This window comes from Vibrio sp. McD22-P3 (genome assembly GCF_021568915.1).
Classification (GTDB): Bacteria; Pseudomonadota; Gammaproteobacteria; order Enterobacterales; family Vibrionaceae; genus Vibrio; species Vibrio mediterranei.
This window is the reverse complement of the sequence record NZ_JAKGTN010000004.1, coordinates 173,014-288,356: the sequence shown is the minus strand read 5'-3', so window position 1 is coordinate 288,356 and position 115,343 is coordinate 173,014. Positions and strand designations below refer to the sequence as shown.

The 115,343-nt window shown below is 42.7% G+C and carries 102 protein-coding genes and 1 pseudogene (2 of these 103 only partly in view); 52 read left to right on the top strand and 51 right to left on the bottom strand.

Annotation, left to right across the window (positions count from 1 at the left end; genetic code table 11):
- A protein-coding gene (locus tag L2W36_RS06940; protein ID WP_236109653.1) for a chemotaxis protein crosses the window boundary here: on the bottom strand, positions 1-605 show its 5' portion. The gene continues 301 nt to the left of window position 1, outside the view; the window shows 605 of its 906 coding nt (coding positions 1-605); the start codon lies at positions 603-605; the stop codon falls past the left edge of the window.
- A gap of 178 nt (positions 606-783) precedes the next feature.
- On the opposite strand from L2W36_RS06940, the gene ppiC reads away from it, so the two are divergent.
- The 4 genes from ppiC to L2W36_RS06920 all read left to right on the top strand — a co-directional run bounded on the left by ppiC (position 784) and on the right by L2W36_RS06920 (position 5,272).
- Positions 784-1,062 carry a peptidylprolyl isomerase PpiC gene (ppiC, locus tag L2W36_RS06935; protein ID WP_004737764.1) on the top strand — a complete coding sequence of 93 codons (279 nt, stop codon included), beginning with the start codon at positions 784-786 and terminating at the stop codon, positions 1,060-1,062.
- Between the two features lie 47 nt (positions 1,063-1,109).
- Positions 1,110-1,466 (top strand): YibL family ribosome-associated protein, encoded by a 357-nt coding sequence (locus L2W36_RS06930; protein WP_006069097.1) that lies wholly within the window; start codon positions 1,110-1,112, stop codon positions 1,464-1,466.
- Positions 1,467-1,642: 176 nt separating this feature from the next.
- On the top strand, positions 1,643-3,574 hold the full coding sequence (locus tag L2W36_RS06925; protein ID WP_236109652.1) for an alpha-amylase family protein: 1,932 nt from the start codon (positions 1,643-1,645) through the stop codon (positions 3,572-3,574).
- 339 nt (positions 3,575-3,913) lie between these two features.
- On the top strand, positions 3,914-5,272 hold the full coding sequence (locus tag L2W36_RS06920) for an alpha-amylase family protein (protein ID WP_236109651.1): 1,359 nt from the start codon (positions 3,914-3,916) through the stop codon (positions 5,270-5,272).
- A 30-nt stretch (positions 5,273-5,302) separates the two neighbouring features.
- Here L2W36_RS06920 and L2W36_RS06915 read toward each other — a convergent pair whose 3' ends face one another.
- The 4 genes from L2W36_RS06915 to L2W36_RS06900 form a co-directional block, all read right to left on the bottom strand.
- Positions 5,303-7,144, bottom strand: coding sequence for a DUF3413 domain-containing protein (locus tag L2W36_RS06915; protein WP_236109650.1), 1,842 nt, complete (start codon positions 7,142-7,144; stop codon positions 5,303-5,305).
- 179 nt (positions 7,145-7,323) lie between these two features.
- On the bottom strand, positions 7,324-7,974 hold the full coding sequence (gene elbB, locus L2W36_RS06910) for an isoprenoid biosynthesis glyoxalase ElbB (RefSeq protein ID WP_236109649.1): 651 nt from the start codon (positions 7,972-7,974) through the stop codon (positions 7,324-7,326).
- Positions 7,975-8,144: 170 nt separating this feature from the next.
- The gene (locus L2W36_RS06905; RefSeq protein ID WP_006069092.1) at positions 8,145-9,368 is read right to left on the bottom strand and encodes an HlyD family secretion protein; all 1,224 of its coding nucleotides are present in this window, start codon (positions 9,366-9,368) and stop codon (positions 8,145-8,147) included.
- The gene (locus L2W36_RS06900) at positions 9,362-9,682 is read right to left on the bottom strand and encodes a hypothetical protein (RefSeq protein WP_031493189.1); all 321 of its coding nucleotides are present in this window, start codon (positions 9,680-9,682) and stop codon (positions 9,362-9,364) included. Before L2W36_RS06900 ends, L2W36_RS06905 begins: the two co-directional genes overlap by 7 nt.
- A gap of 125 nt (positions 9,683-9,807) precedes the next feature.
- Between L2W36_RS06900 and L2W36_RS06895 the strand changes: the two genes are divergently transcribed.
- A complete protein-coding gene (locus L2W36_RS06895; protein WP_038221595.1) occupies positions 9,808-10,818 on the top strand; it encodes an AraC family transcriptional regulator in 1,011 nt (336 codons plus the stop codon).
- Between the two features lie 31 nt (positions 10,819-10,849).
- Here L2W36_RS06895 and L2W36_RS27420 read toward each other — a convergent pair whose 3' ends face one another.
- From L2W36_RS27420 to L2W36_RS06870, 5 genes are all read right to left on the bottom strand, one after another.
- Positions 10,850-12,775, bottom strand: a complete 1,926-nt coding sequence (locus L2W36_RS27420) for a GGDEF domain-containing protein (protein ID WP_236109648.1) — start codon at positions 12,773-12,775, stop codon at positions 10,850-10,852.
- A gap of 144 nt (positions 12,776-12,919) precedes the next feature.
- The gene (locus L2W36_RS06885; protein WP_236109647.1) at positions 12,920-14,143 is read right to left on the bottom strand and encodes an alpha/beta hydrolase; all 1,224 of its coding nucleotides are present in this window, start codon (positions 14,141-14,143) and stop codon (positions 12,920-12,922) included.
- Complete coding sequence (locus tag L2W36_RS06880) at positions 14,121-14,330, bottom strand: hypothetical protein (protein ID WP_006069087.1); 210 nt, start codon at positions 14,328-14,330, stop codon at positions 14,121-14,123. Before L2W36_RS06880 ends, L2W36_RS06885 begins: the two co-directional genes overlap by 23 nt.
- 138 nt (positions 14,331-14,468) lie before the next feature.
- Positions 14,469-15,332, bottom strand: a complete 864-nt coding sequence (locus L2W36_RS06875) for a MurR/RpiR family transcriptional regulator (protein WP_038226420.1) — start codon at positions 15,330-15,332, stop codon at positions 14,469-14,471.
- 10 nt (positions 15,333-15,342) lie between these two features.
- Positions 15,343-16,611 (bottom strand): amino acid deaminase, encoded by a 1,269-nt coding sequence (locus tag L2W36_RS06870; protein WP_443088380.1) that lies wholly within the window; start codon positions 16,609-16,611, stop codon positions 15,343-15,345.
- 149 nt (positions 16,612-16,760) lie between these two features.
- Between L2W36_RS06870 and L2W36_RS06865 the strand changes: the two genes are divergently transcribed.
- The 8 genes and pseudogenes from L2W36_RS06865 to L2W36_RS06830 all read left to right on the top strand — a co-directional run bounded on the left by L2W36_RS06865 (position 16,761) and on the right by L2W36_RS06830 (position 26,741).
- The gene (locus L2W36_RS06865; RefSeq protein WP_268980658.1) at positions 16,761-18,233 is read left to right on the top strand and encodes an N-acyl-D-amino-acid deacylase family protein; all 1,473 of its coding nucleotides are present in this window, start codon (positions 16,761-16,763) and stop codon (positions 18,231-18,233) included.
- Between the two features lie 70 nt (positions 18,234-18,303).
- Entirely contained in the window at positions 18,304-18,696 is a 393-nt protein-coding gene (locus L2W36_RS06860) for a RidA family protein (protein ID WP_006069083.1), read from the top strand.
- A gap of 184 nt (positions 18,697-18,880) precedes the next feature.
- Positions 18,881-20,326: pseudogene (locus L2W36_RS06855) on the top strand (sodium:solute symporter family protein); the annotation flags it as partial.
- Positions 20,327-20,443: 117 nt separating this feature from the next.
- The gene (locus L2W36_RS06850; protein WP_198558732.1) at positions 20,444-21,364 is read left to right on the top strand and encodes a sugar kinase; all 921 of its coding nucleotides are present in this window, start codon (positions 20,444-20,446) and stop codon (positions 21,362-21,364) included.
- A 10-nt stretch (positions 21,365-21,374) separates the two neighbouring features.
- Positions 21,375-21,998 carry a bifunctional 4-hydroxy-2-oxoglutarate aldolase/2-dehydro-3-deoxy-phosphogluconate aldolase gene (locus L2W36_RS06845; protein WP_268980652.1) on the top strand — a complete coding sequence of 208 codons (624 nt, stop codon included), beginning with the start codon at positions 21,375-21,377 and terminating at the stop codon, positions 21,996-21,998.
- A gap of 340 nt (positions 21,999-22,338) precedes the next feature.
- Positions 22,339-24,789 carry a family 20 glycosylhydrolase gene (locus L2W36_RS06840; RefSeq protein WP_236109644.1) on the top strand — a complete coding sequence of 817 codons (2,451 nt, stop codon included), beginning with the start codon at positions 22,339-22,341 and terminating at the stop codon, positions 24,787-24,789.
- Positions 24,790-24,966: 177 nt separating this feature from the next.
- Complete coding sequence (locus tag L2W36_RS06835; RefSeq protein WP_006069078.1) at positions 24,967-25,389, top strand: glycine zipper domain-containing protein; 423 nt, start codon at positions 24,967-24,969, stop codon at positions 25,387-25,389.
- A gap of 398 nt (positions 25,390-25,787) precedes the next feature.
- Positions 25,788-26,741: a sensor domain-containing diguanylate cyclase gene (locus tag L2W36_RS06830; protein WP_124941861.1), complete on the top strand. Its 954-nt coding sequence runs from the start codon at positions 25,788-25,790 to the stop codon at positions 26,739-26,741.
- Positions 26,742-26,753: 12 nt separating this feature from the next.
- Here L2W36_RS06830 and L2W36_RS06825 read toward each other — a convergent pair whose 3' ends face one another.
- The 3 genes from L2W36_RS06825 to L2W36_RS06815 all read right to left on the bottom strand — a co-directional run bounded on the left by L2W36_RS06825 (position 26,754) and on the right by L2W36_RS06815 (position 31,246).
- Positions 26,754-27,338: an HAD family hydrolase gene (locus tag L2W36_RS06825; protein WP_198558733.1), complete on the bottom strand. Its 585-nt coding sequence runs from the start codon at positions 27,336-27,338 to the stop codon at positions 26,754-26,756.
- Positions 27,339-27,407: 69 nt separating this feature from the next.
- On the bottom strand, positions 27,408-30,212 hold the full coding sequence (locus L2W36_RS06820) for an ATP-binding protein (RefSeq protein ID WP_236109643.1): 2,805 nt from the start codon (positions 30,210-30,212) through the stop codon (positions 27,408-27,410).
- Entirely contained in the window at positions 30,209-31,246 is a 1,038-nt protein-coding gene (locus tag L2W36_RS06815) for a cytochrome-c peroxidase (RefSeq protein ID WP_236109642.1), read from the bottom strand. The genes L2W36_RS06820 and L2W36_RS06815 overlap by 4 nt, the downstream gene beginning before the upstream one ends.
- A gap of 297 nt (positions 31,247-31,543) precedes the next feature.
- On the opposite strand from L2W36_RS06815, the gene L2W36_RS06810 reads away from it, so the two are divergent.
- Together L2W36_RS06810 and L2W36_RS06805 are read left to right on the top strand one after the other, a co-directional pair.
- A complete protein-coding gene (locus L2W36_RS06810; protein ID WP_006069073.1) occupies positions 31,544-32,635 on the top strand; it encodes an efflux RND transporter periplasmic adaptor subunit in 1,092 nt (363 codons plus the stop codon).
- Between the two features lie 27 nt (positions 32,636-32,662).
- The gene (locus L2W36_RS06805; protein ID WP_236109641.1) at positions 32,663-35,707 is read left to right on the top strand and encodes an efflux RND transporter permease subunit; all 3,045 of its coding nucleotides are present in this window, start codon (positions 32,663-32,665) and stop codon (positions 35,705-35,707) included.
- A gap of 85 nt (positions 35,708-35,792) precedes the next feature.
- Here the strand turns inward: L2W36_RS06805 and L2W36_RS06800 are convergent, their stop codons facing one another.
- Both L2W36_RS06800 and dcuC read right to left on the bottom strand, forming a co-directional pair.
- A complete protein-coding gene (locus tag L2W36_RS06800) occupies positions 35,793-36,536 on the bottom strand; it encodes a dienelactone hydrolase family protein (RefSeq protein WP_051867940.1) in 744 nt (247 codons plus the stop codon).
- A gap of 167 nt (positions 36,537-36,703) precedes the next feature.
- Positions 36,704-38,071 carry an anaerobic C4-dicarboxylate transporter DcuC gene (gene dcuC, locus L2W36_RS06795; RefSeq protein ID WP_006069070.1) on the bottom strand — a complete coding sequence of 456 codons (1,368 nt, stop codon included), beginning with the start codon at positions 38,069-38,071 and terminating at the stop codon, positions 36,704-36,706.
- A gap of 443 nt (positions 38,072-38,514) precedes the next feature.
- Here dcuC and L2W36_RS06790 point away from each other — a divergent pair, with 443 nt between their 5' ends.
- Together L2W36_RS06790 and L2W36_RS06785 are read left to right on the top strand one after the other, a co-directional pair.
- The gene (locus tag L2W36_RS06790; protein WP_236109640.1) at positions 38,515-39,408 is read left to right on the top strand and encodes a LysR family transcriptional regulator; all 894 of its coding nucleotides are present in this window, start codon (positions 38,515-38,517) and stop codon (positions 39,406-39,408) included.
- A gap of 135 nt (positions 39,409-39,543) precedes the next feature.
- Positions 39,544-40,350, top strand: coding sequence for a LuxR family transcriptional regulator (locus tag L2W36_RS06785; protein WP_236109639.1), 807 nt, complete (start codon positions 39,544-39,546; stop codon positions 40,348-40,350).
- On the opposite strand, the gene L2W36_RS06780 is transcribed toward L2W36_RS06785, so the two are convergent.
- A complete protein-coding gene (locus tag L2W36_RS06780; RefSeq protein ID WP_236109638.1) occupies positions 40,267-40,875 on the bottom strand; it encodes an acyl-homoserine-lactone synthase in 609 nt (202 codons plus the stop codon). The two genes, L2W36_RS06785 and L2W36_RS06780, sit on opposite strands and share 84 nt — an antisense overlap.
- Before the next feature lie 397 nt (positions 40,876-41,272).
- Between L2W36_RS06780 and L2W36_RS06775 the strand changes: the two genes are divergently transcribed.
- Entirely contained in the window at positions 41,273-42,643 is a 1,371-nt protein-coding gene (locus L2W36_RS06775; RefSeq protein ID WP_198558738.1) for a sensor domain-containing diguanylate cyclase, read from the top strand.
- Between the two features lie 30 nt (positions 42,644-42,673).
- Entirely contained in the window at positions 42,674-43,570 is an 897-nt protein-coding gene (locus L2W36_RS06770) for a LysR family transcriptional regulator (RefSeq protein ID WP_006069065.1), read from the top strand.
- A gap of 21 nt (positions 43,571-43,591) precedes the next feature.
- Here L2W36_RS06770 and L2W36_RS06765 read toward each other — a convergent pair whose 3' ends face one another.
- A complete protein-coding gene (locus L2W36_RS06765) occupies positions 43,592-44,221 on the bottom strand; it encodes a response regulator transcription factor (protein WP_006069064.1) in 630 nt (209 codons plus the stop codon).
- 495 nt (positions 44,222-44,716) lie between these two features.
- On the opposite strand from L2W36_RS06765, the gene L2W36_RS27295 reads away from it, so the two are divergent.
- Positions 44,717-44,851, top strand: coding sequence for a hypothetical protein (locus L2W36_RS27295; protein WP_006069063.1), 135 nt, complete (start codon positions 44,717-44,719; stop codon positions 44,849-44,851).
- 68 nt (positions 44,852-44,919) lie between these two features.
- Here L2W36_RS27295 and L2W36_RS06760 read toward each other — a convergent pair whose 3' ends face one another.
- Positions 44,920-45,537, bottom strand: a complete 618-nt coding sequence (locus L2W36_RS06760) for a glutaredoxin domain-containing protein (RefSeq protein WP_236109637.1) — start codon at positions 45,535-45,537, stop codon at positions 44,920-44,922.
- Between the two features lie 54 nt (positions 45,538-45,591).
- Positions 45,592-46,488, bottom strand: a complete 897-nt coding sequence (locus L2W36_RS06755) for a DMT family transporter (protein WP_006069061.1) — start codon at positions 46,486-46,488, stop codon at positions 45,592-45,594.
- 248 nt (positions 46,489-46,736) lie between these two features.
- On the opposite strand from L2W36_RS06755, the gene yfcC reads away from it, so the two are divergent.
- Together yfcC and L2W36_RS06745 are read left to right on the top strand one after the other, a co-directional pair.
- Positions 46,737-48,212 carry a putative basic amino acid antiporter YfcC gene (gene yfcC, locus L2W36_RS06750; RefSeq protein ID WP_207105483.1) on the top strand — a complete coding sequence of 492 codons (1,476 nt, stop codon included), beginning with the start codon at positions 46,737-46,739 and terminating at the stop codon, positions 48,210-48,212.
- A 76-nt stretch (positions 48,213-48,288) separates the two neighbouring features.
- Positions 48,289-49,269 (top strand): succinylglutamate desuccinylase/aspartoacylase family protein, encoded by a 981-nt coding sequence (locus L2W36_RS06745; RefSeq protein ID WP_096443883.1) that lies wholly within the window; start codon positions 48,289-48,291, stop codon positions 49,267-49,269.
- 344 nt (positions 49,270-49,613) lie between these two features.
- On the opposite strand, the gene L2W36_RS06740 is transcribed toward L2W36_RS06745, so the two are convergent.
- Positions 49,614-50,666, bottom strand: coding sequence for a porin (locus tag L2W36_RS06740; RefSeq protein WP_236109636.1), 1,053 nt, complete (start codon positions 50,664-50,666; stop codon positions 49,614-49,616).
- Between the two features lie 218 nt (positions 50,667-50,884).
- Positions 50,885-51,925, bottom strand: a complete 1,041-nt coding sequence (locus L2W36_RS06735; RefSeq protein WP_236109635.1) for a porin — start codon at positions 51,923-51,925, stop codon at positions 50,885-50,887.
- A gap of 691 nt (positions 51,926-52,616) precedes the next feature.
- On the opposite strand from L2W36_RS06735, the gene L2W36_RS06730 reads away from it, so the two are divergent.
- Entirely contained in the window at positions 52,617-53,699 is a 1,083-nt protein-coding gene (locus tag L2W36_RS06730; protein WP_236109634.1) for a porin, read from the top strand.
- A 412-nt stretch (positions 53,700-54,111) separates the two neighbouring features.
- Positions 54,112-55,218 carry a porin gene (locus tag L2W36_RS06725; RefSeq protein WP_063603293.1) on the top strand — a complete coding sequence of 369 codons (1,107 nt, stop codon included), beginning with the start codon at positions 54,112-54,114 and terminating at the stop codon, positions 55,216-55,218.
- 74 nt (positions 55,219-55,292) lie between these two features.
- Here the strand turns inward: L2W36_RS06725 and L2W36_RS06720 are convergent, their stop codons facing one another.
- The 7 genes from L2W36_RS06720 to L2W36_RS06695 form a co-directional block, all read right to left on the bottom strand.
- Positions 55,293-56,930: a BatD family protein gene (locus L2W36_RS06720; protein ID WP_236109633.1), complete on the bottom strand. Its 1,638-nt coding sequence runs from the start codon at positions 56,928-56,930 to the stop codon at positions 55,293-55,295.
- 5 nt (positions 56,931-56,935) lie between these two features.
- Positions 56,936-58,489, bottom strand: coding sequence for a vWA domain-containing protein (locus L2W36_RS06715; RefSeq protein WP_329605664.1), 1,554 nt, complete (start codon positions 58,487-58,489; stop codon positions 56,936-56,938).
- Between the two features lie 129 nt (positions 58,490-58,618).
- A complete protein-coding gene (locus L2W36_RS27290) occupies positions 58,619-58,753 on the bottom strand; it encodes a hypothetical protein (RefSeq protein ID WP_268980651.1) in 135 nt (44 codons plus the stop codon).
- Positions 58,743-59,717, bottom strand: coding sequence for a vWA domain-containing protein (locus L2W36_RS06710; RefSeq protein WP_063603296.1), 975 nt, complete (start codon positions 59,715-59,717; stop codon positions 58,743-58,745). The genes L2W36_RS27290 and L2W36_RS06710 overlap by 11 nt, the downstream gene beginning before the upstream one ends.
- Positions 59,714-60,211, bottom strand: a complete 498-nt coding sequence (locus tag L2W36_RS06705; RefSeq protein WP_236109631.1) for a DUF4381 domain-containing protein — start codon at positions 60,209-60,211, stop codon at positions 59,714-59,716. The genes L2W36_RS06710 and L2W36_RS06705 overlap by 4 nt, the downstream gene beginning before the upstream one ends.
- A gap of 6 nt (positions 60,212-60,217) precedes the next feature.
- The gene (locus L2W36_RS06700; protein ID WP_236109630.1) at positions 60,218-61,246 is read right to left on the bottom strand and encodes a DUF58 domain-containing protein; all 1,029 of its coding nucleotides are present in this window, start codon (positions 61,244-61,246) and stop codon (positions 60,218-60,220) included.
- 12 nt (positions 61,247-61,258) lie between these two features.
- Entirely contained in the window at positions 61,259-62,215 is a 957-nt protein-coding gene (locus L2W36_RS06695; protein WP_236109629.1) for an AAA family ATPase, read from the bottom strand.
- Positions 62,216-62,475: 260 nt separating this feature from the next.
- Between L2W36_RS06695 and L2W36_RS06690 the strand changes: the two genes are divergently transcribed.
- The 7 genes from L2W36_RS06690 to L2W36_RS06660 all read left to right on the top strand — a co-directional run bounded on the left by L2W36_RS06690 (position 62,476) and on the right by L2W36_RS06660 (position 68,067).
- Complete coding sequence (locus tag L2W36_RS06690; protein WP_006069048.1) at positions 62,476-62,676, top strand: hypothetical protein; 201 nt, start codon at positions 62,476-62,478, stop codon at positions 62,674-62,676.
- A 337-nt stretch (positions 62,677-63,013) separates the two neighbouring features.
- A complete protein-coding gene (locus L2W36_RS06685) occupies positions 63,014-63,691 on the top strand; it encodes a LuxR C-terminal-related transcriptional regulator (RefSeq protein WP_006069047.1) in 678 nt (225 codons plus the stop codon).
- Positions 63,692-64,109: 418 nt separating this feature from the next.
- Positions 64,110-64,829, top strand: a complete 720-nt coding sequence (locus L2W36_RS06680) for a curlin subunit CsgB (protein WP_198558747.1) — start codon at positions 64,110-64,112, stop codon at positions 64,827-64,829.
- Between the two features lie 89 nt (positions 64,830-64,918).
- Positions 64,919-65,893 carry a hypothetical protein gene (locus L2W36_RS06675; RefSeq protein ID WP_236109628.1) on the top strand — a complete coding sequence of 325 codons (975 nt, stop codon included), beginning with the start codon at positions 64,919-64,921 and terminating at the stop codon, positions 65,891-65,893.
- Positions 65,894-66,430: 537 nt separating this feature from the next.
- On the top strand, positions 66,431-67,114 hold the full coding sequence (locus L2W36_RS06670) for a LuxR C-terminal-related transcriptional regulator (protein ID WP_063603302.1): 684 nt from the start codon (positions 66,431-66,433) through the stop codon (positions 67,112-67,114).
- Between the two features lie 135 nt (positions 67,115-67,249).
- Positions 67,250-67,831 carry a DsbA family protein gene (locus tag L2W36_RS06665; RefSeq protein ID WP_236109627.1) on the top strand — a complete coding sequence of 194 codons (582 nt, stop codon included), beginning with the start codon at positions 67,250-67,252 and terminating at the stop codon, positions 67,829-67,831.
- A gap of 56 nt (positions 67,832-67,887) precedes the next feature.
- A complete protein-coding gene (locus L2W36_RS06660) occupies positions 67,888-68,067 on the top strand; it encodes a hypothetical protein (RefSeq protein WP_143081563.1) in 180 nt (59 codons plus the stop codon).
- A 63-nt stretch (positions 68,068-68,130) separates the two neighbouring features.
- Here L2W36_RS06660 and L2W36_RS06655 read toward each other — a convergent pair whose 3' ends face one another.
- Genes L2W36_RS06655 through L2W36_RS06645 form a run of 3 tightly spaced genes read right to left on the bottom strand, consistent with a single transcriptional unit; the run spans position 68,131 to position 69,888 of the window.
- Positions 68,131-68,967, bottom strand: coding sequence for a CsgG/HfaB family protein (locus tag L2W36_RS06655; protein WP_006069040.1), 837 nt, complete (start codon positions 68,965-68,967; stop codon positions 68,131-68,133).
- Positions 68,968-68,984: 17 nt separating this feature from the next.
- The gene (locus tag L2W36_RS06650; RefSeq protein WP_031494927.1) at positions 68,985-69,395 is read right to left on the bottom strand and encodes a curli assembly protein CsgF; all 411 of its coding nucleotides are present in this window, start codon (positions 69,393-69,395) and stop codon (positions 68,985-68,987) included.
- Between the two features lie 10 nt (positions 69,396-69,405).
- Positions 69,406-69,888, bottom strand: coding sequence for a curli production assembly/transport protein CsgE (locus L2W36_RS06645; RefSeq protein WP_110165257.1), 483 nt, complete (start codon positions 69,886-69,888; stop codon positions 69,406-69,408).
- 420 nt (positions 69,889-70,308) lie between these two features.
- On the opposite strand from L2W36_RS06645, the gene L2W36_RS06640 reads away from it, so the two are divergent.
- From L2W36_RS06640 to L2W36_RS06630, 3 genes are all read left to right on the top strand, one after another.
- Positions 70,309-70,947 (top strand): curlin subunit CsgB, encoded by a 639-nt coding sequence (locus L2W36_RS06640; RefSeq protein WP_236109626.1) that lies wholly within the window; start codon positions 70,309-70,311, stop codon positions 70,945-70,947.
- 95 nt (positions 70,948-71,042) lie between these two features.
- On the top strand, positions 71,043-71,846 hold the full coding sequence (locus tag L2W36_RS06635; protein WP_236109625.1) for a hypothetical protein: 804 nt from the start codon (positions 71,043-71,045) through the stop codon (positions 71,844-71,846).
- Between the two features lie 28 nt (positions 71,847-71,874).
- Entirely contained in the window at positions 71,875-72,210 is a 336-nt protein-coding gene (locus tag L2W36_RS06630) for a hypothetical protein (protein WP_236109624.1), read from the top strand.
- Between the two features lie 33 nt (positions 72,211-72,243).
- Here the strand turns inward: L2W36_RS06630 and malK are convergent, their stop codons facing one another.
- Positions 72,244-73,353 carry a maltose/maltodextrin ABC transporter ATP-binding protein MalK gene (gene malK / locus L2W36_RS06625; protein ID WP_031493156.1) on the bottom strand — a complete coding sequence of 370 codons (1,110 nt, stop codon included), beginning with the start codon at positions 73,351-73,353 and terminating at the stop codon, positions 72,244-72,246.
- A 723-nt stretch (positions 73,354-74,076) separates the two neighbouring features.
- Between malK and malE (L2W36_RS06620) the strand changes: the two genes are divergently transcribed.
- The 4 genes from malE (L2W36_RS06620) to L2W36_RS06605 all read left to right on the top strand — a co-directional run bounded on the left by malE (L2W36_RS06620) (position 74,077) and on the right by L2W36_RS06605 (position 79,135).
- Entirely contained in the window at positions 74,077-75,258 is a 1,182-nt protein-coding gene (malE, locus tag L2W36_RS06620; RefSeq protein ID WP_236109623.1) for a maltose/maltodextrin ABC transporter substrate-binding protein MalE, read from the top strand.
- An 85-nt stretch (positions 75,259-75,343) separates the two neighbouring features.
- Positions 75,344-76,915 (top strand): maltose ABC transporter permease MalF, encoded by a 1,572-nt coding sequence (malF, locus tag L2W36_RS06615; protein ID WP_124941881.1) that lies wholly within the window; start codon positions 75,344-75,346, stop codon positions 76,913-76,915.
- Positions 76,916-76,926: 11 nt separating this feature from the next.
- A complete protein-coding gene (gene malG, locus L2W36_RS06610) occupies positions 76,927-77,817 on the top strand; it encodes a maltose ABC transporter permease MalG (RefSeq protein WP_006069031.1) in 891 nt (296 codons plus the stop codon).
- 394 nt (positions 77,818-78,211) lie between these two features.
- Positions 78,212-79,135, top strand: a complete 924-nt coding sequence (locus L2W36_RS06605) for a cation transporter (protein ID WP_096442783.1) — start codon at positions 78,212-78,214, stop codon at positions 79,133-79,135.
- Here L2W36_RS06605 and L2W36_RS06600 read toward each other — a convergent pair.
- Together L2W36_RS06600 and L2W36_RS06595 are read right to left on the bottom strand one after the other, a co-directional pair.
- Positions 79,116-79,364 carry a hypothetical protein gene (locus L2W36_RS06600; protein ID WP_006069029.1) on the bottom strand — a complete coding sequence of 83 codons (249 nt, stop codon included), beginning with the start codon at positions 79,362-79,364 and terminating at the stop codon, positions 79,116-79,118. The two genes, L2W36_RS06605 and L2W36_RS06600, sit on opposite strands and share 20 nt — an antisense overlap.
- Before the next feature lie 99 nt (positions 79,365-79,463).
- Entirely contained in the window at positions 79,464-80,357 is an 894-nt protein-coding gene (locus L2W36_RS06595; RefSeq protein ID WP_236109661.1) for a LysR family transcriptional regulator, read from the bottom strand.
- Positions 80,358-80,481: 124 nt separating this feature from the next.
- Between L2W36_RS06595 and L2W36_RS06590 the strand changes: the two genes are divergently transcribed.
- The gene (locus L2W36_RS06590; RefSeq protein WP_236109622.1) at positions 80,482-82,110 is read left to right on the top strand and encodes a glycoside hydrolase family 13 protein; all 1,629 of its coding nucleotides are present in this window, start codon (positions 80,482-80,484) and stop codon (positions 82,108-82,110) included.
- 77 nt (positions 82,111-82,187) lie between these two features.
- Here the strand turns inward: L2W36_RS06590 and L2W36_RS06585 are convergent, their stop codons facing one another.
- The 6 genes from L2W36_RS06585 to L2W36_RS06560 all read right to left on the bottom strand — a co-directional run bounded on the left by L2W36_RS06585 (position 82,188) and on the right by L2W36_RS06560 (position 88,172).
- Complete coding sequence (locus L2W36_RS06585; RefSeq protein WP_156020507.1) at positions 82,188-82,346, bottom strand: hypothetical protein; 159 nt, start codon at positions 82,344-82,346, stop codon at positions 82,188-82,190.
- Between the two features lie 335 nt (positions 82,347-82,681).
- Positions 82,682-83,107, bottom strand: a complete 426-nt coding sequence (locus L2W36_RS06580) for a phosphate-starvation-inducible protein PsiE (RefSeq protein ID WP_006069026.1) — start codon at positions 83,105-83,107, stop codon at positions 82,682-82,684.
- A 213-nt stretch (positions 83,108-83,320) separates the two neighbouring features.
- Positions 83,321-84,496, bottom strand: coding sequence for a maltose/maltodextrin ABC transporter substrate-binding protein MalE (gene malE, locus L2W36_RS06575; RefSeq protein ID WP_088878205.1), 1,176 nt, complete (start codon positions 84,494-84,496; stop codon positions 83,321-83,323).
- Between the two features lie 190 nt (positions 84,497-84,686).
- Positions 84,687-86,477 carry an alpha-amylase family protein gene (locus L2W36_RS06570; protein WP_236109621.1) on the bottom strand — a complete coding sequence of 597 codons (1,791 nt, stop codon included), beginning with the start codon at positions 86,475-86,477 and terminating at the stop codon, positions 84,687-84,689.
- Positions 86,478-86,683: 206 nt separating this feature from the next.
- The gene (locus L2W36_RS06565) at positions 86,684-87,169 is read right to left on the bottom strand and encodes an acyl-CoA thioesterase (RefSeq protein WP_006069023.1); all 486 of its coding nucleotides are present in this window, start codon (positions 87,167-87,169) and stop codon (positions 86,684-86,686) included.
- 88 nt (positions 87,170-87,257) lie between these two features.
- Positions 87,258-88,172, bottom strand: a complete 915-nt coding sequence (locus L2W36_RS06560; RefSeq protein ID WP_124941886.1) for a DMT family transporter — start codon at positions 88,170-88,172, stop codon at positions 87,258-87,260.
- 99 nt (positions 88,173-88,271) lie between these two features.
- Between L2W36_RS06560 and L2W36_RS06555 the strand changes: the two genes are divergently transcribed.
- A complete protein-coding gene (locus L2W36_RS06555) occupies positions 88,272-89,066 on the top strand; it encodes an AraC family transcriptional regulator (protein WP_006069021.1) in 795 nt (264 codons plus the stop codon).
- Positions 89,067-89,135: 69 nt separating this feature from the next.
- Here the strand turns inward: L2W36_RS06555 and L2W36_RS06550 are convergent, their stop codons facing one another.
- The 4 genes from L2W36_RS06550 to L2W36_RS06535 all read right to left on the bottom strand — a co-directional run bounded on the left by L2W36_RS06550 (position 89,136) and on the right by L2W36_RS06535 (position 92,532).
- Entirely contained in the window at positions 89,136-90,092 is a 957-nt protein-coding gene (locus L2W36_RS06550; protein WP_006069020.1) for a LacI family DNA-binding transcriptional regulator, read from the bottom strand.
- A 299-nt stretch (positions 90,093-90,391) separates the two neighbouring features.
- A complete protein-coding gene (gene chbA, locus L2W36_RS06545; protein ID WP_006069019.1) occupies positions 90,392-90,709 on the bottom strand; it encodes a PTS N,N'-diacetylchitobiose transporter subunit IIA in 318 nt (105 codons plus the stop codon).
- 106 nt (positions 90,710-90,815) lie between these two features.
- The gene (locus L2W36_RS06540) at positions 90,816-92,144 is read right to left on the bottom strand and encodes a PTS sugar transporter subunit IIC (RefSeq protein ID WP_236109620.1); all 1,329 of its coding nucleotides are present in this window, start codon (positions 92,142-92,144) and stop codon (positions 90,816-90,818) included.
- A gap of 82 nt (positions 92,145-92,226) precedes the next feature.
- Positions 92,227-92,532 (bottom strand): PTS sugar transporter subunit IIB, encoded by a 306-nt coding sequence (locus tag L2W36_RS06535; protein WP_006069017.1) that lies wholly within the window; start codon positions 92,530-92,532, stop codon positions 92,227-92,229.
- A gap of 365 nt (positions 92,533-92,897) precedes the next feature.
- Here L2W36_RS06535 and L2W36_RS06530 point away from each other — a divergent pair, with 365 nt between their 5' ends.
- The 5 genes from L2W36_RS06530 to L2W36_RS06510 all read left to right on the top strand — a co-directional run bounded on the left by L2W36_RS06530 (position 92,898) and on the right by L2W36_RS06510 (position 97,335).
- Positions 92,898-94,220: a PTS sugar transporter subunit IIC gene (locus L2W36_RS06530; RefSeq protein WP_038221529.1), complete on the top strand. Its 1,323-nt coding sequence runs from the start codon at positions 92,898-92,900 to the stop codon at positions 94,218-94,220.
- Positions 94,221-94,309: 89 nt separating this feature from the next.
- On the top strand, positions 94,310-95,185 hold the full coding sequence (locus tag L2W36_RS06525; RefSeq protein WP_236109619.1) for a DMT family transporter: 876 nt from the start codon (positions 94,310-94,312) through the stop codon (positions 95,183-95,185).
- A gap of 2 nt (positions 95,186-95,187) precedes the next feature.
- A complete protein-coding gene (locus L2W36_RS06520; RefSeq protein ID WP_062455508.1) occupies positions 95,188-95,706 on the top strand; it encodes a MerR family transcriptional regulator in 519 nt (172 codons plus the stop codon).
- A 98-nt stretch (positions 95,707-95,804) separates the two neighbouring features.
- Positions 95,805-96,581 carry a CSS-motif domain-containing protein gene (locus tag L2W36_RS06515; RefSeq protein ID WP_088878210.1) on the top strand — a complete coding sequence of 259 codons (777 nt, stop codon included), beginning with the start codon at positions 95,805-95,807 and terminating at the stop codon, positions 96,579-96,581.
- Positions 96,523-97,335, top strand: coding sequence for a CSS-motif domain-containing protein (locus L2W36_RS06510; RefSeq protein WP_236109618.1), 813 nt, complete (start codon positions 96,523-96,525; stop codon positions 97,333-97,335). The genes L2W36_RS06515 and L2W36_RS06510 overlap by 59 nt, the downstream gene beginning before the upstream one ends.
- Positions 97,336-97,337: 2 nt before the next feature.
- Here the strand turns inward: L2W36_RS06510 and L2W36_RS06505 are convergent, their stop codons facing one another.
- The 4 genes from L2W36_RS06505 to L2W36_RS06490 all read right to left on the bottom strand — a co-directional run bounded on the left by L2W36_RS06505 (position 97,338) and on the right by L2W36_RS06490 (position 103,131).
- Positions 97,338-98,240, bottom strand: coding sequence for a DMT family transporter (locus L2W36_RS06505; protein ID WP_171389527.1), 903 nt, complete (start codon positions 98,238-98,240; stop codon positions 97,338-97,340).
- Positions 98,241-98,348: 108 nt separating this feature from the next.
- On the bottom strand, positions 98,349-98,972 hold the full coding sequence (locus tag L2W36_RS06500) for a 3'-5' exonuclease (RefSeq protein WP_236109617.1): 624 nt from the start codon (positions 98,970-98,972) through the stop codon (positions 98,349-98,351).
- Positions 98,973-99,100: 128 nt separating this feature from the next.
- Positions 99,101-100,531 (bottom strand): sodium-dependent transporter, encoded by a 1,431-nt coding sequence (locus L2W36_RS06495; RefSeq protein ID WP_038222077.1) that lies wholly within the window; start codon positions 100,529-100,531, stop codon positions 99,101-99,103.
- 728 nt (positions 100,532-101,259) lie between these two features.
- Positions 101,260-103,131 (bottom strand): methyl-accepting chemotaxis protein, encoded by a 1,872-nt coding sequence (locus L2W36_RS06490; RefSeq protein ID WP_236109616.1) that lies wholly within the window; start codon positions 103,129-103,131, stop codon positions 101,260-101,262.
- 306 nt (positions 103,132-103,437) lie between these two features.
- Between L2W36_RS06490 and L2W36_RS06485 the strand changes: the two genes are divergently transcribed.
- From L2W36_RS06485 to L2W36_RS06455, 7 genes are all read left to right on the top strand, one after another.
- On the top strand, positions 103,438-104,133 hold the full coding sequence (locus L2W36_RS06485; protein WP_198558758.1) for an aspartate/glutamate racemase family protein: 696 nt from the start codon (positions 103,438-103,440) through the stop codon (positions 104,131-104,133).
- A 157-nt stretch (positions 104,134-104,290) separates the two neighbouring features.
- Positions 104,291-105,694, top strand: a complete 1,404-nt coding sequence (locus L2W36_RS06480; protein WP_236109615.1) for a sensor domain-containing diguanylate cyclase — start codon at positions 104,291-104,293, stop codon at positions 105,692-105,694.
- A gap of 33 nt (positions 105,695-105,727) precedes the next feature.
- Positions 105,728-106,642, top strand: coding sequence for a LysR family transcriptional regulator (locus tag L2W36_RS06475; RefSeq protein WP_124941893.1), 915 nt, complete (start codon positions 105,728-105,730; stop codon positions 106,640-106,642).
- A gap of 123 nt (positions 106,643-106,765) precedes the next feature.
- Positions 106,766-107,380 carry a LysE family translocator gene (locus L2W36_RS06470; RefSeq protein ID WP_006070556.1) on the top strand — a complete coding sequence of 205 codons (615 nt, stop codon included), beginning with the start codon at positions 106,766-106,768 and terminating at the stop codon, positions 107,378-107,380.
- A 102-nt stretch (positions 107,381-107,482) separates the two neighbouring features.
- Positions 107,483-108,190: a hypothetical protein gene (locus L2W36_RS06465; protein ID WP_038222075.1), complete on the top strand. Its 708-nt coding sequence runs from the start codon at positions 107,483-107,485 to the stop codon at positions 108,188-108,190.
- 90 nt (positions 108,191-108,280) lie between these two features.
- Positions 108,281-109,348: an ABC transporter substrate-binding protein gene (locus L2W36_RS06460; RefSeq protein ID WP_236109614.1), complete on the top strand. Its 1,068-nt coding sequence runs from the start codon at positions 108,281-108,283 to the stop codon at positions 109,346-109,348.
- 2 nt (positions 109,349-109,350) lie between these two features.
- On the top strand, positions 109,351-111,759 hold the full coding sequence (locus L2W36_RS06455) for a bifunctional diguanylate cyclase/phosphodiesterase (protein ID WP_236109613.1): 2,409 nt from the start codon (positions 109,351-109,353) through the stop codon (positions 111,757-111,759).
- Between the two features lie 3 nt (positions 111,760-111,762).
- Here the strand turns inward: L2W36_RS06455 and L2W36_RS06450 are convergent, their stop codons facing one another.
- From L2W36_RS06450 to tkt, 3 genes are all read right to left on the bottom strand, one after another.
- Entirely contained in the window at positions 111,763-112,818 is a 1,056-nt protein-coding gene (locus L2W36_RS06450) for a GGDEF domain-containing protein (protein ID WP_124941896.1), read from the bottom strand.
- Position 112,819: 1 nt separating this feature from the next.
- Positions 112,820-113,272, bottom strand: a complete 453-nt coding sequence (locus tag L2W36_RS06445; RefSeq protein ID WP_006070551.1) for a hypothetical protein — start codon at positions 113,270-113,272, stop codon at positions 112,820-112,822.
- Positions 113,273-113,497: 225 nt separating this feature from the next.
- A protein-coding gene (gene tkt, locus L2W36_RS06440) for a transketolase (RefSeq protein WP_236109612.1) crosses the window boundary here: on the bottom strand, positions 113,498-115,343 show its 3' portion. It continues 146 nt past the right edge of the window; 1,846 of the gene's 1,992 nt are visible here — the last part of the coding sequence; its start codon lies off the right edge, out of view; its stop codon occupies positions 113,498-113,500.

The window sequence follows — 115,343 nt, the reverse complement described above, 5'->3', positions numbered from 1 at the left end:
ATATCGAAAGGGATATTGATGTTGTTAAGCGCATCACCTAACTGTTTGCGCGCGATGGAAGAGTCGTCAACCAGGAGAATGTTCAGCGACTTGATTCTTTCGCGCTGGACGTCGGTTAACATTGGGATCTTGGTATCGGCGTACTGTGGATAGATTTGGGATAGTAATAGTTCTACGTCTAGTAGCTGAACTATATGATCTTCAAATCGAGTGACCCCAGTAACAAATACATTTCTACCTGCACTATCGGGAGCTGGCTCAATGGACTTCCAGTCGCATTCTATGATTTTATCAATATCTCGAACCATAAACGCTACAACGGTTCTCAGGCAATCGGTAACCACTAAGTAGGTGTTCGCGTATTCCTCTGGTGCGATAGGTCTAAAACCAATTGCAGCTGCCATATCAATAACGGGGACGGTCAGGCCTCGAATGCTGACAGTGCCAACGACATGTTGATGAGAGTAGGGAATTTGCGTAGTGGGTAAGAAAGGAACGATTTCTCGCACTTTTAGCGTGCCAATGGCAAAACGTTGCTTTTGCAAGTTGAGGGTAAACAGTAACATGCCCTGTGATTGGTTCGCTTTACTGATGCTAGTATTCATTTGAGTTCTTACTCTATAAGCCAATAGATTGATTTTATAAACTTTATTATCAAAAGTTAATGCGGCCGGGAAAGAAAAAAGTTTAGCCGCTTGAAAAGTAAACGTGATTTGTATCTCATTTTCTATTACACTCTGCGCATTCCATCATCCCATAGACGCTAAAAAGGGTAGACAACTAATGGCAAGAACTGCGGCAGCACTTCACATTTTAGTGAAACATAAAGAACAAGCTGAAGATATCATCAAACAGCTGAAAAAAGGCGCTAAGTTTCAAACTCTTGCTAAAAAGTACTCCACTTGCCCTTCAGGTAAAAAAGGCGGCGACTTAGGTGAATTTCGTAAGGGACAGATGGTGCCTCAATTTGACAAAGTTTGTTTTAGTGGTGAAACGCTTGTTCCCCATTTAGTGAAGACTAAGTTTGGTTGGCATGTCGTCAAGGTCTTGTACCGCACTTAGTTCGCAACACCGCTATTCGCTAATAATTAACAGGAAACGTTCCGGCCATGAGCATGAAACAAGAACTACAAAAACTGAATAACCGCCTCGATAAATGTAATCATAAATTGGCTGGTGCCAAATCGCGTGGCGACAACGAGCTGATCTCTCGCTTTACCGATGAAATCGACAAACTGACAAAGAAGATTGCTCAGCTTAAGCACAAGCAGAGCTACGATATGAACAAAGAGCGCAAAAGCTTGCTTGATATGCCGTTTTCTCGAGAGATCACCAAAGCAGAACAGGCGGATATGGGTAAACTGAAAAAGTCGGTAAAAGGCTTGGTTGTAGTGCATCCAATGACGAAGATTGGTAAAGAGCTAAAGCTGAAAGTGATGACAGGTTTTGCTCCAAAAAAATTCTAAGTCTCGATCTAAATTAACTAACACTAATGGAAAGCGCATCTTTTGATGCGCTTTTTTTTGGATTCTATTTATTGAACTTAATCGATTAAGAAGTTGGTCACACAAAAACTCGAATATCGAAAATTAACTTATTCTATAATTGGTTAAGTTCAGACTTAATCGATTAAGGTGAGGTAATGCAAGGAATCACGACAAGCCAGAGAGCACTTAAGCAGGTAATGGACTCCATCACCTTACCCAAATTGACTAAAAAAGATGAGAAAGAGCTTTATGGAAGATTAGAGCAGCACTTTCCGGCCTTATTTGAGCACTATTACGCTTTGTATGGCACTCGTTATGATTTTTTCCTTTATCTACAGAAACTGGTAGAAATGCTCTGCGCAGGATTCGCATCGCGTTCTCGTAAGCTAAAAAACAAAGATGCGATTCGACTTAAAACACCTAATTGGTTTCGAGATGAAAACGTCCTAGGCATGGCAGTTTATGTTGATTTGTTTGCGGGTGATTTTAAAAAGCTGAAAGAGAAGATCCCGTATTTTGAGCAACTTGGCATTAATTATGTTCACTTAATGCCTTTGTATTTAGCTCCAGAAGGGAATAGCGACGGTGGTTATGCTGTGTCGGATTACCGTAAAGTGGACCCCAAGCTAGGTACAGAGAAGGATCTGAAGTCCTTAGCCAATGCCTTTAACGAAGCTGGAATTGCCCTGGTTTTAGACTTTGTCTTTAACCACACCTCAGATGAACATGTATGGGCAAAGCGTGCTCGATCTGGTGACGAGCAATATCAAGAGTTTTACTATTTTTTTGACGACAAACGGGACGTTGATGAATACAACGCTACGTGTCGAGAGATATTCCCTTCAGTTAGGCGCGGCAGTTTTACGTGGTTGGAAGACGTAGAAAAATGGGTATGGACGACCTTTAATAGCTTTCAATGGGATTTAAACTACAGTAACCCAGCAGTATTTAACGCAATCACTGATGAAATGCTATTTTTGGCCAACTTAGGTTGTGATGGCTTACGTCTTGATGCATTAGCGTTTATCTGGAAGGAGAAGGGGACTCAATGTGAAAGTTTGCCAAAAGCGCATACTTTGATTCAAGCATTCAACCTCTGCTTACAGATCACAGCTCCATCAGTTTTATTTAAGAGTGAAGCCATCGTTCATCCGGATGAGGTCGCTCAATACATAGATAAAGATGAATGCCAATTATCCTATAACCCATTAATGATGGCTTTGATGTGGGAAAGCTTGGCAACCAGAGAAACCAAGTTACTCACAGCGTCTTTAAAGAAAAGCTTTGCTATCTCGCCGGATTGCAGTTGGGTGAACTATATACGTTGTCATGACGACATTGGCTGGACTTTCGATGATGCTGTAGCAGATCAGCTGGGTATCAAGGGGCATGACCATCGTCAGTTTCTCAATCAGTTCTATACAAGTAAGTTTGAAGGGGCGTTTGCCAATGGTATCCCATTCCAAGAAAATCCAGAGACTGGGGATTGTCGAGTGTGTGGATCTTTAGCATCGCTATGTGGTTTGGAAGCAGCGATGCAATCTGGACATCAGCAAGATATTGAGTTTGCTGTGAAACGAGTCAGATTGCTAAATAGTGTCAATTTGAGCATTGGCGGTGTACCGTTGATTTATCAAGGTGATGAACTCGGGATGTTCAATGACTATCAATACGTTAACGATCCACACAAAGTTGATGATACTCGTTGGGTTAATCGTCCAGCTATTTCGGAAAAAGACATTGCGATTGCTCAAGACCAATGTGATCCGCGAGGTCGCATTCATCAACAGCTAATAGATATGATTCAGCTTCGTCAATCTCTGCCAGTGTTAGGTGTGGCGGAAACGGAAATTCTAGAGACGTATCGGCCTCATCTTTTTGCTTATGTCAGAAAGGCAGCTAATGGTGACCGACTATTGGCTATATGTAACTTCAGTGAACATCGGCAAACCATTCCAACATCCATATGTGATATTTTGGGTTCAAGAGAGGTGCAAGACGTGCTTAACCAAGAGCGAAAGCCCTATCACCAAAACATCATTTTTGATGCGTATGATATTAAGTGGTTGAAAGTAGTAGAAAACTAACTCGTACTATGCTCATTAATCAAAATGACTACAAGCTGTGAGCAAGCTCACAGCTTCATAGGTGGCTTATACACATGCTATCATTTTGTTACAAATACCGACTCTAGCATTCTAATAATGCGGACAAGTGAATCATTACGATTTTATATTATAATTTTCAGTAACTTATGTGTATTCCTTGTCGTATGAGAGTATCGGATTTCCCCAAGATTCCGTTGCCTTTTTTAGCTACGCCCAACCCCTCAACCAACAGAAAGTGGCTAGAGGATGAGTTGCTAACTGGTACGAACCTTATAATTTCGTTCATTAGTAGTGAACCCGGTTAAAGGGGATGGACCAATGTCAAAGACAACGAACAACCAAAGCAATGTGATTTTACATGCGTTTGATTGGCCTTATGCGCTGGTGGCTCAGCGAGCAAAAGAAATAAAGGAGCTTGGGTATCAGACCGTATTAGTTTCACCTCCAATGAAGTCATTTCGCAGTAGTAAAGAAGTGAAGTGGTGGCAACTATATCAACCTCAGGATTATCGAGTTATTGATAACAAGCTAGGAAATACGGAAGACTTCAAAGCAATGATGTTGGCATTGAATGACATGGGCGTATGGGTCTATATCGATGTGGTTTTCAACCATATGGCCAACGAATCGGCGGCTAGACTGGACTTGCAGTATCCAAGCAATAGTGACATGCAAAGTTATACCGAGCATCGTGCCTATTTCGAACAGCAAAAGCTATTTGGCGATTTGGATGAAGCACTGTTTGATGAGCATGATTTTGTTGAGGCGTTTGGGATAGAAAATTGGAAAGACCGTTGGGAAGTGCAAAATGGTCGACTAACAGGTGGCCCGCAAGATCCTGGTTTACCTACTCTGCGAACCAGTACTCATGTTATCAAGCAGCAACAAGCTTATCTCTTAGCGATGAAGAATCTCGGAGTTCGTGGTTTTCGTATAGATGCTGCTAAACACTTGACCATCGAGCATATAAAGCAGGTATTTACTAAGGAGATAACTCAAGACATGCACGTCTTTGGTGAGATAATTACCGATGGCGGAGCGACGGAAGAAGAGTATGAACTTTTCTTGCAACCTTATTTGAAAGAAACTCGCTTAGCAGCTTATGATTTCCCTTTGTTCAAAACGGTGTACGAGGCTCTAGAATCTAAAAGCGGAAGTTTGACGGCATTAATTGACCCATACTGTTTCGGGCAAGCGCTTACTAACGAGCGCTCAATAACCTTTGCTGTGACACACGACATTCCTAACAATGAAGTATTTAGCAACCTTGTAATGAGTGAAACCAACGAATGGCTTGCGACGGTATACATCTTAACTCGTGATGGAGGGGTTCCTCTTATCTATTCTGATCTCGACCCTAGTGGTATCAAAAATACCAACAAGGAGCCGAGATGGGTTGAAGGCTGGAGGGATCAGAAGTTGTCTCATGTGATACGTTTTTGCCACGCAGTTCATGGTGAACCGTTTGAGTTGCTGGAAGCGAATGACGATCTATTAGCGTTTAAGCGCGGTAGAAAGGGGATCGTGCTAATCAACAAATCGACGCGCGCGAAATCAATCAACGTCGACCTTGATGGACAGTATAACTCGATTCTAACTCGACAAGCGGTTGATGGAATAACAGGAAAAATCCACGTAGCGGCTGGATCGGCAGAGTTATTGATATGCGGTGAATAAAACAAAGCCCTCTGTGAAGAGGGCTTTGTTTTATTTGGTGTATCGAGTCAGCAATTCGATGGCGTATTGCATTCTCTCTTGATCAATTTCTTGTTTCGGCAGCAATCTATTTCTGCCATCTTTCACTTCGTAAAGACCATTACCTTTTAGTGAGAAGATCTTATCTTCGGAGACCACGGCATAGTCACCATAGTCTGCGATAATTGTGTATGGTCGATCAACAAACTGACCATAAAGATCTTCGCCCACAGTGTAATCTTCAAGATCATTGGTGACACCTAGGTAGTTCTTCATTAGCGTTGGAACAAGGTCGAAATGCGTAGTCAGTTTGCCCTTTGGCCACTGACTTGCCGCTTTGTCTACTCCGGCACCTAACATGATGAACGGTACTTTAACCTGAGCTTCAGTGAAGTTACCGTTGTGTCCCCAGAAGTTCTGGCCATTGTCGTTTAGCTCTTCACCGTGATCACCTGTAACGATAATTAGTGTGTCGTCATATGTGCCAGTTTGTTTGAGTTTTTCGACCACTTCTTTGATTTTGCTATCTACAAAGTGTGTGCTGGTTCGGTAGCGGTTAAAAATCGGTTCTGGATCAGAGTCGTTACTGCGAACAAACGGATTGTTTGGTCCTGACATTGGCTCAAATTTTGGCTCATAATCGTCAGGGAAAATGAAACCATGCGGCGCATCAAAGAATAGGAATGAGAAAGTTGGCTTGCTGCTGTTAACGTCATACCACTTCATCCAATCGTCGACCAGTTCGATGTCACGATCTGCCGCAGTGCCCTTGCTTTTGCCTCGAATTCTTAAGTTAGGAATATTCGCAAAGATCGTTCTGTTAAACTCCGGAGATTCGATATGCGCGGATGTAAAGACACCAATCTTGTAGTCGAGTTCTTGCATTCGGTCCATCAATACCGTTGAGCGTTGGTTCGCTAGCATGGGATGCCAGTACGGACCGGGTAAACCGTAAAACAGACCAAATGTTCCCATTCTAGTTGCGTTACCAGAAGCGTAGTGTTTGTCGAAAGAAAGCCCTTCTTTTGACATACCAAATACGGTTGGCATGTATTCAGGGGTGACAGTATCTGGACGCCAAGAGTCGATCAAAATCAGCATTATGTTCTTCGGACTCTTCGGCACGTTCCCGACAATTGGTTGCAGTGGGTAATTCAACCCACCTTGCATTTTGGGTGCTTGTGCTTGTTTCTTCGCGAGCTCATCTCTGTTGATGAACCCATGTTTCATCAAAAATGAGTTGGCAATGGTTGGGTAGAATAATGGCAAGTATTGATTCACAAAAGATACGGGTTGGTAAGCTGTGGCTGCCGCCCAAATATGTATGCCATGGCTAGCCAGTGTAGTTGCGATGAAAAGGGGTAGAAATGCCTTACGTAGTTTTTTAGTAATAGTAAATCTACCGACTTCCATCTTACTTAAAGCCCACCACTGGAAGCCAAAAACCACTGCCAATCCAGCTGTAAGCATCGCCCAAGCCGAAGCCGGAAACTCGACAATTTGGCCTGACATAACTAACGAGAGAACCGGGTAATTCAAATGGAACCGATAGAAGCCGAACACCATAGTGTCTATGAATAGAAACGTCAGTGCGATAGTTGCTAACAGTGCCAGTATTATGCGTTTCGCTTTAAAGGGCAGGAAGCATAGAACTAAACCTACTAGCCAAAACACAAGAGCGAGTAGGCTCATGTGACTGAACAAGCTTGTTACAGCAAATGAGAATTGAACCCCATCAAAAGGGACCTCAGGAAAGTACAGGAAGTAGCGAGCGCCTATAAGGGTTGCCAACAGCGCATTAAGAATCCAAAACTCATAGTAAGGACTTAGCTTAGTTTTTAAGTAAGTAAACATGTTCAATAAACCAATATGATAGATGGCATTTAAAATCGTGATAACGCTATATCGTGCGTTGTCAAAGAAGCGCGTATTGTATGCGAGTGAAAACAAATTTGAAATAAAAACGATATAAGGCTTGCACATTGTTACAAAACCCCATGTATTTCGATGAATGGGGCCTTATTTGAGGTCGTTTAAGCGAGAGAAATCAGCTTATTAACCAATTTTCCTATGCCGTTGTTGGCTTCTGAAATGGTTGTTGCCAGCATATAGGCTGGTGTAGACACCACGTTGTGTTGCTCGTCGTAAACAATATCATCCACAGCGCATATAACGTGTTGACCTCCTAACGCCGCAAATCCGGCTGCAGTGTCTGAGTCGTTACCTATTGTTCCTCTGACGTCATTTGGATAAATCAATGGAATGATAGTCGGGGCAATACATAAATAACCTGCAGGTTTCCCAGCTTCAGCAAAGGCACGGCACGCACTCGCTACGTGTGTGTTAATGGAGCATTCTGCACCTTTAATGGCAAAGTCAGTAAGGTTCTTGGCTGCGCCAAATCCACCTGGAAGCAGTAGTGCATCAAAATCATTCACATCCAGCTTTTCGACGTCTTCAATATTCCCTCGCGCAATACGGGCAGATTCAACGAGTACATTACGACTTTCTTCCGTTACTTCCCCTGTTAGATGGTTAATGACGTGCAATTGCTCAACGTTAGGAGCGAAACAGTACCACGTTGCATTAGCTTTCTCTATAGCGTGCAGGGAAAGCACAGACTCATGAATTTCAGCGCCATCGAATACGCCTGACCCACTAAGAATGACGGCTATTTTTTTCATACTGATCATTTCTCCTTGTTATTAGGGCATTAAGACTTTAGGACAAAATAGGGCACTTTGTCTGCTTGCTATGCCACAGAATGCTGGTTGCTTCAAACTACAAAAAAGCCACCCGTTAAGGGTGGCAAAGGGAACCGATAACTAAAATTTGCTATCGTAAGTGGACCTGTTTAAATTGAGTAGAAGAAGTAGAGTTGCGACTTCATTCTCAAGATGATGCCTCGAATGACGTCTAAGAAAGCAAGAAAACCTATCGGTTTTTCTCCACTTACCCATGCTAGTCCAACGGCACCGACCGGGATGTCATAACCTTCAGTCTCTTGTATTTTCAAGCGCACAAAGTGATGCTTGTTATTCAGGTTCTTACCAGTAGTGGTGCGTACTGACTGGTCAATAGCAAGCAATGTGCCTTGCGATTCACCCGTCGCTTCAACAATACCTTCCACTTCTGCGGCAAAAACATGTCCCGGATAAACGGATGTAGAGAATTCAGCGGGTTGCCCAGCTTTAATGTTTCGAATAGCTTGGTGATTAACACGCATCAGTACATACTTTTCGTTGGTGTACATTTGCAATCGTGGTACTCGCGATAACAGTTGCCCTTCACGAAGAATGAAGTTGGTAACAAAGCCATCAGTCGGTGCATAAACTTTGGTGCTGTCGAGGTCCCACTGTGCGCGTTCGACAGATTCCGTAGCGTTTCGCAAATCATTCCTTCTGCTGTCTACAGCAAATTCATATTTACTGATAGAAAGTAGTGCTTTATTTGCATCTACACGGCGTTTATCAAGTTGTGCTTCGGTAGTCTTTACTTTGTGTTTTGCCACTTCAACAATGCTAATTTGCTTATCTATATCACTTTCGGTGATTGTGTTACTAACCACGGCGTTCTGCTCTTGGAAGCGTTTCAGCATTTTTCGTTGTAAGGTGTAATCGACCTGCGCAGAGCGAAGCTGACTTGCCGATGTTTCAACACTCTTTTGTGCAGAAAGATAGCTAGATTTTGATATTTCGACATCTTGGATCGCGCTATCTAACGCTACTTGTGCTGCGTCGTGTTGTATTACCGCTTGATCTAGTGCGATTTGATAAGGTTTTGGGTCAATCTCATAGATGAGTTGACCTTTCTCAATCTGTTGGTTGGGCTTGATGTGCAACTTAACGACTTTCCCCGTTACATTAGAGGAATCTGGACGAAGCTGAATATGCGGAGCCTGAACTAGAGAGCCACCGGAGAGATCCATCGGGGTATAGTTAATCAACCCCACCCAAACGAACATTAGCCAGCCAACGCCACCAATATACGCGAAGCCTTTAGAAAACTTGTTCCATGGCATACCTATTAACCGCAGTAGGTATATAAACAGAGCCCAAACTGCTAAACCCTCTAACATGTTGTGTTCTCCGTATTATCTTCTTTTCCGTGCCAAATATCTCTAAGTCGAACAATCGCTTTTTCCATGTCTACAAATGCAATGATGACGGCCAATACCCAAACCCAATGCCAGATAAAGCCTATCCATGTGAGAGCGGTGATTAGTCCTAGCTGATGGTGATCTTTGCTGTGTGCTTTATTAATAGGAAGCTCGTGAATACGCCAAAACCCATATACCGCGGCAACGACACTTGCGACTAATACGATTCCTGATACGACGTGTAATGCGGTGTCTGCGCTTGTTCCGACAAATGGGACACTCAGTAGGCTCATTGATTTACCTTATAAGATTTAGAAGAAACGAGAGTCTATTCGACATAGAAATAATCATTTACAAAATGATAGATTTCATCAAGAATCAACATGTTTTGAGGCAATTAGTATCATCTGGTGACGATATGTTTGAGAATGTACACTTTGTAAGAGCTATGGGTATTGCGGGGCTGGTCGGAAACCTGCACAAAACCTATGGTGTAAGACCAGAAGAGTTGGGGATCCCAGCTAAAGCCCTCGAGTTTCCAATGACACTGATCCCAGTTTCAGTTCTCAATCAGTTCTACGAGAACATTGAGTTGATAACAGGAGATCAGGATGCCGTACTTAATCTTGTCAGCCAAATGTCGATTGATAGACTAGGTTCTATGAGTCGCTGGTTTTTCTCAGGTCATGATCTTGCCTCGACCATTCGTCGAATTAATTTTGGTATTACTTGTATTCAATCTGGGGCTTTTCTCAGTGGCGAAGTAGTGGGTCCAATTGTTAAGTGGACGTATTACAACAGCTCAATTTCTGCAGCCGCAAAAGCCGATGATGGTGTCAGAGTTGCAAACTTCATGTGTAATGTATTGAAGCGCTATCTGGGGGAAGAGTTTGTTCCTGATCGTGTTTGTATATCAGGTACCAAGTCAAATAGAAGTAAATACGAGGCCTATTTTGGCTGTCCAATTGAATGGGGGCACAATCAAACAGAGGTTTGGTTACCCAACAAGCTGCGATTACAAGGCAACAAGATACCGTCATTAGCCGCAGAAAAGCTTTCTATGAGTTTTGCAGATCTCGATAACTATTTGAACATGCCAGACTCTCAGGATCATATGAAAGTGTTGTATGAAGTGGTGAATTATTCGCGACATTTTGGGATTCCAACATTAGCAAAGGTGTCGGAATTGTTGGGCCTGTCGGAGCAGCAATTACAAAGACGGTTACAAGCGTCTGGGTTAAACTTTACCTCAGTGGTAGGATTCGTTCTATCCGGGGAAGCGGTGAAGCAAATTGTGCTAGGCACACCTATGGAACAAATTGCCGAGAGCCTAGGTTATACCAATATGACCAGCTTTAGCCGTATGTTTAAGAAATACCGAGGTATTACTCCAAAGCAGTACCTAAACAACTACCTTTCCGCTTACTAATCTGAGTTTTTAAGCTACATCTGGTTGATTGTTAGGTGAAAACGACTTTATTACGCCCTTCAGATTTGGCTTGATAAAGGTGCTTATCAGCAATATCGAGCTTGTTACGCCAATGCTTTTGGTAGTTTGCAGGACTTAACAAGGTTGCGCCAATAGATGCAGTCACCGTTAATCGACCTTCGTCAAAATATAGGCTGGTCGTTTCAACGGTGGTTCGAAGCCTAGTCAGACGATCTTGCAATTGAGCAAGCGTGCCTGCACGGACAATGATAAGAAACTCTTCACCACCCCAACGTGCTAGTAGGTCGTCATTTAACAAGACGCTGTTGAGCGTTTGAGCAACTTCTTGTAGGACAATATCCCCAGCCGCGTGACCTAATTTGTCGTTTATATCTTTAAAGTGGTCAATATCAATTAAACCGATAGCAATATGCCCTTTGCCCGGTAGAGCTCTATCACCACTAAGATAATGTTCTGCAAACCGACGATTTGGTATGCGCGTGAGTGAGTCCAGCATGCTCTGCTCACGCAACGAATGATTGGTCGACAACAAGGAAATGTTTTGCTGTTGGAGTGTATTCTTGCTTTTAAACAGCAGCAAAAAGCCAAACATACCTGCCACAAAAATGGCCGCCCACATTTTTTCCTTAGACTCTTGGTAATTGATGCGAGTTTGCTTGAGTTTGTTCTCCGTATGAAGTTGGGTGATTTTATGCTGCTGTTCGGTATCAGCATGTACTTGCTCTAGTTCAAATAGGGCTTTTTGGCGTCTATCGAAAAGTAGGATCTCGTTTTCTTCTTGATAAAGCCGAGCATACCTATATGCAGTATCAAAGTGCTGCTGTCCGGCATAAAAATTAGCAAGGTGGTTGTATGCTTTTGCCGTATTAAGAGGATCTTTTAGAGCAATGAATTGATCTTTGGCACTAATCAATAACGACTCTGCTGTACTGCTGTTACCAAGAAAACTCAGTGCTCGTCCAAGGTGTGTAATGCAATGAGGGACCTGGGTTTTAATCTGATATTTTTCTGCTAAAGATAGGCACTCTTGAGCGAGCCATTCAGCTTGTCGGTAGTGTCCTTTTTCAAGTGAGTTATATGCCTTATTGCTTTTAACATTGGCGATAAGGCTAACATCACCGAGCTGATCTGCCTTTAGTTCTGCTAAGTCAAGATACTCTGACTGTTCACTCAGGCTACCAATATTACCAGCGATGATAGATCGATTGAGGGCGAGTATCGCCTCTTGTTCTAATTGCGGTTGATGACTCTTCTGGAGCCAAAAATAGCCCTCTTGATTGTATTCAAGCGCTTTATCCCATTCTTCTAAGTCGGCATAGATTAAAGAGATGTTGGAAATAACTTTGACCACATACGCGGCGTCACCAATACTACGGAAAATCTCCAATGCTGCGGTATAGCTTTTTTTTGCTTGTAACTGTCTATTTTGACTGGAGTGGATGACAGCGATGAGGTTGTGTGTCCTTGCTTCAAGGTGCAAGTAACGCAGCTTTTTGGCAGCCAGCAGTGCGCGGTTTGCTCGTTGTAAGGCGACATCATAGTGACCATCGGTAATATCAAAGGTCGCTAACCACATATCACTCTCTGCTACTATCCAAGGCACGCTTTTTTGGATGCCGATTTGTTGCATGGCATCTAATGCTTTACGTGCTTCCAAAGGACGTTTGTGTGCTCGATGATGTTTGAATTTTCCAAGATAATAGTAATAGCTTGCAACTGGATCGTGTCCAATCTGCGCACTTCGTTGAAGTTGCGTTAATAACTCGATTCCATGATTAAAACTTGAGTAACGTACTGCATTCAAGGCAAGTACCGTTTCTTTATAGAGTTTGTCTTCTATGAGCGTGAGGGGGGAAAATTGGGCATAAACGGCCCTAGAGCTTAACGCAAACAGAATGATGGTGAACAAGAAACACAGTCGGATAGCTATTAGCACTGATAGGTTAATAAGAAATAATTAGTACGTCGTATTGTAAATGTTTAAATTGTCATCGTCAAATTATCATTTTTGGAACTGATATCAACAAAAATGTCTATTCTAGAGAGTTATATGGTTATAAAAGAGCCAATTGACTTGTCGCTAAGAGTTAGGTTTCATTACTAAATCAATAGATTGCATAAGCTCTTGAAAATACGGGTTGAAGGTTAACCGTGCATGGATTTTGTTTGGTTCTTGATAACCGTAAGCGGCATACCAAACCTGATGGCCCGATTGGCAGTTTGCATAGTCAATGTCACGTTGACCGTTATCACAAATGGTGATCATGCCAGTCTGCCCATAATACGGGTTGTTAGGGCTGAATAGCATACCCATATGAGAGCCGTTGGAAACACGATATTCAGGTAAAACCATCGTCTGACTGATGATTCTCTGACCTTCAGGGGGGTGCTCTCCTTGCCAAATAAGTCTGCTTTCAGCATGGATAAACTGGTTTTGGAACGCTTGAGAGGCTGCGGTGGTATCGACAACGCTATCGGTTTCACTCAACACCATTAATGTTGGTTTGACGAAAAGATGAGTAGCGAGGTTGTCTTGTACGACTTTTGCCGTTTGGTAGTATACGGCTGCACCATTCATAGGCAACGAATTGTAACGTAGTACATTGTTCTCTGGGTCTTGGTCAGCCCAGTCCATGAAGTAACTTGCAAAGCGCGCGTATTTGACTGCTTCCGATTTGGGTTGGAATGCTGGAGAGAAAAGCAACAGCCCAGAAATACGGTCATCATTCAGTGCATAGGCAGTCACAAGATTAGCGCCGGTAGAGTATCCGCCTAGCCAAACATTAGGATAATCTTCAAGCAGTAGCTGAGTATGGTGTGAAACGATATTTTCCCAGTCAGAGTAGCTAGGCAGCAGCAAATCACCGGCCTTACTGCCATGCCCAGGAAGTAAAATTGCTCTAACTAAATAGCCTTGCTCAACCAAATGTTCCGCAATGTCGTGAAACGAGTAGGGTGAGTCACCAAGTCCGTGCACTAACAATATGGCTTGACCATTAGGGGAGTCAGGCACTAGCTCAAAGGGACTATTGAGCGCAATTTCTTGTTGATGATCGTCAGATTTGAATGCACGGTTTTCAGCAAGCCATCGTTGAGTATCTTGGATGTATCGCTCAAATGAAGCTTGCTGATAGGCAGGGAGTGCCTTTGCTTTTTGGTAGGCAGGGTCAGTGTTCTTGGCAGAACAACCAAATATACCTGCAGTGATGAATACAGAAATATAGAAGACGAGCGCGACCAGTTTTCTTTTATGTCGCGAACGTATTTCGCGAATAGCAGACCTACTTGGACGAGACTTCTTCATATTCACCTTCTATTGTATTGCCTTGCATATTTTGGCGCTGTTGAGCTAACTCTTTGTCGAGCTCTTTCTTAATACGATTACCCGTGACATATGCAGCAATGGTAAGTGGAATTGCCATGATTAAACTGAACATCATCGCAACAAAGCCGATAAATACGGCGCTAACGGTTAGGAGTGCTTTTTTCATAATGACCTCTCTTGATAAACAGCGTCGGAAAATGGATGAGTCTTTATGTGCATCGCTCCTTGATGGTTAGATAATAGAGCAATCAATATGAACCAAACATGAACGCTAGTTCACAATTGCGTTCATGTTTGAATACTTTTAATCACCTAAAGGTTGGCGATCGCTGCCTGTGCGGTGAGTATCTAGAGCGAGTTTGAGGCGACGTAAGCGGTCACGAGAGCGACGCTTGTGATTGACGGCAAGCTCCATCGACAATACATCAACCAGAGCTAGCATAGCGTAACGAGACGCCGACGGTTTGTAGATGAAGTCGGTTTCTTTGTGAATAATGGGAAGAACAATATCACTGAGCTTTGCTAAAGGTGAGTCGGCAGGAGTTATGGCTATCACTCTAATCCCGTATTGCTGAGCAATTTCTGCGGTTTCGACGATAACAGGGGTATGTCCCGTCGCGGAAATGACCACCATGACATCGTTGGCGTCTGCAGTAGCAGCGACCATTCTAGTAAGAAGACCATCGTTGTATGAGACCACAGGGTAACCTAGCCTAAACAAACGATGTTGAAGCTCTTGCGAGGTAATAGTTGAACCGCCGCCCACACCCACTGCGATTATTTGTCTAGCAGAGTGAAGCATGGTAACGGCTTGGCTAATATCGGCTTCATTGATAAGGGCACGGTTGATATCCAACGCCTGTTTGATCGATTCGTAAATGCCTTGGTGGCTTGTTTGGTCAGGCGGCTCAATGATGAAGCGCTGCCCAACGGCGAGTGATTGCGCCAGTTTGATCTTAAGATCTCTAACATTAAGACAACCTACAGCCTTAGCAAATCGAGTAATAGTCGCTTCACTAACGCTTGCTTGCTGTGCTAGTTCGGTAATACTCGCATTGGCGGCAGAATGTATATCGTCGGTAATTAAGTCTGCCACTTTCTTTTCAGCATCACGAAGCGCGCTGTAGCGCTCCGTGATCTGAGATATGATGTCTACTTCTACGGTCAAAACTTTCCCTCTAAAAAGCCGTTTCTACCCATTGCTCAACATTATGCTCATTGTCGCTGATCGCGAGAAGACGCCATTTATCAAACGTAAGGCATGGGTGTGACGTTGAGAACGCAATCATATCACCAACCTGAAGTGACGACTCTGGTGGAATGGCCAAAAATGTGTGTTGGTCCATAACATCAGTAGCGATGATCTTGTTTTCTTTGATTTCAGCACCTGCTCGATAGATACGTTCTGGGATCGGTAGTCCCGCATCGAAGGCTACATCCCTCTTACCGAGTCCTACGATCGCTTTGGTCGGCTCTGGTCTAGAAATTACATACGCCCACACTTCGAGCGAAGAGGATAGGTCACCACCCAACTCACACGCATAACCACCATTTTTAACTGCTCTGGCCATGACTTTTTCTTGGGCGTCAAGATAGATCCCTGTGTCATGAATAACATAGCAACCTGGTCGAATAACAGCCTGAAAGTCATTCAAATGAGCAAAAGTTTCTGCCACGACGTCATACCATGCGGATCCAGCTCCGGTGAGAATAGGCTTGTTAGGCACCAACTCCTGACTGATGAGGTCACGTCCAATTTCAATAGTCTCTGTTAAGAAAGCCCTAACGAGAGACTCTTCATCTCCACCATGAATGACTCCCTCGTAGACCTCGATTCCGACCAATGAGACATGAGGCAAAGTACTAATATGTTTAGCAAGTTCGGCTACCTCTTGTTTCGTTCTGCAACCGCAGCGACCTCCAGCAACACCGTATTCAATTAACACTTCAATGTTCGCATCTATACTTGAATAGAATTGTTCCAATTGATCAGCGTTAACGGCTGAGTCTACGCACACGATGACTCTAGCTTGAGTCTCTTTCTTAATACGAGCCACCATTGCCATATTTGCTCTACCAACCAGTTGGTTAGCGATCATGATATTTTTTAACCCAGCGCTAGCCGCTGTTTCTGCTTGTGGTGCCGTAGCTACTGTTATCCCCCATGCACCTTTTTGCTTTTGCATGGCGAAAAAGTCTGGTGTCATGGTGGTTTTTCCATGTGGACAAAGCAAAACGCCATGATAGTTAGCAAAAGCTTGCATCCAGTCCATGTTATTCAGCAATGCTTGTTTGTTAATAACTGCTACGGGTAGGCTAATTTCTTCATTAATCAGGCTGTATTTTGTCTTAAGCTCAGCCGTCACTGGCACTCCTTTCATTCCTCTGCCAAATGGTACCGTTGTATTTTTCTGTTTGTTTCTATCATTTTCTTTTAAATCTATCATTGATAATTCTCTTTCTAACATGATTTAACTTGTTGATATTTAATGTTTGATGGTAACAATGATAATTAATATGTTAGAAACTATCAAACTCAATGGGTTAAATTGTGTAATTAGTCACTGTGTTTGTGTGGGTAACTATCTATGATTGTTTGTGTGAAATGCACGAACTGAGAGAGAAGGTCATGTTGTTCGACATAATTATTAGAAATGCAGAAATCGTCGATGGTACCAATACTCCAGCGTACAAAGCGGATGTAGGGTTAGTAGAAGATCGAATAGTCAAAATTGGTGAATTAACAAACGAGAAAGCGACGTCTGTTATTGATGCTGAAGGTTTGATAGTCAGCCCTGGTTTTATTGATGTACATACTCATGACGACACTAATGTTATTCGCTATCCCGATTGCTTACCAAAAATCAGTCAGGGTGTTACTACGGTGATCGTCGGTAACTGTGGTATCAGTGCATCGCCTGCCGTATTGGAGTGCGCACCGCCGGATCCAATGAACTTGTTAGGCAAACAGGAAGATTTTAAGTATCCGACGTTTGCTCAATATGCCGAGGCGGTGTCTTCAGCAGAACCAGCCGTGAACGTCGCCGCGCTAGTCGGCCACACCACGTTACGTAATAACGTGATGAATGACCTATTCAGAGAAGCCAGCGAGCAAGAGTTAGCTTCGATGAGGACAACGCTTGATTTAGCAATGCAACAAGGAGCACTTGGTTTAAGTTCCGGCTTGGCCTATGCCAGTGCCAAACAGGCGACAGCCAGTGAAGTTATGCGGTTAGCTGAGGTTCTTGCTGAGCATGATGGTATTTATACCACACACATGCGTACTGAGTTTGAAGAAATCTTGCATGCGATGGAAGAGGCTTTTGAGACTGGAAAGCATGCAAAAGTTCCTGTTGTCATCTCACATCTAAAATGTGCAGGTGCTGGTAATTGGGGGCGTACAGTTGAAGTTCTTGATTTGATGGAGAAGACATCAGCTCATCAAGATGTCTCTTGCGACTGCTACCCATATTCTGCTAGCTCGTCAACATTAGATTTAAAACAAGTCACTGAAGATTTTGATATTTTCATTACGTGGTCTGAAACAAAGCCAGAATGCGCAGGACAAATGCTCGCTGACATCGCAAAGCAAATGGAATTGCCTCTTATTGAAGCGGCAAGAGCTTTGCAACCTGCTGGCGCTGTTTATCACTGCATGGATGAAGCAGACGTTGAAAGAGTCTTGAAATACCGTTTGACGATGGTGGGTTCAGATGGTTTACCCAATGATCCTCATCCTCATCCACGTCTATGGGGAACATTCCCCAAAGTGTTGAGCCATTACTGTCAAGGTCGCGAATTATTTCCTTTGGAGGAAGCGGTACACAAGATGACGGGTATGTCTGCGACACGATACAACTTATCGAATCGAGGTGTCATTCGCGAAGGTGCGTTCGCTGATATCGTGATATTCGACAAACAGAAAATAAAAGATACCGCAACATTTGAAAACCCCATTTCAGTCGCTGATGGGATTGAGTGTGTATTGGTTAACGGAAATATTAGTTACTCAAATAAAACCGTTGCTAAAAATAGATTTGGGCGATTTATATATCGTCAAGAGAAGTAATATTTAAATGAGCATTATTTGCTCTTGGAAATATAAATTTAGTTAAAAAATAGATAATTGGAGAATTAAAATGACGATTAAGCGCTATGGTGTAGAAGGTGGTGTAGGTACAGGTGGTCAACATCTACCGTTCGCTCGCGCAACTGAGGCGGGAGGCTTTCTTTACGTTTCAGGTCAAACGCCAATGACTGACGGCGAAGTCGTTGAAGGAGGGATTGTTGATCAATCTCGTCTAGCAATCCAGAACTGCGTAGACATTATGGAAGAAGCAGGTTACGGCCTTGAAGATGTGGTACATGTCAAAGTTGTACTGACGGACTCACGTTACTTCCAATCATTTAATAAAGTGTTTAAAGAGTTTTTTGGCGCAAACCCACCTGCTCGTATCTGCATGGTATGCGATCTTGTTGTCGACGTAAAAGTTGAAGTTGATGTCACGTGTTACCGCGAAGACCGTCGTTAAATAAATACTTGTTATATATTACTTAAATTAATATTAAGGGCATTCTACTGAATGCTCTTCACAAAAATATAAATATTTACAATCTAAATGGACTTAATTCAGAAGTGCCTCTTACTTCTGAGTTTAAAATAACGTAAAACGGTAAGTGGCTTAAATGAGTCACTTATATCTCTGGAGGTGTTCAATGAACAGTACACTATTTTTATCCGGCTTCGGAATATATGTGTGTTTTCTTATTTGGCTAGGATGGTTTGTGTCACGAAACCAAAAGTCTGGTGAAGACTTTTTGTTAGGTGGACGTGGTTTACCTCTGTTTCTTGTGCTAGGTACAACAGTCGCAACCATGGTTGGTACTGGATCAAGTATGGGAGCGGTTGGCTTTGGTTACGCTAATGGTTGGGCTGGAGCGCTTTATGGTATCGGCGGTGCGCTAGGCATCCTACTATTAGCCCTTTGGTTTGCACCAGTTCGAAAGCTTAATTTCATGACGATGAGTGAAGAGCTTGCGTATTACGTCGGTGCCAACCGTGTCGTTAAAAATGTTGTTGGCGTGCTTATCTTTATTGCCTCTATTGGTTGGCTTGGTGCTCATATTCTTGGTGGCGGTATGTATTTGGCGTGGATTGCCGATATTGATCTCAACGTAGCAAAAGTCATCATCGCAGCAGCATTCACAATTTATGTTGTCATTGGCGGATATACAGCGGTTGTTTGGACCGACACTATCCAAGCAATTATCCTATTTGTTGGCTTTATTTTAATGGCGGTTCTATCTGTTCAACACATCGGTGGCATGGACAATCTTTACGAAGCGATGGACCCGGCGGCAACAAGTTTCCTTGCAATTGAAAAGCTTGGACTTATTCCTGCTGTCTCTCTAGCCGTGGTCATTGGTGTTGGTGTGTTAGCAACGCCATCTTTCCGTCAAAGAATATACTCCGGTAAGAATGTTTCAACTATTCGCCGTTCATTTGTATTGTCTGGTGTTTTGTATCTGTTCTTCTCGATTATCCCAGCAATCATCGGTATGGCTGCTCACGCGATTGAACCAGGTCTGGACAATGCCAACTTTGCATTCCCTTATATTGCAGCAACTGTGCTACCGGTAGGGGTTGGTATGATCGTTCTGATTGCGGGTTTGTCGGCAACAATGTCTAGCGCAAGCTCAGATGCTATAGCAGGCGTTTCAATCCTTCTTCGCGATGTATATGTAATGTTCACTGGCCGAGTGCCAAATAAAGAGTCAATGCTGAACTACTCCCGTCTAGCATTGGTTGTTGTTATCGGCTTTGCACTGCTGTTCGCACTCACTTCGAATGACATCATTGGCTATATCACGAAGATGATCTCAACGGTCATGTCAGGCATGTTTGTATGCGGCATGTTGGGTCGTTTTTGGAAACGTTACACTTGGCAGGGAGCGATTGCGACACTTGTTGGTGCATCGGCAGCGTCCTTCGCGGTAATGTTCAGCACAGACCTAACGGCTTTCTGGGGCAATCCAGTTATCCCATCAGTGACGGTAGCAACAATTGCTGGTGTTGTGGTTAGCCTAGTGACGCCTGAAAATAAGGTCTCTCCTGAGCAAGCTCAAGCGATTCTTGATGCTGAACGCACTCAAATGGAGTTGGGTTCAGCTCCTCAAGAAACTTCAGCAAAACCGACACCAGTTACTGAGTAATTTTGGTCTTATCTAGGAGTGCATGCGGCACTCCTTCTTCTAATCCTAATATTTTAAGAGGCTCTGATGAAAGTAGCTTTCTTCGGTGAATGTATGGTGGAACTGAGTGGGGAGCCACTTCGAAGAACATTCGGAGGCGATACTCTTAACACTGCGCTTTATCTAGCAAGGCTTGGACGTAATCGAGGTATTGATGTTTCCTACGCGACGGGGCTGGGTGAAGATAAATTGTCGGTTGAGATGAAACGAGCTTGGAACGATGAATATATCGACACGAGTTTGATTGAAACCGTGTCAGACAAACAGCCTGGTTTGTATTTAGTCGAAACTGATGTAAATGGAGAGCGAACCTTTCTGTACTGGCGTAATGACAGTGCCGCAAAATACTACTTTGACAATGTGGTAAGTAAACTAGAAGTTGCTTTAGCTGCTAACCAACATGATGCGCTTTATCTCAGCGGAATCAGCTTAGCCATATTGAACAATAGTGCTAGGAAACGAATGCTAACTATGGCTAAACACCATCATGAGAGTGGTAAAAAAGTCATATTTGATAATAACTTCCGTCCTCAGCTTTGGAGTAGCTCCGACGCTCGACAGTGGTATGAAAAGCTGTTGCCTTATGTGGATATAGCGTTACTCACAGAAGATGATGATAGAGAAATATGGGGGACTGAAGAGTCTATTGAGTCACGTTGTGAGCGATTTGAAATTGCAGAAGTGGTGATTAAACGCGGTTGTGAACCATGTAAGGTGATAACACGAGAAAACAATCAGATTAATACCCACATTGTCGCAGCATCGAAAGTTGCGAATGTGATTGATACCTGCGCTGCCGGTGACTCTTTTGCTGCGGGATATTTGTCTGCGAGATTGAGTGGTCAGTCATGCGAGTTATCTGCCGAGTTTGCTCATTCTGTTGCTGCTATCGTTATTCAACACCCTGGCGCTATTGTTCCACTCGGTGCTATGGATCATTTACTGTGAAGAGATCAACATGTCGTTAATTAATAAATTAAAACAATTTAAAGTTATTCCTGTTATTCAAATTAATAATGTAGACCATGCGATTCCTTTAGCTAAGGCATTAGTCGAAAACGGTCTTCCAGTCGCTGAAGTCACATTCAGAACAGAGGCGGCAGCTGCTTCTATCAAGGCTATGAGAGATGCCTACCCTGAGTTGTGTATTGGTGCGGGTACAATTTTGAACTCACAACAAGTAGATCTTGCTATTGAAGCAGGGGCTGAGTTTATTGTTGCTCCTGGCCTTAATCCCAACACGGTTAAATACTGTCAAGAAAACAATATAACCATTATCCCTGGAGTGAATAACCCAAGCCAAGTTGAGCAAGCCCTAGAGTTAGGATTGTCTTTCCTTAAGTTTTTTCCTGCAGAAGCATCTGGCGGTGTAAACATGGTTAAGTCGCTATTGGCGCCTTACGGTGATGTTGCATTTATGCCGACGGGAGGCATCAGCAAAGCGAATGTCAATGACTACCTATCTCTCGACAGAGTTCACTGCTGCGGTGGTACTTGGATGGTCGCAACATCGTTGATTGAAAACGAGCAGTGGGACCACATTGGTGAGCTTGTGCGAGCAGCGGTAGCCACGACACGATAACTAGTCTTATGTTGTTATTTGGCCAGTAATTAAGCTGGCCGCTTTTTAGTCCAGTTATTTTGTTTTAATGCCCATTAATTTGGGTAGCCCTTTGACAACCCTAAAATAGATAATTATTAATGAAAAAAATCATATCAATAAGTGTTTTAGCGCTGGTTTAATGCTGAATTTACCGCGCGTGAGCATACCGTTAAATTTCTCGACAAGTACTCAGATTTTATGAGGCCATACGCAGAAATTGTCGATGCGGACAAAAACATTTATATCCCAGGACCAAATAAAGGCGAAACTGAGTGACGCTATCGTATTGGTCTGAACTTTGTATTCTAAGGAAATAATAATGAAAAAGAGTATCTTAACTTTACTGGTAGCCGGTTCACTAACAACAACGGCAGCATGGGCTATGGCACCAAATACTGATTTAAACTTAATGCCTTATCCACAATCGGTGGAATTAGGTCAAGGAAGCGTAACGTTAGACAAAGATTTTAGTATTTATATTAAAGGATTTAATTCTGACCGAGTCGAATATACGGCAAAGCGCTTTGTAGAACGCTTAGAGCGTCAAACAGGTCTACCGACGCTTAACTGGCGAGCTGATTCAGAGGATGAAGCGACGTTTGTTATCGACATTCAATCCCCAGCTAAGAGTGAGGTGCAAGATATTGATGCCGATGAGTCGTACAAGCTAACGAGCAATGATGGCAAAATTGTTTTAGAGTCGAGCCGCCCATATGGCGCTATTCGTGGTATTGAAACCATTCTCCAACTGGTCCAGACCGATGCTAATGGTTATTCTGTTCCGGCAATCAGTATTGTCGATGAGCCGCGTTTTAGATGGCGTGGTGTTTCTTATGATACATCTCGTCACTTCATTGAGATGGAAGTGATTTTGCGTCAACTTGATGCGATGGCATCGGCGAAAATGAACGTGTTCCATTGGCATATTTGGGATGACCAAGGAATCCGAATTCAATTAGATAACTACACTAAACTGTGGGAGAAAACCACGGACGGTAATTACTACACCAAAGACCAAATTCGTTATGTCGTAGAGTATGCACGTAAACTAGGTATTCGTGTGGTTCCTGAAATTTCGTTACCGGGCCATGCGTCAGCCGTTGCTCATGCTTATCCAGAATTGATGTCTGGGTTAGGGGAACAAAGTTATCCGCAGCAGAGAGAGTGGGGGGTATTTGAGCCTCTGATGGACCCGACGAACCCCGAATTGTATGTCATGTTAGAAAGTGTATTCGACGAAGTGGTTGAATTGTTCCCGGATGAATACTTCCATATCGGAGGTGATGAGCCTAACTACAAACAATGGCAAGAAAATCCAGAAATTCAAACTTTTATCAAAGATAAAGAGCTTGATGGTGAACGAGGTCTTCAGTCGTACCTCAACGCGAAAGTGGAAAAAATGCTTGAGGAGCGTGGTAAGAAGATGAGCGGCTGGGACGAAATCTGGCACAAAGATCTTCCTAAATCGATTGTGATTCAGAGCTGGCGAGGCCATGACAGTATTGGCCGTGCGGCACAAGAGGGTTACCAAGGGTTGCTATCAACAGGCTATTACTTAGACCAACCACAGCCTACAAGTTATCACTATAGAAATGATCCGATGCCGAGTGGCATCACCGTTGACGATAAGCTTCACGAAGGGGAGCGCTTTGTTAGCTACCAGTGGGAAAAACCGCGTACTAAAGGTGGCCCACGCAAAGGCTTACTCACTATTATTCAAGCAAAAGACGGTAAAGTTCGTGCATTTACGGATTATAACGGTAAATCTCGAGCTGAAGTTGAGATCTTAGAATATGAACCTGGCAAGATATTCCGCGGCCACTTTGATAACTTCATGTCATACACAGAGTTCAATCTTAAGCTACCGGGAGAGCAGTTTGCCGAAGGGAGCTATCAGCTTATTGGTAATGTTAGGTGGCCAACGACGGGGAAACTGGTTGCTTCTTCAGCACAAGAGGGAGCGTCAATTCCTGAGCCAACTGGTGGCTATCCTGCTGAACTGAACGAACAAGAACAAAAGCTGATATTGGGTGGAGAAATCACCGTTTGGGGTGAAAATATCAATTCGATGACGATGGAAAACAGAATTTGGCCGCGCAGTTATGCGATTGCAGAGCGATTCTGGTCAAGTGAAGAGCTGACTGATGAAGCAAGCATGTATAAGCGTATGCGTGCAGTTGATAATTGGTCTGAAATTTCTTTGGGTATGCGCCACCATGCTGACGCAAGAGTCATGATGCAAAGGTTGGCTAATGGCAGCGATATAACACCTTTATTGGTGTTGGCGAAGTACACTGAACCTGCACAATACTATGCGCGTAACTGGGAAAAATGGATTCAGACAGAGAACCCAGGAGATTTATATAATCAACACGAACGCCTGAATCGTTTTGCTGATGCGCTCCCAGTGGAGAGTTACACTGTGTACGAAATGCGTGATTTGGTGACACAATACGTTAAGGGAGACAAGTCTGCTTTAACGTCGCTTAAAAATCACTACGAGCAATTACTCAATGCTTCTTCTGAGGCAGCTACAGTCTTTGCTAACAACGTAGCGTCAGTAGATACGGTACCGTTAGCTAAGGCATCACAGAAGATAGCTCAGTTAGGTTTGACACTGGTAACAAAAGCCGAAGCTGGCGAGAAAGTGTCTTCAGCCGATGCAAGAGAATATCAGTCTATGATTAATGACTCAGCGAAGATCATTGATGAAAGTATTGTCGCTACAGTGAAGCCGACGGAAATGTTACTTTGGTCACTATCAAAGTAATTCCATCGGCCTACTAGGTGCCGCATTAGAATAAACGCCCCTACTTAACTTGGGGCGTTTTATGTTACATGGGCTGATAACCACTGCTTATCAGCTTGATAACAACAAGTGAATTCAGTAATAGCACTCAAGGCGTTAGTCTAACCATACGCAAACACATAACGTCGAGAGCACCCTATGACATTTTCAAAATCTCAACTTAAATCACTTTTCGCCATTTCTACCCTCGCTCTGCTAGCAGGATGCTCTTCGCCCGCGTTTGATGCAGAAAACGAAAACTCTGCGAGAAACCGCGGAGCTGCTGGAGGTGCGTTGTTAGGCGCTACCATGGGGGTTTTAACCGGTGAGCCTGAACTCGCGGTTAAAGGAGCAGTCGCTGGTGGTGTTGCTGGTGGAGTCGCTGGTTCAATGAAAGATCTTGAGGATTCACGCGAAACCAACCGTACCGAAATTTTAGCTGATGGGATAAAACAAGATAATCGTAGTGAAGCGGAGATGCGTGCTGATGAGCTTGAAGCTCAAATTCGCATTAAAGAGCTAGAGCAGAAATTGGCAGAGATGGAAGCTCAGCAAGACGATCAAGTAATCGATGCGAGCTAGTTAAAAGCCGAGTATTACTCCAGTTTTAAAGCATCAGATAAAGAAAAGGCCGATTGAGAACTCAATCGGCCGAAAACAGTGTGAACAAATCGGTTCACTAACAACGTCAGTTGGCTAGGTGACCTCAAATTTTGAAGTCACTTTCCATAATGCATTTCGCGTGCCAATATTTCTTTTGGTTAATGCTAAGGTTTAAGGCAATATTAATGCATAGTCAATGTCGTTTTTTTCATTATGCAATTGCAATATGCGTTGATTTTGCAATATGCAATTAACTGCTTTGTCACTAATTCCTCTGAGTTCATATCATTTTGTGCTGCTTTAGTTACATAGATATGGCAGAACTCGCGTATTTTGTCTAATTTTATAGCTATCGATTGAGAACGGTTCAGAGACATATGCAACCAGCACCGATACCTATAAATGATGACTACCGACTTAGTGTTCTCCAAACTCTGAGGCTATTGGCCACACCTGAAGAGAGGTTCGATCGAGTGACTCGCCTAGCTAAACGTATGTTTAGCGTGGACATTTCTATTGTAAGCATCGTTGAGCAAGATCGGCAATGGTTCAAATCTTGTGTAGGCCTCGATACTACTGAAACGGCGAGAGATATCTCATTCTGTGGGCATGCCATTCTTGGTGATGAGCCGTTCATTATTTCGGATGCTCTGTCTGACGAACGTTTTAGTGACAACCCACTTGTTGTATCTAAACCCAATATCCGATTTTATGCCGGTGTTCCAATTAAGTTAGCTGACAATGTTAAAGTGGGAACGCTTTGTATCATTGATAGCAAGCCTCGACATTTTAGTGACCAAGAAGTCCAAGATCTTATTGATTTGGCAAAACTCGCAGAAGATGAGTTAATAGCGTGCCTGGACAGTACGATTGATGAATTGACTCAAATTTCAAACCGTCGAGGCTTCAATAAATTGGCTGACAAGGTTATCAATCGATGTCGTTTCGCTATGGAGCCATACACACTGGCATCGTTCGATCTCAATCACTTTAAACTGATCAACGATACTTACGGGCATGGTCAGGGAGATGCAGCGTTAGCGACCTTTGCTCGATTGCTCGTTGAGAACTTTAGAGATTCCGATGTGATAGCGAGAATTGGGGGTGATGAGTTCGTTGTTCTCATGTCTGGAACCACAAGAGTGGATGCTAAATTTCCATTGATGCGTTTCAAAGATCAAATAGCGGTGTTCAACGGTTCGAGTGAATGCGAATTTGAGTTGTCTTACAGCGTCGGCGTGGTTTGCTTCTCACCTTTAGAAGATCTCACACACAATGACTTATTGTCTAAAGCCGATCTAGCGATGTACGCAAGTAAACAGGCTAACTAACGGATATTCTATTTATAAGGTTTCCACTAAATACTGATGTAACTCTCCGAGGGAAGTAAAAGTATACGTCGCTTCAGTCATGTTAGGTGACGTCACGTTACCATTGGAAATAAAGCAGCTTAAGCAGCCTGCATTCTCTCCGGTCTTTATGTCGTATTCGTGGTCACCAACATAAATAACTTGTTCCGATGTTAGTTGCCATTTTTCTATTAAAAAGAGTAATGAAGCAGGGTTGGGTTTGGCAGGAAAATCTTCTCGAGTAATGAGCTCATGAACCTCAATGTTATTGGATTTTAGCTTCGTCTCTGCAGCCTGACGACAATTGCGAGTAATGACGCCTGAATAGAGGTGCTTTTCTTCCATCCACTTTAGCAACTCATGTGCTCCCTTCATAAGCGTACTTGATCGAGCATCTTCGATTTCATGGCGAAGAATAATGTCGTTTAGTGCCCTGCGTTTAGCGTCCTCGCTCGAGCTAGCAACATGTTCTAGCAGATCTTTGTCATCAGGACAGGCTAGTTCTTTACGAAGAAGCTTAAAGTCGAGGTTGCAAGATACCAACGTATTATCCAAATCAAACACTACCGCTTTGAGCATTGAATTTCATCTCTTTTTTCACACATCCGGTAATGATAATGTATCCTGAACTTGTGTTAGTATCGATAGTTAATTTGGTGAAATTGTTGATATTGGCGGCCGCATCCCTTGCTGATGATCAAGTATGCGAATCGCTTCATGGATATTGACTTCGACTAGGTTAACCAGTGATTGCATCGCTTCAATATTCGGGACTGTATCGTTATCTAACTCACTTAGTAACACGTCTATTTTGTTGATAAGTCTATTCAACTCGGACTCTTGTGCTACCTTCCTCAGCGTTATAATGACGTTTTTGAGCCCGATAACGTCTTGTGAAGAATAGACTTTGACGAGAGTATTGAGCGTCTCTTCGCCGATGGATTTAAATTGCTCTATATTGTCTAACCGCACTTGTTTCGATTCGCTAGTTGAATCCAACAGCGTGAGTTCCGCTTCAGTATTGGTGCAGTCGAGTTGCATGATGTCGTGGCGCACTAACTGGATAACATTACTGTTTTCAGGTGGCGTTGGGTTCACCAATAGGTGTTGGTACCTTTGGAGAGCATCGATAAAACTCTCTTTTTGCAGGGGCTTAGTCAGAATATGGTTTGCACCAGCGTCAACAAAATTATCATGAGCTTCTTTAAAAACATCGGCGGTACAGCCAAATATGACGGTTTTTGATCCTAGCTCTTGTCTAATAATACGAGTTGCTTCTATGCCATCCATTACGGGCATATGATTGTCCATAATGATAAGGTCGTACTGTTTTTTACCGACTTTCTCTACCGCTATTTTCCCATTTTCCGCTACTTCTACATTGTGACCTTGTTTCATACAAAATGTCTTTGCGACGAGAGCATTAACTTTGTTATCTTCGACGAGAAGGATAGCAAGAGACTGAGCAATTGCCTGTTCATCGAGTGAGACCTTGTCTTTAAGCTGAATTTCTTTGTTCTCAATTGGTGTTAGGTTGGCGGTGACAGTGAATTTACTTCCTTTGCCTAGTTCGCTGGACACATAAGCGTCACCTCCCATGAGGTTGGACAATTTTTTTACAATTGCCAGTCCAAGCCCAGTTCCCCCAAATTGTCTTGTTGTAGATGCTTCTGCTTGAGTAAAAGGATCGAAGATTGTAGCTAGTCTGTCACTTGGGATGCCAACACCAGTATCAATGACATCAATATTCAATTGCTCTTTACTTTTCGACATTGAACTCTGAGAATTCGAAAAAACTAGCTCAACAGATCCACGCTCTGTAAATTTGACGGCATTTCCGAGCAAATTAAAGATTAATTGTCTGATTCGCGATTTATCTCCTCGGAACGATTTTCCGGATGGTAATTGATTGTTCAGTTTGAACTGAATACCTTTTTCATTGCAAATGGCTGAATACGTACTGATTATTGGAGAACAAAGTTCGTCTATCGCAAAGTCGATATCTTCAAGTTCGAGTTTTCCTTCTTCTATTTTTGATATATCGAGGATGTCGTTTAACAAAGATAACAAGTGGTTTCCAGACTCAAGCAAAACACTGAGTTGCTCTTTATGTTGCGCCTGTGTTACTGAGGACTCGAGAATTTGAGCCATGCCCAAAATGCCATTTAGTGGCGTCCTCAGTTCATGGCTCATGGTAGCAAGAAATGTTGATTTAGCTCGGTTGGAGGCATCTGCTACTTGGACCGCTTGTTGGAGATTCTGCTCCAACTGCTTTCTATCACTGCTGTCTCGTTCTACTGCGATAAACTGTTCGATTTGATTATGAATATTCCTAATCGGTGTAATAACAATGTCGATCCAATATGGGCGTCCATCTTTGTGATAGTTCAAAAGCTCTGATTGAACAGTATGCCCTTGGCTGAGTTCATCTGAAATTCGTTTTATTTCCTCCTTAGAAGTGTCAATTCCTTGTAGAAGATCACCTGGCTTCTTGCCAATGGTCTCTTTGAGTTGGTATCCAGAGAGCTTTTCGAATGCACTGTTAACCCATGTAGTTAGGCCATCTCTATTTGTAATCACAATGGCGTCGCTAGCGTGTTCAACTACCATTGCTAGCTGAGAACGCTCTTTTTCGTTGTCGAGCAACTCCTTGTTCAATTTGGCTTCTACATGTTGCTGTAGCCATTGACGCCAGTATAGATAGGCGCCCAAACACAAGAAAAGCGTTACCGATGACAAAGCGATTTGGAGCTTGGTATCGGAAGAACGTTGCAACCAGAAATCGTTGGTTTGATTTAGTAAACTATGAACTTCACTGTCTATTAGGGCTTTCTTTTCATTACTAATGTCTTGATTTACACGCTTGTTTAGCCGAACGTAGTTGTCTAGGGTGACGACACTAGTATTGTCGCGAAGTGTGTTTGATAAATCGCTTAAGTTGTTTTTAGCGTCAAGATAGCGATAAATGGAAAGCTTGTCAGTTTCATCCAGAGAATAATCACTCCAGAGCTTGTCTTTTAACGCTTGGATAGTTTTATTGGAATACTCCAGAGACACTTTTGCGCTGAGCAGACGTTCTAATCTTTGCGTAAACGACAACATTGCGTCTCGAACGGTTTTTGCGGAGGCTACTGCTGTCTCAGGTACAGGGTTTAAAATTGGAAAGTAGGCATTATGATTTTGTCGAATATTCTCATACAGTTTGTCAGATAACAGTTCTATAGATACCAATTCATTTGAAAACTGGTCATAAGTGCTGTTGTCACTATATTCAAAAACGTAGATCTCTTCGAGATTGTGAGTGACATTCTGAGACAGCGATAGGTACGCTTTCTGATAAGCTTCACTAACATAGCTATTGACGGCGCTTATCACAAGCCAACATGCGGCTACTAGAGTACCAAGCATGTAGAACAACTCTATCCGTGAACGGTTAAACAATCTCTTTTTCATTGCGCTAACTCCGTCAAGAGCGGGGGAGGCGGTGCTGACAGTGCATTAAGAAAGGCGCTAATTTCAAGAGTTGTAGTGGCATCTAACTCCCTTCCTAGCTGTACTTTAGCCATGGTGACAATCGCCTCTTCCAATGTCGCAGCACGACCATCATGAAAATAAGGTGCAGTCTTTGCGACATTTCTTAGGCTAGGGACACGAAACACTCCTTTATCAGAATTAATTCCAGTGACGTTGTAACGACCTAGATCTCTTTCTTGACTAGTCGTAGTACTAACATTGCCAAATTTCTGAAAAAGGTTGCCCCCAATGTTGGTTCCTTGATGACATACTACGCAACCCAAAGATTGAAACTTCTCCCACCCCATTTGTGCAATTGGCTCCATTGCATCGGTTTGCCCTTTAAGAAATAAGTCGAAAGGCGAATCTGGTGTGTTAAGGGCGGTCATAAACATGACTAAGGCATTTTTGACCGTTTCTTCTGTGATGACTCCGCCAAAGTACTCGTTGAATTGCACGCGGTAGTCTTGCACCGATTGCACGTATTCAACAATGTTTCTCCAATTAGTATTCATTTCGAGAGGGTTGTGGACGGGACCGTCCATTTGTTTCTCTAGGCTTGAAGCACGCCCATCCCAGAAGAAACGAGTGTTATAGGCTATGTTGAATACTGTAGGAGAATTCCTAACACCTGATCCATTTACGCCTCTTGAGACACGGACATTTTCCGCACCATTATCGAAAATATGATGGCAAGATTCACAGCTCACTTGCTGATTGGATGACAGCCTAGGGTCAAGAAAAAGTTGTAGTCCTAACTGCGCCTTATTTTTGTCGTTGCCCTCTAGGTTGGTGTGTTCAATTGGAGCAACAAGGTGAACAACACCATATTGCTGCTTGTGGGCGAGGGAGTGGTGCTCTTCGTGCTTAAGTTGCTGGAGTGTCAGGGGCGAGTCAAAATTCAGAAGCAGGTAGGCACCAAGTATCAAAATAGCGAATAGTGAGGATAGCCACCTAATGAGAATTTTGTTCATACAATGTACACATAATATTGATCATATGTATCAGTATGGGATACTTATTTGTCGTTTCAATTAAAGCTAAAAAAACCAAAAAAAGAATGAACTCGTAGTTAATTTAAGGTCTTAGATATTGCTCTGTCTTGGCTGAGCTAGTTTGGTCTACGAATTGGATTATTCAAAGGTTGGGTTTTTGTTTGTGGTTTGTTGCTTTTTGCTACGCTTAATGTAACTTGTACCAATAACGTGTAATTGATTTCTTAGACCTATTATTGTCTTGGTTTTTATAAATTTTTTTGTTGGGTGGTTGTTATGAAAACTCATTTACGTGCGCTAACTTTAGCAACGGTAATCGGTGTTGCTCTATCAGGATGCAGTCCTGAGCCGGAACAAAAGGCAGAAGCGCCAGTTGTTCGTCCTGTTAAAACTATGGTCATTGGTTTAGAAAACCAAAGTATGATTCGTGAATTCCCTGCGCGTGTTCTCGCATCGAATCGTGCTGATATGGCTTTCCGTGTCTCGGGTAAGGTCAACAGCATTCCAGTGAAAGAAGGTGATAATGTTGAGAAAGGCACGGTACTTGCGACATTAGACGACACTAATTTCAAACTTGCTGTGCGTGATACACGTGCGACTTTGCAGCGAACTCAAGCTGACTTCAAACGCGCTCAAGAACTGATTAAAGATAACTTTATCTCCAAAAAAGATTTTGAACAGCTACGTGCTAATTTGACACGTGCAAAAGCAGCATACGATAAAGCAAACACAGAACTTGGCTATACCAAACTTTTAGCGCCTTTTGACGGTTTTGTGGCACAGCGAGATATTCAAAATTTCGAAAACGTTGAAGCTAAGCAGGTGGTGTTTACTTTCCAAAACCTAAACACCCTTGAATTGAAATTTAATGTTCCTGAAAAGTTAGTAAGGCAAATTCGCGATGAACAAGCTGAAGATCCTGTAGAGATACCGGTTTTCGCTTATTTTGATGCAGCTCGAGAGAAACCATATCCAGTGACGGTGACGGAAGTGTCCTCTAAAGCTGATGCTGATACACAAACCTTTGAGGTGACGGTGACACTTGAGGCACCATCGGATCAAAATATCCTTCCAGGTATGACGGGCTATGTCACTGCAGATTTTTCTAAACTCCAAGAAACGAAAGGCTCAATCCAAGTGCCTGCAACTGCGGTAATTAGCGACAATGCACACAATGCCACAGTGTGGGTTGTTGGAGACGACAACACGGTTTCTCCAAAGCAGATCGAAGTCTCCACGATGTCTGGTGACAAAATCACGGTACTCTCTGGACTTGAAATGGGTGAGCGCATTGTCACTGTAGGTGTTCCATTTTTGATTAAAGGTATGGAAGTGAGCCTAATGCCTGAAATCGATCAGGCGCAATAACTGTAACTCAGCAAGAAGAGATGTTTTATGAATTTAGGTGAGTATTCAGTAAAGAATAAGGTGAATAGCTGGCTTTTAGTCCTGCTAATGACCATTGGCGGTGTTTTGGCTTACTTTGAAATGGGTAAACTTGAGGACCCAGCATTCACAATTAAAGAAGCAAAAATTATTACTGCTTATCCAGGAGCTTCTCCTCAGGAAGTCTACGACGAGGTTACGTATCACATCGAAGATGCAGTTCGTCTTCTTGGGCAAGTTAAACGGATCAAGCGCTCAGTAACTCGTGAAGGTTTGTCGGATATTACGATTGAGTTTAAAGACGAATATACCTCGGCTGAAATGCCAGGCATATACGATGAACTTCGCCGTAAAATTGCTGACAATAAGCATAAATTGCCTCCGGGCGCAGGCGAGCCACAAATTATCGATGATTTTGCCGATGTTTATGGTGGGTTCCTAGCGCTTAATGGCGAAGGTTATACCTATCGCGAGTTAAAAGATGTTGCCGACAACCTTAAGAAGCAACTAGTACTTGTCCCTGGCGTACGTAAAGTTGCAATTGATGGTGACCAAAAAGAAGTTGTTTATGTTCAGATGTCTAGAGCCAAAATGGCGGAGCTTGGCATTGATATGGCTACGATAGAGAACCTGTTAAGTTCTCAAAACTTGGTTTCCGATTCTGGTCGTTTCCGTGTCGGACCTGAGTTTATTCGAATTGAGCCTACAGGTAGCTTTAAACATGTAAGTGAAATTGAAGATCTACTTATCTCAAGTGACACCAAGAAGCTAATTCGTTTAGGCGATATTGCCGAAGTAACGCGTGAATATGTCGAAGAGCCGTCGAAGCTCATCTACTTCAATGGAAAACCTTCGTTAACAGTTGGTATTTCAATGCTTCCTGGTAAAAACGTTGTGGAAGTAGGCGGATTAATCGCAGATAAGATCGCAAGTCTAGAGAACCAAATCCCTCTTGGTATGAACCTAGATATCATCTACGATCAGCCATCTGAGGTTGATCAATCAGTAGCTGGGTTTGTGACCAACACTGTCGAAGCGTTGATTATCGTAGTTGTTGTTCTGCTTGCCTTTATGGGTTTACGTGTCGGACTTATTATCGGCGCTGTATTGATGATTACAGTGGCAGGTACCTTGGCACTAATGCACATGTATGGTATCGAGCTACAACGTATCTCTCTAGGTGCGTTGATCATTGCACTCGGGATGTTGGTAGATAATGCCATCGTTGTCGCCGAAGGAATGATGATACGTATCAAGCGCGGTGTTCCAGCGATGAAGGCAGCCGGAGAAGTTGTTGGTGCGAATGGTTGGGCGCTACTCGGTGGTACCGCTGTAGGTATTCTAGCGTTTGCAGCAATTGGTATGTCTCAGAGTAACACTGGTGAATTTACCCGTTCTCTGTTCTACGTAATCCTAATTTCTCTGTCTTTAAGCTGGGTTACGGCAGTATCGACGACACCGCTGCTTTGTGCATTATTGCTCAAAAAAGATGACAAGAAAGAAGGGGAAGAAGAGAAAGACCCATACGCAGGTGCTGGCTTTGTAATTTATAAGAGCGTTCTTCAGTTTGCGCTTAAGCAACGAGCACTGACCATTAGTGTGATTTTGGCGATGTTTGTTGCATCGGTTTGGGGATTTGGATTCGTTAAGAACGCGTTCTTCCCAAATGCAAACACGCCAATGTTCTTCGTGGATGTTTGGGAAGTTGAAGGCACGGATATTCGTCAAACTCGTGATGATACGCTAAAAATTGCCGATTTTATTCGTGAACAAGATGGTGTTGAATGGACCGCGAGTTTCATTGGTGGCGGTGCATCACGTTTCTCGCTGGTATATACACCACAAGACTCAACCAAAGCTTACGGTCAGATCATTGTTCGTACTGAAACACGTGAACAAATCGCACCTTTACAAAAGAAAATCGATACTTTCATGACAGAAAATATCGACAATATTGAGCCTAAAATCAAAGGGCTACGTATCGGTCCTGGACGTGACTCGAAAATTGAGGCTCGATTTGCTGGTCCGGATCCAGAAGTTTTGCGTGATTTAGCTTCTCAAGCTGAAGCGATCATGCACGCTGACCCAGAGACTAAGGAAGTTCGTAACGACTGGCGTCAACCGGTTAAGTTGATTAAACCAATCTTTAATGAACAGGTGGCTCGACAACTCGGGATCACTCGTACTGAGCTTACTGCTTCGTTAAAAGCAGCGAGTGAAGGTTCTCAAGTCGGTATTTATCGAGATGGCGTGAGACTATTACCGATTTATTTCCGTTCCGATGCGAGCGAGCGACAAAACGTTGCTCAATTGATGGATGCGCAAGTATACAGCCCTGTTCTGCAAAGAACGGTTCCAATTGCACAAGTTGTCGTTGGCTTTGAAACAGTATGGGAAGATGCGATGATTCGTGGACGCGATCGTTTGACGACCATTATTGCTTCTGCGAACCCTACGGGTGAACTGGCAGCACCACTGTTTGAACGCCTAAAACCACAAATAGAAGCTATCGAACTACCACCAGGTTATTCGATGGACTGGGGTGGTGAGTACGAAGACTCAGCAGAAGCGCAAGGAGCCTTGTTCAGTGCTATTCCAGTTTCATTCATCATGATGATTATTGTGGTTGTGTTGCTGTTTGGTAAAGTACGTCAGCCACTGATTATCTGGATTACTGTACCACTGGCAATCATTGGTATTACAGCTGGTCTTCTGCTGCTTGATGGTGCCTTTGACTTTATGGCGTTGCTGGGTGCATTGAGTTTAATCGGCCTATTGATTAAGAATGCGATAGTGTTATTGGAAGAAATCGATATGCAAGCGGAAGAAAAACCGCTTTATGATGCGATTATTGATTCTTCGATCTCTCGTATGCGACCAGTAATGCTTGCGGCATGTACAACGATATTAGGTATGATCCCACTACTGGGAGACGTATTCTTCGTTAACATGTCTATTACGGTCATGTTCGGATTAGGATTTGCGACCATTTTAACCTTGGTCTTCATCCCAGTAATGTACGCGATTTTGTTCAAAGCTAAGAATCCAGCTTAAATCACATTGAAATGATCAAAAAGGTCAGACACATCGTCTGACCTTTTTTGTTTTCCGTTTATCTAATCTAAGTCAAACAGATGGTTTACTTACCTGTCTTAGCGACTAAAAACTCAGAGAAGGCTTTCCAAGACTTTTTGTCGGCGTCTTCACGGTAGTTTTTAGAACCAAACACAGTAAAGGCATGTGGTGCACCACTGTAGGTGATCATCTCGTGCTCTACACCGTTCTTTTCTAATTCCACCGCAAGTTGCGCAAATTGAGACATGGGGATTGCAGTATCAGCAGTGCCGTGAAGCACTAGGATCGGTGCTTTAGTTTGTGCGTAGTTTTGTCCATCGGGCGTTGTTAGGCCACCATGGAAGCTTACGAAGCCTCGCGCATTCATACCTGCTCGCGCGGATTCTAATACAGCAGCACCACCGAAGCAGTATCCCATGACCACTGTATCATCTAAGTTTCCACCAAGTTTGCCGGCTTCTTGTAATCCAGCATTCATCAGAGCTTGAAGCTTGGCTCTGTCTTTATAGAGCTCACCTGTGTGCTGCTTCTTGTCTTCAACTTTTGTTGGACGAACGTCTTGCCCGAATAAATCCACTGCGAATACGTTATAGCCCATTTCATTGAGCATTTCTGCTCGGTCTTCTTCGTATTCAGTGAGACCGTCCCAGTCATGAACTAACAACACTAGTGGCGCTGTATTATTCACTTTGGCCCAGTAGCCTTCATAAGGCTGCCCATCTACCTCATAGATAACATGTTCACCCGCTACAGAGTAACTACTGACTAACGCTGTACCAAGAAGCATTCCAATGAGTCTCTTATTCATTATTGTTTCCTCTTTACTGGCTTTATTGTCCTCGCACTACAAAGCTTAGTACGTACATTCCAGATAGAGGTGTAACCAATTGAATTTTTTATTGCGTGAAAGGCGAGGTTTTGATTTGAACGTAAAAAAGGGAAGCAGTCGCTTCCCTTGGATATTCGATTATTGGACTATACACTCATCGGTACTAATACCATGGTGCCTATGATTACGGTAATCAGACCAGCAAGTACAGGAACCGAGGTACGCTTTACAACCTCAAATGGAGAAATATTACCCATACCCGATGTGGCGACGATAACACCGGAAACTGGCGAAATTGTACGACCTAGGTTTGAGGCTTGTAGCATTGGGATGATTAGGAATGCTGGATTTAATCCCATTTTTGCTGCTAGGGAAGGCGCAAGCTCAACGAATGCATAGAATGGCGCATTACCTGAACCTGTCGCAATCGCCGCGGCTACAGTCAGACCGGTGAGAATTAACATTAGTGCGACACCGCCAGCACCCGCCTTATCTGCAAGGTGAAGAAGATTGTCGATAGCGCCAATCGACATTAAGCCTTGTGCGAATACACCAGCTGCAACTAAGAGCATAACAACGCCTTTAAAGGCATCGGCCATACCTTGATAACAAGATTCTAAGTCTTCTAATGTTTTTTGGCCGTTGAAGCGCTTAGTAATAAAGTCGATGAGGGCACCTAGGAAGATAGAGCCTACCACGATAGTGTAGATATCAAGTGTAAGACCTGGAATCGTACGGCCATTGAAAAGGAAAACACCGATGATCGGTAAGAAAGGCAGAATGCAATAGAATGCCGGAGCGTCTACCTTCATTTCTGACACATCAACCCGCTCCATTGGCGTATTTTCTTTTTTATCTAGATATTTGTTCCAAAAAAATGCGGCAGCAGCCATAACAATAATGGCACAGATTGAAACAGGTAAGACGGTTTGTACCGCGAAAACGTCAAGCGCAAGTCCAGACTTTTCAGCGGCAATCACGACGTCACCGGAAGTTGGAGATAGAATGATGGCAGCTGGTGAAGCACATACAGCTACCGCTGCTGGTCGAGAGATACCCATAGCGGTCATCATAGGAAACAAGGTTGCCATTAGTAGGACACCTAGGCCCGTTGCTGAACTTACCGCGAGAGACATCAAACAAGCCACAATATAAGCGGCAACAAGTAGAATGTAAGGAGATTTAATGAAAGAGAGGGGTTTTGAAAACTGTTTTACTACTACGTTGTTTGCGCCAATGTGAGTCATGTAAGAGGCAAAACCACAAAGTAGCATGATTTGCATACCCAGACCGCCGCCTCGATATTGCAGCATGTACTTCACGTATTCGAGTGAATCAGTAACGATGTTACCCGTAGAGGTGATTTTTGCCGGTAGTACGGTATGGCCCAAAATCCCTGTTAATAGCAGTAGTGCAATACCTGCAGTTAGTAGTACGCCAGCCGGTCGGTAGCCTTTTACAATGAAGTAGCCGACGGCGATCGTCACGACTAGACCAATTAATAGTTCTAACATAATTCTCCCTTGAAACTGTTAAATATCTAAAGTATCTATTTCAAAATATGTCAGAAACTGTACAAAATATTACACTGTGGCACGACAACTACATGCCGATGTAATGATCTAAGACAAACAATTAATTAAATTGAAAATAGTGGGTAATTTATCTGTTTTTTATTTGTTCACTAGCTGTTAATTTCAGATTAAATCACTACCACAAAAGTATTACTTGGCTCACAGTGAAGAATAGTTATCCAATCGGGAAAGAAATTTGCTGTGTGAATGATTTTGCTAAATACACTAGGTGTTGCTGGTGTTTCTCATAGTTTATAGCCAAATTGATGTGACTAAGTTTTGCTATTGCCACTAACTAACAATGAGAGATTAATTCTTGGTTTCTATTGCAATTCTAGCCATGCACGACAGAATAATGTTATCACCTGCTTGAGAACTTCATCATGTATCATTCATCTATTAATCTTCTTGATGTTCGCGCTTTTGTGCTGGTCGCTAACTTAGGTAACTTTACAAAGGCGGCTGAAGCACTCAAGGTGTCGAGGTCCCATGTTTCGAGGCAGATTCAATCGCTAGAAAAGCAAATGGGAGTGAGTCTACTTATTCGAACCACTCGAACAATGAAGTTAACGGAAGCAGGAAAAGCATTTTTAAGCTCTTGTGATGGTGCATTGCAGTCGATTGATCAAGCGGTACATGCTGCAATTGACGATGTGGAAGAAGTCCGTGGAAGTATTAAGATCAATTGTGTAGGTGGTTATATAGGTGAGGAGCTTGTTGCAAACTACTTATCTCAGTTTTTATTGAAATATCCAGAGGTCAATATAGAGCTTGATTTCTCGAGCCATCGAGTTGACTTACTCGAAGAAGAGTTTGATTTAGCCATACGTATGGGGGTATTACTCGATTCTAATTATATCGCTAGACATCTCACAAACATTGAAATGCAAACGCTAGCCAGCCCTGACTACCTTGCTAGATACCCTAAACTAACCCACCCCAAAGAGCTAAAGCAGCATAAATGCATTACAGGCTCAGTAACCAAGTGGCGCTTTGTAAATAACATCAATCAAGAAGTCTTCGAAACTTCCATTAACGGCGACCTGAAATGCAAGAACGGGCGTGTGCTAATTAATGCGGCAAAGTCTGGGTTAGGGCTAATTCGAGTCCCGACCCTTTATTGCGAAGACGAATTGGCGGCAGGGGTTCTAAAACCTGTATTTGATGATTGGGGTATTGAGTTGGTACCACTTTCGCTAATTTATCATAGGGATAGATATCAACCTCGTAAGATTAAGGAGTGTGTACAGTTTCTGCTAAGTGAGTTCTCGAAATAAGCGTGTGGATGGTTTTGACTGAAGCAAAGAGTGATGTGTAGCACGTAATAAACTATGCAACATGTTTGTCATTTGGATGCTATCAAGTTATTGTTGGAGTCTCAGCCTTGATAGACACTCAGTTAGTTGCACAATATGAATACCAATCAATTCAAATTACTATCCCAATTATTGAATAAGCCAAATGTGGATGACAGCTTTGACATTGATGCCTTCAAGAGTCGTCTTACAAAGGTTACGAACGCGCTTAGATTTGATCACTATCTGTTTGCTGTATCAGTACCAATTAGCCTAATGCGTGCTGAGAATTTAGTATTTCATAATCAACCAATGCAATGGCGTCATTTTTACGACGACAACAAGTTGTTTGGGATTGATCAGGTAGTTGGCCATTGTAGAGAGAGCATGGCACCACTTATTTGGTCTGAGTATATTGAAGACAAGCTTCCTGACCACAAGAACACGATTAAACTAGCAAGTGACCATGGTGTACCTGAAGGAGTCACCATTCCTTTAAGAGCAAACTTTGGGTGTTTAGGGCTAATTAGTTTTTCTAATGCACCGAACAAACCTAAAGTAACGCAAGAGCAAGTTATACTAGCAAATTATGCTGGGAGTTATCTTTCAAGTTATATCAATGACTTACGAAATATGGTGACTCAACAACAAATTGGGCAAGAAAACACGCCCCTGACCAATCGTGAGCGTGTTTGTCTAGGTTGGGTCGCTGAAGGAAAAAGCTCTTGGGAGATTGCACAAATCCTTGGATGTTCTGAACGAACGGTGAACTTCCACATTCAAAATGCGAGCGAAAAGCTCAACGCTTTTTCTCGTACTCAAGCGGTCTCCAAAGCCTTATTAACTGGCTCTATCGAGCCCATGCTTGTATATGGGAGCGTTAACGAACCACTTTTTAAGTTCTACCCCGACGGGGATTTTTAAGGCGACACTACGAGTGTTGTCAATTCTGTGAACTTCGCCATTACCTATTCTAGCTAAGGGGATACCTAAGCTTTTTACTATTCGTTCGACCTGTACAGTAGTCAACGTAATATACTCTTTTATCTGGTTGCGAATAGCATATTCTGTAACGTGATAAAAAAGTAGTGCCATTAAGTTTACGTGCGGAACTTTTCTCGCTAGATCTTTATCCACAGCAAATCTCGATAACTCTATGATCTTAGGACTATGGTACTTCTCACCTTCAAGTAAATTTGGAAATGTATCAACAAACATATAGGTTTTATTGGTGGGTATTAATCGCCAGCATGCTGCTAACTCACCAAATACGTAGACTAAAGCATAAGAAGCTTCAATCGTATCATATTGATCTTTCTCAAGCTGATCGGTTGAATCTAAGTCCCACTTTAGCCTATCAACAAAGACTTTGTGTCGTAGTTTATACATCTCTTGTTTCTGATTTTCAGGCAGTTCGCTATAAGTTTGGATTTTTACTACAGGGCTCATTGGTGGATCCTCTTGTTTGGTTTCCACCTCACTCTAGATTTATTAACGGTTCGAGATAACTGACAAAACTCTCAGCTTGAAAATCATCATTCATCAAAAAGTCAACCTGTCAGTTTCTGCAGTATCTTATTTTCGATACACGCGTATAACAGTCTTAAGACCCTGTGAACCTGACTAACAACGTCCGAACGATAGATTCAGAATAGAATATAGAATTACACCATGGCTAGGTGACTTTCGGTTTTACAGGGTCTTTCTTTTTCGTCAGTATTTCCCCACGTCTATCTCTCAATTTGTCTTTGCTTTCCACGACGTGATCTATTTGTATTGATAATACTTACTGCATCACTGATAATTGCATGCCATTCATATTCTAACGATGTGTTGCGAAACCTAGATGCAAAAGCTGACGAAGAAATACACTTTACTCTTGTTTAAATCAGCGCTTGTATCTTCTTTGATTTACGGCTTCGCTGTGTTCCAATCCCTTGATAAGTTGGTAAAAAACGAAGTAGCGCAGTTTCATCTAGTCACTAAATCCATTCAAGATTACAAATCCACCTTGTATATACTGGGTGTTCTCTTTGAAGCACAAATTGCGGCCAATAAAGATGAAGAAGTTGGCTACCCACTTTTCGACAAAGGGCGAGTCTACTTGCTCAATCCAGGTGAGCCACTAACTCATAATGAACGGGTTGTTAGTATGACGGCACAACGTATGTTTAATAGCATGCCTGAATTAGCATTAGGGCAAGAATACCTTTTGTATTATCGCTCCTATGAAGGAATGAAAATACTATCTAGTCATGCTTTTGGTCTTACCAACACGAATGTGAACGAAGTCTTTTCTAAAAAAATATGTTTGGAGTCGTTTAAGTGTTCAAAGTATGCGTCTCAAGAAGATTTGGATAACCGAATTGTAGTTTCCGATATCTATAGAGATAACGTAACAAACAAAACCGTTATCACCATCTCAAGCCCTGTTTATGACGAATTTGGAATGGTTGGAGATGTTAACGCTGATGTTTATCTCGATAAGTTTCCATTTCTCTATAACAAACAGTATTTTAGTACGAGAAGTGAAATAGGTCGGGAAATCATTATTGAAGACACTCGTTACCCTTTCCATCAATCAGCGCACGCGGAACGAACTCAAGTCGACGATAGGCTTAGCATTGTCTATAAAATACCCTACAGCAAAATTGTCGTAGACTCTCTTTGGATCTACTTTTCTATGGTGGCACTGTTTTTCTATGTCGTCATTCGGCTAGATGAGCTCAAGGTCAAAAGAGAAAAGTTAAAACTGGCAGAACTGGCAATAAAGTTAGATGAACTGACAGGGCTTTATAACCGTGCAATTCTTAGAGACAGTGGCATTAAGTATGCTATTGAAAAGAAGGGTTTGGCTGTCATTGTCATTGATGGCGATAAGTTAAAGCTAATTAACGATAACTACGGGCACCATGTTGGGGATGAGGCTATTGTGTATATTGCACAATGCATGCGTCAGTGTTTTCGTGAGAGTGACTATCTTATACGTAGTGGCGGTGATGAGTTTCTAGTCTTATTACCGGGGTGTGGACTGCAAACTGCAGAGCGTTTGGCCAATACATTGAGTCGAACTATACGCTCGAAAACGTTTGGTGCAAATAAGTTGACGCTTGATATCAGCTTGGGTGTCACGGTGTTGCAAGAAAAAGAGTCTCTCTCGTCAGCCATTAAGCGAGCAGATGCTTTACTGTATCAGGTCAAGCGAAACAAAGCTTAACCCTACATTACAAATGAATTAGGCAGAATAATGCATAAAGAGCATGACTATAACTTATTGAAAGTATTAGTTTTAATATATCAATATCGCAGTTTGACCACTGTTGCTGCTGTGTTAGGTAAAACGGAAAGTGCGATCAGTAAGCATCTGTCTAAATTAAGAGAACAATTGGGTGACCCGCTGTTTGTAAGGTCGTCTAATGGGCTAGAACCTACACATTATTTAGAAAGAATAATCCCTGGTATCGAAACAGGTTTACGTTCTGTCGAACAGGCTTTGAAGCGAGGGGAAGCGTTTGACGAGAAAAACTATGAAAAACCAATAGTTGTTGCGTTAGACAATTTATCGATCGAATGCTTTGGTACAGAGCTGTTGGTCGCGCTTAAGTCTGTATTTTGTCGTTCGAGAGTCGAACTTAGAACTTGGCGTTCAGATACTTACCAATCTATTGTCGATGGGAAAACAGACATAGGTATTCAGTTCTTTAATGAAGATTGCTCCAAAGCGGTCTATCAAGCCAGTCTAATTAATGTCGAAATAGGGGCGGTTGTCGCGAGTAATAGTCATATAGATAGTTGGGAGCAAGTATTCGAAAATCCGTGTGTTTTCTTTGAAATTCGCGGATGGAACGAAACCAACCACAGGTTGATCAAACAGATGGCAAAATACGACTTATCGTTTGATTATCAGGTTAAATTGGATAATCTGAGTGTCGCCCTAGCCATGATTCAGAGAGACAATTATTCGGTGGTGTTATCCAAGCATTTGATGCCGAGTAACGGTTTTAGATTTGTGCCATTTCCGGATTACATGCAGACATTTACGCCAGTTGTGACGTGTATGAAGCAAAGTAATCGACAAAATCCATTGCACCGAAAACTGCATGACATTATTAAAAGTATCGTAAATAAAAAAGGAGAGGAGTAGACCTCTCCTGCTCAAAATTGGCTAACTTGCTAGGGCGGGTTTCTTACTCTCAAGAACATCGTGTGAGTTGATCAATTCCACGATTGAGTTTGCTTCATACTTATCTAGAATACGAGACTTGTACGTGCTGATTGTTTTCGCACTCAATGACAAAAATTCTGAGATTTGTTTGTTGGTATAGCCTTTCTTAAGGTAGTTAAATACTACAGTTTCTCTTTGAGAGAGCACAATATTACGGCTTCGCTCTTTATAGTCAGTCTTAAATAGGTTGTAACCACGCATTACACCACTAATCGCATCACGGATAAGCGGACTGTCTTCTGATTTACTAATGTAACCGTTGACGCCCAGTTTATAAGCAGTTTCTGAGTATACCGGGTAACCGTAACTGGATACGAAGATTGCTTTACCATTGTAGCCACAAGCGTAGGCTCTGCGCATGAACTCAAAACCGTCAGCTTCTGCGAGATTTACATCTAGGATGATAAGTTCGATATTACTGTTTTTTACTAGGTTTAAAGCCGTCTGAATATTACCGGTTTGGTGGACTAGATCTAAATCATCGATGCTAGACACGATCTGAGCTAGTGCTTCCCTAACTAGCGGGTAGTTATCAATGATGAGGCAGTCTTTCGTGTTTGGATAGAGCATTCACTTTACCTTGCTATACAAATGATTGGCGAAACAGGATTGGGAAAAGAGCGCGATCACTTGTCGGTTACGTCTAAAATCTTAAGAATTATTTTTAGTGTCGAATTAACGATGCTCGGAAGTATAGGAAACAATGCACTGAAAGTGTGGAATGATGGAAATTCCAAATAGGAATAATGTCAGAATGTTGGAATTGTTCACTTAAAACAGTAGGTTATGAAAGATAGATAAATTGTATTTATCGTTAAGTCGTATAATTTGAGTTGACCTTGACTGTTTATATCGAAGAGATAAATGATGAGAGAAGTATAGTGATTACGAAGGATGCTATGTTTTATGTCGTTTTATCATGATGTTAGCTATCTATCATTATGTGATACGACTTCTGGTAAGTTAATTACTAAAAAGTGTGATTTGTATCTTGTTTTTGCTTTTTTAGGTATATAATTACGGGTAAAAGTAATTAAATTACAAAATGCCTATTGGAGAACGAGCATGGGTTATGAACTAGGTGCTGCTTACATCGGTCAAATCGCTGCAAAGAAAATGATTGACGAGATGCTATATGGCAAGCCACAACCTAAAAAAGTATCTTTCATCAAGCGAATGATGAAAAAGCTAGCTAAGTAACGGAATTCTTGCAAAAAGCCCGCGATTTAATCGCGGGCTTTTTGTTATTTCACAGCTCTAATTTTTGGTCAAGATACGTTTTTCTCACCAAACTCTAGAACGTTATCAGGTTTGCTATCGAGATTACGCTTGCTAAGCCAACTTTCCAGATTGTCTGCACCGCCAATATATTCACCTTCTAGCCAGATTTGTGGCACAGTAACTGGTGTTTTTAATCCTATGTGTGCCTTTACTTCGGGGATCATTCTATAAAGGGCGGCACTATCTTTAACGACATCAGAATATGTGTAAGGAATGCCAGCATCATCAAGCATTTGCTTAGCTTTGACGCAATAAGGGCAGGTTGCTTTACCATAGACAATGTTACCAGAAAGCGTATCGCGCTTTGTCCACTCTTGAATAACAGATTGAACCAATACACCTCTGTTTAGGGCTTCACCTTGACTGATGACCTTACCCTCAACCATTAAAATAGGGGCGTGCCAAGCTCCAACTTTTAAAGGCTCCCACCAGTGAGATAACCAATCTTTCACTTCTAACTCAATTGGGATACCGTCCAATTCGTTATTGAAAGTGTCATTGAGAATATCTTTAGTCAATGTGCATTCACCGCACGGAATGTTGACTTTAAATGGTCCCCAACTACCTGCCCAACGATAAAGAGTGATTTTGATTGGTTCCGCCATAGTGTTAGCCTCTTGAATAATCCGTTTAATAATTAGAACTGCTAACTCAGGGTTTTATTTCACAGTCGCTGCACTTTTTCGCTTTCTCGTTTCCCACTGAGTAATAAATGCCACCGACGCTATAATTATAGCCGCTCCTAACCATAGCCGGCCTGGGGGAGCCCAACCAAAAACAATCCAACCTGCAAGCACATTCATCGGTAGCTTAGCGTGGTCAAAAGGTTGGACAAATGACGCATCTGCCACCGAATACGCTTTCACAATAGCCCACTGTGCAAGCGCGGTTAGCGATCCTGCTACGATAAGGAAGCCCCATACGACACCGGAAGAAGGGAATGACCAATCTGGTAAAGCGAGGAAAAGGTTAAATGGTGTTATCAGTAGCAGCAGGTATACGACCATAGTTGATGGCGAGTCATCGGAAGAGAGCTTTTTCACCATAAGTGAATAACATGCCCAAAAAAACGCTGCGCCAACAGGAAGCAAGGATGCCCAACTGAAGTTATCGGACCAGGGTTCTAGGATTATCATGGCACCAACAAAACCACACAACGTCGCAAACCAACGCGCTGGACCGACATTTTCCTTTAATATTAAACCTGAACCTAAAGTTGCAAAAAGAGGCGACGTCATCAACAGAGCAATGCCTTGCCATATTGGGACAGGATAAGCCAGTGCCCACATCCATAGTTGTATACCTATAACAGAGAGAAAAACACGAAATAGGTGTGCTGGAAAATGAGAGGTTTGCAGCGACTGTCGAAAACCCAGTGTTCGCAGATAAGGGATGATAACTACAAAGGCGATGGCATATTGAATCAAAGCCACCATAGTAGAAGACATACCGTGGTTAATACTGACGATTTGGGCAATGTTGTTGACGAGAGCAAAGGAAGCGCCAGCTGCTAGCATCCATGCTGCGCCCTGAATAGGGTGGTGTTGTAAGCTCATAATTGACTTCTTTATTTTTTTTCAATGTTACTACGGATCTTATCAAGCACCAAATAGGTTAACGGCTGATTTATTTCTGCTACAGATCAATTATCTGTTCAAATGTTCAAATGTTATTCGATGCTATATTGATTTTTTATGCCGATTAATAGATATTTATGCCAAATTTTATGCTTGGCTAATACATAATTATGAACACTCATACTAAAGAGCATGCGCATGTTGCTGATGGCACAAAAACATGGCAGATGCCAGATACTCTTATCTTAATTTTCATTGTCGGTATTCTTGCGACAATTTTGACTTACTTTATCCCTGCAGGACACTTTGACAGTCAGCAAGTTACTTATTTGGTAGATGGTGCTGAGAAGTCACGTACTGTCATCGACCCTCACTCATTCCAATATGCGACTGATGAAAATGGTGATTTGGTCTATCAGTCAGTCGGGTTATTCGCATCGGGTGGCGGCATTGGTTTAATGAACTTTGCTTTTGAAGGACTAGTTTCTGGTTCTAAGTGGGGTTCTGCGATCGGTGTAATCATGTTTATGCTCGTGATTGGTGGCGCATTTGGTATTGTGATGCGTACTGGTACGATCGATAACGGTATTCTACGTTTGATTGATAAAACCAAAGGAAGTGAAGCACTCTTTATCCCTGTTCTTTTTGCTTTGTTCTCTTTAGGTGGCGCGGTATTCGGAATGGGAGAAGAAGCCGTTGCCTTTGCCATTATTATTGCTCCGCTTATGGTACGTCTTGGCTATGATGGTATTACTACTGTAATGGTGACGTACGTAGCTACGCAGATTGGTTTTGCTACCTCATGGATGAACCCGTTTTCAGTGGCTGTTGCTCAAGGTATCGCTGGAATCCCAGTTCTCTCTGGTATGTCGATGAGAATTGCTATGTGGGTTGCATTTACCATCATAGGTATTGTGTTCACTATGGTGTACGCATCTCGAATCAAAGCAAACCCAGAATTATCATATAGTCACCGTACCGACATCTTCTTTAGAAAACAGACAGACACAGTGCAAGAATCACGCTGGAATCTTGGTGATACTCTCGTTCTGACCACTGTTGTAGCAACGACCATCTGGGTTGTCTGGGGGGTGGTAGCACATGCATGGTATATCCCAGAAATTGCTTCTCAGTTCTTCACCATGGGTTTTGTTGCGGGACTGATTGGTGTGGTATTCCGCTTGAATGGTATGACTCTTAACGATATGGCGGACGCTTTTAAAGAAGGTGCTGGTATTATGTTAGCGCCTGCTTTGCTAGTAGGCTGTGCCAAGGGCGTTCTACTAATTCTTGGCGGCGGTACCACGGACGAATCTAGTGTATTGAATTCGATCCTTAATGGCGCTGGTGGAATGATTAGCGGCCTGCCTGATGTGGCTGCTGCTTGGTTAATGTATGTGTTCCAATCCATCTTTAACTTCTTTGTGACCTCTGGTTCGGGTCAGGCAGCGTTGACTATGCCACTGTTAGCGCCGCTGGCTGATATTGCAGGTGTCACTCGTCAAGTTGCCGTACTTGCTTTCCAATTGGGTGATGGTTTTACCAATGTTATTGTTCCTACCTCTGCATCTTTGATGGCAACCTTAGGGGTCTGCCGTATTGATTGGGGTGATTGGGCAAGGTTCTGCTGGCGCTTTATTTTGCTGCTATTTGTTTTAGCAAGCTTTGTGGTCGTTGGAGCACACTTAATGGGGTTTGCTTAGGCTTAAGCATTGATTTAGTGTAGTGATTAAGCGGGCATTAGCCCGCTTTTTATTATCAGAAAGAGAAACGAAACACGTGATTGAGTCAGAAAATTTTCCTACCATCAGCTCATTAGATGTTGAAACCTTATCAGCCGGGATTCATCACTTTTGGTTTAAAGCCTCAACCAATGCTATGGGGATTGAGGTTCGACTACCTGTGGTTGTCGCTAAAGCAGAGAAACCTGGGCCCAAAGTTTTTATCACTGCTGGTGTGCATGGTGATGAGTTAAACGGTGTTTTGACTGCCCATGAACTGATTAGACGTCTGCCAGAAGTATTAAGCGCTGGCTCGGTAACGATCGCCCCATCGATCAATGTATCAGGCATTTTAAACCACAGTCGAGATTTTCACTCATCTGACCCTGATTCATCTCCAGCCAATCTTAATCGATTTTTCCCCGGTAATCCGAATGGTGATACAGCCAATCGCTATCTTGATACAATTTGGACACAGTTATTAAAACCAAATGGTGAAATCGCTATCGATTTGCATACGCAAACGCGTGGTGCTACGTATCCACTGTATGTGTTTGCAGATTTTAGGTTAGAGCAAGCATTGGAGATGGCTCGACTCATGGAGCCAGATGTTATTCTCAACGACCCAGGTGATCACGGTGTGTTGGAAACCGTCTGGAATAATTCGGGTGTCCCTTGCATAACGGTAGAGGTTGGAATGGGTAAAGTGACTCAACCTGAACTTATCGAGAGAGCGGTGTGCGGCATCAAGCAAATACTTGTTAACCAAGGAGTGATTGAAGGGGAATCACCAAACGTTACTCCGTGTGACATCGAAGGGAAAGAAATCATCAGCGTTCGTGCTAATAAAGGTGGGTTTGTTTTACCACAAGTGACCCTTTTGGAAAGAGTGGAGAAGGGACAACTTCTGGCAGTGCAATATGATAGTTTTGGTCGTATGACAGACAGTTACTACGCACCTAATGATGGTACCGTCATTAGCTACAACGTTGATAGTTTGAGAGAGGCGGGGGCGCTTGTTGTTCGCTTAATCCGATAAAGTAAAAAAAAAGCCTCCCTCTATTAGGGAGGCAAAAATAGTGACCACTTGTTCAGTCTCTTCTGCCTAGATAGCATAGCTAAGAATTACCTTCTCCCTCTTAGAAAAACAACTCCGCCATGCTGAGACTGACAAGTGCAAATGCTGCTAACATTTGTCTCTACTACTAAAGCAGTAGTTGTGCCAACTTCTTTGAAATTATAACCATTTGTTTTATTTGGATATTCTATTTATCGGTGGAAGAACGGTGTGAATACTAAAACAGGATTTGGTGCAGCTGCACGAAAGTAGGGAAGACTAGGCCAAAATGACCTAGCCATATTAATCTATATGCTACGTATAATCTAGAAGTCGTAACGTAGACCTAGACGTAGTGTGTTTTCAACATCATAGGCGATTTTATTGTTTGCGATGTCTGAATAGTCACCTTTGCTACGATTGTCGATCTTGTAAGACAAATAAGTGCGTAATGACTTATTGAAGTGGTACTGCCCTGTTAGTTCAAAAAAGTCATCTTTGTCGTATTTGCTTTCACCAGCGCCTTTTCCTTCATATTGAGCTTTTGCATAAGCTGCCATAATACGGAAACCATTATCAAACTTATAAGTACCAGATAACTCGACACCATTGTAGTCGACATCAGCAGCGTTATCGAAATCGTAAGTGCCCTGGGTATAAGTACCGCCAAGAGTCAGGCTTGCGACAGAGTAACTCAGGCCGCCGATAAACTGATTGGCTGAACCGTTGTCGTTATTGCCACGGAACTCATCCTCAGAAACATCGTTCATCGCGTAGCCTAGGCCAATATCCAAACCAAATGGAGTGGCATAAATACCAGAAAGACCGTAGCCGTTTTCGTTTTTCTCTTCAGCTGCAATAGCACTCGCTTTGATAGAAAGAACATCTGAGAATACGTTAGAGTAGGCGATGGTGTTGTTGATTTGTTCATTACCCGCATTAATGAACGTTTTCTGGCCGCCAGTCCAAATTTGTCCGTCATCTGACATTTGTGAGATTTGTACACCGGCTGTATCTTGCCTACCAAATGAGATATCACCAAACTGTGTTCCAATACCAGCAAACATGTAACGCTGTTTTAGAGTATTAGTTGCAGTGTTATCGCCAGATGAATGAACACTTTGTTCAGCTTCGTAGAACCCAAATCCAGTAAGGCCATCAGCAATTTGAGTCTCACCACCAACATTTAGACGAAAGCGAGACTTGTTCGCCATTGAACCTTCGATCTCCTCCCCTTTGTCGCCAATAAAATCACCACGGAACTCAGCACGACCACCAATATTTAAGGTTGTTCCATCCTTGCTATATACTTCTGCGGCCAAAACTGAACCTGAAACCATCGCTGCTAAAACAGCACTCGCTAGAATTGCCTTTCTCATTTTTCTTACCTTTTAAGTATCAATAAAATGCGTCCTTCTTTCGGTGAGGACGTCGTCTTCTTGGGATGCGAGTAAGTTATTGGACGGGTATGACAGAAAAATGTGAGTTGTGTTACGGTCTGATTTTATGAGTATTTTTCTAAAGAGTCTGTTGGAAGAGATTTCTATGGAATAAAAAAGGGCGCCTACGCACCCTTTTGTAGTATATGAGCTTTTTTTTAGAAATCGTAACGAAGGCCTAGGCGGAGCGAGTCATCCGCGTCTCTATTTTGAAGATTACCGTTAATGTAGTATTTGTCTTTTTCCAGCATGTTGAATTTATAACTCAAGTAACTATGAATTGAGTTATTGAAGTAATATTTACCTGTTAACTCAACATAGTTGTTTTTATCGTATTTAGATACGTTATCATCGACGTCTTGTTTAGCGTAAACCGCTTGTGCGACGAAACCGTTATCAAACTTATATTGTCCAGCGAACTCGTAACCGGTGAAATCTACATCACCAGAAGATTCCTTGACCTTACCTTGGGTATATGTACCAGCTACATATAGTTGACCAACAGCGTAACTTAGACCACCCATAAACTGACTTGTCTCCGCAGTATCGGTAGCACTAGTTATCCATTCATCTCCCCCTGCATAACCTAAACCAATACCAAGACCCATAGGTAACGTGTAGATACCAGATATACCGTAGCTATTTTGATCTTTTTCATCACTCAGAATAGCATTTGCTTTCAAAGACAAAGCATCATCAGCGAACATCCCAGTATAAAGGATGTTGTTGTTAGCTTGCTCGTTACCGGCATCAATAAACTCTTTTTGAGCACCAGTGTATGTTGCAATATCAGACATTTGAGATAGCTGTACTAAAGCTGTATCTTGGCGACCAAAAGAGATTGCACCAAAGTTAGTTTGAAGGCCTGCATACATGTAACGTTGTTTGAAATTGTCTGTTTGACTATTTCCTGCACCAGAGCCATCCGAATTCACGCCCTGTTCCGCTTCGTAAAATGCGAAACCAGAAAGGTCATTGGTTATCTGTGTGTTTCCGCCTACGTTCAAACGGAAACGGGAGTTGTTATCCATTGAACCGTCCAACTCAGCACCCGATGATTTACCAATAAAATCACCACGGAATTCCGCACGTCCACCAATATTTAATGAAGTACCATCTGAGTTGTAAACCTCTGCAGCAAGTGCTGAACCAGAGACGAGTGCTGTTGTAATCGCCGTAGCGATGGCTGCCATTTTCATAATTCTATCCTTTGATTATTATTAACCACTGCAATGTTTCCACTGCTAGACCATTTAATGCCTTATGACATAAGTGGCCTAATGGAAGGATAGAACGCCTTTTCTAGCTTTCCTTTCTAAATTCCAAATAGTTCCCTTCTAATTACTCTTTTGTGATCTATCGCTCATAAATGACGTGCTTCATTGGCAGTTTTATAACTCACAACAAAGTCACTCGGCGGGTGTTACTCAAAAAATGGGAGATTGTTGACAAAAATGATGTGTTTTGAAGACTTAAATCTACGAATTAAACTGAAATAATAAAACGTAACTTGTTGAATTTCACGTGCTTCTCTGTCTGATAAATAACCGGAAAGTGTTTAAAAATGTGAATTTAATCACTCTAAAACAACAAAAAACATAAATCATCCTCATCTAAATGGCTGTTTTAGATCGTTTTACGTTTTTTCTGATTATCTTAACTTGTTGTATTTTAATGATTATATAAAATAGAAAACACTGTTTTTAATCTTTTACGTCTTTTTATGAAGCCTTTGGGAACTTTAGGGTTAGAGTGATTTCCGTCATGTTAATCCAGCGTTACATCAAGTCGGGTTACATGCATGGGTGTTATGTCTGTGTACGTAACAGCTTTATGTGCGTTATGTCATTCGTTGAAATGACACATAAAACTTGAAATATGGAAATCCCAATGAACAAAAAAATTATTGCATTAGCAGTTTCTGCTGCAGCTTTCGGTACTACTGCTCAAGCAGTTGAGCTATACAACCAAGACGGTTCTACTTTCTCTGTAGGTGGTCACGTTTCTGTTGGCGTTCAAGATTCTGAGAAAGGCGATGCTGGTGTAAACTCTGTATCTCCACGTATTAACTTTGAAGCTACTCAAGATCTAGGTAACGGCTTTACTGCTGATGCTAAAGGTGAGTGGGCTCTAAACATGCTTGACGGCGGTGATAACTCTTTCACTACTCGTCTAGGCTACATTGGTGTTAGCCACGCTGAACTAGGTCGCGTAGCGGTTGGTACTCAGTGGGCTCCATACTACACAGCTGGCGGCGTAGCTGACCTTCCAATCGCTTTTGCGAATGACTTCCTATACGACAACCACGGTGCCCTAGGTACTGGTCGTGCAGACGCTATGCTTGCTTACACAAACGCATTTGATTTTGGTAACGCTGGTGCATTTAACTTCGGTCTAGGTTGGCAAGGTGCTAACGACATCGATAACACAGATATTCCTAGCGGTGTTGTTGCAGGTAAATACGACCTAGGTCAACGTGGACAAGTTCAACTTGGTTACGATGTAGCTGGCTTTGGTATCAACTATGCGTACACTGGTGGTGATATCACTTCAGCTGGTGTTGCTACTCCTGCTCTAGATGATAAAGCGCAATCTCACCTAGTTTCTGCTAAATATGGTACTTACGGTAAAGGTCTATACGTAGCAGGTGTTTATGCAATGAACGATTACATGAACAGTTACGATGGTCAACAGCTTAAAGATACTAAGGCTTATGAAGCAATCCTAGCTTACGGTCTATCAAACAGCCTAAACCTATCTGTGAACTACGAAGCAGTTAAGAACGACGGTGATACGCTAGGTACTGGTTACAATGGCGAAACTATCTACGCAACTTCAGCAATCCAAGCTGAGTACGACGTAACTACTCGCATGCGTGCATATGCAGGTTATGAATTCGACCTACAAGGTACTGGCGCATTCAAAGAAGACCGCGACAACATGTGGATGGCTGGTGTTCGTTTCTTCCTATAATGGAAAGCTAACTACCTAATTCTAAAAACCCGCTCTATGAGCGGGTTTTTTTGTTAGACAAATGCCGCAGTGAATGTAAGTGCTGTGTGTTATTTAGTGCATAAATGTGTTTGTGGTAAAAATATCTTACAAATTCTAGTAAGTTGTCTAAATTACTAATCAATTTAGTTATAACTATTTGTTTTTAAATAATAAAAATAGCAGTTACTTTATACTCTAAAACTTCATTTCATTTCACATCACTTCTGGGAACTCTCTCTTTAAAGTATCTCCATATTACAAGTTTCAAGTTTTTAACGAATTGTTCATCAGTGTTACGCACAGCACCTATGAGCAATACGGCATTAACACCCAAGTACTTACGTTCTGTAACGCGAATAAAAGTACCTAACTGTCATATATGGAAATCATAATGAACAAAACTCTACTTGCTCTTGCAGTGACTGCAGCAACGATTGGCACTCAAGCTAACGCGCTAGAAATCTACAACAAAGAAGGCACACAAATGTCTATCGGTGGTCATGCGACTATCGGTCTAACTGGTGCTCATGCAGGAAAAGACGCTCGCGTTGAAGAAAAGTCTCCTCGTATTAATCTTGAAGTGATCCATGACCTTGGTAATGGCTTTAAGGCAGACTTCAAAGGAGAGTGGGCAATGAACATGTTAGAAGGTGGCAAAAACACCTTTACGACTCGTCTGGGTTACATTGGTATAGGGCATGAAACATATGGCCGTATTGCAGCAGGTACTCAATGGTCTCCTTATTACATGGCAGCCGGCGTTGTCGATACGCCAATCGGTTGGTCTAATGATTTCCTTTACGACAATCAAGGCTTATTTGGTACTGCGCGTGCTGATAAGTTAGCGGCGTACTACAATACTATTGACTTTGATGAAGCGGGTGCTTTGACAATCGGTGCTGGCTGGCAAGGTGCTAACTCTGTTGATGAAACAATTGGTTATAAGCAAGATGGCAAAACGGTAGCGGGTGCTGGCGACCAAGTTTATTCAACAAAAACTCAAACTTGGCTAAGTTCGCAAAACCGTGGTCAAGTTGCTCTCGGGTATACGATCTCAGGTTTCAACGTCAACTATGCATTCAACAGCGGCAATGTTGTTGAGCGCAATGTAGCTAAGCTTGCTGAGTCTAACTTGGTTTCAGCTAAGTATGGTAATTTCGGCGCGGGTTTATATGTTGCAGCTACATTCGCTGACAACAAAAATATGAACTCATTCGACAGCAAACTAATTGCGAAAACTCAAGCTGTAGACTCGATTCTTGCATACGGTTTTGACATGGGTTTGAACTTAATCCTAAAGCATGAAGAAATGCAAGATACAGAAAACAATGTACGTGTTAAATCTGGAACTTCTGTTCAGGCAGAATATACAATTAACCCACGCGTTCGAGCATATACAGGTTATAACTTCGACAACCAAGGCGAGACTGGTGCGAATGTAGATTACCGCAAAGCGCAAGACAACCAATTCATTATCGGTACGCGTTTCTACTTATAATGTCTTGATAACCTAAAACGACGAAAGCGCCCCTATTAAAGAGGCGCTTTATTGGATCTATTAGGTATTGCACATTACAGTTGAGCGAGTGCTGATCCTGCTTGGGGTTGCTGAACCTTCGCTTTCCCAATCAATTTCAATGCGGTCTTATCATCCCATATGACGTCTTTGTCGCTGCCAATTATCGCACTGTTCATCTTGGCTATTTCGTTCCTCAAAAGTGCATCATCTTCTTCTGACAATGAGATTGTTCTTTTCCATGACCGATATGCTGTTTGTGTTGCAATTGGATCTCGGTTTTTAATCGCAGCAATTAAGTTTTCTTTAATCGATGCATTGTTTATTGAACTCATTGGTGAATTGTCATTAAGTTGGTTCTGATTGGCTTTACTAGTGCGGTACCACATTGCACTAGAGAAAACCCAGAGTGCAGCGAATAATCCGGCGATATATGGCCAACTACCTGAGTCTTTAACAATTGTTGTTGTACCAGGCAAGCTTGATGTTGGACTTGAGACTGGCGATACGGCGTTAATCACTTCGTTCGCTGTTACCGAAACGTTCAACCCTTCCAGTTCAGTTTGGGCTGGCTTTTTATTCACTGAATCCCACCAATTAATCTTTACAGCAGGAAGAGTAAAGTCGCCACCATGTTGAGCTATGAGAACTTGTTTAGTGATCATAGTGACGCTGCCATCATCGTTACTTTTGAACGATGGCTTTTCTGAATAGACCCGAAACGCATCGGGGTTACTGACCGATATATTAGGTAACTGAGCTGACGTTAGCCCTGTTGCCGTTAGAGTAATGGTTCGTGTTAAGGAGTCGCCGCTGGCAATTGAAACTGACTTCGTCTCTACGTTTTTCCCACTATCTAATTTCCAGGTTTGAGACAGAGAAAGTTTCGAAGTCGGTAACCAACTATCGGTATAGCCTTCCGGTACTGGGTCAACTTTTAAGTCAACCGTAGGTGAGTTGGTATCCAGAGTGAGGATCTTCGTAGTTCCACTTCTATTGTTCCCATAAAGAACCCCCCCAGTGAGTGTTGGCGCTTTAATGGCGAAATTACCACTATCGATAGCGGTGACTCTGTATGACTGATCAATGATCATAACCTCCATACCATCAAGCACAGCTTGATACTGTTTAGGTTCGCCAACTGCCTCAATATCTAACCCTGGCGCTTCTGGTGAGGTTAAGTTGGGGTTTTGCAGTAAACGGGGATCGACCTTAACAATGATTCTTGTATCTAGTAACGCACTTTCCTTGGGATAAAGTTCTGACTTACTTAATTGAGTACGAACTTCAATCATGTCTTTGGTCGTAGGTGTTTGCTCATCGATGGTAACGTTCAATGTAATAGGGGAGGTGGCAACACCATTGACATCAAAACTAGGGATGGTCAGTTTGCCAATTCTTTGTGGGGCGATCGCCACCGTCCAAATACTGCTGTCTGTACGCGTGCCATTCAAGATATTGACGGAAGAGCTAAAATTGGGTCGACCAAGATAGAAGTCTTTTGAAAGTGAACTAAAGTCCACCTTATTTCCGTCTAGTTTTTGGTCTGCGACGATTTTTAACTGAATGACCTCATCTTTGCTGACTTTGGTCTTGTTTACGCTTGCTGTTACGTTCAATGCCCATGATGAAAAGCTGACAGCAGAACTAATAATAGCGAGTAGCACTAAGGTGAGAGATTTTATGTTCTTCATTGTAATTACCAATCTTTCCCTGTTGAGGTAGGGACTTCTTTATTCTTCGATTGCAACAACATTTGTGCACGCAGCAAATAACTTGGGTCGCGCACGCTTTCAATTTGTTCAAGTTTTCTAAGATCGGGGTCGACGTTTTGTTGTGTTGTCTCTTTAGCTAGTTGAGCTTGCTTTTGCTCTTCAGAAGCTTGTGACTGTTGCTCACCGGAACTCGCACTAGCGGATTTTTCGGTTGATGCTTTAGTTGTATTGTCTTTCTCTTGAGGCTGCTTTGCCTGCTGATTCCGAGATTCTTTATTATTATCGGAATGCTCTGGTTGCGAATTATTCTTTGTGCGCTCTGAGTCTGGTTTTGCGGTTTCACCAGATGAGTTCTCTTTACTGCTTGAATTAGCGTTAGATTGCGATTGTTGTTGACTTGTCTTTGCCCCGTTGCCACCATTTTGTTGCTGTTGCTGTTGCTGTTGCTGTTGCTGTTGCTGTTGCTTCATTGCGTCTTTAACTAGATTAAGATTAAACTTCGCATCAGCATGGTTAGGCTGTTGATTGAGCACTTGTTGATACATATCAGCTGCTTTTTCCAATTCACCATGCTGGGCATAGGCATTACCAAGGTTATATAAAGCGCTGATATCGCTCTCGCCCTGTAAGTTGTCGATAGCTTGTTGGTAATCGCCATTTTCATATTGCGCCGCTGCTAACCATTGCTTGTTGCTGAACAAGTTCTTGGCGGACTCGTAATCTTTATCTTGAAAGGCGTGGTAACCAAGTTGGTTCTGATTATTGAATGCGCTATCAATGATGGACGCCTCTGCGCTGTTACTATTAAAACCAAAAAGAATAGCGAGTAAAGGAGAGCAAAACACTATGCCTTTTCTAAATAATGGCAGCAAGAGTACTAATACAAGAGGAAGTAGCCAGTAGCCGTTATTTACCCTTGTATCGACGCTTTGCTCTCCTTCTTTCTTAAGGTTTGCGGTTACATCTGAGGTTTGGATCAGACTCGAAATGTCCTGATTGTCACTTCGATACGTTGTATAGTGCCCTCGTCCCACTTTTGCTGCTTGCTCTAAGTTTGTGAAGTGAGTTTTGGCAACGACGGTGTTTCCCGACTTGTCAGTCAGCAGAGAACCGTCGGGTAGTGCAATAGGTGCGCCTCCAGTGGTTCCGAACGCTAAGACTGAAAGTTTCCAGCTATGACCGCTGAGCATCGCTTCAATTGCTTTAAGTTCACTTTGGCCTAGATCATCAGAAAACAGAATGATTTCACCGTTAGACAAGCCTGCTTGTTTCATCATATCGATAGCTTGCTTTACGGCTAAGTCTGCTCTCGCACCTTGGAATGGCATAATCTCCGGCGAAAGGTTTGTGATTAGGTTGCCCAGCGTGGCGGAATCTGTCGTTAGGGGGCTTAAAGTGTAAGCATCGCCTGCGTAGGCTACTAATCCGGTCTGCCCATCGGTAATCAATGGAAGTAGATCCTGTGCCTTGTACTTTATTTGAGCGAGGCGGCTAGGTTTGACGTCATTGGCATAGACCGAACGAGACATGTCTAACACTAACACTCTGGCACTGGATGATTGAAATGCAGGCCGAGTTTGGGTTTCAAAGCTCGGTCCTGCAATCGCGGTTATCAGAACAAGACAAAGTAACGTTAACCAAAACTGAGCTGACTTTTTGGAATCAGATTACAACTTCAACGCTTTTTCTAAGTGAGAGACGATAAGTGATGAGCTAGATTGACGGTAGTTCTTCACCGCAACAACTAAAGCAACGGGCAAAAGTAGCCAAAACGCTTGCGGATAGAGAAATTCAAAATTCATCTTTTTCTCTCCTTAGTATCACTAAAAGCATAATCAGCAACAGGCTGACCGTCGCGGGTAGTGCAAACCACTCGGTTTGAGGTCTCCAGGATTGGGTGGCTTGCTGAACAGGTTGTAGTGCATTGATGGTATCGTAAATGGTCGCTAGTTCATCGGCATTACGAGCTCTGAAATATTGTCCGCCAGTTATGTTAGCGATTTTTATCAATGTCTTTTCGTCTAAATCTTCTGCGGTGTTTACCGTGCGGGTCATAAAGAAATCTTTAACCTGCATCTCACCTGCGCCGACACCTATGGTGTAAATCGTGGTGCCGTACTTTTTGGCGATTTCTGCTGCTTGAACAGGGTCAAGAACACCGGCGTTATTGCTGCCATCACTGAGTAATATCATGACTCGTTGCGGAGCGTTACTATCGACAAAGGTTTTTGTCGCAAGTCCAATACCGTCTCCTATGGCAGTCTGGGTGCCAATCAGTTTTAATACGGTTTGATTAAGCTGAGTTTTAACGGTCTCTCTGTCGAAGGTCAGTGGGGTCTGCAAATAAGCGTGGTCAGCAAAATATACTAATCCGACTCGATCTCCCTTGCGACGGTCAACAAAATCTGACACCACATGTTTGACGGCAGTGAGTCTATCAATGTAACCATCTTGATATGCCATATCTTGTTGGCTCATTGAATAGGAGAGGTCGATGACAAGCATCATGTCACGGTGCTTTGGCTGAATCTCAATAGGCTCGCCATACCAAATTGGTCGAGCAGCAGCACATACTAGGCTTACCCATGCCATTATTGCGATGGTCCGGACGAGTAGTATTTTCTTTCGGCTCGCAGCTGGCATGCCTGAAATGTGAGGTAAAACTATAGATGCGCTTGGTTGTTTAGGTTGAAAGAACTTATAGCTGAGGTATGGCAGGGGTAGCAAAGCGAATAGCCACCACCATTCAAATGTAAATTCACTCATGATGCAGCATTCCAGTTTCTATATTTTCTTTTTGGAGGCAGCGCATTCTGTACCCAGTATTTACAATCGGAGATTAAGTTTGCCTCCTCATCTTTTGGAGGATTGGCGCTGGTGTATAGTGCGGAGTGCCACGAAGATTCATTGGGTATAAACTTCGGCGAGGCAAGTTGTGAATCCAAAAAACTCAACCATGATTGTCCAGTCAAATTGGCCACCTCTTTTCTAGGGAAGTAGCTAAGCGCCGCTTGGCGTAATATTTCATTGGCTTCAGCGGGTGACAATGTGGACACATCGCTTGTAAGCATTTTTAAAGCGGCTTTTTTTGCGCGCTCTTGCTTACGTTTTCTACGTATCAATAGAACAGTTAAAATGATGGAAAGCACAATGAAACCCAGTAAAGCCCAGTATCCCCAAGGCACGGGCCAAACGCTAGGCTCGGTTGGTAGGTGTAATGGCTTTAAAGGTAAAGTTTGAGGCTGACTTAGCTGGCTCATAATTCACTACTTAAAATTGGACATTAATAGCTGTTGTAAAAGCGGTGTTCCGCTTGATACTTGAGATAAGGCAATACCATATCGATTTAACTTGGAAGTTAGCTCGCGCTGTTGCTGCGTATATATGGATTCAACGGTTTTCCTTGTACGATCATTAGAAAAGTCTATTGATAACCGTTCATTTTTACCCATTACGTTTTGTATACCCTTAGCTTTGGTGATACCAAGCTCGATAGGGTCAAACACCTGAATAGCTCGTACACGGTTGTGTTTAGATAGCTTCGAAATGGCGCTTATATCCCTATCAGAAGTCGCCGAGAAATCACTGATCACAATGACCTCACTTCCTTTATTGCAGAGATTGGCTAGTACTTGATAAGGGTCTTTGTCACTTTCCATATCGTTAGAACTAGGAACACTCTTCGATTCCGTTACTACGTTATGAAAACCCTCATTATGAGCGTCGACGAGTTGCTGCAGTAATTGGTATAGCGAGGCTTTTGAGCTCGAAGGACGAAGCTCAAACAAACGTCTATTGGTTCGAATAACCGCGCCGACGCGATCTTTATTGCCAATAGCAATCCAACTTAACAAACTGGCTAAGTGACAAAGCTGCACTGACTTTAACAGCAGTTGCGTTCCCGTATACATGCTTGGTGTCAGGTCTAAGAATAGAACGACAGGGCGTTCTCGCTCTTCAGTAAAAAGTTTAGTGTGCACCTTGCCAGTGCGAGCGGTAACGCGCCAATCTATTTGTCTAACGTCATCACCAGCTTGATACTGGCGAACTTCAGAAAACGTCATTCCACGTCCCTTACGAGGGCTGGCATGCTGTCCGTTAAGTTGCGACCAGAGGCTTTTAGCTGGTGGCTGCCAACGTTTACCGTGTGTTTGATAGAAGCAGAGCTCCTGCAGAGAAATCGAGGCTCCATTACACTGTATAGGCAAGTCTCCGCGCACGATAGCTGTCTCGAGCACGTGACTGTTATTGGTATCTTTTCGAAAACCTTTAGCAAGGTTAAATTTTCCGAACATAAGCCAGTTTACCTACGCCGATGCAACGGTTTTTAGTAACTCGTCAATGATTCTATTGCCATCAATTCCTTCGGCCTGCGCTTGATAAGTCAGTAACAGTCGATGTCGCAGAACTGGGTAAATGATTTCGTGAATATCTTCTGGGCTTACAAAGTCGCGACCAGATAGCCAAGCGTGAGCTCGAGCTGCTCTATCTAATGCGATAGTTGCACGTGGACTCACTCCCATCTCAATCCAGCTGACTAGGTCGTTGCTATAAGCATCTGGAGTTCGTGTTGCCATAACCAATCGAACGATATATTTTTCAATAGACTCTGCCATATGAATGGATAAAACTTGGCGTCGCGCTTCGAAAACTTCTTGTTGGGAAATACGATTCTCAAAGTGGTGACTTTCTCCTAAAGCTTCACCGCGATTGAGCCTCAAGATCGCTAGCTCACTATCCGCATCTGGGTAATTGACCTCTAAGTGAAGCAAAAAGCGGTCTAACTGAGCTTCTGGTAATGGATAGGTTCCTTCTTGTTCTATGGGGTTTTGTGTTGCCATGACGAGGAAAAGATCGGGAAGAGGGTAGGTCGTTTGACCAACACTAATCTGCTTCTCCGCCATTGCTTCTAGCATCGCCGCTTGTACTTTAGCTGGTGCGCGGTTTACTTCATCCGCCAAAATAAGGGAATGAAATATCGGACCAGACTTAAATTGAAACTCACCAGTCTCAGGACGATAGATATCAGTACCTGTTAAATCTGATGGTAGAAGGTCCGGTGTAAACTGAACACGATGGAAGCTACCTTCAATGCAATCGGCTAAGGACTTTACCGCACGTGTTTTTGCAAGACCAGGAGGGCCTTCTACCAGTATATGTCCATCAGCGAGCAACGCTACGAGCAACTGTTTCACTAAGTTGTCCTGGCCAATAACCTGAGATTCGAGATAGCGTTGAAGTTGTTGGAAAGACTGCGCTGGCATGATGATGTTTCCTTATGGCGAGCGATTGAGATAAATAGGTAGATGGAAAACTACCGCGAAAGTTCCCTAAGTTATGTCATTGTTTTGTAATTACAATCAAGGATGTTACCACTTCACGTTTCATAATTTGGCAATATGTGTTCATTGTTGAAGGAAGTAAACATGCTCATAAGTAGGCTAATTGTAGCTGGAATATGGCATGAGCACGCCAAAACAAGTAAACTAGAACCAGTTTAAGTGATTAAGTAAGGTAATTTGTTATGAGTGATTTTGAGAAAGAATTAGAGTTGATGTCTTCTCAAGCAGAGTCTGAGCCAGAGGTAGCTCTTCCTTCAATTGAAGAGCAGCGTGAAATTGCTGCAGAGTTAAAGAAGCTTGAGGCTGAAGGTAAATTGACTCCAGAAGTGCTAGAAAAGTACTTTGGCAAGTTTAATCAAAAGAGCCAGACACCAATTCACTAAACCACCTATCTAAGCCCCTGTTAAGTGCAATTTTAACTAGGGGCTTTTAAATAAAAGTACCACTGCTAGCTAAACCCCCTCAATATTTCACACTGAACTTTTGATTTAGTATTTGAGAGCTATATCTCATATCTCAATTTAACACTCGATGCTTAGTTGCAACTGATATTTTTCTCAAAAATGAGACTGCATATGCAAGCCGTTGTTTTGAATAAAAGTTAGTCAAATGCAATCGATTTCATTGCACTTCTAGGCTATTGACGGATGAGAATGCATCGAATTCAATATTAACTTTGGAACTACTTTTCAAAACAAAAATAATCACATGGAGTGAACTATGGCTACCTTGGTAGAGGGAAACCAACGTGCGGTTCTGTTGGCAGAGAATAATTTGCAATCGAGTCTGTTAAAAGAGTCGATTGAACAGCAACTTAATATGGAAATTCGGCTAATTTCACCTGAACGTATTGGTCAACTCAGGCGCAGCACCAAAGATTACAATGTCGATCTAATTATTATTGACTACCCGACGATGGACCATGCGGCGGTAAGACAATACCATGAAGTTAGGGATGTTTTCTCGCTAGAAGCTCAAGAAGTTTTGATAAATACCTCTCCAGGTATCCGTCATTCGGAGATGTTACGTTGGCAACGTTTAGTAGGTGTATTCTATGCGACCGATAACCTAGAGCGGCTTATTACAGGTTTTAAGTGCATACTAAACGGTGAGATGTGGATGAGCCGAAAGTTGGTTTACGAATACATTAAACTTTACCGAGGAAAACATTGCCATACGACAAACCCTTACTACACTAAATTGACTAGAAGAGAACAAGAAATTATTAAACTTTTGGGTAATGGGGCTTCTAACACGCAAATAGCAGAGACTCTTTTTGTGAGTGAAAATACAGTAAAAGCACACTTGCATAATACTTTTAAAAAAATAAAGGTGAACAATCGTCTGCAAGCCCTCATTTGGGCCAAAGATAACATAGCTCCCCATGAACTTGCGTAGTCTTCGCTATTCATATTAAATGGCTAACCCGTCTTTTTTGGCGGGTTTTCTATATGAGTTAAATGAAAGTGAATATTTAGCTTGCTTGTTGTGGATGATGTTCTAATATTATTTTTGATCATGATCACAAAACCAATTCCGAGGTCCATTATAGAGATCTAATGTGATAATTTTTCTAAAATACTGTTTGTTATGATGTTATTTATTTTTATCATACGATAGTTTAAGTTTCGTAAATGTTTCGATTAGCTAATCTGCGTCATTCCTACTCTTTCCTGTTAACTATTCTCATCTACTTGCTACCAAATTAATAACCCTAGTTAGTTTATTGGTGTTCTGATGGATAAACTTTAAGCTTGATTCAAGGTTTAGGTTTATATGCAACGTCAGATTGCTGAGGCTAGGAAAGGGTATTCCCATGAAAATGGAACAATGGCTTACCGTTCTATTTAAAACTCCAGGTTTGTTTAAATGCAGCGCTTTATTTAGTTGGATAGTTGTTTCTCTTTTTCTATCTGAAAGCGTCGTTATTGCTGGCGAAGTGAACACCTCTAAAGTAATTGTACATACTGTCCCATTTGAGTCTGGAGAGTTTTTAACCGGTGTTACTGACGCTACTCTGTCGAAGTATGGGTTTGAAGAAGCCAACAATTCAGATTTGAGTACTGAGTCAGATCTTGATAATTATTCAGATATAAATATAGCGAATGCTACATCGGCACAAGTAGTCATCTTGCAAAAAAGCTATGGGTCTGATGGGAAAAATAAAGCAAAAGTCAGTGTTTCGGGGGCTGGGAATCGTGTATTGGCAGCACAACTAGGAGGCAGGAATGAAGCCTACATAGCGCAAGAGGGCAATAATAATACAGCTATTGTAGGTCAAGTTGGCTGGGATTTAAGTTCAGAAAGTGTCGCCGTTGTTATCCAAGAGGGTGATGATAACGAAGCCTACATTGGTCAAAAGCGATACAGAAGTGCATCTAGCAATGTCAGTGTTAATCAAATTGGTAATGGGAATATTGCAGCGGTAGTCGCCGGTTCAGGTGCAGACCTTGGAATATCTCAAGTAGGAAATGGAAGTGAGTTAATAATTAATGCTTCCGGTTCAATGGGAATTTACGTCAATCAAACTAATTAGCGGCGTGGTATGTTGGTGGGTTGATATAAATACGTGCTTCTTAAGAAGTATATGTCGACAAGGAATTATAAAGGATTAAGGTTGTTATTATGAATAAATTAGCATTAGTGGTGAGTATTGCACTAGCTTCTAGTACTGTGGTTGCTGAAGACGTGAATTTCAGTAATTATAGCGACAAGCTAGGTAGTAAATTGAGCGCAGATAACCAATCGGTTATACTTCAATCAAATAACACTACTAGTTCAGTGGTTATCGAACAAGGTAAGCTTGGTAGCTACGACATGAATGTTTCGGTCGTAGATATGAGGTTACAAGATTGGGGAAGACTAAACAAAGTACATGTAAAACAGGATGGAGGTTTTGCAAGTGCCCACGATTCTCTAGTGAAGATTGGTGGAACTAGTGGTGGGGCTGATATCGCTGTTGATCAACGTGGATATTATAATGATTCTGAAGTCAAATTATCAGTTGACGCAGATAATAACTTGGTTGACGTAAAGCAGGATAATAGTGAACGTGCAAAAGGTAACTGGTCTGATGTAGCTATTTCTGGGGCTAGTGATTTCAACAAGGTCGATATAGATCAAAAAGGAAGTGGTAATTTCTCAGAAGTAGTCATTTCGGGAGGTAGTAGTGGTTCTTCAGCAAATAAACAACTAGTTAAGGTTGATCAAAATGGCGACAATAATGAGTCATTTGTGAAATTATATGATAATAGTGTTGATAATAACGTAAATATAAATCAGGACGATGATGGTCATTATTCATATGTGGGTATTAATGGCAATCTAAATGATATTGATGTTAAACAAAGTGGGAAAGCAAGCCATTCGGATATCAACCTTTATGGTGAAAGTGATAGCAATATAATAAATGTGACTCAATCGGGTTCTTACCTTGGGAACAAATCAGAGATCACACTTTATGCTTCTTCAGGAAATAATTCGGGCAACCATATAAACTCTGGAATAAAGGGAATTAGAGTTAACCAAACAGGGGTTGATGTTTCAACTATTGTTATGAACAATTCCACTAATAGTGCTATTTACGTCAATCAACAGTAACTTTGATGGTTGATTTGTTAACTAAAGGACCCACAATTGTATTTTGTACAATTGTGGGTCTGTATTCTTTTAATGGTTTGTCTACTTTAGTAAGCACAGACATCCAATGTCAACGTAACCTTAATAGTAACCAAGTTACCATTACACAGCACGCTGAAAGTGAAGGTGTCACGTTGAGAACTCAGTCGGGCTCATCTATATTTATTTCTCAGAATGGAGGTATTTCAGTATATGAATTACCGACTTCTCAATTTCCTCTGCTTTTAGAAAGCGTATCCAACGTACGCTGGGAAATTCGTAGCGACTGCATGGTAACTGAAGTAGGTGCATCTCAAGATTTCACAGAGTAACAGGCTTGCTAAAGATACTCAGTCAGGCATATATCTAAACTTTCTCACTACTGAGACTCTAACTCTAACTTACTGTAATTCCACAAATAAGACTTATTCTTCGGGCTTAGCGCCAGATCCGTTCAATAAATGCTCTGTTATACTTCACAGAATACGGCGTACTAAGCATAGTTACAGGGAGTTGGTTATGTCTGTTGAAAAGGATAGCAACAACGTGCACGCATTATTGTTAGCAGAGAATAGTCTGCAATCCGGTTTGCTCAAAGATTCAATAGAGCAAAAGGTTCCGATCACCATTAGGTTAATGTCTGCTGAGAAGCTTTACCGCTCACGAGATGATGTGGTTGAGAGGGATGTGCGCTTTATTATCATTGATTACGCTGCCATTGGTCATGGCACTGCCACTCACTATCACGAGATTATAGAGAGTATGGACAACAGCATCAAAGAAATTTTATTAAATGCGCCCAGTGACCTAGAACACGCGGAAATGCTTAAATGGCAAAACCTGGTTGGTGTCTTTTATGCCTCGGACACTATTGAAACGTTGGTTTCGGGCTTTGAGCGCATTTTAGCTGGGGAGTTGTGGATGAGCAGAAAGTTGGTCTACGAGTACGTGAATTTCTATCGTCGTCGTCAATGCTCAAAAACCAGCCCGTATTATACCAAGCTAACGAAACGAGAACAGCAAATCATTAAGCTGCTTGGCGATGGAGCGTCTAATACAGAGATCGCCGATACTCTATTTGTTAGTGAGAATACAGTGAAAGCCCACCTTCATAATGCATTCAAGAAAATTAAGGTCAAAAACCGTTTGCAAGCATTGTTGTGGGTGAAGAACAACATAGCATCTAGTGAATTCGTTCAATAGTGTGACTATCCGCTGAGCCGAAACAGAGCCTCTTTTTACCGCACGTTGTAACCATTTTCTAACAGTGTCTGATTTCACTAGAAATAGATGCTGTTTTATCGTGTGCACATTTCCATATTTTGAGTGTGGCACGTGATGAAAAAATCTCTCCTATTTTGGGCATTTAGCTTGTTGTCGACCGCTGTATTTGCTGGTCAGTTTGAAAAGGGTAAGCACTATGTAACCTTGCCTCGACCTCAGACTATTGAATCTCAGGTTATGTTATTCCATTCACCTTATTGTGGTCCTTGCGCCATGGTTCACGGGCCATTGGTGGATATTGTTCAAAAACATGACTTAACCTTTAACGAAGTTGTTGTAGGTATGGGGCCTGTCGGTCGCGACGTTCAAGAAGCCTTTGTGGTTGCCAAAGGGCAGGGCACAGAGCAAGCATTTATTGAAGAGTTGATTCATAGAATTCACTTTCGAAGGGATCAAACTCCAAGGTTTCGTAGTGATATTGCCGATGTCTTAGAAATGTGCGGTGTTAATTCTCAACCTTTTGAGGAGCGCTGTGAACAAATACAAGATGAAGTCGATGACTTTAACAGTTTAATAAAGGAGTATAGGGTTCGAGCGACACCGACGATAATTGTAAATGGTAATCAGCAAGTCATATTGCACCAATTGAGTAGCTTAGAAGAATTAGAACGCCTTATTGTGGAGTTAACAACCTAGTGGTTCAACAAGACGTGCATATCACTTTGTTAAGTGTAGTTATATTGATAGCGCCCATGCTGCTTAGTTGGAACCGTTCAAACCGAATGATGGTCATTGGCTTCAATATGTTGGGTGTTATCTGTATTGCTGCGGCATACCACTATTGTTATCACCCCTTAGCGTACCTTCCATTCTTTATGTCAGGGCTCACTTGTTGGATGTTTGCAGTCGGATTTGCGGTTAATAATCGATAAAAAAACAGGGCTACGGGTAAGTTCCATTTTCCGCATAGCCCTGTTTGCTGCTTACTCGGTTAGCTATAAAATTTCCGTTTTAGCTTGAGAGTATTTGGCGATAATCGGGTTAGACATTGCATCTGGGTCACCAGATGACCACATTCCTCTTTCCATCCCTTTGACAATTAGATGTATAACAGCGGCGTCAATAGCCGACATAATCGCGATATTGACGGGCTCATTGTTGCTGTAACCCAACTCAATTTCGAGTAGCTCTTTATAGTCAATGAATCGGAATGCGCCCAAACCAATTTCATGAGAAGAGATGGTTTTTGAAGTAGTTATACTTAGCAAGACTTGTCCACTACGCACGTCGACTGCTCTAAGGTTGACGGTTACTTGGTCAGTTCGATATTGACCAGAAGCACCTATGCCTAAGTATTTTGCACCTGCGCCGCCAGTTCGTATATTGGAGTCATACGCGACAATACCCCCTTCAATCACCACATTAGCGGAGTTAAGTGACGATAGATCCGAACCATGATTTGAGATCACTTTGTCTTTTTTCTGAGCTGCTCGAATAATCTTACGCTCAGTTAGTAGGTTTTGAAGGCCTTCTCGCTCAAGTGGAACAAACCATTGAGAGTCTAGTAGTGATGTTGTCAGCAATGACGTACCACCCTGAGGTACTGCAGTAGAGAAGTTACTATTAGGCTGAGGCTTATATTGGCCTGTCTGGTCGCGAAAATCATAGACAGAAACTAAGATTTTACCTGCTGGTTTAGGCAGCGCGATCAAGTCGGTGTAAGTAGCGCCTCGTGGCATTAATTTTGGCTCTGCAGAGGTATCAGGTATATCCAAAGAATGTGCGCAGCCACCAAGCATTAATGCTAGGCTCAAGTAAATTAGACCTTTCATAATACGTTCCTTGTAAATTAGAGGTCGGGATTAAGTCCAGAAACACTGATTTCAGTGGATTCTCCAGTTGCCTTGTCGACGATCTGAACCAATAAAGTGCCTGAATCATCAACGACATTAAGGAAGAAGTCGTCAGTTTCCAATTGGCCAGTATTGCCATTACCAATATCTGCCAATAATTGGCTAATTAGTCGGGACTCTAAGCTTGAAGCAAGCCTATCTAGTGCTGATTCTTCTTCAAAGTCAAACGAACTCGCGTTCGGGTCTTGATAGTCGTTAATTGCGTTCGCATGATTGATCAAGATCGTACTGTTTAATGGGTTCCCCCCAAAGGTAGGATTAACTGGGGTGTAGACGAGTTCGCTCGCCAGTGTTAATGGAGACCCCAATATTCCAATTAACGCGAGTTTAGTTGATAAATTTGCCATCCTTGCCGCCTTAAAATTCATCGTGTTCCAAATCAAAGGTGTCCATGTAAAGACGCTCAGCCTGCCATCGGATAATGTAATTACCCACGACTTGTAAGGCATCGTTTGCCCGGTCTTTAGCCTGTCTTCGACCTGGTGACAACGCTGTTCTGTAGATAGCTTTTCGAGAATGGTATACCTCAATAATACTGCCGGAAAGCGCTGTCGGGATTTCTTTGATAGTGAGATTTTCTTTAAGGTCAGGGTATCTATCATTAAGTTGTTGAGAGAAGAAAAAGTAAAAGTCTTCCCCTAAACGAGTGATAGTTCTATCGACAATAACACCACTAACTTCGCTAAAGTCGTTAAACGGAACCTTAAGTTTGTCTCCTTGCCCTTCTATCTTTTTACCGTTTTCTAAGGGAGCCCCGTTTTCAATGCCATTACTGTTTCCTGCCCCGAATACAGAAGAGGCAAACAAACACATGGTAATCATAAGCAGCAATAACTTCATGTTGGCTCCCATTCAAAAATCCGTTTAAAAAATGAGAAGAGTGAGTTCAACTGAACTTAGATAAATAGTAACCCAAAGCCTTTTTTCACTGCATAAACTTTAGCACTAGTTATTATGACTTTTTTTTCATACTTCGGTTCTTTTGATTGCCTAATAATTACTTCAAATATCCAAGGTTTATTTCTTACAAATCAATTTAAGTTTAGTGTGACTAAAACTAGTTGTAATTAGAATTCTAAATGTCATCGGTTCTTATTTTTTATCAGGCGCAAACTCAATCATTATTTGAAATTACAATTATTGTTTGAAGCGCAACACAACCATTTTAAGAATCATGAAGTGTTAAATCCGAAGTCTGCGTTCAGTTAACTCAGAAGCAGGATGAAAATCGATACATTTGGCAATTCAGGGAAAGTCGCAATGAATGCTTCGATAAAAACGAAACTTCAATCGGTATTAGGCGTAGCGTGCTTTGTCGCTAGCACTAGTGCTGCGAGTTCAGCTCTGGTTTTTGCTCCCAACGGAGGGGTTGAGTCTCACGGTGTTTTCTTACATGGAGTAAACGAGGATATCCAAAGTGATTTCAATGATTTACTCAACACTGTAGATGACATCGATAATTATTCAGAGGTGCACATCACTAACGCCACTGATTCGCTTGCGGTTGTAGTTCAGGAAAGTCCGGGGAACTCAGCAGGTAACAAGGCGAAAATAGTACAAAGCGGTAGTAGCAATACTGCCCTAATTGGTCAGAAAGGGGCAGCAAATACCGCCTATATCATTCAAGAGGGTGATAACAATGCAGCGGCGATAGGTCAACTTGGAAGAAATGGGCAAGCTCTTGTCGCCCAAAAAGGAGACAATAACTTAGCGGTAATCGGTCAAGCAAATATATTTCATCCTTCGAGCAAACTCAGTATTAATCAAGAGAACGATAACAATATTGCGTTTGTCGCTGGTTCAGGTGGTGCTAATTTAGGTGTTTCCCAGAATGGCGGGGATAACATATTAATTAATGCATCAAGTGCAATGAGAATTTACATAGACCAATCTAACTAGCGCGCGGTATTAACGTTACATTGGTTTAGTAAATGACTTCTTTTTATAGAAGTTATAGTCGACATGGAAACTTAAAAGGAAATAAGGGTTTTATTATGAAAATGTTAGCATTAGCTTTAGGTGTTGCAGTTGCTTCTTCTACAGTGATGGCAGCAGGTCCTGGTACAGGGAAGGAAATCTCATTCAACAATTATGCAGCTTATCAGAGCATGGATGTCCAGGGTGATAAGGACAACAAAAGTGTGGTCTTGCAATCAAACGATGTAGGCACTAGCGTGACAGTGATGCAAGGCGAGTTGGGTGTGTTTGATGGTAACCGTTCGGTTGTGGATATCAGATTGAATAGTCCAGGTAACAATAATGATGTGATGATCGACCAATCTGGTGGGTACAGTTTCAATGACTCCAAAGTTAAAATCAGTGGAACCACAGGCGGAGCAGATATCGACGTTACTCAAGATGGCCATGCGAATGACTCTGTCGTCAATTTCAGACATGATGAAGATAACTCTTCAGCAACGGTTGCACAAACTGGTGTCGATAACTGGTCGCGAGTTCGCTCTAGAGGTGCGAGTAAATCGAACACAATAGCAGTAACTCAGAATGGGGAAAACCAAGACTCGGAAATTCGTTTGTCTGATAGCTCTTCCAACAACATGATTACTGTTATGCAAGGTAAAAATACGAATAAGAAAAACAATGTGTCCATTGTTGATCTGAGTGCATCTAGTTCAAACAATGACTTGATGATTAACCAGAAAGGTAATAATAACCTCTCAGAAGCGTATCTAGTGGCCTCTAGTGGCGGTGATATTGATGTTATCCAAAGTGCAGCAGACAGTTCATATGTTTCACAAATGAACTCTTTGAATAGTACAGTCTACGTACATCAAAACTAAAATGCGTTTATTTGGTATAGAAAAGACGGTGTTAAACACCGTCTTTTTTTGGGTCATAGCTTTTGATGGGTCTTCTTCGTTATTGAAAGAGCAAGTTAAGTGTGAACTCAGGCATCAGCAGATAGAGATAATATTAGAGGTTGATAAAGGTAATCCAATCATCGATGTAACGACATCTATGGACGACCGCTTCCGTTGGCAGGCCTCTGGTGGTACAGCTCTTTTTAGCTTAAATAAAGACGCTTTCCCTGTAGTAGTCGAAGATAGCAAAAGCACGAGTAAATTAATTATCAATAAGCGTTGCTTGATTGAAGTCATAAAAAAGCCCTCACACTCTCATAAAGAGAAGGAGGACTTTCAGTAAGTATCAATGCGTGAAGCGATTAACTAGAAAAGATTATACACCTGCCTCTTTATACAAACGACGACACGCCTTACCATCACTATGGAACAAGTGGCAACGATGTGCAGGGATACCAATCTTAATACGGTCACCAACTTCTACCTCAAGAGTGTCTGGTTGACGGTAGATAACGTCAGCATCAGCACTTTCTAGATTTAGATAGACTTGAGTCTCGTTGCCAAGTTTCTCTACGATCATAACTTCGCCTTCAACTTTAGCATCGCCTTCCTCTTCAGAGACAAGGTGTTCTGGACGCACACCCAGAGACATACGGTCACCTTTGTTTACGGTTGTCCCGTCCACTGGAATCCAGAATGAGTCGCCGTCAGAAAGCTGAACTTTTACGCGCTCTGCTTCGACTTCGTCGATGAATACACTCATGAAATTCATCTTTGGAGAACCAATAAAACCAGCTACAAAACGGTTGTCAGGATAATGATAAAGCTCAAGTGGTTTACCGACCTGTGCCACATAGCCAGCATCTAGGACAACAATTTTGTCAGCCATAGTCATCGCTTCTACCTGATCATGCGTTACATAGATCATGGTGCAGCCAAGTTGACGTTGCAGCTTAGTGATTTGCGAACGCATGTTGACACGCAGCGCTGCATCAAGGTTAGACAGGGGTTCATCTAACAAAAATACATTAGGTTGAGATACCAAAGTACGACCAATCGCTACACGCTGGCGTTGACCACCAGAAAGTGCTTTAGGCTGACGCTCTAATAGATGACCTAATTGAAGAATTTCAGCAGCGTGTTCAACACGGCGGTCGATTTCTGCTTTATCTGCTTTAGCGAGTTTAAGGCCAAACGACATATTGTCGTATAGATTAAGGTGAGGGTAGAGTGCATAAGACTGGAATACCATACCTACGCCGCGCTTTGATGGTTCTACATCATTCATGCGCTCATCACCAATATACAAATCACCGGACGTGATGTCTTCTAAACCTGCGATACAACGTAGTAGAGTTGATTTACCACAACCTGATGGACCGACAAAGACAACAAACTCGCCTTCGTTGATTTCTAGGTCGACATTCTTGGAGATCAGTACGTCGCCGTACGCTTTACTAACATTTTTTAACGTGACACTCGCCATGTAGCTCGTCCTCGATTCATTTTTATATCTTTCTGTCGGTCATTATAGAGATAAGTCGACAGGTAATAATAGTAGGAAATTGGTAAGTGATTAGGGTATTGCTCGATTTTGTTAAAAGGCCTTGTCCTTTGATTGTCTATCTAGCCCCTGATGGAAAGAAAAAAGGGCGGCGCTGTACGATATGGCGCCACCCTCAAAGCCAAGACTTCGCAAGTATCCCCCGACATAAATTGAAGTTCTCCCCCGTAAAATAAATTACCACTAGTACTTCAATTTATGACTACTTGGCGAGTCCGGCGATGCAAACCCAGCATGTGTTTCGTATGAAACTCAAGGAGCACATGGCTCTTACTGGTAAAGGGTTCTTACCATCCACTCTTGGATGACTGCAGTTTCCTTGATTCGTGTAAGTCGTACATCCTCCTGATAAAAATAATTGTGGGGGGAGTAGGAAAGGAGGAGGGGTTAGGGGAGTAGAAAAGCCATATGAGATCCAGTTCAAATAATTACTCCTCATAATGGTGAAACATGTCACAACAGAAGATTGTTTTGTGATGTTGATCTATAGTTCTTGCCGACAGAGATCACGGAAATCATTGCTACTCCAAAGGGCGTAGAGAGTAGGAGGATGAGACCTTGCTGTATTTTTTAGATGATACTCATCGAAATTTAGGAAAATCCTCTGGATGACCCTGCGATCAAAACTATAAAAAGGATATGAACATGAAAAAAGCCCTAAGCACTGTAGCTCTAGGTACACTAGTTGCTCTTGGTTCTTTTGGTGCAAATGCTGCTATCGAAGAAGGACAACTCACTATTTGGATCAATGGTGATAAAGGTTATAACGGTCTTGCAGAAGTAGGTAAGAAGTTCGAAGAAGACACAGGTATTAAAGTGACAGTTGCTCACCCTGATGGTCTAGAGAGCCGCTTCCCTCAAGTTGCAGCGACTGGTGACGGTCCTGATATCGTGTTTTGGGCTCATGACCGTTTCGGTGAGTATGCTCAAGCAGGTTTGCTAGCTGAAATCAAACCTTCTAAAGAAGTTAAAGAAGGCATCATTGATTTTGCATGGGATGCAGTTAAGTACGATGGCAAGATTATCGGTTACCCAGTAGCGGTTGAATCCCTATCCCTAATTTACAACAAAGACTTGGTTCCTAACCCACCGAAGACTTGGGAAGAAGTGGAAGCATTGAATGCGAAACTTGCAAAAGACGGCAAGTCCGCAATCATGTGGAACCTAAAAGAACCGTACTTCACATGGCCACTAATGGCGGCTGATGGCGGTTATGCATTCAAATACAACGGTGGTACTTATGACGTTAAAGACGCAGGTATTGCTAAAAATGGCGTGAAAGACGCACTTTCATTCGTGAAGGGCCTTGTCGACAAAGGTGTTATCTCGGCAGATATGGATTACTCAGTGTCTGAGTCTGCGTTTAACCAAGGTAAGACTGCGATGACGATCAACGGTCCATGGTCTTGGGCGAATATCGAGAAGTCTGGCATCAACTACGGTGTTGCTACTCTTCCTAAGTTCAACGGTCAAGCATCTAAGCCTTTCGTTGGCGTACTAACTGCGGGTATCAGTACTGCATCACCTAACCGTGACTTAGCGGTTGAGTTCTTAGAGAACTACTTACTGACTAATGACGGTCTACGTTTAGTTAACAACGACAAGCCACTAGGCGCAGTTGCGCTAACGTCATTCCAAGAAGAGCTAGGTGCTGATGAGCGTATCGCGGCGACAATGGATAATGCGATGAACGGTGAAATCATGCCAAACGTTCCACAAATGAGCGCGTTCTGGGCATCGGCTAAAAACGCTATCGTGAACGTGGTTGATGGACGTCAGACTGTTGATGCTGCTGTAGCAGATGCAGAAAAGCAAATGACTAAGTAACTATTGATATTAGATCTACCCTTTTAAGGAGGGGGCAACCCCTCCTTCTTTTCTATTTTTTGTATTATCGCTAGCAGGTCCTTTTATGCAGTCAGTTCAAGGTACAGATGCCATGTCAGCAACAACCGCTACAGTTCCGAGCAGCAAGAAAGTATTCATTAAGTGGGGACTTCTTGGCTCAGTTGGTCTAGTGAACGGTTACGCGACCATTCTTATGTATTCACGCGGTGAGCTTGCCTTTGCAATGCTTACTGTGATCTTAACCGCTCTGGCACTCTATATTTTCGGCAGTAAGAAAACTTACGCTCACCGCTATATCTATCCAGGTATTGCGGGCATGATTCTCTTTATTCTTTTCCCATTAGCGTATACCGTCGGACTCGCTTTCACTAACTACAGTGCGAAAAACCAACTCTCTTTGGATAGGGCACAAAGCGTCTTAATGCAGCGCACATTCCAAAGCGGTGAAAGCTTCTCTTTTGATTTGTATAAAACGGATAATGGCCATCGTATTTACGTTAAAGACGGTGACCAGCTGCTCGTCACGCCTGAGTTTGATATCTCAAGCCCTAAAGCAGAGTATGACCTTTCTGAAGCTCAGTCTCAGTCGGGTGAAAAAGAGAAAATTAAGGCGATCATTCAAAACCGTTCAGCGCTAAATACTATCGATCTTCACATGCCAGATGGCGCTGATATTAGAATGAGTGGCCTACGTAAGTTCGCGTCGGTACAACCATTGTTTAGCAAAATTGAGGGTACTGACGATCTTCTGAACAACAAGACGGGTGAGACATTCCGTCCGAATATGGAAGTTGGTTTCTATCAGCCTATTGATACGAATGGAGAGTTTACTGGCAATACGGTTTCTCCGGGTTTCATCGTTGATATTGGTACGCACAACTTTGAGCGTGTTTGGAAAGACGATGGTATTAAAGAGCCGTTTATTAGCATCTTTATTTGGACGGTTGTGTTCTCAGTACTGACAGTGATCTTTACTCTGGTCATCGGTATGGTGTTGGCTAGTGTGGTTCAATGGGAGGAACTGAAAGGACGTGCGGTGTATCGCGTACTGCTTATTCTTCCATATGCGGTCCCAGCGTTTATCTCAATCCTTATCTTTAAAGGTCTATTCAACCAAAGCTTTGGTGAAATTAATATGGTGTTACAGAGCCTATTTGGTATCAGTCCAAGCTGGTTCTCTGACCCAATTTTAGCGAAAACCATGGTGTTAATTGTTAACACTTGGCTTGGTTTCCCTTACATGATGATCCTATGTATGGGTCTACTAAAAGCGATTCCAGACGATTTGTATGAAGCATCGGCGATTGATGGAGCAAACTTCATCCATAACTTTACACGCGTTACGTTGCCATTGATGATCAAACCACTAACGCCGCTTTTGATTGCAAGTTTTGCTTTCAACTTCAACAACTTCGTAATGATTCAGCTATTGACTCAAGGTGGTCCAAACATGATTGGTACCTCTGAGCCAGCGGGTTATACCGACCTACTAGTAAGCTATACCTACCGTATCGCGTTTGAAGGTTCGGGTGGTCAAGACTTCGGTCTAGCAAGTGCGATTGCAACGCTTATCTTCCTGTTGGTTGGCGCGTTAGCTCTACTCAACTTACGTTTCACTAAACTTGAGCAAGATTAAGGAATATCACGATGCCAATGGTACAAGGTAAATCATTAAAATACCGAGTGTGGGCAACCCATATTGCACTTTGGGTGTTCCTATCACTTATCATCTTCCCACTGTTGATGGTAATCGCAATCTCTTTCCGCGAAGGTAACTTTGCGACAGGTAGTCTGATTCCGGATAACCCATCGCTAGAGCACTGGAAACTGGCGCTAGGGTTCTCTGTGACCAATGCAGATGGTTCGGTGACACCGCCGCCATTCCCAGTACTAACTTGGCTGTGGAACTCGGTGAAAGTAGCAGGCATCTCATCGATTTTGATTGTGGCTCTGTCAACAACGTCAGCTTACGCTTTTGCACGCATGCGTTTCCCTGGAAAGAGCACCATTCTTAAAGCGATGATGATCTTCCAAATGTTCCCGGCAGTACTGGCGTTGGTTGCGTTATATGCACTATTCGACAAGCTTGGTCAGTACATTCCTTTCTTAGGATTGAACACGCATGGTGGTCTTATCTTCTCCTACTTAGGCGGTATTGCACTGCACGTATGGACGATTAAAGGCTACTTTGAAACGATTGATAACTCGCTAGAGGAAGCTGCAGCACTAGATGGTGCGACTCCTTGGCAGGCGTTCCGCTTAGTACTATTGCCACTGTCTGTGCCAATTCTAGCGGTAGTCTTTATCCTGTCGTTTATTGGGGTTGTGGGTGAAGTACCAGTAGCATCATTACTGCTTTCTGATGTAAACTCATACACATTAGCGGTTGGTATGCAGCAATATCTGTACCCTCAGAACTATTTATGGGGCGACTTCGCGGCAGCGGCGGTATTGTCAGCATTACCTATCACAATCGTATTCTTACTTGCGCAGCGCTGGTTAGTGGGTGGCCTCACAGCTGGTGGTGTTAAAGGATAATAACGATAAGGGTGATCGCAAGGTCACCCGTTTTTTTGTCTTGTTTGACACTCAATTGGTTTGGCCGCCGACAAGTTGGATAAGATCACTGGTGTTACGTATAGCTGGCTGTTACCAGGATTCCTTACTATCACGAATAACAGTTTCTTGTAACCGATGCCTGAGCTTAGTCTCGGGCGTTTTCTTTTCTAGCCATCAATTCTTTTCGTCCATTAAATTGTGACCTAATAAGAATAGCCGTACGTCCGTTCATTACCTATTGTTATTATTGACAATTAATGCTGTTAAAAGCAGCAGTTGGCTTGTGCTGTCGTAGGCAGTCTGTGCTCGGTGTGTTATAAGTTTTAACAGACCTGAAATAGGTAGCCAGTTTGTCTGAAAAAGGGAGAATCAGATGACAAGAATCACGGAATCGAAAGCCTTAATTTATTCAGCCGTTGGGGCAGGCCTGTTAGCGCTGTGGGGCGGTTTAATGGCAATGATTTCTGGCTCAAGTGCCATCTTGCTTGACGCCTCGTTTAACCTATTATCAGCGGTAGTGTCTTTCGCCTCTCTGCGCATTGCAAAGTTAACTGAATCTGGTACATCACGAAACTACCCGATGGGTTTCTTTGCCTTTGAGCCACTTATTGTTGTCATCAAAGGCATTACTATATTAATACTTATTGCGTTCGCAGTCGGTAGTAATATTCCGGTTATTCTTGCAGGAGGCCGTGAGCCGGCACTGAGTTTAATGGCAATTTACGTCTTTCCTGCCGTGGCGTTGTGTGCTTTTCTCTATTGGATTTGTCACCTAGGACACAAACAGTCAAACTCCGACATTCTTAAGGCAGAAAAGAACGCTTGGTTTATCAATGGAATCATTTCGGGAGCTATTGGGGTAGCACTGATCTTGGTGATGTTGATTCAAGGAACATCGTTCGGATGGGTAGCACGCTATATCGACCAAATTCTTGTTGTGCTATTTAGTTTGGCCTTCATTAGTGACCCAATCAAACTTATCAAAAATGGTATGCGTGAACTCACCTTAGCCATGCCTCCGATAGAGCACACTAAGCCGATTTATCGCGGTCTGAAAGGTTTAGCTCAGGAGTATGAAATTGAGATTGTCGATATCTTTATTGCTAAGCTTGGTCGAAAAACTTGGGTGTCTGTGTATGTAGATCCTAAACGTGAATCGATGACATTCAAGAGCTATGAACGATTTGTCGATGATTTGAGGGCTAAAGTAGATAAGCCTTACACCATGACCGAGGTAGACGTCATCCTTAAGCGCTCGCCAACATCAGCAAGTGAGGCTAACTTAGTTCACGACTAGAGGGTGCACATCCCACGTACTGGAGCAGAACGTAAAGACTTTCTTGCTCCAGTGCGACTCGCTGTAACAAATCAGCAAAGACATCGTCGCCACCAAAGCACGCTTTGATATAGTGATTGATCTCGTCTCTTTGATAACCTTCTACATACATCGTTCTGATCCATTGGTACTCGACAGATTTTAAGTTAGTAAGTGTTGTTTCACTTAACGTGATGTCGTTGAGGGTCAAGCCGAGCTCCTATCTCTTTTGGCATTAAAGTTTGGCGATTACATCAAACTTTAATGAAAGAAAAATGACAGTTGCGTGACTTGACAGTGAATTGACAAACTAGACTATTGATTCAACATTCTGTTTCAAAAGGTAAATTAGCTCGTTCACGCTATTTTTATGTTCACCAAGCTTGGTATAAATCCCGATATTACCTACTTTTTGCCTATCAATATGGCAGACTTTCAAACCTAAGCTCGCTAACCACTGTTCCGCTCTGTGACTGTATGGCATAACTGCTTGAGTCATATGAAGCATGTCTATACTGGCTAATACAGAGTCTACATCGTAGACAACACGTTCTTCTAGAGAGCCATCATGAGGTAGGCCATTAGACAGCACGGATTGGTGTCGGGGGTGGTTCGGTGTCACTCGAAGCAATGGAAACTGATCTATCTCGTTTGGCTCTGCATTCGATTTCGCTAACGGGTGTTGTTGTGATACGTAGGTTGCTTCGTAATCTTGGAAAAGAGGTTGGAAGGCTACACGGCAGTCGTCAGAGAGTTCCAATACCTCATGACCTATAAATAAATCTATATCACCTCTTGTGAGGTGGCTCAGTAGGGAGAGGTTATTACCAAACTCGAGATGAAACGAATTTGCTGGGTTTAATGACTGATAATCCTTTACCGATTGACGTACAAATCGTTCCCACCATACTTCTCCAGTACCGATTTTAATCTTGCCGAACTGGCGTTGTTGCATGTCATTAAACTGATGTTTGAGAGAGAAGTATTGTTCCTGCTGTTCCTGCGCAAATGCCCGAAATTTCTGGCCATATGGTGTGAGTTCAACACCTTTCGATAATCGATTAAATAGAGGTGCGCCCATTTCGGATTCCAATTTTTTTATCGCGGATGTCAAAGACGGTTGGCTGATAAACAGTTCATCAGAGGCTCGTTTGATGTTGCCATGCTTTGCGACTGCTAAGAAGTACTTTAGCGATTTGTTGATAGCCATGTTGCGCACCAAGGTGTTATATAAAAATTCTATATGATTATACGTATATTCTATTTTCTTTCCTACTGAGCAATGCGTAGAGTGATGGAATAAATTACGCCTATTAAAGGAATTGAACATGGAAAAAAGATGGTGGCATAACTCCGTTGTCTATCAGATTTACCCGCGCAGCTTCTGTGACTCCAACGGTGACGGAATTGGAGATCTAAACGGTATTCGTTCCAAACTAGACTATTTAACTGAACTAGGTGTGGATGTGATTTGGTTATCGCCTGTCTATCAATCTCCAATGGACGATAATGGTTATGATATTTCAGACTATCAAGCAATCGCACCCGAGTTCGGCACAATGGAAGATATGGATGCCTTACTAGCGGAAGCCAAAGAAAGGGGCATCAAAATCGTCATGGATTTGGTCGTCAATCATACCTCTGACGAGCACGAATGGTTTAAACGCGCTTGCGAGTCGAAAACCTCGCCTTATCGAGACTATTATGTTTGGCGAGATGCAAAGCCGGATGGCAGTGCACCGAGTGATATGGGCTCAATCTTTGGTGGGAGTGCTTGGGAGTGGCATGAGCCCACACAGCAGTATTACTTACATTTGTTTTCAAAAAAACAGCCGGATTTAAACTGGGAAAACCCTAAAGTACATGATGAAGTTCATAAAATGATGAACTGGTGGATCGATAGGGGGATTGGTGGTTTCCGATTAGATGTCATTGATTTGATTGGTAAAGAAATTGATAACGGTATTACGGGTAATGGACCACGCCTACACCCTCTACTTAAGCAGATGAACAATGCCACATTTGGCGACAAAGATCTGCTAACAGTAGGAGAAACTTGGGACGCAACGCCTGAAATCGCCAAGCTTTACAGCGCGGAAGACCGCGAAGAGCTATCGATGGTGTTCCAGTTTGAACATATTACCTTGACCTGGACGAATGGTGACAAGTGGAAGCCTGCGCCGTTAGATCTAAAGGCATTCAAACAGGTTCTGACTAAGTGGCAATTGGAGCTTAAAGAGACCGGCTGGAATTCGCTGTTTTGGAATAATCATGATTTACCACGAGCGGTGTCTAAGTATGGAAACGACGGCCAGTATCGAGTGAAATCGGCCAAAATGTTAGCGACAGTATTACATTGTTTAAAAGGCACGCCTTACATCTATCAAGGCGAAGAGATTGGTATGACGAATGTGAAGTTCGACAATCTTGAGCAATATAAAGATATTGAAACGCTCAACTTTTACAAGGTAAGAACCGAAGCAGGTGTGAGTCATGAAGAGATGATGGCGGCGTTGGCTGAAAACAGTCGTGACAATGCTCGTACACCAATGCAATGGTCAAATGAAGCCAATGCAGGATTCTCTACTGCCGAACCTTGGATCGAGGTCAATCCGAACTACACAGCCGTGAATGCTAAGCTTGATAGAGCCTCGAACGAATCAATCTATGAGTATTACAAAGCACTTATTGGTCTTCGTCGTGAGTTTGAGGCGGTGATTTACGGCGACTTTATTCCTTTACTCGAAGAACATGACAAGGTATTCGCTTACCTACGTCAACATGGAGAACAAACCTTACTTGTGGTTGCAAACTTTAGTGATGAGAGTGTTGATGTCGATTTAGGCATTGAGGCTCCAGCTCAATGTACAGAGTTATTGTCAAACGCAAGCATTGATTTCTCAGATTTTAGTTGCCTTAATTTAGAACCTTATGATGCAGCAGTACTGCGTCTATAGAGCCGGGGTTTAAAATGGAACCAAAAAGGCGAGAACTCAAGTTCTCGCCTTTTTTGGTTTTCAATTGGCTAATCCATTTAGTAAGGCTGATTGTTTTCGCTGTCGCGCTCTCTATCCACGTCTAATTCGTAAGAGTATGGGTCATAGGCGCAATCGCCGATATCATTCCTAGGACACACATGTTCTGTGTTTCTCTCTACCATTGGGGTGTTACACATAGGGCAAGTACGATCCATTTTCTATCTCCTATATTCACCTGACGTGAGGTTGTGAAGCCTATACCGTTGCCCAAAAAAGACAAACGGCTTCCATTTTTACGTCGAGTGATCTGGAAAGATCTTTCCTCGACCTCTAATGATATAGACAGCTATATAGATGAATTCAATGGCACTTTTATGAATGACCTGGAGAGTGTGATCCTGCGTTAACAATTACAAAAACGTACAGAGCTCTGTTACATCGATATTAGTTTGAATTTAAGAGGCTTTTTCCCAAATTGCGATGAAAAAGCCCGAATCAGTCGAAAATCAGTTGAAATATTTGCTAACAGTAATCTACTGGCAGAGCGGAGTTACTCATCTGGTTGATTGGTTTTGTCGTCCACGTAAGGCCAATAATGATGACCGACCCTGATAAGTATTGTCGCCGCTGCCAAAACAAACGCAGCAAGAGACAGCCAAACGATAGGGACAGCGTCCAACTCTTTCATTCCCAGCGTGATATAACGAGCGATGGCCATCATAGCAATGTAGATGGGGTAACGTACTGGGATTTTACCGTTCATCACAAATTGTTGGACCATCGCTAATACTTCCAAATAGATGAACATCAGCAGAATATCAGTCAGCAGAACGCGACGTTCGGTGAAGACGTGCATGAACTCTTCAATCATCGCAAACAGCGTAGCGAGCGTGATTGCAACCAACAAGACAGCTTCAAGAATATGGAAGACCTTTAAGAAAGGTTTACTGAATGATTTTGGTAAATGGGAAGGCATGAAATTTCTTCGATAATAACTGGTTAACCTCTACCTTAGCATAGATGCGGTAAACTCGCGTAGTTCTATAAACGGTAACAGTCAGATATAAAAGCGATTATGGTACAACCTACTGAGTTGGCGAGCACTGAAATATCTCAGTGGGAAAGGCAAAGCGATCAAAAAAGCCCGCTTTTTTACGACGGGCTTGACCTACGATCAAAACAGCTATAACTATCTTAAAATTTGCTTCTCTGCGGTTGTGAGCGCATCTTCAACCGTTTGGCGTCCGTTAAGTGCATTCTCGATAGCAGCACCCTCTGAAATCCAATATGTCATCATTTGTGGGATGGCTGGCATAATCTCACCGTTTTCGGCATTGAGCATTGTGGACTTAATGCGAGCATCGGATTCTAGAGAATTCTGGAATGTCTTAAGTGTCACAGCACCAAGCGGTTTGTCGTTGTTTATCGTTTTAAGAGCCTCGTCGGTAAACAGGTAATTTTCGATAAACTCAACCGCTAAATCCTCATTTGGACTAGCTGAGCTGATACCGGCACTCAAAATGCCAACAAATGGATTGGATTTATTACCATCTAGGGTAGGGAATGTCGCCACACCGTAATTTAAGCCTGCTTTATCTAAGTTGCCCCATGACCACGGTCCATTGATGGTCATTGCCACATCGCCTTTCGCGAATGCAGATTCGGCATTCGCATAGTCCATACCAGGGTCGACAATGCCTTTCTTTTTCATATCAAGCAGGAAGGCTAGGTTTTTGCGAGCTTGTTCGCTGTTAATACCAACGTCTGCTGCGTCGTGACCATTTTCAGTTTTCTTAAATGAGTAGCTTCCTGCTGAGACGATAGGCCAAGTGAAATACGCATTTTTTACATCCCACATGATGGTTTGTTTTCCTTGCGCCTTCATGTTCGCTTGGATAGCAGGGAGCTCTTCCCATGTTTTTGGCGGTTCTGGTAACAAGTCTTTGTTATAAATAAGAGATATCGCTTCGATGGCAAGAGGGTAGCCAATTAACTTACCGTTGTAATTAACGGCATCCCAACTGAAATCGACCAGTTTTTCTTGAAATTCTTTGCTTGGTTTTACTTCACGTAGTAAGCCTGCTTCTGCATAGCCGCCAAAGCGGTCGTGAGCCCAGAAAATAATGTCAGGACCATCGCCAGTTGCTGCAACTTGTTGAAAGCGAGACTCTAAAGACTCTGGAAATTGAACGCTAACTTTAACGCCAGTGTCTTCTTCGAACTGACGACCAACTTCTGCTAAGCCTTCATAGCCTTTGTCACTGTTGATCCAAATTAGTAATTCACCCTCAGTTACTGCGAATGCTGGTGTTGCCATTAACGTCGCTAGTGCGATAGCGGACAAGGATGTTTTTAGATTTTTCATTGTTACGATCCTGACTATTTGTAATGGCACTAGAATAAACCTAATCTTGGTAGCACAAAAATAGGCTTTTTAATAGATGGTATAGTTTTAATCTATTTCATAGCTGTTAAATGTGATTTGAGTGGTTGCCAATAAAAAAGCTCCAACGCGAAGGTTGGAGCTTATGCACTTTTGTGTTTGGGTTGCAAAGTTACCTTATGCCTACGAGCTGCAAAATATGTGATGTGAGTGGTTTTAGTGGTTGTGAGATATGTCCTTTACCATTTTTAACTTCAACCTCAAACTGAACATTGGAGTTTAATAAATCCTGATAGACATAATGTCCATCAGCCAGCGTCAATGTAGTAACGACCTCAGTAGGTAGCATGATTGGCTGTGTAGTGCTGTGCGTTGAATCGAAGTTTATTAGGATAAGAGCATGTTCTTTTTGAGTGTATCGAGTATAACCGTAAAGTTTGCTAGCTAGACTGCCATGCGTTTTATCCTCATCTATTTTTAATGGTTGCATAGCCCCCGTTAAGGCGGGGCAGGTCAGCGCAATGTTCATTAGTTTTTGATAAAAGTGACGCAGTGCCAATTCATCCGAAGACGATTGTCCTCCATCAAATTCGCCGCCATTCATCCATCGCTGGTGGCTTGGAACACCAATATAGTCAAAGATAGAAGTTCGAGTTGGCTGCCCAAAACCGGCCTGCTCTGCACCGGCTTCTCCAACTTCTTGACCAAAATAGATCATTGTTGGAGCATTGCTAATCGTCGCAGAGAGCACCATGGCAGGCAGAGCAGCCTGGGCATTGGAAGCAAACTCGCTACAAGGTATACGCTGCTCGTCGTGATTGTCTAAGAAGTGAAGCATGTGGGCTTCTATATCGTTCAGTTCTTCTTGAATTCGAGTGATGTTTTGAGTATCGCCACGCCCCTGAATGATATCTTTCAAAGCGTCGTAAAGGTCCACTTTGTCGTAGAGGGCGTCCATCTTGCCCAGCTGAATATAATCTCGATATAAATGCGGTTGATATACTTCTGCAACTAAAAAGGCATCTGGATTGACCTTTTTGATTGATGAATTCATATAGCTCCAGAATTCTACGGGCACCATTTCGGCCATATCATATCTAAATCCATCGATACCTTGTGATAGCCAGTAAAGTGCGATGTCACGGAACTTTATCCATGAGTTTGGTACGCGCTTATCTTGCCAAAACTCAAAATGTGCTTGGCATGACTTGTGGCGATAAGTTTGTGGTAGTTCCGGAAAGTCTTTGCTGCCATCAGGACGAACACCATAGTTTACTTTTATGGTTTCGTACCAATCGTCTGCATTTGGTTTGGCGAGTCGAGAGCCATTTCCGGTCCACTTAGCAGGAAGCTCTTGATATGGTTCTCTTAGCAAACGATGCTCTTCACCACCAAGTGGTTGAAGGTGCTGTGGAATATCGGGAAGTTGGAAGGCTTTACCTGGAATATAGTAGAAGTTGTTATTTACCGCGTATTCTACGCTCACGTCATCATCAGCACCAAAATCACGGATTCCAACTGGGTTATTTAAACCTTGGTAGTGTCTCGCCACGTGATTGGGCACAATATCGATAATAACCTTCAAGCCTGCTTCATGTGTCCTTTGGATCAAAGACTGAAACTCTTGATTACGCTTGCTTGGGTCATCGGCTAGATCAGGATTAACCGAGTAATAGTCCTTTACTGCGTAGGGAGAGCCAGCTCTACCTTTTACAATGGCAGGGTGATCGTTTGAGATGCCAAACTCAGTGTAGTCTGCGACCAATGCATGATGAGGTATGCCTGTATACCAAACATGGGTCATGCCGAGATCTCGAATTGAGTTTAGCGCGGTTGGGGTGATATCGCTGAATTTACCCACGCCGTTTTCTTCGATAGTACCCCAAGGTTTGTTGTTTGAGTTTTTATTGCCATAGAGTCTTGTGAAAATTTGATAAAGATGGATTTTAGTTTTGTGGTTCATACTCATCTCACAGTCAAGGTAGAGGTCTGGATATAGAAAAAATCTATTGTATGATGAGAGTGTAGAGTAAGGCTGAGACAAAAAACTCATCCTTTTAGGTTTAAAATAGGGGCGTAGATGTGAGTTGTGTGACAAAAGCAGATAATGGTTAACACATTATCTGCATTCGTTGGGGCGATGTGTTGGGCTGTCGGCTTTTATAAACGCTATTTAAGGTACTTAACGTGCGCTTCCATCTCCTCGCCAATCTCTTTGCGCATATTCATCAGTCTGATTGCTGACTCACGTAGTTTGATGTCTTCGTCGGTTTCAGGAATCCATTCAGGAACTGAAGTTGGTTTTCCATCTTCATCGACGGCGACCATGATGACGATGCAGTGTGTGGTGAGACGATTTTTAAGTTCTTTGGGATCGCTTGCTTGCACATCAATGGCGATGTGCATTGAAGAGCGTCCTGTGTAAATGACTTTAGCGCTGACTTCCACAAGGTTACCGACGTGAATCGGTTGAACAAATCGAATTCCGCCAGCATAAGCGGTAATACAGTATTTACCACTCCAAGCTGCCGAACAGGCATAAGCGGCCAAGTCGATCCATTTCATTACCGCACCACCGTGCACTTTCCCGCCAAAGTTTACGTCACCAGGTTCAGCAAGAAAACGAAGGGTGATATCTCTTTTGCCACGACTCATTTGAACATGTCCTTATCGTTATTTGGGCTTCGCTGAGTATGACAAAATTGTTAACAGTAGGCTACAGAGATTGTGCACCCGCTGGAGTTTATTGCTTATCTATGGTCAGGTTTTGCTCCACGGTATCAGTTGCCAATTTACGACGTCTCACTTTCACTTGAGATAGAATTACCCCAGATATCACCATTAACCCACCAATGACGTGGAATTGAGTGATAGTTTCGCCTAATAGGGCCGCAGCGAGTGCAACCGCAATGACAGGTAGCAAATTCATAAACATTGCGCTGTTGTCTGCTCCAATTAAGTCAATCGCTTTTACCCAGCATAGTGGTGCAATCAGCGAGGCCAATAAACCTGCGTAGGCGATTAGTGGCAGAGATGCTGACGTTGGCATAATTGTCTCGCTAGTAAGCAAGAGAGGAAATAGCATTATGACGGCAAACACACCTTGTGTATAAATTAACATCCAGCTAGACAACTGCATTTTCCATCGTTTCAACAGTACGCAGTATGTAGCGTAAACAAAAGCGGCAAGAACCATCAACAAGTCGCCCTGAGCTACGGTTTGATGCATGAAGAAAGCAACGTCGCCTTGACCTAGCATGAAGGCAAGCCCTGCTAAAGAAATCACGCCGCCAGCAATACTGAGCATGGAGATTTTTTTACCAAGTAAAGGGACTGACATGAACACACTGATAAGCGGCACTAAAGAGGTGATAAGCGCCATGTTGGAAGCAGAGGTTGTCAATGCTGCGTAGTAGCCTAACGATTGGTTAAGTACCATTCCAAGTAGCGCAAGAAAAGCAAGCTTGCCACTGTTGCGACGAATTTCAGGCCAATAGCGTTTTAACTTTGGTAAGCAAAACGGTGTCATGACTAACATAGCGAGAGCCCAGCGATAAAAACTCATTGCGCTTGGTTCGATAGTCGATGCGGCGATCTTATTAACAATGGCATTCCCACCCCAGATGAGTACGGTTAGGAAAGGTAGTAAGTAAGCCATTGTGAGCCTCGTCGCGTTTTGTGAATTGATGTATAGTGTGACAGGTCGTTATAATTATAAATATCTCCATTCAGACATTAGGCGCGATAGGAAGACAAGTTGAAAAAAAAGTCACGTAACCTCCATCCCTCTCTTTCTATTGATAAAATGCCGTCGGACGTTTTCATGAACTTCGACGCGTTTCTTTCCAATACTGAGACGAGAGTACATTGCCACCCTTGGGGGCAGATTCAGTTGATTAGCGGTGGCATATTGGAAATGGAAGCGCAAGATACGCGCTTTCTCGCGCCGCCCCATCTTGCCATTTGGGTACCAGCCGGAGTGATGCATTGCAGTTACAACCGCAAACCATTGGAGTACTGCTCTCTCAATATTGCTCATGAGCTGACGTCGACCTTCCCGGAAAAGACCAGCCTAATTAAAGTGACGCCGATTGTTTCGTCGATTATTGAGGATTTTCGCCATCGAAGTATAAATGTGGCCGAGTCCGAAAAAGACAAACGATTAGTACAGGTGCTTTTAGATCAGCTAAGTGACCAACAAGAACAACATCACTTTTTGCCCTCTAGTAATAACAAATATTTAGCACCGATATTGGCGGCGATTGAGGAAGAGCCTACTAACGATATTAGCTTGAATGAATGGGCGAGTAGGGTACATACAACTGAGAGAACGCTCGCTCGTTATTGTCAAAGCGAACTCGGAATGAGTTTTACAGAATGGCGTTTGCGAGTTCGTTATTTGTATTCAATGGATTTACTACGAGGAGGGCACTCTGTTAAGGAAGTGGCTTTCACACTCGGTTACAACCAAGCAAGCCCTTTTATTGCGATGTTCAAGAAATACTCAGGTCAAACACCAGAACAATACAAAAACAAGTTATTGCAAAGTTGATTGAAGATTGTGGTGAAGTAGAACTAAAAAAGGAGTATGTAACACACTCCTTTTTCTAAATTACTTGTACTAGCTGCGATTAGTGACGGAATCTCGCGTGACAAGGCGACCAGTGATAAGCGGTTTTGGAGTCATTGGTTTATCATCTAAAATGGCGTCCAATTGCTCCATGGCAAAATCAACGATTTGCTGTGATGGGTAGCTAATGCAGGTCAGAGGCGGATTTAGTTGACTCGCCAGTTGAGAGTCTTCTAACGAGACGATGGATACCTCTTGTGGCGTTGCCAAGTTAAAATCTCTAAATAGGTTCATTGCTACTGCAGCTTGGCTATCGCGCATTACAACCAATGCAGTAAATGGATGATAGCTATTAAGTAATGACATGATAGCTTGCTCGCTGTTGCCATTAGCGGTCACAATCAGTTGACGATTAACTGGCATTGCAGAGTTTTGCAATGACGTCTTATAACCCTCTATGACCTGATTTGAGGCGTAACTTTCATCGTCTACGACAATGGCGATGCTTGAATGGCCTTTACTAGATAGGAAACGACAAGCGCTTTCTGAAGCAAATTTATAATCATAGCCAATAGAGTGAGACGGATCAGCCAAACTGTCTATGGCAATAATGTTGTCGTTCTTTAACTCTTCGACCGTTCCCCCCAGAGAGATAATTGCATCACAATGCCTTTGGTTTAGATCTTCGACGATACGCACTTGTTCAGCAGGCGTTTCGGCAAACTGTACAAGCATGTGTTTACCTTTGGCTTTCAGCGATTTCGCCAATAACGGGAGGTAGGTAGACACTTGGCCAGCATCCGTTGAAGAAAGAATAACACCGATGTAATCAGAGCGCTGATTGGCCAGTGTTTGCGCTGCAGCATTTGGGCGGTAGTTCAGCTCTTCTGCGGCACGCAGAACGGCTTCACGACTCTCGGGCTTAACACCGCGACTACCACTCATCACGCGCGAAACCGTGGCTTTCGACACGTTTGCTAGCAAAGATACGTCTGTGATAGTAGCCATGAAAACAACCTTATTTCATTTGCAGGGTTTCTGAAGTTGGGAAACCGTTTCCCAAAATTTCCAATATTGTACTCTTTTACTGGTACGTAGCTCAAGCTTGATGAAGGTAGAAGTGTATTATAAAACCGAGGAAAACAAGTAAAAGCAGTAAGTTGTTGAAAAAAGCAGCTCCCAAAAGGGTAGGAGCACATGAGAGCTGCTTCGACCAATTTTAAAAGATGCTCCTATACAACACCTTCCCTCTGACTCGTTCCCTGCATGGTCGACAACTATGAAAAAAGTAAAATGAGTTTACTTGCTTATTTCGCGGTGCGCTTGTGTAGTTCGATCATTTCAGCGACGAGTTCTTTTGCTAGCATAGATGTCATTAAGTGGTCTTGTGCATGAACCATCACCAAAGTCATCTTCATTTTTCCCGTACCTTCATCCGCTTCGATAAGCTGTGTTTGAACAAGGTGTGCTTGGTTTGCAAATTCTTGTGCTTCTTTCATCAGGCCTTCTGCTTCTTCAAACTCGCCGTTTTTAGCATGACGAAGTGCTTCGTAACATAGGCTGCGCGATTGACCAGCGTTGATGATGATGCCCATTACTTGTTCTTCTAAATCCATTGGTTCCATTTTGTACCTCTTAATTCTTAATGGTTCTATCTCAAAGATAGGTGTCGCCCCATGCTTATCCCCAACTAAGACTGAGGGGCGACATTTAATTTATGTAATTTGGGGTTTAAGCCGTTACAGGTTGACCTGCAGCTTCTTGTTGTTTCTTCTCTTCCGCAGCTTCTTGCTCAAGAAGTTGCTTTTCGTATGCTTTCAGGAATGGCAGGTACATCATTGCTGACATAGCCATACAGATGAAGCACATGATGACAGGACTGAATGCCCAGTTAGCTGCCCATGAAGCACCGATAGGACCTGGAGTTGTCCAAGGTGTTAGAGAAACAACGCGCTCAACTAATCCCCAATCAAGAGCGAACCAACCTAATGTTGCGTTAACCATAGGAACCAAAATGAATGGTAGGAAGAACACTGGATTCATGATGATCGGTGCACCGAATAGGATAGGTTCGTTAATGTTGAACATACCTGGAACTGCACCCATTTTACCGATAGTACGAAGGTGAACGGCTTTACTACGTAGTAGTAGGAAAGCAAGTGGAAGGGTAGAGCCTACACCGCCAATTAGTAGGTAGTGATCCCAGAAACCTTGAACAAAGATATGTGGGATAGCTTCACCAACTGCCATTGCTGCTTGGTTTACTGAAAGGTTAGCCATCCAGAATGGGTTCATAATACCAGTAACGATTAGCGCGCCGTGGATGCCTGCAAACCAAAGGATTTGACACACTAGTACTGCAAGAAGTACGGCTGGTAGCGTATCTGAAGCTGATACTAGAGGCTGTACTAATGCCATGATTGCTTCAGGAATGATCATGCCGGTTTGTGCTTCAATGAAAAGATTCAATGGGTGCAGGGTCATGATGATGGCTAACACTGGGATTAGGATTTCGAATGAACGAGCAACACCTGTAGGTACTTCTGGTGGAAGTTTAATAGTGATGTTGTTGCGTTTTAGGTAAGCATATACTTCCGTTGAGTACAGTGCTGTGATAATCGCGGTAAAGATACCTTGGCCTGAGAAGTACTGCATAGAAAGCATGCCGTCTTGCACTGGCGCAGCCACTAAAAGGAAGCTCATCAATGAAAGTAGGCCCGTTGTAACAGGATCTAGATCGTGATGACGTGCCAAGCTTGATGCGATGCCCACAGATATGAATATCGTCATGATGCCCATACTTAGGTTGAATGGCAGCATGAGTTGTTCACGGTAAGTATCAGAAAAATCTAGCCATGCTCGTGCGAATCCCCAAGTTGTTTCCGCTGAAAACGGAGGGAATATAAACACCAACATGAATGAACCAACAATCATAAAAGGTAGTGCCGCGATAAAACCGTCGCGGATAGAAGTGATGTATTTTTGTTGGCCAATTTTACCAGCAATAGGAGTCACCTTTTGCTCGATAACGTTGACCATTTTGTCGTACATAGCGCCCATGTCGTAGATCTCGTTTGGATATTAAAGAATAAGAAAGCTCGGTGTCGAAATGTGACTACAGGGGGGACACCGAGCCAGAAAACTAGCCGATTAGTTCTAGAGCAAAATCAAGAACTTTGTCGCCCTTCTGCATGCCGTAATCCATCATGTTGATTGGCTCAACTTTGATGCCGTGCGCATCCGCTTTCTTTTGGAAATCTGCTTGCATGTATTTAACTTGAGGGCCAAGTAGAACTACTTCGTAGTTGCCAACTTGCACATCAAATTCGCTTGCGCCGAACGCCTTAATTTCAGCAGCGATACCACGTTCTTGAGCTGAGGCTTCCATCTTTTTAACTAGAAGAGAAGTAGACATACCGGCAGAGCAGCAAAGCATAATTTTTTTCATTTTTCGTTCTCCAGAATCTTGAATTCCTTTTTACTATGCCGTTCTGGAAATCATTTGGAAACCGGTTTCCAAGTGATTTCCGGTTAAGTGTGAAAACGATCACTAGAAAATCTCTGTAAGGTGGATTTTTCGTGACTCAGTTAACGAACTGTCGGTGGTCTGGAAACAACATGTGAAACAAAACTATGCTGACCTTAAAACGTTATGAACATCTGAAATAGCGGGGAGGGTAGAGCTGTTTTTGAATGTATTTACGGCGACCATGAGTCGAAAAGTGTGCTGAAGTCATCAGATTTGGATGCGAAGTTTCCGCACTATTGAGTATTAGGTTATTCTTGCCCGGATCTCGACACTCGGTAACTAAGATGAACCACTCTGTAATGAGACTGTTTGCCAATCAGGTAGAGCAGTTCATGAACCCCATTGCTAAATTGCTTATGCGTAGTCAGCATTTGATGGCAATGCGTGATGGTTTCCAGTTGGCGATGCCGTTTATTTTTGTCGGATGCATGTTTGTCCCGATTATTTTCCCTCCGTTTGCCAACCCAGAGTCATGGATGTCAGTCGCTTGGCTGAACATGTCTTACACCTTAAGACCTATTCTATTGCCTACCTATCAATTAACTCTTGGAGTTGTAGGCCTCATTGTGTCGTTTGGTGTCTCAGCAAGTTTGGCAAAAAGTTATCAACTACCTGAACGACTCTCGGGATTGACGGGTTGTATGGCCTTTCTGATGTTGGCTGGTTTCTATCTGAATGGACAGGAGGACGTCAGATATCTCGGCGGGTCTGGGTTATTTACTGCGCTAATCGCGAGTATTTACTCTATTGAAGTGGTCAGGTTGTTTATTCGAAAAGGGTGGTATATCAAGATGCCTGAAGATGTGCCCATCCTTACGATTCAAAGCTTCAAACTGATGATCCCAATATTCGTGGTGCTAAGCACCATTTCAACCTTTAACGTTGCGTTGGAAGCTCAGTTTGGTGTGCATTTCCCTCAGTTGATTGAAGAGCTTTTTAGGCCCTTAGTGCTTGCGTCAGACAGTTTAGTGGCTGTACTGGTATCAATTTTAATTTGTCAGTTGCTGTGGTTTATGGGCATCCATGGAGCATTAATCATAACCGGGATTATGAATCCATTTTGGATGTCGAACCTCCTCGAAAACCAAACGGCATTAGAAGCTGGTGAGGCGGTGCTACCGCATATCTATTTGCCTGCTTTTTGGGACTTTTTCTTGTTGGTGGGCGGCGTTGGTTCAACGTTGCCATTGGTTTATTTGGCGATTAAGAGTCGGTCAAATCAATTGAAGTCGGTTGGTAAGGTGGGCGCTATTCCAGCGATATTTAATATCAACGAACCGATTCTTTTTGGCTTCCCAATCATTATGAATCCCTTGTTCCTAGTGCCGTTTGTAATGGTGCCTATGATCAATGCCACCTTGGCGTGGTTTCTCACCTCAGCAGAGATATTGGACCGAGTGGTGTTGATGATTCCTTGGTCAGTACCAGCGCCAATAGGAGCAGCGTGGGCAGCAAATGGTAGCGTGGTGAATGCTCTTATGGTCGGCTTCGCTATGCTTAACTCGTATTTTATCTATCTACCATTTTTCAAGGCACATGAAAAAATCTTGGTAGAGCAAGAAGCGGAGCGCGCTGAAAGAATGCAGCGCCGCAGAGAAGTACAATAGTTCTAATGCTAAGTTCTTTCAGCGACTAGATTGACCCGTCTACTGGTATAGGGTTTAGGCTTCGTGCTCTTATTAGTAAGAGGGCGCTCATGTCTATAAATCTTCCCACTCAATCATGCTGGCACAAGGTTACAACTCAATGGTCTCCGACGACGAAGGGCATCACATTAGCGTTGGTGTCTACGGCACTTTTTACCGCTGTTGGCGTTATCGTTCGTCTACTCAGTGACTCGATAGGTGTGTTTCAAATTCTATTGTTTCGCCAGTTAGTGTTTTTGGTATTGCTCATGCCAGCTATTGTTATTAACTTTGCCAGTTTAAGGCAACCAACCCATTTGAAACTGCATACGTTTCGAATTCTAGGAGCATTTACTGCTCTCTCTATTGGCTTTGTCGTGGTGAGCGCAATCCCGCTAGCGAATGCGACCGCACTTGGTTTCACACAAGTATTGTTTGTTGCCTTACTCGCGAGGCTATTTCTACGTGAAACGCTTTCTATGAGCCGCATATTGACGCTGATATTAGGATTTGCCGGAGTCATGTTGATCGTACAACCTAGTTTTGATGATACGTCGCTGGGTTATATAGTTTTAGGTATAGTGGCGTCGATGGGAGCGGCGATTGCTGCGATATGTGTCCGACGGATTGCGCAACTTGAATCTAAACTCGCTCTTTTGGCGTTGGTTCCGTCCACGTTAGATTGGGTATGGCCAAGTTGGAATGAGTTACTGCTTTTGGTTAGTGTCGGTGTTATTTCATCAATCGCTCAATGGTTTGGCGTGAGCGCTTATAAATATGGCGCGGCGAATGTGGTTTCCAATGTCGAATACGTGAAAATTATTTACGCTATGGGTATTGGTTATCTACTATTTGCAGAAACACCAAACCAACTAGCAATGATCGGTGTGGTTCTGCTCTTTCTGAGCATATGTGTTCCAAAATTGTTCACGAATAGGAATAAGTAAAAATGTTAACCGTTACTCAGCTAGCGCGAGAATGTAACATATCTAGAACTACTATCCTCTACTACGAACGCGCAGGTCTTTTATTTCCTGCTTATCGTTCAGGCAATGGGTACCGCTGGTATGGAGAGAAACAGGTCTCAAGGCTTAAGAGTATCCTCGCATATCGCTCTTTCGGGTTACCAATTCAAGAAATAAGTTCTTTGCTCGATAGGCAAGGAGATCAAATACAAGAGCAGACCTTGAGAGACCAGTTCAATGCACTAGAAAGAGAAATAGAGGCATTGCGAAGCCAACAGAAAGCGATTCTCACTGCGCTAGAAGAGCCTAATTTGTTGGAGACCAATTCCATGAATAAAGCACAGTGGGTTGAGATTATGAAACACTCCGGTTTTAACGAAGAAGATATGGCGAATTGGCATCGACAGTTTGAAAGAATGCAGCCAGATGCGCACCAAGAATTTCTCGAATCTTTGAATATTAGTTGTGATGAGATAGCAGAAATTCGCATAAATTCTCGGTAGCTGAGAAACCTGAAGACACAATATTGAGTTGAGATAAAGAAACTGACATTTAGCGGGTGTTATGATTTCTTGTCTTAATATACTCCCTGTTGATACTTATGGTAACCAGACGGACTTGGCAAAACCTTTCTTTGATTTTTCTTTACACCTTGCTCATCGGTTGCGTCTATCAAATGATGACCTTTCGAGAGGAGCTGAGTTGTGATGCTGAACAAGTTGTTGGTCGAATCGACGAACATCTATCGAAGATAGAGTCTGAGTTACGTGCTATCCCCATTGCTGAAACTTGTACTTCTGACGTTCAAACTGCGTTGGCTCACCACGTATTTAATAGTACCGGGATACGGGGAGTTGTGATTGCTAATACAGTAAACGATGATCCTAATTACTGCAGTAATTTTGGTGCCCACGAACGGCTTATTGATGAAGCATTTTGGGATGCAAGACAAGAAGGGGACGTGATCTTTGCTCGTCTTCATGTGACAGAGTTTCGCCGTGATCTTTCGTTCGCTCTGGCCGTTTATCGTGGTGAGCAAATTGTGATTGGCACCATTAACCCCAGGGTTATCCTAGGATGGTGGATTGAACCGTACAATAATGACGCACGCATTACTATGTCTTTCCCTGAGTCATCCAATGTCTTGTTAGACCGCAACCAAAGTGCTTTTTCCGGAAAAGAGTTGTCTACCTCACTAGCTTCTGAACGTTACCCGTTTACAATCAAAGTGACTAAGACGATGGGGTTGTTGACTAACAGAATTAAAACTTTCTTTATACGTTTATCAGTACTCGGGTTTATCGTCTTTGGTGCTGTTTTTGCCGTTGATATCTATTCAAGACTACGTAGTGATCAAGATGCCTATGAACACCTATAACTTCCCATGGGCAAAGACAGTTTCCGTGTTGGTTCTTGCCTTATTTCTAAGTGGTGGTTTAGCTTATTTACATATCTCAAATGAGATAAAAGCAAGCGCTCAGACCTCGGTACTCAGTGTCGATAAACGCATCGATGAAGTCGTCTCGGTCATCAGACAAGTACCCTACGATGAATCATGTCCAGACTCACTGATGCACGACTATGCCAACCTAGCTTACGAAAATGAACGAATTCGAGCAGTAGGGTATATCCGTGAGTCTGACGATGGTGCTTTTGTATGCAGCATGTTTGGCAAGACTTCGTTGCATCAAAAGTATTGGCGTGGCGAGTCAAATACCGATGTATTTATTGGTTGGTCGTTGTTAACCAGTTATTTTCCGGAAACATCGTTGGTTGTTGATATTGATGATGGTGATAAACGGTTCTTCGCTTACGTGAATCCACGACGCCTAGTGGGGTATTGGTTGGAACCAACACTGCCTTACGCTAACTACGCCTTTAAGTTGGATGGCGACCTTAACTCCACTTACTCTAGAAACCCGGTTGAGCCAGATGTCCATGAGATGGAGTTTGAGGTTAGTTCTTCACGTTATCCATATTCAATAACCGTTTATTCGGCTTATCATACCTTGATAAAACGTATGTTGATCTATTGGTTACGTTCAATTATCGCAGTCGCCATTCTATGGTCTTCGGTTTGGTTGCTAAACCAGTCGTTTCGGGATAACCGAAGCCAAGCCAAGCAACCTTAGTTCTAGCGAGAGCGTAAGAAAGGTAATCGCAGATTTTTCCCAAAGACATTGATTAGCGCACCTAAAACAATGAGTGCACCGCCTAAGTAAGTCCATATCGATGGCAGCTCGTTAAACAGAACAAGACCTAGCAATATCGAGAACACTATTTGAATGTAGGAATAAGCGGATGCTTTACCTGCTGCTTGTGTTTGCATTGCCTTAGTCAACCCAAGTTGTCCTATTTGGGTGAAGATCCCTACGAGTATGAGCATAACCGTAAGATGCATATCGGGTATCACAAAGTTGTCACCGATCAGTAATAGCGATAAAGGGAGTGCAACGAGAGGGAAGTAGAAAATAATAACTGAACTATCTTCAGTTTGGCTTAGTTTTCTCACAATAACATAAGCGATAGAGCTCCCTAATGCGCCAAGTAAGGCCACACCAACACTGAATAAGGGTAAATGCTCGGTACTGTTAGCACCCAATGTAGGACTGACCATGGTGTATAGACCTAACAAACTCAGCAAAATACATATAAAGGTCGAAAATTGCACACGCTCTTTCAAGAATAAGAAGGCAAGTAGCGCGGTAAAAACAGGGTGAATGTATTGTAATATTGTTGCTTCAGCTAATGGAAGGGTCGTCACGGCATAGTAGACACAAATTAAGGCAAGCGACCCCATGACACCACGAGCAAACAACAGCTTTTTATTGTTCCCCCAGATCGAGATACCTTTCCTTTTGACATCAACATAGCTGAGTATCAATGAGACAAGGGCACGAGCTGCCACAATCTCAAAGACAGGTATTCCATAAGTACTGACGTACTTTACTGACGCCGACATCAAGGCGAAGCCAAGTGCGGAGAGCACCATATAACGAACACCAACGGGTACTAATTGGTCAAAACTTGAATTCATTTGAGACTCTGGCTAAGAAAAATGACACTAACGTTATACATAACATAGTGAGGAGCATTTCACACTACGATTTGATTTTTATATAGAAAATGACCTATGTCTAAACAATTACACAGCTTGTTTTGTTAAGAACTGAGCTATCGATGCTTTCGGTTGTTTGGACAGTCTTTGCATTAAAGCAAAACTAGGATCATTGATCTTGAACCTCTCAGTCAATGAATCAACGAGGAGCAACCATAGTGATGCTGTCACTTCTGCATCGGCTAAAGCACGGTGAAAGACGCCATCATTAGCAATATTATGATAAGCCACTAAGTCGCCGAGTTTGTGGGACTGAGCTTCCTGATTTAAACGTCTTGAGACTAGAAGAGAACAGGCAAATTCCCCCGTGTAACTTTCGTTGATGAGCTCTAGCTCTGCATCCAGAAATCGCTTATCGAACGAAGCATTGTGAGCAACGAGATTACTGTTTTTTATGAAAGTTGAAAACTCACCCATCACGTCTTTACAGCTTGGCGCGTTAGCCAGCATGGCATTACTGATGCCAGTGTAATTTTCGATAAACCCACTGACACGAAATCTCGGATTCATGAGGGATTGAAACCTATCGATTACGGTGCCGTTTTCTAGCTTAACTGCACCAATTTCAATAGCTCTGTCGCCTTGATTTGGTGAAAGACCAGTGGTCTCAAAGTCGAGTACTACGACAGATTTGGCAGATGAAAGCATCATTATAATCTCGTTATTTGGGTAGGGCGCAAAGTCTAACGTGAAGTGGCAGGAAGGGGAACATTAAACAAGGAGAGTTAAACAAAAAAAGAGGAATCCTAGGATTCCTCTTTTTCAATAATGTTTAAGTCTTACAGTTTCTTCGAAAGAATACCTGTTAGAGCAATGATACCGATACCCATCAACATGATTGGACCTTTACCACTGTCGAAGCCGCTTGAGATTCCCGCAAACGCAACGATTGCTACTGCTACAGGAATTACGAACTTAACTAGGTTGTACCAAAGACCGAATAGTGGGAATTTCACTTCACCGTCGTTAGTGATTTCTTTCTCAAGTTCTTCGCGGCTTAGTCTCCAACCTGCGAAGATACACACCAACATACCGCCAACAGCTAGGAAGATCTTATCTGTCATTAGGTCGAAGATGTCGAATGCACCAGTGTCAAACAATGTTGGACCAACGCCACCTAGAGATAGAGAAGCAAAGATACATAGTACCGCCATTACTGCAGCTGCAGAGAGTACTGCTGTAGTACGCTTGAAGCCTTTCTCATCGATTAGGTAAGACACAACTACTTCTAGTAGAGATACCGAAGACGTTAGTGCTGCAACAGTTAGACCTACGAAGAATAGTAGTGCGAAGATTAGACCAACACCGCCCATTTCTGCGAATAGCTGAGGTACAACAACGAAGACTAGACCAGGACCAGCTGCTGGCTCCATACCTAGAGCAAACATTGCAGGGAACATTGCGATACCCGCTAGGATTGCAACACCAGTGTCCATTGCCGTAACCATACCTGTAGTTTGAACAAGGTTCTCTTTCTTCTTCAGGTAGCTACCGTATGTAATCATACAGCCCATACCTAAACTTAGAGAGAAGAATGCTTGGCCAAGTGCTGCAAGTACAACACCACTGTCTACTTTAGAGAAGTCAGGGCTAAACAGGAACTCAATACCCGCCATTGCACCTGGTAGAGACAAACCTTTCACTGAAACAATGATGAGAATCAGGAATAGGATTGGCATTAGGATCTTACCTGCTTTTTCGATACCGCCAGAAATACCGCGGCTAACGATGATTACGTTCATTAGCAAGTAGATACCCATCCACATCAATGGTTGAATTGGGTTAGTGATGAAACCACCGAAACTATCGCCGATAGCTTCAGGGTTACTTAGAAGACCAGTAGATACTTTTTGAACGTACGCTAGAGCCCAACCACCTACAACAGGGTAGAAACCCATAATAAGTAGACCACTTAGTACGCCGATGACACCTACGAAAGTCCAACGACCGTCTGTCGACTTAAACGCACCTACTGCACTACGACCAGTCTTACGACCAACCGCGAACTCAGTTAACATTACGCTAAAGCCAATGAAAATTACGAATGCAAGATAGATAACGATGAATGCACCACCGCCATTTTCACCTGCTGTGTAAGGGAATTTCCAAATATTACCAAGACCAACTGCAGAACCTGCAGCGGCCATTACGAAGCCTAGCTTCGAACCCCAATTGTCGCGGGGTGCTGTGTTTGTATTACTCGTTGCCACGATAACTCCGATAATCTGTTGTGTTTGTCCGTAACTTTGGCGCCGAAAAGTTTGTGTATTTATTTTTATACACTTTCTAAAATTTGTGGAGGCGCTTTATCAGTGACAAGTAAACCAGTTTATGATTGGAGTTGGAAGTCTAAAAAGTGTTTTTTTCTAACTTTTGTCATCAAATTGTTGTCAACTGCTGATTTTTTAAACGTTCGTCATTTTATTTTCTAAATTTTCTTGACTCGATAGCGCTATTTATTGAATTAGAATAATCACTCCATTGCATAAAGTAGGGATTTGTTCTGACGCTAACCATATTTCTAGCACCACTTTAGGAGATCGTAGGATATTATATTGCAGAATTACCTATTAACAATTCGGCAAAAAATCAGGTTGTTTTGACTAAAAATGTAATACAAGTGGCTTACATAACGCATAATTAAGCAAAGTTTTTATGTGGAAATCACCTTGTCAATAGCATGGCTTTATAAAAGTTATTGTAGTTAATGTAAATTATAGTTTGCAGTTTATTTGTTGTTTGAACTGGCTAAGTGGAAATTTTATAGATAATTATGTTTAGTTTAGTTGAAAAAATAGGTTATTGCTTCGATTGATGTTGCGGGGCGGTAATATAACCAAGAACTCATTAGGACGTTGTGGTTGTTGGTGAGCCAATTTTCATCAGGGATAAAAAAAGCTCCGCCAAATTGGCAGAGCTTGGTTGACATCAAAAGACGTTATACTTTGAATCGATTGAGTATGTTCTCTTGTTGGTGAACATTACTAAACTGCTCGGTCATTGCTGTGTTCGCATTGTTAGCCGAATCGGAAACCTGTTCACTAAGATCTTTAATTTTGATGGTGTTGGCATTGATCTCCTCTGCAACTAAGCTTTGCTCTTCAGCAGCCGCAGCAATTTGCATATTCATGTCAGAAATCTGCGCTATAGATTGGCGGATACGTTCCAACGCATCATTTGCACTTTGTGCTCTTTCAACAGCAAGGCTAGCACTCTCTTTACTCTGAGTCATAGCGCTAGAAACAGAATGCGCTCCACTTTGCAGTTGCTCTATCATACTACGAATCTCTGTCGTTGATTCTTGAGTACGTTGTGCAAGCGTGCGAACTTCATCGGCGACAACAGCAAATCCACGACCAGATTCACCAGCACGAGCAGCTTCAATAGCCGCATTGAGTGCTAGTAGATTAGTCTGGTCGGCAATATCGTTGATGACTTTAAGTATGGTTTCAATGTTATCTGTTGCCGTCTCAAGGCCTTGAACTTCAACTACTGCATCTTCAATACTGTGTGAAAGGTTGGTGATAGCTGATGTTGTGTCTAAAACGACAGCAGAGCCTTCCTGTGTTGCATTGTCTGCTGCTTGAGCGGCACTGGCTGCTCCTTGAGCATTGTTTGCAACTTCAGCGGAGGTACTTGCCATTTCATTCATCGCCGTAGCAAGTTGTTCCAATTCTTGCAACTGGGTATTCATTGCTATTGCCGAGTGCTTTGAGCCTTCAGTTGTTTGTTGAGTCAGGGTAAGAATCTTGGTGGAGATCTCTTTAGATTGAATGATCTGTTGCTGAAGGTTTGCAGTAAAGGTGTTGAATCCTTTTGCTAGTTCGGCAAACTCCTCGTCGGTATCTGTATCCAAACGATGGGTCAAATCACCGTCTCCGTTCGCTACGTCTTGAATCGCTGTATTGAGGTCGTTCAATGGGCGCATAAGGAAACGAATGAGTAACGTTAACGCAATGACACTAACAACTAGACCAGTCAAAATGAAGAAAATTGACTGATTTCGTAGTTCGCCAATTGCAGAGAAAGCGATGTCTTTATCGATAATCGCACCAACATACCAGTGCTCCTCCGGTACTTGAACCAGATTAACCTGATAGTCTTTACCATCAAGCTTCAGTTCTTGAACACCCTCAGAGAGTGTAATACCTGGCAAGAACTTGCTGATTGGCTCTCCGTTTAAACTACTGTTTGGGTGCGCGATAGTCATGCCTTTATCTGTGACTACGAATAAATAGCCAGCGTTGAATAAATTGGTTTGGTTTACCAGATCTGCGAGTGTTGTTAGGGTTACATCGAATACTACGCTACCAATGAAACGCCCAGTTTCATCATTAAGTGGTGAACCCAGAGAAATAATGACGTTCTTTGTCGAGGAGTCTACGTAAGGATCGGTAATGATAGTGTTTCCCGACGACTTAGCTTCTTGATACCAAGGACGTGACCTTGAATCATAAGAGGCATCTGGCACCCATCCATCATTACTTAATAGGGAACCGTCGTTTTCGTATCCAACACCAACTGCTTGGAAACTGGATTTAAGTGTCGGTGTTGTTATGACGTTGTTGACATAGTCATTCTCAGTGGGCGCAATTTCTAGTGACTCAGTGACGGCACTCGCTAAATCGCGCTTGGAGTTTAGATCATAATTAATGGTGTTTTTAACACCGGTAATAAGCTCATGAATACTGCCGTCAATATGACTTTGCAACTCAGAGCGAACGGTAACAAGTTGGGTAATTCCGAGAGTGGAAACGGTCACGAGCAACAAGGCTGCTGAGGCCGAAACGATTTTGTGACTAAATTTCATACTACGTCCTAGATTGGCTTAAACCTATAGCCGATTGGCTAGCCAGTACTGATTTGATAATTATGATTATTTTTAGGGTTAATAAGAACAGTGTCTTGTATAACTTTAAATGTTATCGGTGGCAAGCAGCATTACTTTAGTAGTTATGTCATTAAAAATGACTGGTCGGCGTTCTAATATAGAGAGGGTAAGCAGATTGTTCTGTAATGATTTGAGACATTTATGATACAACGAAGGTACAGTTATGACAGAACGGCTAGTTTTTACCTAGTTTGATAGAAAGTGTCGTATTAATAGGATGGTGATATGAAAACAATAGGCTTATTAGGCGGAATGAGCTGGGAGTCTACAGCTAACTACTATAAGGCAATCAATGAAGGTGTTAAGCGAGAACTAGGTGGTTTTCACTCTGCTAAAGTCGCTTTATATAGTGTCGATTTTGCGGAAATAGAGAGCCTACAACGTCAGGGGGATTGGGACGCTGCGGCTAGATGCTTGAGTGAATCTGCCAAGTGTATCGAAGCGGCGGGTGCCGACTGTTTATTGATATGCACCAACACTATGCATAAAGTTTCGTCAGAAATTGAAAGTGTTATATCCATTCCTCTGTTGCATATTGCTGATGCCACAGCAGAACGTTTGACGTATGACGGGATTACAAAGGTAGGACTGTTGGGTACAGCATTCACTATGGAACAGAGCTTTTACAAAGGGCGTCTCGAACAGAAATACGATATTGAAGTAGTTGTGCCCAACCAAGAGCAACGAGCGCTGGTTCATGAAGTTATCTACAATGAGTTAGTAAAAGGGGAGGTGCGTGATATCTCGCGTCAAGGTTACTTAACGATCATTGAAGATCTAAGAAACAACGGGGCACAAGCGATTATTCTCGGATGTACCGAAATCGCGATGCTAGTAAAGCAAGAACACACAAATATTCCTTTATACGACACTACGCAGATTCACAGTGAAGCTGCTGTTGATTTTGCTTTAAACAAGTAGGCAGAAATATTAAGAGCACGACAGGACCTAATAAAAGTGAATGGCGTTCCATATATATAATGAGATTTTGATCGTGCTTTAAAATATTTGAGGAGAAAGTCACGAATTTTGCGACTATAAATAACATTCTTGTTGGCTGTTTATCATAGAGGCAATTGTGCTCTTTCCCAAAGTCGTGTTTGTTCTGGTTACGTTGATACTGTTTACGAACAGCGCTGTGGCCATTGAGCGCGGCCCCGATACTCTTATAATCTCGAATTCGAAAGCATGGAAACCATACTCTTATCTTGATGAAAACAATCAACCAGCAGGCATCCTCATCGATTACTGGCGTGCTTACGGGGTTGAAAACGGTGTTGAAGTACAGTTTAAGTTGGTTGATTGGCAATCGTCGCTAGACCTAGTCAAAACCAATCAAGCCGATGTTCATGCGGGGTTACTGTGGTCTAAAACGCGCGCTAATTACCTTGAGTATGGTAGTGAAATATTTGAAATCGACACCCAACTTTATTTTCATAGTAGTTTGCAGTCTTTTAATGTTAATTCGTTCTTGATGGGAGGACACAATTATAAGGTAGGCGTAGTTTCTGGAAGCTATGAAGTTGAGTTTTTACAGACCAACTACCCGAATGTTGAATTAACCTTGTTCGATAATAATTCCAAGTTATTGCAAGCGGCTTTTTCTCACCAGATACGTGCTTTTGTCGCTGATCTTCAGGTTGCGAATTACTATCTATATACGTCGTCAAACACAAGTGAATTTATCGGTGTCAAACATCTTTATTCCGGATCATTGTATTTTGCTGTGGCCAAGAACAAAGCAGCAATGCTTGATGTTTTGATCCCTAATTTCAGTAAAATCAGTGTTGATGAACGCCAGCGTATACTCAGCCGATGGATGCATATAGAGACTGTTTATCCAGAACATCTATTACCAATAATTGGTATTATGATCATACTCGGTGTGTTTATTTATATACTCTTGCTACGCTATACCGTAAATACTAGAACCAATGAACTGGCCAACGCTAATAGAGAATTAAAGGTGCTGTCTGAAACCGATGCATTAACCGGTTTAAGTAATCGCCGCTATTTTTTAGAAAAACTCGAGAAGTATCGACATACTGGTGGTTATCTTGCGATCATCGTTATCGATATTGATGATTTTAAGAAAATCAACGATACATTTGGCCATGTTCAAGGTGACAAAGTGATCAAGTCTGTTGCGAACTCTATACGGTCGCTACTCAAAAGTGATTGTGTCATCGCGCGTATTGGTGGCGAGGAATTTGCGTTGGTCTATGTATATCAAGGATTTGAATATTCTTATCAACTGTCACAAAATATCTGTCGCTCTATCAGAGAGTTAGACGTTAAGGATATCTGCTGCCAACCAGTTACAGTGAGTGTTGGCTGTGCGGTGTACGAAGATGCGTCGGAGTGTGAGACACTATATGAAGCCGATAGACTTATGTATGTTGCTAAAAAGCAGGGGAAAAACCGCGCTGTGGTAGAGCTAATATCCTCACAGGCTAAGAGAATGTCCACGATAGACAAGTGAAGACACCTCTTTTACGAATAGATGTCGAAGTAAATGAATCAAAAAACCAACCTCAATCTTCTCTATACCCTAGAAGTGTTGTTAGCTGAGAAGCACGTGAGTCGCGCGGCTGAAAGGCTTAACTTGACTCAATCCGCGGTAAGCCGTCAGCTTAGTCAATTGCGCGATATCTATCACGATCCTTTGTTGGTAAGAAACGGCAACCATTATGTTTTGACCCCGCGTGCTGAGCGATTAGGAGCGGAGCTTGAAGACTTATTCCAAAACATTACCAAGGTGTTAGGACAAGCGGACTTTGATCCACTACTGTTCGATCAAACGTTCACCTTTTCTTCTTCTGACTATGTGGCTCAATATATACTTCCGGAGCTCGTTGAACAGTTATCGTCTTTGGCTCCAACGATGCAGTTTGCGTACCGATTATGGGAACCAGACAACCTAGCTAAACTCAGTGAAATCGATGTTCAATTGGCATCCACTATGTTGCCAGAAGCACCTTTAGGTTTGAGTTCTCAGCAAATAGGGGAGGATATTCCAGTCATCGTGACTCGAAAGAACCACCCATTATCTGGTACTAAAACAATTACAGAGCAGGAATTGGGCGCGTATCCACACATTCGAATCTCGGGTGGTGGAGATAAGGATAGTTTCCTTGATAGAGAAATGAAGGCGCGGAGCTTAAAGCGAAGAATTCTAGTTTCAACGCCTTTTTTCTCTTCAGCCTTTGCGCTATTGCAACAAACAGACGCATTGTTGACCGTCCCACTCCATATCGCGGTGAATCTCAAAAAGACCCAAAAATTACATGTTATTGATATTCCGTTTACTGTACCTACTCATAAGTATTGGCTGATATGGCACCCTAAATATGACCATGAGCCCGCGCACATTTGGACTAGAGAGCATGTGTTGTCCATCATGCGCAGTTCGATGTATTCGGTTAGGTAACCTAGTAGGTGAAGAGTACTTATATGATGGTTATGATCTGATTTCATTGCGATGATGAGAAATGGTGATTTCAAATCATAATGTTGCGGTGATAAAGTGGCTCCAGTTATTTGAGGAGCTGTTATGACTTTTACTGTTTGGTTATCTTTAGTTGCAATCTGTCTTCTTGGGGCGATGTCCCCAGGCCCTAGTCTCGCTATTGTCGCAAAACACAGTTTAGCTGGGGGAAGGAATCATGGACTGGCAACAGCATGGGCACATGCATGCGGAATTGGAGTTTATGCACTGGTAACGGTTCTTGGTTTGTCGGTGTTGCTGCATCAATTCCCGATTGTTTTTAAAACAATATCATTGCTCGGCGCACTCTATCTTGCGTGGCTAGGATTCAATGCTATTCGTTCAAAAGGTGGAATTGTCGAGCGCCTTGAGTCGGGCAAACAGGTATCGGTAGCATCAGCGGCAAAGGAAGGGTTGTTCATCTCACTTTTGAGCCCGAAAATCGCATTATTCTTTACTGCACTATTTAGCCAGTTTGTAGCGATAGGAAGTGAAGTCTCAGATAAAGCCATTATTGTCGCGACACCTCTGATTATCGATGGCCTTTGGTACACACTCATTACCTTTATGTTGTCATCGCCAAGGTTGTTAGATTCATTGAAGTCGAAAGCGAAAATTATTGACCAGTTGTCGGGTGTTGTCTTAATACTCTTGGCTGTTCGCGTCGTTTATACTTTGTGATTCTAAGATTCGAGCCATACTAAGATAGTTGAATCAATAGCTTGAGAGATGCCATTTAACTTCTTACACTTAGGAAATAACGGACTATCTTGAGACTGTATTTTGAAATTAAAAAAGCTATTGATTCTCTGCTCCTTAGTGATTGGCCTTACTGGTTGTCTTCATAGTGCTTCAGAGGAACCTAGACCAAGTGTGTTTACATTGGAGAATGTTGACCGCTTAGTGAATGAAGACATTCTTCAGCCAGAGCAACTCGATCCTGATGAGAAAGACTATAAATACGTAGCTGGAGCTACTGACCTGAATAACGATGGCAATGATGAATTGCTTGTTCTTATGCAGGATCCTTATTTTTGTGGTTCTGGCGGTTGCACGGCCTACCTATTCTCTTCATCGGGTGACGTAATTACCAGAATGACGGTGACACGAAAGCCTATTCTCGTTTCAGACCGAACAACAAATGGTTGGAAAGACTTTTACGTTTGGAGTAATGGTTCACTGAGAACGATGAGCTTTGATGGACAAGCCTATCCGACAAATCCTTCTGTTGCTCCCGAGTACAGTCGAGAGCGTGAGAAACAAACAGCAGAGCAAACTCTTGAGGTTCAAGAGATTGTGGTTCAAGACGGCTATGGTATCGCTATGGTCGAGGAGCTTCCCATTTTCTACCCTGCTCATAGTTACCAATTTACTTTTAGACATTATGGTGACCCGGAAAACTTATACCTGTTTAAAATCAACATGGTGACGGGTGAGTCTGAGCTAGAAACGCTACCAATCCCAAAAGAGAAGGATAGCACTCAAAAGTAACCATTCTCACTAATGAGATAGGGTTTGCATCGCATTCATCGACACTATGTCCTAGTCTGATTATGTTAGTAAAAGCTAAAGGACTAGCAGATGCAACGACAAGTTCTGCCAAAAGAGGTCGTGATTAAACAAGTAGTACTATCTGCTCTTGTTATGATTGCGCCTGCTTTTGCGGAGCATAGTAGTAATACCGTTCACCTATACAATTGGGAAGCCTACCTCTCTCCAACGGTCAAAAATGACCTTAAATCAAAGCATAACGTTGCCATTGAAGAGTTCTTTTTTTCTGACGAAGCGGTGCGTGATGAACTGCTCCTTAGTGAGAGAGGGCGAACCATTGATTTGGTCGTCGTTGAAAGTGTGCGTTTACAGATGTTAGCGAAACAGGGAGCTATACAAAATATAAGCTCTATTCAAAATCAAATAGCCGATAGATTTGAAAAACGTTGGTTGGAGGCGTGTGGCGAATATGGCATCCCTTACTCATGGGGAACCAGTGGTATTTTGTACCGTAGTGACAAGATCCAAAATCCTGTGACATCTTGGGCATCATTGTTGATGCCTGACAAAGCTCTTCAAAATAAGATCTCCATGTACTATCACCCTATCGATCTTATTGGTGCAGCGATGCTGTTTCTTAAACATGACCCTTTTTCAGATGATGAGGAAAAGCTTCAACATGCCTACCAACTGCTGGAGCAGCAGCGACCTTTTTTAAGTTCTACGCAGTATATTTTAGAAGCGATCCAAGAGCCGAAAAAGCTTGATAATGTTTACATGGCATTTGGCTTTTCTGGTGATGACTATGTGTTAAACCAATTGAGCAATTCTGACGAAGTTCAGTGGAAATATGTGGTTCCTGAAGAAGGTACTGTGGTATGGCTTGAATGCCTTGCTGTTCCCGCAGGTAAACCTGTGAGCAAAGCAACGAGCGAAGCTATCGATTACTTATCTTCTCCTGAGGTCGCAGCTTTGAATGCCGAAGAATCTTGGTTTTCGTCGCCTAACCTCAACGTAACTCCCTACCTGAGTCAAGAGTACCTAAACGACCCCATCATCAATCCAGCACCTGATTTAATTGAGCGTAGTTATATCTATCGGCCAGTCAGCGATACTGGTCTGCGGTTAAGACAGCGGATAGTAGAAGATTTGAGGTGACGATGAAGTTATTGCAGAGGTTGCACCTGGCATTGATACCAACAATCGGCGTGATTACTCTCGGCGCAGGAGCTTTGCTCTATCAGTGGCAACTCGATGAATATAAGAAACTTGAACGTTCCAAGTGGATTGCAAATGTAGAAGCGGCTCTAAAAGCGACCAGATTTGAAATAAAAGGTATCGAGGCGTTAGGTTATGAGATATCAGGCAGTACGCAATTTTTGCGTCACATTCAAGACACAGGCGAGCTCAGTAGCCGAAACTTCCTTGAGTCACACATTAATTATGTACTAAGTCGAGATCATAGTCGGCAAGAGAGCAACACTGCAATCTATGTACTAGATGAAATGTTTACCATGACAGCCGCCTCTTCTAAGTCGAATCCATTTAGTGCTCGTTCTTTGCCTGACGACCTTTACCAGCATGTCTTTGACTCTCACGTTAAAGTTTCTCTTGGGGAACCTTTTGATCAGTCGGGAAATATCTATCAATCTTTAATAGGGGAGGTGAGATACAGCTCTACAGGAGCTTATGACCCTACATTACCTCCTGATGACAAATATGTGGTAACTAGATCAGATCGTAGTTTATTAATTGTTGATGGCAGTCTTTTAGAAATTAACGCTTTGTTTAGCAAAGCATCCCAGTATCCTTATATTAGCTTGGAGTTTAGCAAGGGTGCCTTAGTAGACAATAGTAGTTCCAACATTGTGGTTACAGAGTTGGGTAGCGGTTTTATCGATGGCAACGTTATACGTATTGCTGGGTCTGGGTTAGTCGTCGATTTGAATATACTTGACTCTCATTACGCGTCGATCAAAAAGGAACTTGTCATAGAAGTATTCGGGTATTTGGTTCTGGTAATGCTCGTACTATTGGTTGTAATTCATTTCAATATACGCCGTCGAATACTCTATCCAATTGATGCTTTGCTGTCAGAAATTCATAAAGGTGGCTTGGAACTGAGGTATTTCAAAAGAGCTAAAGGAACCGATGAAGTATCAGTGTTAAAAAACGCCTATATAGATAGTTTGAGTAAGGTGAAATTTGAAGCGGAGTTTGATGGTCTTACTCGTCTTGCTAATCGTAGGTCATTTATTCACTTTGTAGAGCAGCGTATTGCTAGTTATTCTACTAGAACGACTTATATTGTTGCATGGGACATCATAGACTTCAGGCGAATCAATGACCTGCATGGAGCAAAAATAGCAGACCAAGTGTTGAAGAATCTTGCAAGAGAAATAGAGGTGTTTGTTGGACATTATCAAGAAGATAGGGGAACAGCGACTAGTGATTATTCAGTTTGCCGCTATGGTAGTAACACATTCTGTGTACTTATAGATGCAAATGATGAAAACCAGGTGAAGTCACAAATTGTTAATAGTGAGAAGACGCTCAAGCGTGCGGGACTACTTGATGCTCTACCCATTAATTTAGACCTCGCAATGGCTATTTTCCCGTTGTGTCGTAAAGACCAAGCAAACTTATGGCAAAAAGGGCTAGAAGTGGCCTTGAATAAAGCTAAGCAAATCAAAAACCAACGCTCTCTAGTACTATTTGACGACCAACTTTTAGAGGATTTATCCCGTATTGATGATATAGAAAGAGTACTGCTGAAATGCACCCAAACGCATGGTTTTGAGCTACGTTACATGCCTCTTATAGACTCAAAAACAATGGAGATCGCCAGTCTTGAAGTGTTAGTCCGATGTCCAGTGCTACAAGCAAAAGGTATTGGACCAGATGAGTTTATCCCTGTGGCAGAAAAGGCGAATATCATAGGCCTTATTGATAGTTGGGTCATTGAAAACTCGCTGAAAGATTTACAGAAAATGGAAACGGATTGCGGCTATACCGGAAGTCTCTCGATTAACATTTCCGCATTGGAGCTCTACAATAATGAGTTTATTGAGCATATATGTAGCCTCTGTAGTCGTTACGGTGTCAAACATCATAAAGTTACTCTAGAAGTAACAGAGACCAGTTATGTCCGAAGTACACAGGATACGGTCGCTATTATTTCAGGACTTAGAGAGTTAGGCTTTAAAGTGTCACTGGATGACTTTGGAACAGGGTATGCTTCAATCAATCAATTGCTGCATTACCCTGTTGATGAACTGAAAATTGATAAGAGCTTCGTTGACCGAATTAGTGGCGAAGTGAATCAGGAGCGCATGCTTAACTCAATTATAGCGCTAGGTCACAACTGTCACGCTAAAGTAGTTGGGGAAGGCGTCGAAAATGCCAATCAATGCCGCTATCTGACTGAAATTGGCTGTGATTACTTACAAGGCTACTTCTTTAGTAAACCGCTTGGTTATTCCGAGTTCTGTGAATTCTATAAGATCGGCCGACATGAAACGCTTTCTACCAAGGTGACCAGCATCAAAGTAGCTGACCACAAATTTTGAACGTTAAGTGGATAGCGCTTTGCGTGATAGCTGCGTCAGTGTCTCGGTTAGGCTGCTTCGTTTAAGGTTAACCTCTTGCGATAGGGAAACATCGAGTACCAACTCCATATCACTCAATTCGATAGTTTTTGACAGCTCTTCTTTAATTCTCTGAACTAGCTTATCGGAAATTAATGAACCTTCTGCCTTGCCGAGAATAATGAATTGGGCACCACTATAGCGATAAAGCAGTAAATCATCGGTTAGAAAACCAGTCACCCTTTGCGCCGCGGTTTTGATGATGACATCGCCATAGTCAATGCCGTATTTTTGATTCACTTCAGCAACATTTTGCACTCTGATTGATAGCAAATTGTAGTGAGGTGCAGTGAGGTTTGCTTTAATGTCAGTTGTAAGAGCAACTCGATTCAACAAGCGTGTGAGTGGATCTCTTCGTTGAATGGTCTGCCGCATTTTGGTTTCAATCCAGAAAATCACCGAAATAACGATGAATAATACGATTAACGCCACTGTACTTACCTTCTGAAGTACTAATAAGCGTTCTATTAAAGTGCGACTTTTCTCGCTCAGAGGGCTCTCTATTTGGAATTTATTATTAATAAAATGAATGACTTCATTAAAGTTAAGTTTAATGCGTTGGTTGAGTGCAGTTTGAAGTTCCGGCTTTTCCTGTAGCAGTTTTAAGGATCGCTCAAGAGCTTTGAATTTGTCGAACTGAGCGATGAAGAAGTCATGATAGTTAGCCTGCTTTATGAAGTTAGCGGATTCTTTGCTGTTCAAGATAATGTCAAAACGACTCCAAGTGAGGTCATAAGAGAGCCAAATCTTCTCTGTATCGAGTGGTGTAATATGGGTTTGAGTGATGAAGTTTGAATATTCTTTGACGAGTTGCAGTATGAACCAGGTTGCCTCATTTTTGCGTTCAGATAGGTCCTCGTTAATATGGTTAATACGATCGATGGTAATCACGTTCACTGCCAAAACGCAGGAAGTGATAATGATCAGAATGAGCTTCGCCAGATTGATAGGAAACTGACGAATAGCGCGCGTATTTAACATCTCAGTAGCTGACTTCTTTTAATTGCCAGATCATCATAGCGTGATAGTCGGTTGTATTAATCTCTGGAAATTGAGAAATAGGAAATATCACCCAAAAAGGCCCTTTATCTCTGACAGACATTTTTCCCCCATTTTTACGATTGGCAACAATAGGGTTGTATGCTTGGATATCTTTAAGACTAATCGTGACTTTATAATCATTCAGTGCGACAAAGGTAACCATGTCAGGCACTTGCGCATTTGCCTGCGAAAAAAGCTCAATAAGCGAAACACCGGTAAAATGATTTTCTCCTTCTAACCAAGGTAATTCAGTCTTGATACTGGTTTGTGGCATATTCGCCAAATCTTCGTCTGTGTATGTTTTGAAAGTGACACCTTCGCTCTTGATGGTTAGATCAGAGGCGAAAGTTAGGGAAGAGAAGAGCGCACATAATACAATCGTACTCTTGAGCATAATGAAGTTCCTTTTCGTTGCCACATTCATAGTTTAGGAAGCGTGTTTGCGTAATCAACGTAGGAGGTGTTTCATATATGAGACAGGGACAAAATGAAATCGAGGAACTATTTGATAATAAAGCGAACCATTCTTGAAGCGTTTTGTTGAAAGTAGATAGATAACTAGAACAAAAAAGCCGAGCATTTATGCTCGGCTTAGTCGTCTAGGTTTTGGAACTTAGTTTTAAGCGAGAAGATCGTTAGCAGTAGTTACGACATTCTCAGTCGTAAAGCCAAACATCTTAAATAGCTCGCCTGCAGGTGCAGATTCACCGAATGTTGTCATACCGATGATCTTGCCACCAAAACCAACATACTTGTACCAGAAGTCAGCAATACCCGCTTCAATAGCGATTCTTGCTGTCACATCTGAAGGAAGTACAGACTCGCGATACGCTTCGTCTTGTTTATCAAATACGTCTGTTGCTGGCATTGAAACAACACGTACTTGCTTTCCTGCTTCAGTCAATTGTTGAGCGGCACTGACGGCTAACTCAACTTCAGACCCTGTTGCAATCAGGATTAACTCAGGCTTGCCTTCGCAATCTTTGAGCACGTAAGCTCCTTTTGCGATATCAGCAACTTGCTGAGTGCTACGTTCTTGTTGAGCTAGGTTTTGACGAGAGAAAATTAGTGACGTTGGACCGTCTTTACGCTCGATGGCGAATTTCCAAGCAACTGCTGACTCAACTTGGTCACATGGACGCCACGTACTCATGTTTGGTGTTAAGCGTAGTGATGCGATCTGTTCAACTGGTTGGTGTGTTGGGCCATCCTCACCCAGACCAATAGAATCGTGAGTATAAACTTGGATGTTTTGCACTTTCATCAGTGCCGCCATACGCATTGCGTTACGAGCGTATTCCATGAACATCAAGAACGTTGCCCCGTAAGGAACAAAGCCGCCATGTAGTGCGATACCGTTCATGATCGCAGTCATACCAAACTCACGCACACCATAGTGGATGTAATTCCCAGATGCGTCATCAGCTGTTAGCGACTTAGAACCTGACCACATGGTTAGGTTTGACGGTGCTAGGTCAGCAGAACCACCTAGGAATTCTGGTAGCATTGCACCAAAAGCTTCAAGTGCATTTTGTGATGCTTTACGTGATGCAATATTTGCTGGATTCGCTTGAAGGTCGGCGATAATTTGACTTGCTTTTTCTTCCCATTGAGCCGGAAGCTCACCGCTTACGCGACGTTTGAATTCTGCGGCTAGCTCTGGGTAAGCTGCTTCATACGCTGCAAGTTTTTCGTTCCACGCTGCTTCCTTAGCCGCGCCCGCTTCCTTCGCATCCCACTCTGCGTAGACTTCTGTCGGAATTTCAAAAGGACCGTACTCCCAACCTAGTTGCTTACGTGTTGCCGCGATCTCTTCTGCGCCTAGTGGTGCACCGTGGCAGTCATGAGAGCCAGATTTGTTTGGAGAGCCAAAACCGATGATGGTTTTAGTACAAATAAGAGTAGGGCGAGGGTCTGCTTTCGCTGCGATAATTGCCGCGTTGATCGCTTCTGAATCGTGACCGTCTACTGCTGGGATAACGTGCCAGCCATACGCTTCAAAACGTTTTGGAGTATCGTCAGAGAACCAACCTTCCACTTCACCATCAATAGATATGCCGTTGTCATCCCAGAAAGCGATTAGCTTACCAAGGCCTAGTGTACCCGCGAGAGAACACGCTTCATGAGAAATGCCTTCCATCAAGCAGCCATCACCCATAAACGCATAGGTAAAGTGGTCAACGATGTCATGACCTTCTTTGTTGAATTGTGCTGCAAGTGTCTTTTCAGCTAGCGCCATGCCCACAGCGTTAGTGATACCTTGGCCTAGAGGACCAGTGGTTGTCTCAATGCCTGGTGCATAGCCATACTCTGGGTGGCCTGGTGTTTTTGAGTGCAGTTGACGGAAGTTTTTAAGGTCGTCAATAGAAAGCTCGTAACCTGCGAGGTGAAGTAGAGAGTAAATTAGCATTGAACCGTGACCGTTAGACAGTACGAAACGGTCGCGGTCCGCCCACTCAGGGTTT

Bases quoted from the DNA above. Each gene is read 5' to 3' on its own strand.
- L2W36_RS06560 (WP_124941886.1), bottom strand. From the start codon at position 88,172: ATGGCTTACTTACTACCTTTCCTAACCGTACTCATCTGGGGTGGGAAT.
- L2W36_RS06695 (WP_236109629.1), bottom strand. From the start codon at position 62,215: ATGCCAGCGCAGTCTTTCCAACAACTTCAACGCTATCTCGAATCTCAG.
- L2W36_RS06850 (WP_198558732.1), top strand. From the start codon at position 20,444: ATGAAAGTAGCTTTCTTCGGTGAATGTATGGTGGAACTGAGTGGGGAG.
- L2W36_RS06550 (WP_006069020.1), bottom strand. From the start codon at position 90,092: ATGGCTACTATCACAGACGTATCTTTGCTAGCAAACGTGTCGAAAGCC.
- L2W36_RS06565 (WP_006069023.1), bottom strand. From the start codon at position 87,169: ATGAGTCGTGGCAAAAGAGATATCACCCTTCGTTTTCTTGCTGAACCT.
- L2W36_RS06920 (WP_236109651.1), top strand. From the start codon at position 3,914: ATGTCAAAGACAACGAACAACCAAAGCAATGTGATTTTACATGCGTTT.
- L2W36_RS06455 (WP_236109613.1), top strand. From the start codon at position 109,351: ATGAAGTTATTGCAGAGGTTGCACCTGGCATTGATACCAACAATCGGC.
- L2W36_RS06840 (WP_236109644.1), top strand. From the start codon at position 22,339: ATGAAAAAGAGTATCTTAACTTTACTGGTAGCCGGTTCACTAACAACA.
- malG (WP_006069031.1), top strand. From the start codon at position 76,927: ATGCCAATGGTACAAGGTAAATCATTAAAATACCGAGTGTGGGCAACC.
- L2W36_RS06570 (WP_236109621.1), bottom strand. From the start codon at position 86,477: ATGAACCACAAAACTAAAATCCATCTTTATCAAATTTTCACAAGACTC.
- L2W36_RS06660 (WP_143081563.1), top strand. From the start codon at position 67,888: ATGCTGCTTAGTTGGAACCGTTCAAACCGAATGATGGTCATTGGCTTC.
- L2W36_RS06780 (WP_236109638.1), bottom strand. From the start codon at position 40,875: ATGAGCCCTGTAGTAAAAATCCAAACTTATAGCGAACTGCCTGAAAAT.
- L2W36_RS06885 (WP_236109647.1), bottom strand. From the start codon at position 14,143: ATGAAGAAGTCTCGTCCAAGTAGGTCTGCTATTCGCGAAATACGTTCG.
- L2W36_RS06645 (WP_110165257.1), bottom strand. From the start codon at position 69,888: ATGAAGTTATTGCTGCTTATGATTACCATGTGTTTGTTTGCCTCTTCT.
- L2W36_RS06700 (WP_236109630.1), bottom strand. From the start codon at position 61,246: ATGTTCGGAAAATTTAACCTTGCTAAAGGTTTTCGAAAAGATACCAAT.
- malK (WP_031493156.1), bottom strand. From the start codon at position 73,353: ATGGCGAGTGTCACGTTAAAAAATGTTAGTAAAGCGTACGGCGACGTA.
- malE (WP_236109623.1), top strand. From the start codon at position 74,077: ATGAAAAAAGCCCTAAGCACTGTAGCTCTAGGTACACTAGTTGCTCTT.
- L2W36_RS06740 (WP_236109636.1), bottom strand. From the start codon at position 50,666: ATGAGAAAGGCAATTCTAGCGAGTGCTGTTTTAGCAGCGATGGTTTCA.
- L2W36_RS06720 (WP_236109633.1), bottom strand. From the start codon at position 56,930: ATGAAGAACATAAAATCTCTCACCTTAGTGCTACTCGCTATTATTAGT.
- L2W36_RS06485 (WP_198558758.1), top strand. From the start codon at position 103,438: ATGAAAACAATAGGCTTATTAGGCGGAATGAGCTGGGAGTCTACAGCT.
- L2W36_RS06500 (WP_236109617.1), bottom strand. From the start codon at position 98,972: ATGATGCTTTCATCTGCCAAATCTGTCGTAGTACTCGACTTTGAGACC.
- L2W36_RS06815 (WP_236109642.1), bottom strand. From the start codon at position 31,246: ATGAACAAAATTCTCATTAGGTGGCTATCCTCACTATTCGCTATTTTG.
- L2W36_RS06830 (WP_124941861.1), top strand. From the start codon at position 25,788: ATGCAACCAGCACCGATACCTATAAATGATGACTACCGACTTAGTGTT.
- L2W36_RS06755 (WP_006069061.1), bottom strand. From the start codon at position 46,488: ATGAGCTTACAACACCACCCTATTCAGGGCGCAGCATGGATGCTAGCA.
- L2W36_RS06930 (WP_006069097.1), top strand. From the start codon at position 1,110: ATGAGCATGAAACAAGAACTACAAAAACTGAATAACCGCCTCGATAAA.
- L2W36_RS06635 (WP_236109625.1), top strand. From the start codon at position 71,043: ATGAAAATGTTAGCATTAGCTTTAGGTGTTGCAGTTGCTTCTTCTACA.
- L2W36_RS06475 (WP_124941893.1), top strand. From the start codon at position 105,728: ATGAATCAAAAAACCAACCTCAATCTTCTCTATACCCTAGAAGTGTTG.
- L2W36_RS06870 (WP_443088380.1), bottom strand. From the start codon at position 16,611: ATGATAGATTTAAAAGAAAATGATAGAAACAAACAGAAAAATACAACG.
- L2W36_RS06835 (WP_006069078.1), top strand. From the start codon at position 24,967: ATGACATTTTCAAAATCTCAACTTAAATCACTTTTCGCCATTTCTACC.
- L2W36_RS06800 (WP_051867940.1), bottom strand. From the start codon at position 36,536: ATGAATAAGAGACTCATTGGAATGCTTCTTGGTACAGCGTTAGTCAGT.
- L2W36_RS06675 (WP_236109628.1), top strand. From the start codon at position 64,919: ATGAATAAATTAGCATTAGTGGTGAGTATTGCACTAGCTTCTAGTACT.
- L2W36_RS06805 (WP_236109641.1), top strand. From the start codon at position 32,663: ATGAATTTAGGTGAGTATTCAGTAAAGAATAAGGTGAATAGCTGGCTT.
- ppiC (WP_004737764.1), top strand. From the start codon at position 784: ATGGCAAGAACTGCGGCAGCACTTCACATTTTAGTGAAACATAAAGAA.
- L2W36_RS06520 (WP_062455508.1), top strand. From the start codon at position 95,188: ATGTTAACCGTTACTCAGCTAGCGCGAGAATGTAACATATCTAGAACT.
- L2W36_RS06915 (WP_236109650.1), bottom strand. From the start codon at position 7,144: ATGTTTACTTACTTAAAAACTAAGCTAAGTCCTTACTATGAGTTTTGG.
- L2W36_RS06810 (WP_006069073.1), top strand. From the start codon at position 31,544: ATGAAAACTCATTTACGTGCGCTAACTTTAGCAACGGTAATCGGTGTT.
- malF (WP_124941881.1), top strand. From the start codon at position 75,344: ATGCAGTCAGTTCAAGGTACAGATGCCATGTCAGCAACAACCGCTACA.
- L2W36_RS06585 (WP_156020507.1), bottom strand. From the start codon at position 82,346: ATGGATCGTACTTGCCCTATGTGTAACACCCCAATGGTAGAGAGAAAC.
- L2W36_RS06685 (WP_006069047.1), top strand. From the start codon at position 63,014: ATGGCTACCTTGGTAGAGGGAAACCAACGTGCGGTTCTGTTGGCAGAG.
- L2W36_RS06925 (WP_236109652.1), top strand. From the start codon at position 1,643: ATGCAAGGAATCACGACAAGCCAGAGAGCACTTAAGCAGGTAATGGAC.
- L2W36_RS06880 (WP_006069087.1), bottom strand. From the start codon at position 14,330: ATGAAAAAAGCACTCCTAACCGTTAGCGCCGTATTTATCGGCTTTGTT.
- dcuC (WP_006069070.1), bottom strand. From the start codon at position 38,071: ATGTTAGAACTATTAATTGGTCTAGTCGTGACGATCGCCGTCGGCTAC.
- L2W36_RS06535 (WP_006069017.1), bottom strand. From the start codon at position 92,532: ATGAAAAAAATTATGCTTTGCTGCTCTGCCGGTATGTCTACTTCTCTT.
- malE (WP_088878205.1), bottom strand. From the start codon at position 84,496: ATGAAAAATCTAAAAACATCCTTGTCCGCTATCGCACTAGCGACGTTA.
- L2W36_RS06470 (WP_006070556.1), top strand. From the start codon at position 106,766: ATGACTTTTACTGTTTGGTTATCTTTAGTTGCAATCTGTCTTCTTGGG.
- L2W36_RS06640 (WP_236109626.1), top strand. From the start codon at position 70,309: ATGAATGCTTCGATAAAAACGAAACTTCAATCGGTATTAGGCGTAGCG.
- elbB (WP_236109649.1), bottom strand. From the start codon at position 7,974: ATGAAAAAAATAGCCGTCATTCTTAGTGGGTCAGGCGTATTCGATGGC.
- L2W36_RS06655 (WP_006069040.1), bottom strand. From the start codon at position 68,967: ATGAAAGGTCTAATTTACTTGAGCCTAGCATTAATGCTTGGTGGCTGC.
- chbA (WP_006069019.1), bottom strand. From the start codon at position 90,709: ATGGAACCAATGGATTTAGAAGAACAAGTAATGGGCATCATCATCAAC.
- L2W36_RS06905 (WP_006069092.1), bottom strand. From the start codon at position 9,368: ATGTTAGAGGGTTTAGCAGTTTGGGCTCTGTTTATATACCTACTGCGG.
- L2W36_RS06580 (WP_006069026.1), bottom strand. From the start codon at position 83,107: ATGCCTTCCCATTTACCAAAATCATTCAGTAAACCTTTCTTAAAGGTC.
- L2W36_RS06770 (WP_006069065.1), top strand. From the start codon at position 42,674: ATGCATAAAGAGCATGACTATAACTTATTGAAAGTATTAGTTTTAATA.
- L2W36_RS06730 (WP_236109634.1), top strand. From the start codon at position 52,617: ATGAACAAAAAAATTATTGCATTAGCAGTTTCTGCTGCAGCTTTCGGT.
- L2W36_RS06690 (WP_006069048.1), top strand. From the start codon at position 62,476: ATGAGTGATTTTGAGAAAGAATTAGAGTTGATGTCTTCTCAAGCAGAG.
- L2W36_RS06845 (WP_268980652.1), top strand. From the start codon at position 21,375: ATGTCGTTAATTAATAAATTAAAACAATTTAAAGTTATTCCTGTTATT.
- L2W36_RS06775 (WP_198558738.1), top strand. From the start codon at position 41,273: ATGCAAAAGCTGACGAAGAAATACACTTTACTCTTGTTTAAATCAGCG.
- L2W36_RS06515 (WP_088878210.1), top strand. From the start codon at position 95,805: ATGGTAACCAGACGGACTTGGCAAAACCTTTCTTTGATTTTTCTTTAC.
- L2W36_RS06785 (WP_236109639.1), top strand. From the start codon at position 39,544: ATGAATACCAATCAATTCAAATTACTATCCCAATTATTGAATAAGCCA.
- L2W36_RS06825 (WP_198558733.1), bottom strand. From the start codon at position 27,338: ATGCTCAAAGCGGTAGTGTTTGATTTGGATAATACGTTGGTATCTTGC.
- L2W36_RS06895 (WP_038221595.1), top strand. From the start codon at position 9,808: ATGTTTGAGAATGTACACTTTGTAAGAGCTATGGGTATTGCGGGGCTG.
- L2W36_RS06605 (WP_096442783.1), top strand. From the start codon at position 78,212: ATGACAAGAATCACGGAATCGAAAGCCTTAATTTATTCAGCCGTTGGG.
- L2W36_RS06445 (WP_006070551.1), bottom strand. From the start codon at position 113,272: ATGCTCAAGAGTACGATTGTATTATGTGCGCTCTTCTCTTCCCTAACT.
- L2W36_RS06760 (WP_236109637.1), bottom strand. From the start codon at position 45,537: ATGGCGGAACCAATCAAAATCACTCTTTATCGTTGGGCAGGTAGTTGG.
- L2W36_RS06705 (WP_236109631.1), bottom strand. From the start codon at position 60,211: ATGAGCCAGCTAAGTCAGCCTCAAACTTTACCTTTAAAGCCATTACAC.
- L2W36_RS06530 (WP_038221529.1), top strand. From the start codon at position 92,898: ATGAACCACTCTGTAATGAGACTGTTTGCCAATCAGGTAGAGCAGTTC.
- L2W36_RS06525 (WP_236109619.1), top strand. From the start codon at position 94,310: ATGTCTATAAATCTTCCCACTCAATCATGCTGGCACAAGGTTACAACT.
- L2W36_RS27295 (WP_006069063.1), top strand. From the start codon at position 44,717: ATGGGTTATGAACTAGGTGCTGCTTACATCGGTCAAATCGCTGCAAAG.
- L2W36_RS06505 (WP_171389527.1), bottom strand. From the start codon at position 98,240: ATGAATTCAAGTTTTGACCAATTAGTACCCGTTGGTGTTCGTTATATG.
- L2W36_RS06765 (WP_006069064.1), bottom strand. From the start codon at position 44,221: ATGCTCTATCCAAACACGAAAGACTGCCTCATCATTGATAACTACCCG.
- L2W36_RS06665 (WP_236109627.1), top strand. From the start codon at position 67,250: ATGAAAAAATCTCTCCTATTTTGGGCATTTAGCTTGTTGTCGACCGCT.
- L2W36_RS06790 (WP_236109640.1), top strand. From the start codon at position 38,515: ATGTATCATTCATCTATTAATCTTCTTGATGTTCGCGCTTTTGTGCTG.
- L2W36_RS06540 (WP_236109620.1), bottom strand. From the start codon at position 92,144: ATGGGCGCTATGTACGACAAAATGGTCAACGTTATCGAGCAAAAGGTG.
- L2W36_RS06680 (WP_198558747.1), top strand. From the start codon at position 64,110: ATGAAAATGGAACAATGGCTTACCGTTCTATTTAAAACTCCAGGTTTG.
- L2W36_RS06710 (WP_063603296.1), bottom strand. From the start codon at position 59,717: ATGAGTGAATTTACATTTGAATGGTGGTGGCTATTCGCTTTGCTACCC.
- L2W36_RS06460 (WP_236109614.1), top strand. From the start codon at position 108,281: ATGCAACGACAAGTTCTGCCAAAAGAGGTCGTGATTAAACAAGTAGTA.
- L2W36_RS27290 (WP_268980651.1), bottom strand. From the start codon at position 58,753: ATGAATTTTGAATTTCTCTATCCGCAAGCGTTTTGGCTACTTTTGCCC.
- L2W36_RS06820 (WP_236109643.1), bottom strand. From the start codon at position 30,212: ATGAAAAAGAGATTGTTTAACCGTTCACGGATAGAGTTGTTCTACATG.
- L2W36_RS06650 (WP_031494927.1), bottom strand. From the start codon at position 69,395: ATGGCAAATTTATCAACTAAACTCGCGTTAATTGGAATATTGGGGTCT.
- L2W36_RS06450 (WP_124941896.1), bottom strand. From the start codon at position 112,818: ATGTTAAATACGCGCGCTATTCGTCAGTTTCCTATCAATCTGGCGAAG.
- L2W36_RS06860 (WP_006069083.1), top strand. From the start codon at position 18,304: ATGACGATTAAGCGCTATGGTGTAGAAGGTGGTGTAGGTACAGGTGGT.
- L2W36_RS06725 (WP_063603293.1), top strand. From the start codon at position 54,112: ATGAACAAAACTCTACTTGCTCTTGCAGTGACTGCAGCAACGATTGGC.
- L2W36_RS06490 (WP_236109616.1), bottom strand. From the start codon at position 103,131: ATGAAATTTAGTCACAAAATCGTTTCGGCCTCAGCAGCCTTGTTGCTC.
- L2W36_RS06900 (WP_031493189.1), bottom strand. From the start codon at position 9,682: ATGAGCCTACTGAGTGTCCCATTTGTCGGAACAAGCGCAGACACCGCA.
- L2W36_RS06735 (WP_236109635.1), bottom strand. From the start codon at position 51,925: ATGAAAATGGCAGCCATCGCTACGGCGATTACAACAGCACTCGTCTCT.
- L2W36_RS06670 (WP_063603302.1), top strand. From the start codon at position 66,431: ATGTCTGTTGAAAAGGATAGCAACAACGTGCACGCATTATTGTTAGCA.
- L2W36_RS06590 (WP_236109622.1), top strand. From the start codon at position 80,482: ATGGAAAAAAGATGGTGGCATAACTCCGTTGTCTATCAGATTTACCCG.
- yfcC (WP_207105483.1), top strand. From the start codon at position 46,737: ATGCCAGATACTCTTATCTTAATTTTCATTGTCGGTATTCTTGCGACA.